100 protein-coding genes and 2 pseudogenes (1 of these 102 only partly in view) are annotated in these 113,250 nt (G+C 72.6%); 44 read left to right on the forward strand and 58 right to left on the reverse strand.

Annotated elements, in window-relative coordinates; genetic code table 11:
- Positions 1 to 169: 169 nt before the first annotated feature.
- Complete coding sequence (locus ACFWYM_RS00005; protein WP_384828161.1) at positions 170 to 520, forward strand: VOC family protein; 351 nt, start codon at positions 170 to 172, stop codon at positions 518 to 520.
- A gap of 46 nt (positions 521 to 566) precedes the next feature.
- Here ACFWYM_RS00005 and ACFWYM_RS00010 read toward each other — a convergent pair whose 3' ends face one another.
- Together ACFWYM_RS00010 and ACFWYM_RS00015 are read right to left on the reverse strand one after the other, a co-directional pair.
- The gene (locus ACFWYM_RS00010; RefSeq protein ID WP_384828163.1) at positions 567 to 2,543 is read right to left on the reverse strand and encodes a DUF5107 domain-containing protein; all 1,977 of its coding nucleotides are present in this window, start codon (positions 2,541 to 2,543) and stop codon (positions 567 to 569) included.
- Between the two features lie 40 nt (positions 2,544 to 2,583).
- Positions 2,584 to 2,805, reverse strand: coding sequence for a hypothetical protein (locus tag ACFWYM_RS00015; RefSeq protein ID WP_384828165.1), 222 nt, complete (start codon positions 2,803 to 2,805; stop codon positions 2,584 to 2,586).
- A gap of 61 nt (positions 2,806 to 2,866) precedes the next feature.
- On the opposite strand from ACFWYM_RS00015, the gene ACFWYM_RS00020 reads away from it, so the two are divergent.
- On the forward strand, positions 2,867 to 3,205 hold the full coding sequence (locus tag ACFWYM_RS00020) for a DUF6204 family protein (RefSeq protein ID WP_384828167.1): 339 nt from the start codon (positions 2,867 to 2,869) through the stop codon (positions 3,203 to 3,205).
- Positions 3,206 to 3,272: 67 nt separating this feature from the next.
- Here the strand turns inward: ACFWYM_RS00020 and ACFWYM_RS00025 are convergent, their stop codons facing one another.
- The 6 genes from ACFWYM_RS00025 to ACFWYM_RS00050 form a co-directional block, all read right to left on the reverse strand.
- Positions 3,273 to 3,620, reverse strand: coding sequence for a hypothetical protein (locus ACFWYM_RS00025; RefSeq protein ID WP_384828169.1), 348 nt, complete (start codon positions 3,618 to 3,620; stop codon positions 3,273 to 3,275).
- Entirely contained in the window at positions 3,613 to 4,872 is a 1,260-nt protein-coding gene (locus tag ACFWYM_RS00030; protein ID WP_384828171.1) for a serine/threonine-protein kinase, read from the reverse strand. Before ACFWYM_RS00030 ends, ACFWYM_RS00025 begins: the two co-directional genes overlap by 8 nt.
- A 38-nt stretch (positions 4,873 to 4,910) precedes the next feature.
- Positions 4,911 to 5,459, reverse strand: coding sequence for a GNAT family N-acetyltransferase (locus ACFWYM_RS00035; RefSeq protein ID WP_384828173.1), 549 nt, complete (start codon positions 5,457 to 5,459; stop codon positions 4,911 to 4,913).
- Positions 5,460 to 5,492: 33 nt separating this feature from the next.
- Entirely contained in the window at positions 5,493 to 5,813 is a 321-nt protein-coding gene (locus ACFWYM_RS00040) for a hypothetical protein (protein WP_384828175.1), read from the reverse strand.
- On the reverse strand, positions 5,810 to 6,049 hold the full coding sequence (locus ACFWYM_RS00045; RefSeq protein WP_384828176.1) for a hypothetical protein: 240 nt from the start codon (positions 6,047 to 6,049) through the stop codon (positions 5,810 to 5,812). Before ACFWYM_RS00045 ends, ACFWYM_RS00040 begins: the two co-directional genes overlap by 4 nt.
- A 121-nt stretch (positions 6,050 to 6,170) precedes the next feature.
- On the reverse strand, positions 6,171 to 7,970 hold the full coding sequence (locus ACFWYM_RS00050; RefSeq protein WP_384828797.1) for an alpha/beta fold hydrolase: 1,800 nt from the start codon (positions 7,968 to 7,970) through the stop codon (positions 6,171 to 6,173).
- A gap of 361 nt (positions 7,971 to 8,331) precedes the next feature.
- On the opposite strand from ACFWYM_RS00050, the gene ACFWYM_RS00055 reads away from it, so the two are divergent.
- Positions 8,332 to 8,907, forward strand: coding sequence for an AAA family ATPase (locus tag ACFWYM_RS00055; RefSeq protein WP_384828177.1), 576 nt, complete (start codon positions 8,332 to 8,334; stop codon positions 8,905 to 8,907).
- Between the two features lie 12 nt (positions 8,908 to 8,919).
- On the opposite strand, the gene ACFWYM_RS00060 is transcribed toward ACFWYM_RS00055, so the two are convergent.
- Positions 8,920 to 10,056, reverse strand: coding sequence for an FAD-dependent oxidoreductase (locus ACFWYM_RS00060; RefSeq protein WP_384828179.1), 1,137 nt, complete (start codon positions 10,054 to 10,056; stop codon positions 8,920 to 8,922).
- Between the two features lie 391 nt (positions 10,057 to 10,447).
- Between ACFWYM_RS00060 and ACFWYM_RS00065 the strand changes: the two genes are divergently transcribed.
- Positions 10,448 to 12,670 carry a glycosyltransferase family 39 protein gene (locus tag ACFWYM_RS00065; protein ID WP_384828181.1) on the forward strand — a complete coding sequence of 741 codons (2,223 nt, stop codon included), beginning with the start codon at positions 10,448 to 10,450 and terminating at the stop codon, positions 12,668 to 12,670.
- Between the two features lie 61 nt (positions 12,671 to 12,731).
- Here the strand turns inward: ACFWYM_RS00065 and ACFWYM_RS00070 are convergent, their stop codons facing one another.
- The 4 genes from ACFWYM_RS00070 to ACFWYM_RS00085 are packed head-to-tail and all read right to left on the reverse strand — an operon-like array spanning position 12,732 to position 17,933.
- Positions 12,732 to 13,670 carry an LD-carboxypeptidase gene (locus ACFWYM_RS00070; protein ID WP_384828799.1) on the reverse strand — a complete coding sequence of 313 codons (939 nt, stop codon included), beginning with the start codon at positions 13,668 to 13,670 and terminating at the stop codon, positions 12,732 to 12,734.
- Positions 13,671 to 13,687: 17 nt separating this feature from the next.
- Positions 13,688 to 15,682 (reverse strand): prolyl oligopeptidase family serine peptidase, encoded by a 1,995-nt coding sequence (locus ACFWYM_RS00075; RefSeq protein ID WP_384828801.1) that lies wholly within the window; start codon positions 15,680 to 15,682, stop codon positions 13,688 to 13,690.
- 42 nt (positions 15,683 to 15,724) lie between these two features.
- Positions 15,725 to 17,098, reverse strand: coding sequence for a M20/M25/M40 family metallo-hydrolase (locus ACFWYM_RS00080; protein ID WP_384828182.1), 1,374 nt, complete (start codon positions 17,096 to 17,098; stop codon positions 15,725 to 15,727).
- Complete coding sequence (locus tag ACFWYM_RS00085) at positions 17,091 to 17,933, reverse strand: M55 family metallopeptidase (RefSeq protein ID WP_384828183.1); 843 nt, start codon at positions 17,931 to 17,933, stop codon at positions 17,091 to 17,093. Before ACFWYM_RS00085 ends, ACFWYM_RS00080 begins: the two co-directional genes overlap by 8 nt.
- 277 nt (positions 17,934 to 18,210) lie before the next feature.
- Between ACFWYM_RS00085 and ACFWYM_RS00090 the strand changes: the two genes are divergently transcribed.
- The gene (locus ACFWYM_RS00090) at positions 18,211 to 18,687 is read left to right on the forward strand and encodes a hypothetical protein (RefSeq protein WP_384828185.1); all 477 of its coding nucleotides are present in this window, start codon (positions 18,211 to 18,213) and stop codon (positions 18,685 to 18,687) included.
- Here the strand turns inward: ACFWYM_RS00090 and ACFWYM_RS00095 are convergent.
- Positions 18,623 to 19,627 (reverse strand): LysR family transcriptional regulator, encoded by a 1,005-nt coding sequence (locus ACFWYM_RS00095; protein ID WP_384828187.1) that lies wholly within the window; start codon positions 19,625 to 19,627, stop codon positions 18,623 to 18,625. The two genes, ACFWYM_RS00090 and ACFWYM_RS00095, sit on opposite strands and share 65 nt — an antisense overlap.
- 116 nt (positions 19,628 to 19,743) lie before the next feature.
- Between ACFWYM_RS00095 and ACFWYM_RS00100 the strand changes: the two genes are divergently transcribed.
- Positions 19,744 to 20,130: a 4-oxalocrotonate tautomerase family protein gene (locus ACFWYM_RS00100; protein WP_384828189.1), complete on the forward strand. Its 387-nt coding sequence runs from the start codon at positions 19,744 to 19,746 to the stop codon at positions 20,128 to 20,130.
- Positions 20,131 to 20,181: 51 nt separating this feature from the next.
- On the opposite strand, the gene ACFWYM_RS00105 is transcribed toward ACFWYM_RS00100, so the two are convergent.
- The 3 genes from ACFWYM_RS00105 to ACFWYM_RS00115 form a co-directional block, all read right to left on the reverse strand.
- Positions 20,182 to 20,571, reverse strand: a complete 390-nt coding sequence (locus tag ACFWYM_RS00105) for a VOC family protein (protein WP_384828190.1) — start codon at positions 20,569 to 20,571, stop codon at positions 20,182 to 20,184.
- Positions 20,568 to 21,662, reverse strand: coding sequence for an AraC family transcriptional regulator (locus tag ACFWYM_RS00110; RefSeq protein WP_384828192.1), 1,095 nt, complete (start codon positions 21,660 to 21,662; stop codon positions 20,568 to 20,570). The genes ACFWYM_RS00105 and ACFWYM_RS00110 overlap by 4 nt, the downstream gene beginning before the upstream one ends.
- A gap of 104 nt (positions 21,663 to 21,766) precedes the next feature.
- Positions 21,767 to 22,933 (reverse strand): FAD-dependent monooxygenase, encoded by a 1,167-nt coding sequence (locus ACFWYM_RS00115; RefSeq protein ID WP_384828194.1) that lies wholly within the window; start codon positions 22,931 to 22,933, stop codon positions 21,767 to 21,769.
- 155 nt (positions 22,934 to 23,088) lie between these two features.
- Here ACFWYM_RS00115 and ACFWYM_RS00120 point away from each other — a divergent pair, with 155 nt between their 5' ends.
- Positions 23,089 to 23,595 (forward strand): DinB family protein, encoded by a 507-nt coding sequence (locus tag ACFWYM_RS00120; protein ID WP_384828196.1) that lies wholly within the window; start codon positions 23,089 to 23,091, stop codon positions 23,593 to 23,595.
- A gap of 71 nt (positions 23,596 to 23,666) precedes the next feature.
- On the opposite strand, the gene ACFWYM_RS00125 is transcribed toward ACFWYM_RS00120, so the two are convergent.
- From ACFWYM_RS00125 to ACFWYM_RS00140, 4 genes are all read right to left on the reverse strand, one after another.
- On the reverse strand, positions 23,667 to 24,020 hold the full coding sequence (locus tag ACFWYM_RS00125; protein WP_384828198.1) for a hypothetical protein: 354 nt from the start codon (positions 24,018 to 24,020) through the stop codon (positions 23,667 to 23,669).
- A gap of 223 nt (positions 24,021 to 24,243) precedes the next feature.
- Positions 24,244 to 25,878, reverse strand: a complete 1,635-nt coding sequence (locus ACFWYM_RS00130; RefSeq protein WP_384828201.1) for an ABC transporter substrate-binding protein — start codon at positions 25,876 to 25,878, stop codon at positions 24,244 to 24,246.
- Positions 25,878 to 28,010 carry a hypothetical protein gene (locus ACFWYM_RS00135; protein WP_384828202.1) on the reverse strand — a complete coding sequence of 711 codons (2,133 nt, stop codon included), beginning with the start codon at positions 28,008 to 28,010 and terminating at the stop codon, positions 25,878 to 25,880. Before ACFWYM_RS00135 ends, ACFWYM_RS00130 begins: the two co-directional genes overlap by 1 nt.
- Positions 28,011 to 28,157: 147 nt before the next feature.
- The gene (locus ACFWYM_RS00140; protein ID WP_384828803.1) at positions 28,158 to 29,135 is read right to left on the reverse strand and encodes a kinase; all 978 of its coding nucleotides are present in this window, start codon (positions 29,133 to 29,135) and stop codon (positions 28,158 to 28,160) included.
- Between the two features lie 206 nt (positions 29,136 to 29,341).
- On the opposite strand from ACFWYM_RS00140, the gene ACFWYM_RS00145 reads away from it, so the two are divergent.
- From ACFWYM_RS00145 to ACFWYM_RS00170, 6 genes are all read left to right on the forward strand, one after another.
- Positions 29,342 to 30,340, forward strand: a complete 999-nt coding sequence (locus tag ACFWYM_RS00145) for a pyridoxal-phosphate dependent enzyme (protein ID WP_384828204.1) — start codon at positions 29,342 to 29,344, stop codon at positions 30,338 to 30,340.
- A 32-nt stretch (positions 30,341 to 30,372) separates the two neighbouring features.
- Positions 30,373 to 31,206 carry a Rossmann-like domain-containing protein gene (locus ACFWYM_RS00150; RefSeq protein WP_384828205.1) on the forward strand — a complete coding sequence of 278 codons (834 nt, stop codon included), beginning with the start codon at positions 30,373 to 30,375 and terminating at the stop codon, positions 31,204 to 31,206.
- Positions 31,203 to 32,528, forward strand: coding sequence for an MFS transporter (locus tag ACFWYM_RS00155; protein ID WP_384828207.1), 1,326 nt, complete (start codon positions 31,203 to 31,205; stop codon positions 32,526 to 32,528). Before ACFWYM_RS00150 ends, ACFWYM_RS00155 begins: the two co-directional genes overlap by 4 nt.
- 92 nt (positions 32,529 to 32,620) lie before the next feature.
- Entirely contained in the window at positions 32,621 to 33,634 is a 1,014-nt protein-coding gene (locus ACFWYM_RS00160) for a FecCD family ABC transporter permease (protein WP_384828805.1), read from the forward strand.
- Position 33,635: 1 nt separating this feature from the next.
- On the forward strand, positions 33,636 to 34,415 hold the full coding sequence (locus tag ACFWYM_RS00165) for an ABC transporter ATP-binding protein (RefSeq protein WP_384828209.1): 780 nt from the start codon (positions 33,636 to 33,638) through the stop codon (positions 34,413 to 34,415).
- A gap of 26 nt (positions 34,416 to 34,441) precedes the next feature.
- Positions 34,442 to 35,440: an ABC transporter substrate-binding protein gene (locus ACFWYM_RS00170; protein ID WP_384828211.1), complete on the forward strand. Its 999-nt coding sequence runs from the start codon at positions 34,442 to 34,444 to the stop codon at positions 35,438 to 35,440.
- A gap of 21 nt (positions 35,441 to 35,461) precedes the next feature.
- Here the strand turns inward: ACFWYM_RS00170 and ACFWYM_RS00175 are convergent, their stop codons facing one another.
- From ACFWYM_RS00175 to ACFWYM_RS00195, 5 genes are all read right to left on the reverse strand, one after another.
- Positions 35,462 to 36,187 carry a class I SAM-dependent methyltransferase gene (locus tag ACFWYM_RS00175; RefSeq protein ID WP_384828213.1) on the reverse strand — a complete coding sequence of 242 codons (726 nt, stop codon included), beginning with the start codon at positions 36,185 to 36,187 and terminating at the stop codon, positions 35,462 to 35,464.
- Positions 36,188 to 36,380: 193 nt separating this feature from the next.
- On the reverse strand, positions 36,381 to 38,819 hold the full coding sequence (locus ACFWYM_RS00180) for a SpoIIE family protein phosphatase (protein WP_384828214.1): 2,439 nt from the start codon (positions 38,817 to 38,819) through the stop codon (positions 36,381 to 36,383).
- Between the two features lie 245 nt (positions 38,820 to 39,064).
- The gene (locus ACFWYM_RS00185; protein ID WP_384828807.1) at positions 39,065 to 41,566 is read right to left on the reverse strand and encodes an MFS transporter; all 2,502 of its coding nucleotides are present in this window, start codon (positions 41,564 to 41,566) and stop codon (positions 39,065 to 39,067) included.
- Positions 41,567 to 41,787: 221 nt separating this feature from the next.
- Complete coding sequence (locus ACFWYM_RS00190) at positions 41,788 to 42,231, reverse strand: SRPBCC family protein (RefSeq protein WP_384828216.1); 444 nt, start codon at positions 42,229 to 42,231, stop codon at positions 41,788 to 41,790.
- Positions 42,232 to 42,346: 115 nt separating this feature from the next.
- On the reverse strand, positions 42,347 to 42,946 hold the full coding sequence (locus ACFWYM_RS00195) for a TetR/AcrR family transcriptional regulator C-terminal domain-containing protein (protein WP_384828809.1): 600 nt from the start codon (positions 42,944 to 42,946) through the stop codon (positions 42,347 to 42,349).
- 419 nt (positions 42,947 to 43,365) lie between these two features.
- On the opposite strand from ACFWYM_RS00195, the gene ACFWYM_RS00200 reads away from it, so the two are divergent.
- A complete protein-coding gene (locus ACFWYM_RS00200; protein ID WP_384828218.1) occupies positions 43,366 to 44,409 on the forward strand; it encodes an Rv2578c family radical SAM protein in 1,044 nt (347 codons plus the stop codon).
- A 5-nt stretch (positions 44,410 to 44,414) separates the two neighbouring features.
- Here ACFWYM_RS00200 and ACFWYM_RS00205 read toward each other — a convergent pair whose 3' ends face one another.
- From ACFWYM_RS00205 to ACFWYM_RS00240, 8 genes are all read right to left on the reverse strand, one after another.
- Positions 44,415 to 45,719 carry a lipase gene (locus ACFWYM_RS00205; protein WP_384828220.1) on the reverse strand — a complete coding sequence of 435 codons (1,305 nt, stop codon included), beginning with the start codon at positions 45,717 to 45,719 and terminating at the stop codon, positions 44,415 to 44,417.
- Positions 45,720 to 45,832: 113 nt separating this feature from the next.
- Positions 45,833 to 48,865, reverse strand: coding sequence for an FxSxx-COOH system tetratricopeptide repeat protein (gene fxsT, locus ACFWYM_RS00210; RefSeq protein WP_384828222.1), 3,033 nt, complete (start codon positions 48,863 to 48,865; stop codon positions 45,833 to 45,835).
- Between the two features lie 57 nt (positions 48,866 to 48,922).
- Complete coding sequence (locus ACFWYM_RS00215) at positions 48,923 to 50,194, reverse strand: aKG-HExxH-type peptide beta-hydroxylase (protein ID WP_384828224.1); 1,272 nt, start codon at positions 50,192 to 50,194, stop codon at positions 48,923 to 48,925.
- 54 nt (positions 50,195 to 50,248) lie between these two features.
- Positions 50,249 to 50,371: a hypothetical protein gene (locus ACFWYM_RS00220; protein WP_384828226.1), complete on the reverse strand. Its 123-nt coding sequence runs from the start codon at positions 50,369 to 50,371 to the stop codon at positions 50,249 to 50,251.
- 222 nt (positions 50,372 to 50,593) lie between these two features.
- Entirely contained in the window at positions 50,594 to 54,055 is a 3,462-nt protein-coding gene (locus ACFWYM_RS00225; protein WP_384828228.1) for an SAV_2336 N-terminal domain-related protein, read from the reverse strand.
- A gap of 5 nt (positions 54,056 to 54,060) precedes the next feature.
- On the reverse strand, positions 54,061 to 55,086 hold the full coding sequence (locus ACFWYM_RS00230) for an AAA family ATPase (RefSeq protein ID WP_384828230.1): 1,026 nt from the start codon (positions 55,084 to 55,086) through the stop codon (positions 54,061 to 54,063).
- Between the two features lie 198 nt (positions 55,087 to 55,284).
- The gene (locus ACFWYM_RS00235; RefSeq protein WP_384828232.1) at positions 55,285 to 57,411 is read right to left on the reverse strand and encodes a trypsin-like peptidase domain-containing protein; all 2,127 of its coding nucleotides are present in this window, start codon (positions 57,409 to 57,411) and stop codon (positions 55,285 to 55,287) included.
- A complete protein-coding gene (locus ACFWYM_RS00240; RefSeq protein WP_384828234.1) occupies positions 57,408 to 57,899 on the reverse strand; it encodes a CU044_2847 family protein in 492 nt (163 codons plus the stop codon). Before ACFWYM_RS00240 ends, ACFWYM_RS00235 begins: the two co-directional genes overlap by 4 nt.
- 204 nt (positions 57,900 to 58,103) lie before the next feature.
- Between ACFWYM_RS00240 and ACFWYM_RS00245 the strand changes: the two genes are divergently transcribed.
- On the forward strand, positions 58,104 to 59,696 hold the full coding sequence (locus tag ACFWYM_RS00245) for an alpha/beta hydrolase (RefSeq protein ID WP_384828236.1): 1,593 nt from the start codon (positions 58,104 to 58,106) through the stop codon (positions 59,694 to 59,696).
- 9 nt (positions 59,697 to 59,705) lie between these two features.
- Here the strand turns inward: ACFWYM_RS00245 and ACFWYM_RS00250 are convergent, their stop codons facing one another.
- Positions 59,706 to 60,584, reverse strand: coding sequence for a LysR family transcriptional regulator (locus ACFWYM_RS00250; protein ID WP_384828238.1), 879 nt, complete (start codon positions 60,582 to 60,584; stop codon positions 59,706 to 59,708).
- A 207-nt stretch (positions 60,585 to 60,791) separates the two neighbouring features.
- On the opposite strand from ACFWYM_RS00250, the gene ACFWYM_RS00255 reads away from it, so the two are divergent.
- The 9 genes from ACFWYM_RS00255 (at position 60,792) to ACFWYM_RS00295 (ending at position 70,660) form a co-directional block, all read left to right on the forward strand.
- Positions 60,792 to 61,208: a pyridoxamine 5'-phosphate oxidase family protein gene (locus tag ACFWYM_RS00255; RefSeq protein WP_384828240.1), complete on the forward strand. Its 417-nt coding sequence runs from the start codon at positions 60,792 to 60,794 to the stop codon at positions 61,206 to 61,208.
- A 164-nt stretch (positions 61,209 to 61,372) separates the two neighbouring features.
- Positions 61,373 to 62,713, forward strand: a complete 1,341-nt coding sequence (locus ACFWYM_RS00260) for an acetyl-CoA carboxylase biotin carboxylase subunit family protein (protein ID WP_384828242.1) — start codon at positions 61,373 to 61,375, stop codon at positions 62,711 to 62,713.
- A 1-nt stretch (position 62,714) separates the two neighbouring features.
- A complete protein-coding gene (locus tag ACFWYM_RS00265; RefSeq protein WP_384828244.1) occupies positions 62,715 to 63,983 on the forward strand; it encodes an MFS transporter in 1,269 nt (422 codons plus the stop codon).
- Positions 63,984 to 64,222: 239 nt separating this feature from the next.
- Entirely contained in the window at positions 64,223 to 66,076 is a 1,854-nt protein-coding gene (locus ACFWYM_RS00270) for a GH3 auxin-responsive promoter family protein (RefSeq protein ID WP_384828246.1), read from the forward strand.
- Entirely contained in the window at positions 66,073 to 66,930 is an 858-nt protein-coding gene (locus tag ACFWYM_RS00275) for an alpha/beta hydrolase (protein ID WP_384828247.1), read from the forward strand. The genes ACFWYM_RS00270 and ACFWYM_RS00275 overlap by 4 nt, the downstream gene beginning before the upstream one ends.
- Positions 66,927 to 68,144, forward strand: coding sequence for an enolase C-terminal domain-like protein (locus tag ACFWYM_RS00280; RefSeq protein WP_384828250.1), 1,218 nt, complete (start codon positions 66,927 to 66,929; stop codon positions 68,142 to 68,144). Before ACFWYM_RS00275 ends, ACFWYM_RS00280 begins: the two co-directional genes overlap by 4 nt.
- Positions 68,141 to 69,373 carry a PLP-dependent aminotransferase family protein gene (locus tag ACFWYM_RS00285; protein ID WP_384828252.1) on the forward strand — a complete coding sequence of 411 codons (1,233 nt, stop codon included), beginning with the start codon at positions 68,141 to 68,143 and terminating at the stop codon, positions 69,371 to 69,373. Before ACFWYM_RS00280 ends, ACFWYM_RS00285 begins: the two co-directional genes overlap by 4 nt.
- 35 nt (positions 69,374 to 69,408) lie before the next feature.
- Positions 69,409 to 70,194: a carbon-nitrogen hydrolase family protein gene (locus tag ACFWYM_RS00290; protein WP_384828811.1), complete on the forward strand. Its 786-nt coding sequence runs from the start codon at positions 69,409 to 69,411 to the stop codon at positions 70,192 to 70,194.
- A gap of 61 nt (positions 70,195 to 70,255) precedes the next feature.
- Positions 70,256 to 70,660: a RidA family protein gene (locus ACFWYM_RS00295; protein ID WP_384828254.1), complete on the forward strand. Its 405-nt coding sequence runs from the start codon at positions 70,256 to 70,258 to the stop codon at positions 70,658 to 70,660.
- Between the two features lie 83 nt (positions 70,661 to 70,743).
- Here the strand turns inward: ACFWYM_RS00295 and ACFWYM_RS00300 are convergent, their stop codons facing one another.
- Genes ACFWYM_RS00300 through ACFWYM_RS00315 form a run of 4 tightly spaced genes read right to left on the reverse strand, consistent with a single transcriptional unit; the run spans position 70,744 to position 74,015 of the window.
- Positions 70,744 to 72,099, reverse strand: a complete 1,356-nt coding sequence (locus ACFWYM_RS00300) for an ATP-binding protein (RefSeq protein ID WP_384828256.1) — start codon at positions 72,097 to 72,099, stop codon at positions 70,744 to 70,746.
- Positions 72,092 to 73,237 carry an ATPase domain-containing protein gene (locus tag ACFWYM_RS00305; protein WP_384828814.1) on the reverse strand — a complete coding sequence of 382 codons (1,146 nt, stop codon included), beginning with the start codon at positions 73,235 to 73,237 and terminating at the stop codon, positions 72,092 to 72,094. Before ACFWYM_RS00305 ends, ACFWYM_RS00300 begins: the two co-directional genes overlap by 8 nt.
- Positions 73,120 to 73,680: an ATPase domain-containing protein gene (locus tag ACFWYM_RS00310; protein WP_384828258.1), complete on the reverse strand. Its 561-nt coding sequence runs from the start codon at positions 73,678 to 73,680 to the stop codon at positions 73,120 to 73,122. The genes ACFWYM_RS00305 and ACFWYM_RS00310 overlap by 118 nt, the downstream gene beginning before the upstream one ends.
- Positions 73,677 to 74,015 (reverse strand): circadian clock KaiB family protein, encoded by a 339-nt coding sequence (locus ACFWYM_RS00315; protein WP_384828260.1) that lies wholly within the window; start codon positions 74,013 to 74,015, stop codon positions 73,677 to 73,679. The genes ACFWYM_RS00310 and ACFWYM_RS00315 overlap by 4 nt, the downstream gene beginning before the upstream one ends.
- 211 nt (positions 74,016 to 74,226) lie before the next feature.
- Between ACFWYM_RS00315 and ACFWYM_RS00320 the strand changes: the two genes are divergently transcribed.
- Positions 74,227 to 74,847: a response regulator gene (locus tag ACFWYM_RS00320; RefSeq protein WP_384828262.1), complete on the forward strand. Its 621-nt coding sequence runs from the start codon at positions 74,227 to 74,229 to the stop codon at positions 74,845 to 74,847.
- Between the two features lie 404 nt (positions 74,848 to 75,251).
- Here ACFWYM_RS00320 and ACFWYM_RS00325 read toward each other — a convergent pair whose 3' ends face one another.
- Complete coding sequence (locus ACFWYM_RS00325; RefSeq protein WP_384828264.1) at positions 75,252 to 75,833, reverse strand: adenylosuccinate lyase; 582 nt, start codon at positions 75,831 to 75,833, stop codon at positions 75,252 to 75,254.
- A gap of 393 nt (positions 75,834 to 76,226) precedes the next feature.
- On the opposite strand from ACFWYM_RS00325, the gene ACFWYM_RS00330 reads away from it, so the two are divergent.
- Together ACFWYM_RS00330 and ACFWYM_RS00335 are read left to right on the forward strand one after the other, a co-directional pair.
- Positions 76,227 to 78,020 carry a 3-hydroxyacyl-CoA dehydrogenase family protein gene (locus ACFWYM_RS00330; protein WP_384828266.1) on the forward strand — a complete coding sequence of 598 codons (1,794 nt, stop codon included), beginning with the start codon at positions 76,227 to 76,229 and terminating at the stop codon, positions 78,018 to 78,020.
- A 139-nt stretch (positions 78,021 to 78,159) separates the two neighbouring features.
- Positions 78,160 to 78,990, forward strand: a complete 831-nt coding sequence (locus ACFWYM_RS00335) for a TetR family transcriptional regulator (protein WP_384828816.1) — start codon at positions 78,160 to 78,162, stop codon at positions 78,988 to 78,990.
- A 40-nt stretch (positions 78,991 to 79,030) separates the two neighbouring features.
- Here the strand turns inward: ACFWYM_RS00335 and ACFWYM_RS00340 are convergent, their stop codons facing one another.
- From ACFWYM_RS00340 to ACFWYM_RS00350, 3 genes are all read right to left on the reverse strand, one after another.
- Positions 79,031 to 79,489 (reverse strand): GNAT family N-acetyltransferase, encoded by a 459-nt coding sequence (locus ACFWYM_RS00340; protein WP_384828268.1) that lies wholly within the window; start codon positions 79,487 to 79,489, stop codon positions 79,031 to 79,033.
- A 74-nt stretch (positions 79,490 to 79,563) separates the two neighbouring features.
- Entirely contained in the window at positions 79,564 to 80,064 is a 501-nt protein-coding gene (locus ACFWYM_RS00345) for a hypothetical protein (RefSeq protein WP_384828270.1), read from the reverse strand.
- Between the two features lie 4 nt (positions 80,065 to 80,068).
- Positions 80,069 to 80,785, reverse strand: a complete 717-nt coding sequence (locus ACFWYM_RS00350; protein WP_384828271.1) for a hypothetical protein — start codon at positions 80,783 to 80,785, stop codon at positions 80,069 to 80,071.
- A gap of 456 nt (positions 80,786 to 81,241) precedes the next feature.
- Here ACFWYM_RS00350 and ccrA point away from each other — a divergent pair, with 456 nt between their 5' ends.
- From ccrA to pssA, 7 genes are all read left to right on the forward strand, one after another.
- A complete protein-coding gene (gene ccrA / locus ACFWYM_RS00355) occupies positions 81,242 to 82,603 on the forward strand; it encodes a crotonyl-CoA carboxylase/reductase (protein WP_384828273.1) in 1,362 nt (453 codons plus the stop codon).
- Position 82,604: 1 nt separating this feature from the next.
- A complete protein-coding gene (locus ACFWYM_RS00360; protein ID WP_384828818.1) occupies positions 82,605 to 84,677 on the forward strand; it encodes a protein meaA in 2,073 nt (690 codons plus the stop codon).
- Positions 84,674 to 85,639, forward strand: coding sequence for an HpcH/HpaI aldolase/citrate lyase family protein (locus tag ACFWYM_RS00365; protein WP_384828275.1), 966 nt, complete (start codon positions 84,674 to 84,676; stop codon positions 85,637 to 85,639). The genes ACFWYM_RS00360 and ACFWYM_RS00365 overlap by 4 nt, the downstream gene beginning before the upstream one ends.
- A gap of 6 nt (positions 85,640 to 85,645) precedes the next feature.
- Complete coding sequence (locus ACFWYM_RS00370; protein ID WP_384828277.1) at positions 85,646 to 86,170, forward strand: MaoC family dehydratase; 525 nt, start codon at positions 85,646 to 85,648, stop codon at positions 86,168 to 86,170.
- Positions 86,171 to 86,172: 2 nt separating this feature from the next.
- On the forward strand, positions 86,173 to 87,378 hold the full coding sequence (locus tag ACFWYM_RS00375) for an acyl-CoA dehydrogenase family protein (RefSeq protein WP_384828279.1): 1,206 nt from the start codon (positions 86,173 to 86,175) through the stop codon (positions 87,376 to 87,378).
- Between the two features lie 172 nt (positions 87,379 to 87,550).
- Positions 87,551 to 88,207, forward strand: coding sequence for a phosphatidylserine decarboxylase (locus ACFWYM_RS00380; protein WP_384828281.1), 657 nt, complete (start codon positions 87,551 to 87,553; stop codon positions 88,205 to 88,207).
- Complete coding sequence (pssA, locus tag ACFWYM_RS00385; RefSeq protein WP_384828283.1) at positions 88,194 to 89,054, forward strand: CDP-diacylglycerol--serine O-phosphatidyltransferase; 861 nt, start codon at positions 88,194 to 88,196, stop codon at positions 89,052 to 89,054. The genes ACFWYM_RS00380 and pssA overlap by 14 nt, the downstream gene beginning before the upstream one ends.
- 107 nt (positions 89,055 to 89,161) lie before the next feature.
- Here pssA and ACFWYM_RS00390 read toward each other — a convergent pair whose 3' ends face one another.
- Positions 89,162 to 90,007 (reverse strand): PhzF family phenazine biosynthesis protein, encoded by an 846-nt coding sequence (locus ACFWYM_RS00390; RefSeq protein ID WP_384828285.1) that lies wholly within the window; start codon positions 90,005 to 90,007, stop codon positions 89,162 to 89,164.
- A gap of 160 nt (positions 90,008 to 90,167) precedes the next feature.
- Here ACFWYM_RS00390 and ACFWYM_RS00395 point away from each other — a divergent pair, with 160 nt between their 5' ends.
- Positions 90,168 to 90,767: a TetR/AcrR family transcriptional regulator gene (locus ACFWYM_RS00395; RefSeq protein WP_384828286.1), complete on the forward strand. Its 600-nt coding sequence runs from the start codon at positions 90,168 to 90,170 to the stop codon at positions 90,765 to 90,767.
- A gap of 33 nt (positions 90,768 to 90,800) precedes the next feature.
- Here the strand turns inward: ACFWYM_RS00395 and ACFWYM_RS00400 are convergent, their stop codons facing one another.
- Complete coding sequence (locus tag ACFWYM_RS00400) at positions 90,801 to 91,814, reverse strand: zinc-binding dehydrogenase (protein ID WP_384828288.1); 1,014 nt, start codon at positions 91,812 to 91,814, stop codon at positions 90,801 to 90,803.
- Complete coding sequence (locus ACFWYM_RS00405) at positions 91,814 to 93,022, reverse strand: LLM class flavin-dependent oxidoreductase (RefSeq protein ID WP_384828290.1); 1,209 nt, start codon at positions 93,020 to 93,022, stop codon at positions 91,814 to 91,816. The genes ACFWYM_RS00400 and ACFWYM_RS00405 overlap by 1 nt, the downstream gene beginning before the upstream one ends.
- Positions 93,023 to 93,142: 120 nt before the next feature.
- On the opposite strand from ACFWYM_RS00405, the gene ACFWYM_RS00410 reads away from it, so the two are divergent.
- The 3 genes from ACFWYM_RS00410 to ACFWYM_RS00420 all read left to right on the forward strand — a co-directional run bounded on the left by ACFWYM_RS00410 (position 93,143) and on the right by ACFWYM_RS00420 (position 96,756).
- Positions 93,143 to 93,997, forward strand: coding sequence for a PaaX family transcriptional regulator C-terminal domain-containing protein (locus ACFWYM_RS00410; RefSeq protein ID WP_384828292.1), 855 nt, complete (start codon positions 93,143 to 93,145; stop codon positions 93,995 to 93,997).
- 169 nt (positions 93,998 to 94,166) lie between these two features.
- Positions 94,167 to 95,009, forward strand: coding sequence for a mycofactocin-coupled SDR family oxidoreductase (locus tag ACFWYM_RS00415; RefSeq protein ID WP_384828294.1), 843 nt, complete (start codon positions 94,167 to 94,169; stop codon positions 95,007 to 95,009).
- A 25-nt stretch (positions 95,010 to 95,034) separates the two neighbouring features.
- Entirely contained in the window at positions 95,035 to 96,756 is a 1,722-nt protein-coding gene (locus ACFWYM_RS00420) for an amidohydrolase (RefSeq protein ID WP_384828296.1), read from the forward strand.
- Here the strand turns inward: ACFWYM_RS00420 and ACFWYM_RS00425 are convergent.
- Positions 96,751 to 98,025, reverse strand: coding sequence for a sensor histidine kinase (locus ACFWYM_RS00425; RefSeq protein ID WP_384828298.1), 1,275 nt, complete (start codon positions 98,023 to 98,025; stop codon positions 96,751 to 96,753). The two genes, ACFWYM_RS00420 and ACFWYM_RS00425, sit on opposite strands and share 6 nt — an antisense overlap.
- Positions 98,022 to 98,696 carry a response regulator transcription factor gene (locus ACFWYM_RS00430; protein ID WP_384828300.1) on the reverse strand — a complete coding sequence of 225 codons (675 nt, stop codon included), beginning with the start codon at positions 98,694 to 98,696 and terminating at the stop codon, positions 98,022 to 98,024. The genes ACFWYM_RS00425 and ACFWYM_RS00430 overlap by 4 nt, the downstream gene beginning before the upstream one ends.
- A 127-nt stretch (positions 98,697 to 98,823) precedes the next feature.
- Between ACFWYM_RS00430 and ACFWYM_RS00435 the strand changes: the two genes are divergently transcribed.
- Positions 98,824 to 99,576, forward strand: a complete 753-nt coding sequence (locus ACFWYM_RS00435; protein WP_384828301.1) for a response regulator transcription factor — start codon at positions 98,824 to 98,826, stop codon at positions 99,574 to 99,576.
- Positions 99,577 to 99,609: 33 nt separating this feature from the next.
- On the opposite strand, the gene ACFWYM_RS00440 is transcribed toward ACFWYM_RS00435, so the two are convergent.
- The 4 genes from ACFWYM_RS00440 to ACFWYM_RS00455 form a co-directional block, all read right to left on the reverse strand.
- Positions 99,610 to 99,933 carry a hypothetical protein gene (locus tag ACFWYM_RS00440; protein ID WP_384828303.1) on the reverse strand — a complete coding sequence of 108 codons (324 nt, stop codon included), beginning with the start codon at positions 99,931 to 99,933 and terminating at the stop codon, positions 99,610 to 99,612.
- Positions 99,934 to 100,125: 192 nt separating this feature from the next.
- Positions 100,126 to 100,881, reverse strand: a complete 756-nt coding sequence (locus tag ACFWYM_RS00445; protein ID WP_384828305.1) for a hypothetical protein — start codon at positions 100,879 to 100,881, stop codon at positions 100,126 to 100,128.
- A complete protein-coding gene (locus ACFWYM_RS00450) occupies positions 100,878 to 101,477 on the reverse strand; it encodes a hypothetical protein (RefSeq protein ID WP_384828306.1) in 600 nt (199 codons plus the stop codon). Before ACFWYM_RS00450 ends, ACFWYM_RS00445 begins: the two co-directional genes overlap by 4 nt.
- 90 nt (positions 101,478 to 101,567) lie before the next feature.
- Positions 101,568 to 102,125, reverse strand: coding sequence for an EF-hand domain-containing protein (locus ACFWYM_RS00455; protein WP_384828308.1), 558 nt, complete (start codon positions 102,123 to 102,125; stop codon positions 101,568 to 101,570).
- Positions 102,126 to 102,234: 109 nt separating this feature from the next.
- On the opposite strand from ACFWYM_RS00455, the gene cqsA reads away from it, so the two are divergent.
- The gene (gene cqsA / locus ACFWYM_RS00460; protein WP_384828310.1) at positions 102,235 to 103,503 is read left to right on the forward strand and encodes an alpha-hydroxyketone-type quorum-sensing autoinducer synthase; all 1,269 of its coding nucleotides are present in this window, start codon (positions 102,235 to 102,237) and stop codon (positions 103,501 to 103,503) included.
- A gap of 64 nt (positions 103,504 to 103,567) precedes the next feature.
- Here the strand turns inward: cqsA and ACFWYM_RS00465 are convergent.
- The 3 genes and pseudogenes from ACFWYM_RS00465 to ACFWYM_RS00475 form a co-directional block, all read right to left on the reverse strand.
- Positions 103,568 to 104,305, reverse strand: a pseudogene (locus ACFWYM_RS00465) (sensor histidine kinase); the annotation flags it as partial.
- A 26-nt stretch (positions 104,306 to 104,331) separates the two neighbouring features.
- Positions 104,332 to 104,559, reverse strand: a pseudogene (locus ACFWYM_RS00470) (D-alanyl-D-alanine carboxypeptidase); the annotation flags it as partial.
- Positions 104,560 to 104,997: 438 nt separating this feature from the next.
- A complete protein-coding gene (locus ACFWYM_RS00475) occupies positions 104,998 to 105,696 on the reverse strand; it encodes a FadR/GntR family transcriptional regulator (RefSeq protein WP_384828312.1) in 699 nt (232 codons plus the stop codon).
- Between the two features lie 201 nt (positions 105,697 to 105,897).
- Here ACFWYM_RS00475 and ACFWYM_RS00480 point away from each other — a divergent pair, with 201 nt between their 5' ends.
- Entirely contained in the window at positions 105,898 to 107,244 is a 1,347-nt protein-coding gene (locus ACFWYM_RS00480) for a CynX/NimT family MFS transporter (protein ID WP_384828314.1), read from the forward strand.
- A 100-nt stretch (positions 107,245 to 107,344) separates the two neighbouring features.
- Here ACFWYM_RS00480 and ACFWYM_RS00485 read toward each other — a convergent pair whose 3' ends face one another.
- Positions 107,345 to 108,505, reverse strand: coding sequence for a glycerate kinase (locus tag ACFWYM_RS00485; protein ID WP_384828316.1), 1,161 nt, complete (start codon positions 108,503 to 108,505; stop codon positions 107,345 to 107,347).
- A 156-nt stretch (positions 108,506 to 108,661) separates the two neighbouring features.
- Here ACFWYM_RS00485 and ACFWYM_RS00490 point away from each other — a divergent pair, with 156 nt between their 5' ends.
- A complete protein-coding gene (locus tag ACFWYM_RS00490; protein WP_384828318.1) occupies positions 108,662 to 110,401 on the forward strand; it encodes a BCCT family transporter in 1,740 nt (579 codons plus the stop codon).
- A gap of 81 nt (positions 110,402 to 110,482) precedes the next feature.
- The gene (locus ACFWYM_RS00495) at positions 110,483 to 111,586 is read left to right on the forward strand and encodes an ADP-ribosylglycohydrolase family protein (RefSeq protein ID WP_384828319.1); all 1,104 of its coding nucleotides are present in this window, start codon (positions 110,483 to 110,485) and stop codon (positions 111,584 to 111,586) included.
- A 219-nt stretch (positions 111,587 to 111,805) separates the two neighbouring features.
- Here ACFWYM_RS00495 and ACFWYM_RS00500 read toward each other — a convergent pair whose 3' ends face one another.
- The gene (locus tag ACFWYM_RS00500) at positions 111,806 to 111,976 is read right to left on the reverse strand and encodes a hypothetical protein (RefSeq protein WP_384828320.1); all 171 of its coding nucleotides are present in this window, start codon (positions 111,974 to 111,976) and stop codon (positions 111,806 to 111,808) included.
- Between the two features lie 11 nt (positions 111,977 to 111,987).
- On the reverse strand, positions 111,988 to 112,350 hold the full coding sequence (locus ACFWYM_RS00505; RefSeq protein ID WP_384828322.1) for a hypothetical protein: 363 nt from the start codon (positions 112,348 to 112,350) through the stop codon (positions 111,988 to 111,990).
- Between the two features lie 110 nt (positions 112,351 to 112,460).
- On the opposite strand from ACFWYM_RS00505, the gene ACFWYM_RS00510 reads away from it, so the two are divergent.
- Positions 112,461 to 113,250 carry the 5' end (the start) of a WD40 repeat domain-containing protein gene (locus tag ACFWYM_RS00510; RefSeq protein ID WP_384828324.1) on the forward strand. The gene runs 1,418 nt beyond the window's last position, so 790 of the gene's 2,208 nt are visible here — the first part of the coding sequence; the start codon lies at positions 112,461 to 112,463; the stop codon falls past the right edge of the window.

A 113,250-nucleotide genomic window follows, 5' to 3' on the forward strand; every position in this document is an offset into this window, starting at 1 on the left:
GAGGAGGGCGACAACGCGGAGCGTTGGCAACCGACGACAACGCCGCAGATCGGCGGGCCACAGCCCGCGACCGCGGCAAGATCCGCCGGACAGGCCCTAGCCCCGGTCTCCGGAGGCCGTTCCCCCGAAACGATCTCGTGGCCCGCCGACGCCAACTAGGCTCCTCCTCATGGAGATCCTGGGAGCCACGCTGCGCATCTGCGTCGAGGACCTGGAGTCCTCGGTCGCCTTCTACGAACGGCTCGCGGGCGGCAAGGCGATGCGCTTCGAGCGCGGCGGCGTCTCGGTCGCCGCGATCGGCTGCTTCCTGCTGATGAGCGGTCCCGAGCACGAGCTGGAGATCCTGCGGAAGGTCTCCGCGACGATCGCGGTGCCGGACGTCGACGAGGCGAACGAGGTCCTCACCGCCTCCGGGGCCCGCGTCCTCGCGGGCCCCGTCCCCACACCCGTGGGCCGCAACCTCATCGCCCTCCACCCGGACGGCTCGGTCTTCGAGTACGCGGACCGCAAGCAGGAGTAAGCAAGGGCAGGACCCGCCGCCGGCCGTGCCGGGGGCCCGCCCCGCCTCAACTGGACGGCCGCATACGGAAGTCGTACCGCGACGGCAGCCTCTCCCCGCCGGAGGCTGCCGCCCAGACCTGCCCCACCGCCTCGTCCGCCTCCCGCAGGTCCGCCACCTCGAAGCCGTCGTCGAAGACGGCCCTGGCCGCGGCCGTCTCGCCCTCCGCGAGGAGCAGCCGGGCCTCGATGAGGCGGAAGCGGCCGGTCGCCCGGGTGGTGGCGTGCAGCCGCTCCCACACACCGCGGGCGTCGCTCGCACGGCCCGCCGAGAGCAGCGCCTCGATCGCCTCCCGGCCCAGCGCGGCCGTCGCCGCGGTCCAGGTGACGCCGTCGTCCCGCCGCTCCTGGCACAGGTCGTCGAAGGCGTCCCGGTACCGGTCGGCGGCCCGCTCCCGGTGGCCCGACGTGAGGTCCGCCACCGCGAGGCAGCGCAGCAACGGCCAGACCGAGGGCGCCAGTTCGAGGCCGCGCTCCCAGCTCCGTACCGCCTGCGCGCGGTCACCGGCGTGCCACTGCGCCACGCCCAGGTGGTACTCGGCGAGCGGCTGCGCGGGCGCCGTCTCCAGCATGTCCCGCCAGTGCGGGGCGACCAGCGTGGGTCCCGGCGGGGCGACGCGGCGCGGCTCGGGCACGGCGCCGGAGTTGAGCAGCTCCAGCCAGGGCGCCTGCTCGGGCCCGAGCGTCGACTCCTCGAAGGGCGTGCCGGGCAACTTCCAGTCCGCGCGCAGCACTTCGAGGGCGCCCCAGCCGGAGCCGGCGGCGAGGCGCTCGCCGGGTTCGACGTCCGCGCAGGGCCGCCACGCCTCGTGGGCGCGGTCCACGGCCTCGGCGGACAGCACGGCGGCGAGCCGTCCCTCGACCTGCCCGCGCGCGGCGGCCCAGTCCGCTCCGTGCACCGCGCCGGGGTCGGCCTCCATGGGCCCGTACGCCTCCAGCCAGGAGAACTCGCTCTCGGCGTCCAGGCGTACGTGCTCCAGCTGGGTGCGGGCGAGCCCCGCCTGGATCTCCGCGTAGCCGCCGGTGCCGGGCTCGGTCAGCCACTCCTGCCAGCGCCGCCCGCCGGGCCCCGCCCCCCACATGAACAGCTTGCGCCCGCGCAGCAGCCCGGTGGAGGTCTGCACGAGCCCGCGCCCCTCGTCGTCGAGGGCGGCGATCCAGCGGCGCGCCCCGTCGGGCAGGTCGTAGAAGTAGTCGGCGGCGTGGGTGGACTTCAGCGGATACGTACGGTCGGTGCCCTCGTGTTCCGGTACGGGCACCCGGCTGAGCCGCCGGGCGTACCCGAAGTGCCAGGCTTCGTCGGCGGGAGTGAGCACCCGGCTCCCTTCAGGAACAGCGATGTTGGACCACCAGTACACGGGGGCGGGCCGCTCGTGCGGGTTGCGGATGCGCACGCCCACGTACAGGAAGTCCGAGTCCTGCGGCAGCCACAGGTCGACCTGGAAGGGCAGGTCGCGCAGCCGCTCCCACTCCCACAGGCGCAGCATCTCGCCGCCGTCGGGGGCGGGCACACGGGCGGCGTGCAGGGGCGCGCAGGCGAGCGTGGAGTGCCCGGTGGCGCCGATGTTCCACTCGATGCCGCCGGAGAACCAGGCGCCGTTCAGGGCGAAGTCGGCGGGCTGCAGCACCGGGTTGCGGTACAGCAGTTCGCGCCCGGTCTCCTTCTGCACGAGGGAGTGGACGCGTCCGCCGTACCCCGGCAGGACGGTGGCGCGCAGCCGCTCGTTCTCGATGACGATCGTGTCGAGCGTGGTGGGGGTGCGCTCCCTCCCGTACCCGTCGAGGATCCGCGCGGGCAGCACGGAGTGCAGCGGCTCGTAGCCGAGCTGGCGCGCCATGTCGCGCGGCAGCCCGTCGAGCGACCGCTCGTCGAGGGTGTGCACCTCGCCCAGCGGACGGAGCGGGGGCAGCGGGTTCTCCGGCCCCAACGGGGCCGCGGGCAGGATCAGTTCGGCACGGCGCACGGTGGTCGTCACAACGACCATGGAACACGGTGCAGCCCACACCGACCAGGGGGTTTCCGGGTCAGGATTGCGCAAAGGCGTCCACGGCGGGATCGGTGAGCAGATCTCCCGCGGTCCCGTCCGGGTCCGGATCGGGGTCAAGACCATCGGTGTGCTCGATGCGGTCGGCGAGCTTGACGGTGTACGCGGCGATGGCTGCAGCCGGGCACGGTGCCGCGGGCGGGCGGGCGAAGGCCCAGGTCGGAGGGGGCGTCGAGCGCGCGATATTCCGCTTGCGGGTCATCGTCGAACACGTACGCTGACCACTTCAGGAGCCGAGCCGAGCGAGAAGCGCAGGGAACGAGATGGGCACGCAGCACACGTACCGGGTGATCGTCCGAGGCGCCTGGGAGGCCCTCACGGACGAGGCACGCACCCGCCTGCTCGCGGAGGCGGCCGCCCACGAGGGCCTGGCCGGGATGAAGTTCACCCCCGAGGGCACCCTGAGCTACGACCGCGCGCTCAAGCACTTCTCGTTCCGGTACGTCATCGAGTCCGACGCCGAGGACGGCGAGGAGATGGCGGGCGCGATCGCGGAGGACCGCGCTGAGACGACGCTGCGTGAACTCGCGTACGGGCACGGCGCGTTGCGCTCGACCGTGACGGACCTGGACACCATGAAGATCAACCGGAAGCGCCGCTGAGCCGAGTCCCCGGCGCCCGGCCCCGCGCCGTCCGCCATGCCGGGCGCCACGCCCACCGGCGCCCGCTTCACTCCCGCTGACGGTTCCGCACCGCGAGCACCGCCCCCGCGAGCCCCGCCACACCCCCGCCGATCATCGGCACGACCTGCGCCGACACCTTGTGGTCGACGGCGTAGAAGCCGAGCCAGACGAAGGCCACCCCGAACCCCACCACGATCACGTGCTCCAGCAGCCGGAACCCGTACCCCACCCACTGGTCGAGCCGCTCCCGCCGCAGCCGGCGCTCCACGAGGTCCCGCCGCCAGGCGAGGTGCCCCGGGTCGATCTCCTGCCACTTGCGCGCCTCGTCGGCCTCGGGGAAAGCGGGCACGATCCCGGCGGGCGGGCCCGTGGGCGGCGTCTCCTGCTCAGACATCGCGCGCACCCCTTCCCGCCCTGCCCGGGCCATCCGGCGCCGCGCATGCGACCCACCGGTCGACGTCCAACAGCGCCTTGTCCAGGGCCTGTTCGGCCGCTGCCTGGCGCCGCGCCCGCTCCTCGTCGGTCCACCGCGCGGGGGGAGCAAGCGACCTGACGTACCACCGCCACAGGGGCAGCCGCGCACGCAGCCGCCGCCGCGCCAGGGCGGCCCGCACCTGTACGGCGAGCACGCACAGACCGAGCGCGAACAGCGCCCACGGCAGCAGGGCCCCGAAGGCGTCACCCAGGTCGCCCGCGCTGACGTGGACCTGGCCCGCCGACACCAGCGCCACGGCGAGCACGAGCGCGAAGAGCCCCCAGGGCAAGGCGGCGCCCATTCCTCTCGACGGCCTGCCCACTGTGGGGGCCCGGCCCACCGCCGTGTGCTGCGCGGCCGCCACGGCGGGCCTTCCCCCGGCCCTGGCCAGCACAGCACGCGCCTCGTCCACGGTCAGGCGCCGCTCGGGAGCCTTCGCCAGCAACCCGTCGACGAGCAGCCCGAGTTGACCGAGACGGGGCCCGAGAGGCGGCGGCTCCTCGTGCAGGACGGCATGCATGGTTGCCGGGACGCTGCTCCGGTGGAACGGCGAGTACCCCTCGATGAGCTCATACAGCGTCGCCCCCAGCGAGAACAGGTCACTGCCCGGCCCTCGGCGTTCGCCGTTCACCAGCTCAGGGGAGACGTAGTCCGCCACGTCCCTCATCCACGTGCCGCTGTCGGTGGTCTCGTCCGCGAACCCCCGCACCATGGTGTCGAGGCCGGGCAGCAGGACCCACCTGCCCTCGCTCCAGCGGATGTTGCCGGGCCGCACGTCCCCGTGGACGACCCCGGCCCGGTGCATCGCCTCCAGCGCGGCGAGCAGCGCCTGCGCGACCTCCCGTACCTGCCTTTCGGTCAACTGACCGTGCTCGGCCCGGACTTCGGTCAGCGTCGGTCCGGTGAGCAGCGGCGTCACTCTCCACACCCGCCCGCCCGCCTCCACGATGTCGTGGACAACGGCGAGATGCGGCTGGTCCCGCAGCCGGGCGAGCGTGCGGACCAGCTGCCGCACCCGCCCCATCCCCTCCGGCCCCACCATCCCCACGGACTCGATGGCGACCGGAACACCCAGCGACTGGTCGTACGCCCGCCACACCGGGCCGTACCCGCCGGACCCCGCCTGGTACCTGATCCGATAACGCCCGCCGAGCACCTGGCCTGGCCCCATCCGCTGCCCCATGCCTCCCCCGTACCCGCCGCCCCGTCTCAGGAAGCCCGCACCATCTCCGCCGTCAGGGCCCATCGCTCATGATCCCGCCAACTCCCGTCGATGTAGAGGAAGTCCGGCGAGAACCCTTCGAGCCGGAACCCGCACCGCCGGGCCAACGCGACCGAAGCGGCGTTCGTGGGCTGGACGTTGATCTCCAGGCGGTGCAGGCCGAGTGGCCCGAAGGCGTGCCGGACGACGAGACCGAGGCCCTCCGCCATCATCCCGCGCCCGGCCGCGTGCGCGAAAGCGCCGTAACCGAGGGCTCCGCACCGGAAGGCGCCCGCGACGATGTTGTTGATGCTGACGAATCCGGCGATGGCTCCGGAGTCGTGCTCGCAGAGCAGGAACCCGGCCTTCGCCGGGTTCTCGATGAGCGCGCCCGCGTACGCGGCGTACGTCTCGGCCGTGCGGGGCGGGAAGAGCCAGGGGCGGTGCAGCTCCTGGCTCTCCTCGGCCCGCCGGGTGAACTCGTCGCCGTCCGCGTACGTGAAGGGCCTGATGCCCACGCGCGGACCACGGCCGAGATATATGTCGCTGTCTGGCATACGGGCACGCTACCTACGGGCGGGCCGCAGGCTTCACTTGGCTCCCTTGGGGCACTTCTCGTCGTTCTTGACGACCCCGATGGTGATGGCCTCTCCGTCGAGCTTCGTGCCCGCCGCCGGGTTCTGTGTGCACACCTTCCAGCTCAGCGGCCACAGGACGTGCCGGTGGAAGCCGCTGGCGTCGTGGACGTCGACGCGGGTGCGGTAGTCGACCGTGTTGAACACGTGCATGAGGCCGCGGCCCCGGAACTCCGGCATGGGCGGTCCGGCGGCCACCGCCGTCGTGACCGTCATGGCGGTGGCGGCGGCCACGGTGCCCACGACGACCACGGCCCGTCTCAGTTCAACCCTCACTTGCGCCTCCTGACGAAGTAGGCCCCGCACAAGGCACCGATCAGTCCCGTGCCGAGGAGGGCCATCCACAGGGGCATGGACACTTCGGGGATGAGCAGTCGGATCTTGGTGTTGCGGGTGTTCTCGAAGATGAAGACCAGGGTGAGGACGGCGATCGTCGCGACGATCACCCTGCCGGGCGTCATCAGCCCGCCCGAGCTGCTCTTCGAGCCGCCCGTGGAGGTGTTGGGGCTCATTGTCTGGACCCTTCCGTCGGAGGTTACGACCGGCCTCCCCCGCCCCCAGCATGGGCAGCGGGGCGGGTTCGCGCGCGGTGGGTGTTCCTCCGGGGTGGGCCGCTGGGCCGTACGGGTGACCTCAGTGCACGACCGGCAGGTCGAGCACCCCGGTGTCGCCGGGCTCACTGGTGACCGTCACCGGCTTCACCCCGCGGTTGCCCCCGTACGCCCCGTCGCTCGCCGCGATCACGAACCGCAGCCGGTGCCCCGTCTCGTACCGGTGCACGATGCCCGGCAGCGTCACCGTGAACGGCCGCGTCACGTCCGGCACCCGCACGGGCGCCACGAGACGGTGCACCAGCGTCTTCTTGCCATCGGGCGCGACGTCGTACAGCTTGGCGAAGAGCACGAGCTTGTCGGCGGCGTCGCCGGAGCTCTGCGTCTTCTCGGTCCTGGGCGAGACGACCTTCAGCGTGGCCCTCGGCGAACCCACGACGTCGACGGGGGACGTGACCGGCTCGGTGGTCCAGTCGAGGTAGGTGCCCTTGATGTCGTACGGGGCCGGGTCGGGCAGGCCGATCATCCCGGCGAGGGAGCTCTCCGAATGGCTCGTGGGGACCAGCCAGTTGCGGTACTCGCGGCTGCCGTACGCGATCTTCTTGCGGTGGTCGACGAGCTTGCCGTCCCCGGACAGATACAGCTTCTGGCTCAGGGCCGGGACCTTCGGCGCGGTGCCGTACTTGCCGTCCGGACCGTTCGGACTGTTCGGATCGCTGATCCAGTCGCGGTAGTAGGCGAAGTCCGGCCCGGTGTCGACGCCCTTGCCGTGCCGCAGATAGCGGTCGAACCACGCGAGGATGCGCTTGCCGACGTACGAGGTCTCCAAGTTGCCCCGGCCGAGGTCGAGTTCACCGGAGTCCGGATCGCTGAGGCTGCCGCTGTGTCCCCCGTACTGCCAGATCATCTTGGCCGTCGTGCCCTGCGCCTTGAGGGTCTTGTACGTGGCCTGGGCCTCGTTGAGGTTGAAGAGGCTGTCGGCCTGCCCCTGGATCAGGAGCGTGGGTGCCTCGACCCGGTTCAGATAGGACACCGGTGAGACGCTGCGCGCGAACTTCTGGAGCTGCCGGGTCCTGTCGGCGGGATAGCGGCCTGAGTTGAGGGTGCGGATGGTCTCGCAGGCGTCGGAGACGAAGTGCAGACAGCCGAGCTTGTTGATCCGGGACGGATCGAGGCTCGGCGCGAGCAGGGGCTGCCCCTCCCCGATCAGATAGAACCCGTTCATCCACTGCCATTTGGCGGCGCCTGGCACGGACCGGTCGGCGGCGTTGTTCGGGTCGAGGGAGTACGCCAGGTCGTTCCAGGTGATCATCGGCACGAGGGCGTCGACGCGGTGGTCGACTGCGGCCGTCGCCATCTGGACGGCCCCGCCGTACGAGCCGCCGATCATCCCGACGCACGGGTCTCCCGTGCGGTCCGTGGTGACGTAGTCGATGGTCGTGCCGTCGTCGGCGGCCCGCTTGCCCCCGAGGAAGTCGACGAGCCCGGAGGCCGCCACCCCGTCGGTCTTCGGGTCGTCGAGGGAGATCAGGCACCCCGACGTGCCGAAGCCGAGCCCGGAGTAGACGAGCCCGACGTACCCGCGCTCCGCGAACGCCTTGCCGATCGCGGCCGTCCCCCCGTCGCTCTTGCTCCCGCCGAACCCGTTGGTGGCGAGCACGGCGGGCGCGGTGTGCGCGGCGTCGACTCCCGCGGGCGTGTAGAGGTCGGCGTCGACGGTGCAGGTGCCGCCGCCGGTCCGGACGGTGAACTTCAGTGCTTTGACGGCGACTTGGCCACCGGTGGCACCGGCCGGGGCCGCGAGGGCGAGCGGTGCGGCGAGCGCGGCCCCGAGGGCGAGGGCGATCGGCGTACGGGATCCGCGCAGGGCGCGCCGGGACAGGAGACGACGGGACTCGGGGCGACAGGACACGGGACCTCCACGCTGAGGGCGACCGTCGACCGGCGGCCGTCTACTGGCCGGTAGGCCCGGCCGAGGTCATGCTGTGACACGTGTCAGGCACGGGTCAACGCTCGTGACAGCGGTTTCTTCCGGGAGACGGTGCAGAGATTCCGTGAAGGGGGACGGGGCCTTCCAGGCAGGTGGCGCGGCCTTCGGGGCAGATGGCGCGGTCCTCAGGACGGGGGCGCGGCTCTCAGGACGAGGGCGGCGTCGCCAGGACGGGGGCGGCGTCGCCAGGACGGGGGCGGCGTCGTCAGAATGCGATGGCGGGCCCCCGGGCCCCGCTGGCAGGCTTGCGGGCGTGACCACAGCCGGGAACCATGCCGCGGTCCGTCGCGAGACGCCGGACTGCCTGATCGTCACGGGGCTGCCGGGGGCCGGGAAGTCGACGGTGACCAGGCGCGTCGCCGAGCGCCTGCCGCGCTCCGCCCGGCTCGACGGCGACTTCGTCAGCAGGCTCGTCGTCGGCGGGCGCGTCGGGGCGCTGGGCGAACCCGCCGACGAGGCAGCGCGCCAAGTGGAGCTGTGCAACCGCAATCTGTGCACGCTGGCGGCCAACTTCTGCGATGCCGGCTTCACGCCCGTGATCGACTGGGTGATCCCCGACCGAGCACAGCTGGACTTCTTCGTCTCCCTCCTCCCGGCCCGCCGGGTCCTGTTCGTCGTGCTCGCACCGGGCATCGAGGCGTGCCGCCACCGCAACACCCTCCGCGACCCGCAGGAGCGCTTCTTCTTCGACGGCTACGAGGAACTGGATGCCGCGATGAAGCGTGAACTCGGCGATGTGGGCTGGTGGTTCGACACGTCGGCCCTCACCGCCGAGGAGAGCGCCGATCGTGTCATCGAGGAAGCCCGCGGCCGCGCGCCGGTGAACTGACTCAAGGGGCGATCACCGGCTCTTCTCGTACTCCTCGAACAGGGCGGCCAGCGCGTGGGCCGTGTTGTTGTCGGAGTCCATCTGCTCGTGCTCGATGCCCTCAAGAGCGGCTTCGGCACCGCGCGGGAACATGGCCTGCTCGTACGCGGCGAGTGCGGCCTCGACATCGTCCGGGTGCGCGGCGAGGGACGTGGCGAGCTCGGCGCCGTCGAGCATGGCCAGGTTGGCGCCCTCGCCGTTGGGGGCCGCGAGGTGGGCGGCGTCGCCGATCAGGGTCACGCCCGGCTTCCGCTCCCAGCGGTGCTCGACCGGGAGGGCGAAGAGACGGCGCAGGACCGGGGCGGTGTCGCCGTCGGTGATCAGCGCGGTGAGTTCGGGCGCCCAGCCGTCGAACTCCCGGGCTATCCGCGCCGTGGCCGCGGCGGCGTCCGTGAAGTCGACGCCGTCGAACCACTCCTGCGGCTCGGCGATCCCCACGTAGGCGTGCAGGGTGTCGCCCTTCTCCCGGTGGGCGAAGATCTCCCGGCCGGGCGAGGGCGCCATCAACGACCCGCCGCCGACGGCCTTCGCGGCGGCCGGGTGCCGGGTGTCGGCGTCGTACAGGTAGGTCTCGACGACCGACCGTCCGACGTACTGGGGTGTGGCGTCGGTGAGCAGGGGCCGGACCCGCGACCAGGCGCCGTCGGCACCGACCAGCAGGCTGGTGACGACGGTGGCACCGCCGTCGAAGCCGACCTCGTGGCGCCCCTCTCCCAGGGCCCGGACGCCACTCACCTTGTGTCCCCACTGCACGGTCCCGTCAGGGAGCGAGTCGAGCAGGATCTGCCGCAGGTCGGCGCGCAGCGCCTCGGGGCGGCCGCCCGTGCCGTCGTCGGCCTTGTCGAGCAAGACGGTCCCGTCCCGGTCGAGGACCCGCAGCGACTGGCGCCCCTCCAGGACGATGCCGTGGAACTCCTCCATCAGGCCGGCCTCTTGGAGGGCCAACTGCCCGTTGTAGTCATGGATGTCGAGCATTCCGCCCTGCGAACGCGCCGTCGGGGACGGCTCCCCCTCGTAGACGGTGGACGGGATCCCATGGACATGCAGGACGCGGGCGAGGGTGAGCCCGCCGAGTCCGGCGCCGATGATCGTGACGTGCGGGATGGTCATGGTGGCTCCTCAGCTGTCGCGTCAGGTGTCGAGGCCACCCGATGAGCTCGGGCAGGCCGTCTCCGCAAAGGTGCAAGAGGCCACCGACAGCCCACCGACACGGAACCGACAGCCCCCGACAGCCGACCGACATGGCGCCGGTCACCACGTCCTCCCGTCACCACGTCCTCCCGTCACCACGTCCTCCTGTCACCGCCAGGGGCGAGGTACTTGAGGCGTACGCCCAAGGGCCACGGACGGTCCTGCTCCAGGTCCCTGGTCGGACCCGCCGGCTCGGCCGCGCAGGTGACGACCCGGACCGCGGCGGCGCCTAGCGTTCCGTACGCGATCGGGAGTTCCCGCGGCGGTCTGTGACTCCGGTCGCTCCCCCATGCCGACGCGGAGGTTCCCCATGCCCGGATCCGGAGTCAGACCTCATGTGCTGGCGCCCTGCGCCCTCATGCTGTCGCTCGGACTGTGGGGCCTCTCGCGCGGCGACAGCATGTGGCGCGACGAGGCGGCCACGTGGCAGGCGGCGCACCGCAGCGTTCCTGAGATCTGGCAGATGACCGCCCACGTCGACGTGGTGCACGGGCTCTACTACCTCTTCATGCACGCCGTGTTCGCGGTCTTCGGGGACGGGCTCGGCTCGCTGCGGCTGCCGTCGGTGCTGGCCATGAGCGGCGCAGCGGCGCTGGTCGCCGACCTCGGGGCGAGGCTGGCGGGCCGGTGGGCGGGCCTGGCGGCCGGGCTGGTGTTCGCGCTGTCGCCCTCGGTACAGGAGTACGCGCAGGAGGGCCGCCCGTACGCGCTGGTCACCTTCTTTGCCGCGCTGTCCTGCCGCCTGCTCGTCGCGGCGGTGGACCGGCCCGGGCCCGGCCGCTGGACGGCCTACGGGACGACCGTGCTGACGGCGGCCCTCCTCAACTGGTTCTCCCTGCTGGTGCTCTGCGCGCACGCCGTGACACTGGCACTCGTGCGACCGGCTCGCCGGGTCGTGGGGCACTGGTCCGTCGCCGCGAGCGCGGCGGTCCTGTGCGCGCTGCCGCTGATCGCGGCGAGCCGGGCCCAGGCGGCGCAGATCGCCTGGATACCGGGGGTGGGGGCGGGCACGGTGGCCGGGGTGGCGGTGATGCTGGGTGTGGGTGGGGGGTGTGCGTGGTTCGCGGGAACGGGGGCGGGGGCGGGGGCGGGGGCACGCGTGCCGGCCGGAGCGCGGGGCGTAGCCGCGTCGCGGGGACGAGTGGGAGGCCACCCGGAGGCCCCAGCGCACGCACAGGCTGAGGCCCGCACCGGAGCCCGACCACCGCGGACGGCAGCGGAAGCGCGTCCGACAACCGGAACGCGGCCGGGAGGTGGAGCAACAACGGCAACGGCGGCGCAGCCAGGAACGGGAACGCAGCCCGACGCGGAGGTGGCGACGCAGGTGCGACGACGGTGCGCGACGGCGCAGGCGCGAGCTATCGTGCTTCCGGTTCCGGTTGCGGTTGCGGTTGCGGAGGCTCAAGCGCGAGCAGGAGCACAGGGAGGAGCCCGGGCGACTGTGCGGGCGGGCGCGCAGGCGGATTCGGCTGCGCAGGCAGCAGCGGAAACGCGGGCCGCAACGAAGACAGCGACAGCTGAAACGATTGCGGCGACTTCAACCGCAGGCACCGCACCCCCACCGCCCACCCACCCCCGCATCACGCTCCCCGCCCTCGCTCTCCCCCTCCTCACCCTCCCCCCACTCCTCTTACTCGTGGCCTCCGCCCTCCACCCCGTCTACCTCGCGCGCTACGTCCTCTTCACGCACCTCGGCCTCGCCCTCCTTGTCGGCGCGGCGTGTCACGCCCTCGCCGTCCGCACGTCAACTCCGCCCCTCCGTACGATCGTTGCTGTCGCCGCCTGCGCCTTCCTTCTCCTGCTCCCCGCCCAGATGTCCCTGCGCGACCCCCACGGCCGGATCGACGACGTCCTGTCCGCGGCCGCCAACGTCGCCACGGCCCGTGAACCCGGCGACGCGGTGCTCTACATCCCCGCCGCCCGGCGTGACACGGCGCTCGTCACACCCGGCGACTTCGTCGGGCTCGACGATGTCGCCCTGGCCCAAGGTCCCCTGGAATCAGGCACGTTGAACGGCGTGGAGGCCGGGCCTCGACACATCGAGCGCGCCATGCTCAGGGCGCATCGCATCCTCGTCGTCACCGACGCCGGCGGGCCCTCGCCCGGCACCGCCCGCGACCGCATGAAACAGCGGGTCCTGCAAGAGCACTTCTTACTGGGCGCCGAGAGGAGCGAACGAGGCCGCAAGGTCATGGTGTGGGTACGCAAGAGCAGGGAGAACAGTAAGAGCAGGGAGGACAGGGAGAGCGGGGGCACCCCGGTGGCAGGTGCAGGACGGGCGAGCGCGCTCGCACGCCCGTATCGTGGCGGCATGTTCACTTCGCGCAAGAGCGGCAAGGACGAGTCCTGGGAAGGCGTCGTGACCGACAAGTCGCGGGGCATGACCGATGGCTCGAACATGTATCACTACGCCGAGATCCGGCTCCCCGACGGGCAGACCCAGAAGGTCCGCGTCGGCCGTGGCCTCTGGAAGGACCTCGCCGTCGGCGACCGTCTCGTCAAGGAGGCGGGCACAGACCCGGTCAAGGGGTAGCTCCCCGCTGCCCCGGCACCGGCACCAGCACCAGGACGACCGGGCAGGGACCGTGAGCCGCTCACATCAGCGCGGGCACGTCCAGCCTCAACACCCCTGCCTCCGCGTCCAGTTCCCCCGCCACCCCCAGCGGCAGCGTCGGCGCCCCCTCCCCGTGGCCGAACCCGAAGTCGCCCACCACGGGCACCCCGAGCCCGCCGAGCCGGTCCGCGAGGAGGGCGCGGACCTCCGGGTACGGCTCGCAGTCCACCCACGAGCCGAGCGCCACCCCGGCGACCCCGTCGAGCCAGCCGCCGCGCAGGAGTTGGGTGAGGTAGCGGTCGAGGCGGTAGGGGTCCTCGCCGATGTCCTCCAGGCACAGCAGGCCGCCGCGCGCCGAGGGGCGGGCGTGCGGGGTGCCGAGGTCGGCGGCGAGCAGGCTGAGGCAGCCGCCGAGGGTCACACCCCGCGCCCGGCGGGGGGTGAGGGGGGAAGCCGGGGAAGGGGCGGCGTCCGTCGTCAGTTCCTGTACCGACTCGGGAGTGAACAGCGTTGCCCGCAAGTTCTCTTGCGCCTTCTCGCTCTTGAGGAAGCCGTCCGTCGCGATCAGCGGCCCGTGCAGCGTCGCCAGGCCGAGGCGCGCCGCGAACGCCTCGTGGAGCGCGGTGATGTCGCTGTAGCCGACGAGCACCTTGGGCCCCGCCGCCCGGAGCGCCTCCCAGTCGAGGAGGTCCACCATCCGCTGGATGCCGTAGCCGCCGCGCGCACAGAACACGGCGGACACCTCCGGGTCGCACCAGGCCCGCTGGAAGTCGGCCGCCCGGTCGGCGTCCGCGCCCGCGAGGTACGTCAACTCCCGGCCCACGGACAGGACATGAGCGCCGGTCACCGGGTCGAGGTCCCAGCCCCGCAGGATGTCAAGGCCCGCCTGCAGGCTCGCCTCGGGCACCGGTCCGGCGGGCGCGACGACGGCGACTCTCGACGACGGAGTGAGGCGGGGCGGGCGGGCAAGCGGGGGCACTCGGCCGGCCGGTGGGGTCACTTGGCGAGCTCCAGGGTGGGGATGCCTGTCGCGTGGAGGCCGAAGACCTGTGCGTACAGGGAGAGTTCGGACTCCAGGGCGCGGATCATCGTGTCGGCCCTGCGGAAGCCGTGGCCCTCGCCCTCGAAGGCGATGTACGCGTGCGGGACGCGCCGTCCCGTGAACCGGGCGAGGAACCGCTCGGCCTGCGCGGGCGGGCAGATCACGTCGTCGAGGCCCTGGAGGAGCAGGAAGGGGACGGTGACGCGGTCCGCCTGCTGGGTGGGCGAGCGTTCCGCGTAGCGGGCGGCGGTGCAGGCGCGCGGGCCCACCAGGGACTCCAGGTACTGGGACTCCAGGTCGTGGGTCTCGCCGGTGCTCCACGCGGTGAGGTCGAGGACGGGGTAGATGACGGTGCCGCACGCGTACACGTCCGTGGTGGCGAGCGAGGCCGCCGTGGTCCAGCCGCCCGCGCTGCCGCCGCGGATGGCGAGCCGGCCGCGGTCGGCGGTGCCCTCGTCGGCGAGCGCGAGGGCGACGGCGGCGCAGTCCTCGACGTCGACGACGCCCCACTGTTCGCGCAGCCGGTCGCGGTAGGCGCGGCCGTAGCCGGTGGAGCCGCCGTAGTTGACCTCGGCGACGCCGATGCCGCGCGAGGTGAAGTAGGCGATCTCCAGGTCGAGCACGAGGGGCGCGCGGTCGGTGGGGCCGCCGTGCGCCCACACCACGTACGGCGGCAGCTCGTCGTCGGCGGCGAGGCGACCGGGGTGGTGCGGCGGGTAGATGTGGGCGTGGATCTCGCGTCCGCAGGGGCCGCTGAAGGTGCGGATCTGCGGCTCGGGGTAGTAGGCGGGGTCGACGGGGTCGTCGTGGGCGGCGCCGATGACGCGGGCGCGGCCGGTGCGGGTGTCGAGCTCCACCACCTCGTACGCGCTGCGCGGGCTGGCCGCGACGCCGACGACGCGGGTGCCGTGCGTGGCGAGGGTGGGCGCCCACTCCGTCCAGGGCCCGGCCGCGTCCACGACCTCGCCGGTCTCCGGGTCGAGTATGCCGAGGGCGGTGGCGCCCTTGCCGTGCACGACGGCGATGAGACCGCCCGCCAGCGGCGCGAACCAGCGGCGGCCCGCCTGCCACAGGGCCCCGCCGAACTCCTCCTCGCGGGTGCAGAGCGCCTCGGCGGCGCCCGTGCCGTCCGGCCGCGCCCGGTACAGGTTCCACCAGCCGGTGCGGTCGCTGGCGAACAGCAGCCGCCCGTCGGCCGCCCACTCGGTCTGCACGATCGACTCGCCGACGCCGCCCGCGAGGGTCCTGGCCGGTCCGAAGGTGCCGTCCGCGGCGACCTCGGCGACCTTCAACTCGGTCTCGTCCCACGGCATGTGGGGGTGGTTCCAGCCGATCCAGGCGGCGTGGCCGCCGTCGGGCGAGAGCCGCGGTCCGGTGACGAAGCGGTGGGCGCCGTCGGAGAGTTCCCGCACCGCCGACCGGTCGCCGGCCGCCGCGCCGTCGAGGGGCACCGCGGCGAGGACCCGGCGCACATCGGTGGGCCCGGCGCCGGTGAACTCCTCCAGGACGCACCACACTTCGCCCCGGTCGAGGTGGATGCGCGGATCGACCCAGCGCAGGCCGCCGCCCACGGGCGAGAGGGGGGTGAGGGGGCGGGGGACGGCGCCGGGGGCGTCGGGGGTGTGGGCGTAGAGGCGCTGGTCGGCGAAGTCGGAGAAGACGACGAGGGCACCGTGGGGGCCCTCGCCGTCGTGCGCCCCGGCCCAGGGCAGGCCCCCGTACTCCATGACCCGGCTGCGGACGTTCCACGGCGGCGGCAGGACCGACTCCTCGGTGCCGTCCGCGCGGCGCCGCACCAGGGCGCGGCGCCCGCCTTCGTCGGGGCGCGGCTCCGTCCACCACGTCTCGTCCCCCACGAAGCCTGCGAAGGAGGGGCTGCCGTCGTGGGCGGCAGCGAGCCGCGCGTCGATGGGCGAGGGCCAGGAGCCATACGGTGTGGTCTGCACCATGTCGTTCACGCCCCCACTTTCACAGAGCCGTCCGCATTCTCTCTAGGCCGTGCGCAAGAACCGGTCAAGGACGCGGACACCGAAGTGCAGGGCCTCGACCGGGACGCGCTCGTCGACACCGTGGAACAGCGCCTGGTAGTCGAAGCCCTCGGGGAGCTTGAGCGGCGCGAAGCCGTAGCCCGTGATGCCGAGCCGGGAGAACTGCTTGGCGTCCGTGCCCCCCGACATGCAGTACGGCACCACGTGCCCCTCGGGTGCGAACTCCTCTACGGCGGCGCGCATCCTGGCGTACGTCGGCGAGTCCACGGGCGCCTGGAGAGCCACCTCGCGGTGGTGGAACTCCCAGTTCACATCCGGTCCGGTGAGCAGGTCGAGGGTCTGGCGGAACTCTTCTTCGCCACCGGGCAGATAGCGGCCGTCGACGTGGGCGGTGGCCTCCCCCGGAATCACATTGATCTTGTAACCGGCGGACAGCATCGTGGGGTTGGCGCTGCCGCGCACGGTCGGCGCCACCAGGTCGGCGACCGGTCCGAGCTTGTCGAAGAGCGCGTCGACGTCGAAGCCGGGCGCGTCCACGTCGGCGTCCAGGCCGTACAGGGAGGCGAGTTCGACGAGGGCGGCGCGCACGGTGGGGGTGAGCCGGACCGGCCACCGGTGCTGGGCGATGCGGGCGATGGCGCCGGCGAGGTGCCCCACGGCGTTGTCGGGGTTCACCTTGGAGCCGTGCCCCGCCTTCCCGTACGCGGTGAGCTTCAGCCAGCCCGTGCCCCGCTCCCCCGCCGCGATCGGGTACAGCTCGCGTCCGCGCCCGTCGTGGAAGGTGAACGCCCCGGACTCGCTGATGCCTTCGGTGCAGCCCTCGAAGAGCTCCGGGTGGCTGTCGGCGAGGAAGCCCGAGCCGTCGACGGCGCTGGCCTCCTCGTCGGCGGTGAAGGCGATCACGATGTCCCGGCGCGGCCGCACCCCGGCGCGCGCCCAGCGCCGTACGACGGCGAGGATCATCGCGTCCATGTTCTTCATGTCGATGGCGCCGCGCCCCCACACGACGCCGTCGCGGATCTCCCCGGAGAAGGGGTCCACGCTCCAGTCGGCGGCCTCGGCGGGCACGACGTCCAGGTGCCCGTGCACGAGCAGTGCCTCGGCGCCGGGGTCGGTGCCCGCGATGCGCGCGACGACGTTGGTGCGCCCCGGCGTGCGCTCCAGGAGGGTCGGTTCGAGCCCGGCCCCGGCGAGCCGTTCGGCGGCGTACTCGGCGGCGGGGCGCTCGCGGCAGTCGCCGTCGCCGCGGTTGGTGGTGTCGATGCGGATGAGGTCGGAGGTGAACTCGACGACCTCGTCGAGTGCCGTGGCGTCGACTCCCGCCGACGCCGGAGTCGACCCCTCGGCGGCGTCCGCAGAATCGTTCCGGTCAGCCATACTGCTCCTCCACGGCAGCCGCGGCGATCGTGGTGACCGCCTTGAAGGTACGAATTCCCTCGTACATCGTCTCGCTGGTGTACGTGATCTGACGCTCCCCGGTGCGCCGGACGCCCGGCACGACCGTCGACGCCATCGACAGGTGTTCGGCGTCGAACTCGACCTCGACGGTGAAGGGTCCGGCTGCGACCGGGTCCCGGCGCACCGCGAGCGTCGCGGCCTCCTTGGCGGCGGCCCGGATGTCGGCGGCGGTGCGCGCGGGCGTGCGGCACACCGCCGCGTACCGCGACACGTGGTCCTTCACGGCGACCTTCAGCGCGTCCGGCGCGTACCCGAGGGCGTCCTCACAGGCCAGGTCGTCACCGGTGACGAGCACCACCGGCACCCCGAACTCGGCCACCACGCGCGCGTTGAGCAGCCCCTCGCTGGCCCGCACCCCGTTCACCCACACCCCGGTGATCGAATTGGCCAGATATGTATGGGCGAGGACGCCTTCCATGCCGGCGCCCGCGTGGTAGCCGACGAACGCGATCCCGTCGACGGCGTGCTCCCCCTCGTACTGCACGCCCTCCACCATCGAGAGCGCCTTGTGCCGTCCGGTGAGCATCTCCGCCCGCTCGTCCAGCTCCTCGAGCAGCAGATTGCGCATGGTCCAGTGGGCCTCGTTGATGAGCACCTCGTCGGCGCCGCCTTCGAAGAACCCGACCACGGCGGCGTTCACATCCGAGGTGAACATCGACCGGCACCGCTCCCACTGGGGCGTACCGGGCAGCACGTCGGCAGGCCAGGTCACACCCGTCGCGCCCTCCATGTCGGCGCTGATGAGGATCTTCATGCGTCGCGGTCCCATCCGTCCCATCGCAGGTCAGAGGCTCGTACGGTCTACGGTGCCAGCACTTCTCGGCTTCACCCGGCAGTGACACAGATCTTCATGCGGCGTCACGTTACGCGGTGCCGAAAGGGCGGACCAGGCCGTTACGACCTTGGGACACCGTGCTATCAATACGCTCTGTATGGGGGACATAAGCTGCCCCCTGCGAATGCATCGCACAGTCCTGACAGTTGGGCCCCACGGGGCCACAGGGGGAAGAGGTACCAGCGCAGTGAACCGCATGCGCACCACCACCGCAGTTCTGGCCACGGCGGCCGCCATCACGGGCGCCCAGCTCACCATGGCCGGGGCGGCGTCGGCCGCTCCGAGCAAGGCGCCGACGGCCGCGGGCTGCCCGGTCGACATTTCCTACCCGACCCGGTTCTACACGGACCACAACGGCTGGGTGACCAACGGCGGCCTGTACTTCGGCATCAAGAACCGGAGCAGCAAGAGCTTCAAGAAGGTCTCCTTCACGGTGACCAACAAGAAGAACATCCGCTTCGGCAAGGCGACCCCGCACGGCGGCGGCAAGATCACGCACCGCACGTCGCAGAAGGCCACGGTCTACAAGACGACGCTCAAGGGCAAGAAGAGCCTCGGCTTCAAGGTCCGTACGCACGTGCTCAACCGGCGCTCCTACAAGGTCAGTTTCACCCTGCACGGCCAGGGCCGGACCTGGAACTGCGCGGTGAAGCAGGGCGGCTGGGGAGTCTGATCTCCTGATCCCCACCGGCCACGTGCTTGATCAGCACGCGGTCTGAACCGGCCTCCATGACGGCCTTCGCCTCGGCGCGGGCCAGATGCCCCACGGCCGATTCGGCCAGGGTGCGGACCGCCGGGTGCCATGGGCGCTCCGGCGGTCCGCTCAGGACGAGACGGCGCGAGGTCTGCGGCCGCACGGGCAGCAGCACCAGGTCGTCGGGGAGCAGTGCCCGCGAGACCTCGGACAGCACCGTGACCCCGATCCCGGCCTGCACCATGCTGATGAGGGTGGCCAGGTCCCGTACGCGATGGGTCGGTTCAAAGGGCACTCCCGCGAGGCGGTGGATGGTGCGGACGCGCGCCTCGCACCCGTTGGGCGAGATCAAGAAGTCGTCATCCTCCAGGTCCCGGAGGTCGACGACCGGCTCCCCGGCGAGCGGATGATCGCCGGGCAACAGCGCCCGATAGCCGTCGACGGCGAGCTGGACCCCCGGCCCGGCGGGCGGATCGACGAGTATGGCGGCATCGGCGGTCCCGTCCCGGAGCCACCCCTCCACCTCGCCGCTGTCCCCTTCGAAGACCCGCACGGTGACTCGGGGTTGGTCTTCCGCCCAGTGCCGGAGCAGCCCGGGCACCATGCCCTGGCACACGGTGGGCGTCGCCGCGAGCCGCACCGTTCCGCTCATGGCTCCGCTCGCGTCGGCCGCGACCCGCTCCACGGCCCCGGCCGCCGAGACGGCCATGCGCGCGTGCGGCAGGACCCGCTCCCCCAGGACCGTCGTCCGCACCGGGGCGGCCCGCACGACGAGCGGCCCGGCCAGCTCCCTCTCCAGGGAGGCGACGGCGTGCGACACGGCTGACTGGCTCATGCCCAACTCGACGGCGGCCGCGCTGAATCCGCCCGCGTCGACGACGGCGAGGAAGGCGCGGAGCTGGGGCAGGTTCACGGACATGCGGCGGACTCATACCTCCATGACATGTATGCGTTGGATCAATGGTGCCAGCCGGGGCGAGGCTTGCCGCACGCCGCCCACCAGGGCGGAAACCCACCCGAAGCCGGAGGAGAGCCATGCCGTACTTCCGCGTCACCGTCCCCGATCCCACCCTGCCCTCGGACGTCCGGAGCGCCCTCGCCGAGGGCCTGACGCGCCTCGCGGTCAGCGACCTCAAGAAGTCGAGCGCACGGACCATCGTGCACATCAACCTTGTCGAGGCCGGGAGTTACTACATCGACGGCAAGCCGCTGACCGATGCCCGCGACGCCCATGTGGAGGCCAGCCTCACCGCGGGCACCAACAGCGCGTCGGAGAAGGCCGCGTTCATCGCGAGCGCGAACCGGCTCCTCACCGACCTCTTGGGGCCCCTGTCCCGCTCCGGAGTCGCGCTCCACGAACTGCATCCGGAGAGCTACGGATACGGCGGGGTGACGCAGTTGGACTTCTACCGGCGGGCCTAGGCGCCGACCGCCGGAGGGGGTGGCGAGCCCCCTCCCGGGCCCGGCCCGGTTCTACGGTGCGAGGGTGCGCAGAACGCAGAACTCATTGCCCTCGGGGTCTGCCATGACCACCCAGTTCCGGTCCGCGCCCTGGCCCACATCCGCCTTGGTGGCACCCAGGCCGAGCAACCTGGCCACCTCGTCCTCGGTGCTGCCGTCGATCGGGCTGACGTCGAGGTGCAGCCGGTTCTTCACGGCCTTGCCCTCGGGCACCTGGATGAACAACAGGGTGGGCGGCATCTGGCGGGCCCGGACCTCCTCGACGGTCGGCACCCAGGAGCCGATCTCGACCTTGCCCTCACTCCGTTCGATGACCTTGAAGTCCAGGACCTCGCACCAGAAGTCCGCGAGCCGCTCCGGATCGTGACAGTCAACGGCCAACTCGGTGAACCTACTTGTCATGACTCTCCCAGGTAGTACGGACGGGGCTCAGGGTACGGCTCCCGTCCGATCTGTCTGCGGGTCGCGGTGTCGGAGGGCAGTTCGGCGAAGCGGGCGCGGTACTCGGCGGCGAAGCGGCCGAGGTGTGAGACGCCCCATCGGTAGGCGACCGTGCCGATGGGGTCGGCGGAGGTGAGGATGTCCGCGCGGATCCGGTCGAGCCGCAGGGCGCGGACGTAGGACAGGGGCGAGAGGCCGAGCCGGGCGCGGAATGCGGAGCTGAGGGTCCGCGGGCTGCAGCCCGCGGCATCGGCGATCGCGCCGAGGGTGATGTGCTCGGCGAGGTTCGCCTCGATGAAGGCGAGGGCTGCCCGCAAGGAGCTCGGGTGGCCGGGCCGCGGACCGTCGCGCAACTCATCGGTGTGCGAGTGCGGCTGCGCCAGGAGCAGAGCCGTGGCGAGGGAACGCAACTGGCTGCGCTGCAGCTCCGCGCGCTGGAACAGCGGGTCTCCCGAGTCCAGCTGTTCGAGGAGGGAGTGGACCAGGAGTCGCACCGCCCGGCCCTTGGGCCTGGCCAGATCGAGGGCGAAATCGAAGCGCACCGTGGACACCGGCGGATGCCCCGTCAGCGCCGCGAACTCCTGGTCGATCAGGGCGGCGTCGATCCGCAGGCCCAGGAACCGTGTCCGCCGACCGCGCAGGGGCCGCAGTTCCTGGGTGTCGCCGGGGTTGGCGACACCCGCCGTGGCCTCGTCGAGGGTCGCCCGCAGACCGCCGCACGATGCCGAAATGGCGCCGGAGACACCGATGTTGAGGAAGTAGGAGCCACGGTTGCGGCCGTCGCGGCCTTTATGACCGTTACGACCACTACGGCCGCTACGGCCCTCAGTGGAAGCGACGCGCACATCCAGTGGCGAGGCGAAACAGCCCACCGCGAAGTCGTGGGCGGCGACACCGCGCAGTTCGTGATCGCCGCCGCACAGCTCGTCCAGCGGCGATGTCGCGATCGAGCCGCCGAACAGACGGGTGGCGGCGTTGAGCAGGTCGGCGGGGTTCCGGGATCGGGTGATGAGGTGGTTGCGCAGCGGCGTCGACACGATGACGGGGGTCACCTCCCAAGGGGTTCAGGGCCCGAGAGGCTCATTGTCAGCCATGGCGATCGGGGCGAGGCACGAGTGAGACGGCAATGAGACGGCAGCAAGACGGCAGCGGGGTCCTACGCGGGCTCCGCCATGAGCCGATGGCAGGAATCGACCAGCGCGTACGCCTCATGGTGGCGCTGCGCCTGCTCCAGGCCGACGATCGCCACCGAGGTCTCCACGAGCGTTCGGCACCGCCGGGTGCGCCGGCCGACGAACGCCCGGAGCCCCGCCTCGACGGACGCGTGCCGCCCGAGTTCCCGGGCCAGTACGAGCCCGTCCTCGACGGCCAGGGCAGCCCCACTGGCCATCTGCGGTGCGGGCGCGTGCGCGGCGTCACCGATGACCACGGCGTTGCCCCGGTTCCAGGCGCCGTCCACGAGCGCAGTGAGCACCGGGCGGCGCACCACCGACTTCGACGCCGACTCGGACTCCGACTCGGACTCGGACTCGGTCACCAGGGAGCGGATCTCCTTCCCCCGCCCGGGGAAGGCCCCCAGCAACTGCCTCAGGCGCGGCGCGAGTTCGGCATCAGGCAGGACGCCCCGCTCGGCCCCGTTCTCCGTCAGGAACACGTATGCCTGCCTGTCCGAGAGCGGCACGAGCCCGGCCGTGTCGGTCTTCCCCGCGAACTGGTGCACCCCCGTGGCCCACCGCGGGCGGGGCACCAACGCCCGCCAGACCATCTGCCCATGAAAGCCGGGTGAGGTCTCAAGTCCCAGCAGGTCCCGCACCGACGAGCGGATCCCGTCCGCGCCCACCAGCAGCGCGACCTCCCGGACCGTCCCGTCCGACCACCGCACCCGGACCAGCTCCCCCTCCTGGTCCACAGCGGTCATGGTCACTCCATGGCGCACGGACACCCCGCACCGCTCCGCTTCCGCGTACAGGATGCGGTGCAGTACGGGGCGTGCGATGCCGGCCATCGCCGGCCGCCGCGCACCGATCAGGCGCGGCAACCGGACCACGCCCGCGGGTTCGCCGTGCACGTCCACATGCGTGATCGTGCTCATGCCGTACCCCTCGGCCAGACACGCGTCCGCGAGCCCCAGCTCGTCCAGCGCGCGCAGCGAGGGACCGGTCAGGCACAGCCCCCATCCAGAAGTCGCCTCCGCCGGACCGGCCTCGGCGATCTCGGCGACCTCGACCTGCCATCCACCGCGCGCCAACGCAGTGGCCGCTGTCAGACCGGCCACGCCCGCACCCACGATCACGGCTGTCCGCTCACCGCGACAGCTGTCCATGTACGCCTCCAAAGCACCGATTTCTTCGGAACCGTAGGACGCCTCTGCGCTCCGCCCTATCCGAATCGAGCGGCGGTCATCCGCTGTCGGCAAGCGTTCGTCCGCGTCGGTAAATGCCTCGACACCGGTCGCCCCGATCGGCGACGCTTCGCGCGATGACCAGAATCGACGACACTCCGCCCGCGTGGGACGAGCGCACCCAGCTCACCACGTTCCTCGACTACGCACGTGACACCGCCCGCGCCAAGTGCGACGGCATCTCCGAGGAGAACGCCCGCAAGGCGCTCCTGCCGGGTTCACCGCTGATGACCGTGAGCGGGCTGATCAACCATCTCCGCTGGGTCGAGTACTACTGGTTCCAGGTGGTCTTCCTCGGCGAGGAGGACCAGGGCCCCTGGACCGAGGAGGACCCCGATCGCGAGATGCGTATCGCCGTCGACTTCCCGCTCCCCCAGCTGCTCGACGAGTACGCCGAGCAGAGCGCCCGCTACCGCGAACTGGCCGCCGGGCGCGGCCTGGACGACCGGGCCGAGCGCGCCGTCCGCGGCAGCCTCCACGTCGACCTGCGCTGGATCCTCCTCCACCTCACCGAGGAGACGGCCCGCCACAACGGCCACCTGGACATCCTGCGCGAGATGCTCGACGGCACGACCGGGGGCTAGGGCCGCTGGACAAGGGGTGGGCCCCCGGGGATGCCGGGGGCCCTGGTGCGTGCCGCGGATACGGGTCGGCGTCAGCAGTACGGGATGCCCGGGACGGGCTCGTCGTTGTTGCCGCCGGAGATGAAGATGTCGGAGATCCAGCTGCCGTTGTCGAGCTGCGCCCACCAGTAGTTGTAGTACTCGCCGTAGGAGACGCTGCCGCCCGGCGCCTGGCAGACGGCCTCGACGGTGCCGGGGCCGACCTGGCCGGTGACGGGTGAGGTGGTGTAGGGGTCGGCGTGGGTGTTGACGTCGCTGGCCCAGACGTTCACGGGCACGCGGACCTGGGTGGGTGTCGCCGCGGTGGCGGCTGGGGCGAGGCTGACGGTGAGGAGTGCGGCGCCGGCCACGAGGGCGGCCCTGCGAACCAGAGGCAAGCGGGTCATGTGGTTCCTTCCCTGGTCGGGGGCTGCACCGAATGCGGTACGTCATGACGTCATGTCGGTACGTACGTCGGTACGGAGTCCAAGGTCCTCTTGTCCCGAACCCTCTGACCAGGGCGTTTTCGGCCGTGGCGCATGCAAGCGGAATATTCACCGGTGTGGGGGACGCGTCGAACGCACACCGCCGTCGCCTTTGCGCCATGCGCAACGGTGCAGGTGGCACGCGTCATCGGGTTCCGCTGGGCACCACGCAGTTCTGCGGCTGCGGCGTCCTGTTCGGCCAGCCGATCTTGCGGAATTGCACCTTCTTCGTACGGGGGTTCAGGGTGACCACGGCCACCGGCTTGTCGTAGGGGTTGCCGCTGTTGGTGAGGCAGATCCAGCCGCTGGTGCCGCTCACCCGGTTCGTGGACTCCAGGCGGGGCCACTGCGCGGCGACCCGCTCCAGTGTCGGCACACTCCCCTTCTTCGCCTGGCTGTTGGCCAGCCACACGGCGTGGGAGATGGTCAGCACGCCGTCGTGGACCAACATCGTGCGCGAGTCGTCGAGTTCGACGTCGCCGATGTCACCCGCGCCCTGCCGCTTGATGAGGGCGTCGAGCTTCGCCAGCTGGTCGCGTGGCTGGGTGAGAACGGGCGGGTCCTCCTTGCCCGCGTTCCTCTTGTCCTTCCTCCACGTCTTGAGCTCGGCCCGCCAGGCATCCGGGTGCGCGGGCGCCGCGTACTCCACGGTGACCTCGGGCTCCTTTCCATCGCCACCCAGCCGCTTCCAGTCCGCGTCGCTCATGTACCGGTCGAGGGTGGCGGCCCCGGATCCGCTGACGATCGTGAACTTCCGGCCGTGGCAGTCCTGATCCGCGAGCTTGAGGGCGAACAGGCGCAGATGCACGGGGCGTCCGGCGAAGTAGATGACCTTCGCGTCCGACAGGCAGATGTTCTGACCGATCGTGTTGAAGTCCGTGCCCGTATTGCCGATCTCGTTGATCCCCGGCGAGTCGAACGGCTGGTCCTTCGGTCCGGGCGGGCCCTTCTCCTTGCGGCTGAACGCCTTGGCCAGTGAGGCGTTGTAGATGTCGTTCGGGCGCGTGTCCTTGACCAGGACCGTGTCCCGGTCGTTCAGCCCGAGGCGCGAGGCGGCGAGGGCATCGGCCTGGCTCTGATTGGTGGGGATGATACGGGCGAGCGTCTTGTAACGGGGCTTTCCCGTCTCGGAGTTGGCGAGTTCGTCGGCGCTGGCGCGGCTGATGAGGACAGGGATGCCCAGTTCGTTGGTGAGTCGGTCGACTGCCTCCTTGGTGCTGGCGAGGCTCAAGTTGAAGCCGGTGACAGCGCGGAGGTTGTCCTCGGGCGAGTCCGCCATCTCCTTCAGCCGGTCGACGACCTTCCCCTGCTGGCCGTAGTCCGCGCCGGGGTTGGCGAGGACGAGTCGCATGAGGGGCGAGTTCTCCTCGCGATTGGCCTGGTACTGCGCCAGGTAGGCGCCCTGCACCTCGCTGCGGAGCTGCGCCCGGTCCGCGCCGGACTTCGGTTCCAGGGGCAGCATCATCGCCACCGTCACATGCGGCTTCTTGGCGATCCGCCGGTTCTCCCTGTCGATCGCGGCGGTCACCTTCGCTATCTCGCGGGTCCCGAAGTCGTATCCGGAGCCGTTGACCCCGATGCACTCCCCGTCGCTCTTGTCGACCCCGGCGGCACAGTGATCGGGTTCGTTGACCCAGTCCGGGATGTAGACGAGGCTGAGCACGACCGCGGCCACGACGGCGAGGACCGTCACGGACTTCCTCAACAGGGTGGCCCCGCACGTCCGGTAGAGCCAGTCCACCGCCTTGCCCCAGGCCGACTCGCCCCGTCGCTCCGCCATCACCGCACCTTCCTGCCGATGTGCCGCGTACACGCACACGGCATGAGTGGCTGCCTGTTCTCGATCGACTCGCCCCACCTGCGGGCCGTGTCCGTCAGCGTGGCCGCCGCCCGGGGCGCCTCGGTGCACAGGTCGTCGAGGACGTCCTTCAGCGCTCCGGCCACCGCGTCGTCGATCGGCCTGGTCCGGTCCTCGCAGAGCCACAGGGCGTGCAGCAGCCGGTCCACCCGCCAGCGCAGCGTGCCGCCCTCCACCGGCACCTCCCCCAGGGCCCGGAGGCGCCGGTCGTCGGGCCTGCCGAGGAGCGGTGCCTGGGCGATGGACAGGACGTCCTCGCACCACCGTCCCGGGGCGGTCGTGGCGAAGGTCGCGGTCAGCCGGTCGACCACCGACTCGGCTCCCTGGACGGCGAGTTGGTGGTTGAGACGGTGGGCGCCCACCGTGCCGAACACCTCGTCGGGATGGCCGTCGCGCAGCAGCAGGTAGTGGTTGTGGAGACGCTCGTGGTCGAGGGCCCACTCCGCGCCGCCCGGCCGCATCCGGTAGAGGCGCTGGCGCAACAGCGTGCGCAGGCCGAGGTCGCCGATGAAGTGGCGGGGGCAGTGCGGCCAGCCGCAGTCCTGGAGCAGATCGGCGATCCGGGGTGCGGCGAGCTGTGCGGGCCGCCCCTCCTGGACCCGGCGCATCAGGGCCTGGGCGCACGCCCCGTCGTGCGCGACGGACAGGTGCGTGAGCAGGTCGAGCCAGCCGTCGCGGTGCTGCGGCGGCAGCTCCTCGGGGAGTTCGCGCAGGATGAGTTCGTCGAGGAGCACCTCGCTGACCGGGTGCGGGGCGTCGTCGTCGGTGCGCACGGTGCCGTCGAGCAGGGCCGGGGTGCCGCGGTCGCCGAGCGGCCGGTACGAGGCGGTCGCCTCGCTCAGACGGGTCACGAAGAGCGGTCGGCCGCCGCTGAGCCGGTGGATGCCGAAGTCGATCTGCTGCCAGGAGGCCGGGGTGTGGGTGCCGGAGCGCTGGTGGCGCAGCCGGGTCGCCGCCTCCTTCTGCTGCCCCCGGGTCAGGACGGGCATGCGCAGCAGCAGGGCGCCGCGGGCCGGTGGTGCGAGCTCGGGATCCTGGGCCGGGGGGCGCCGCCACGTGGGGAGGGCGCCGTCGGACGGGGACCAGGTGGTGGGCGGGTCCTCGTCCGGGTCTCGGTCGCGGCCCAGGAGCCGCCCGCCGCCCTCGTGGCGGGCCGTGGCGAGGACGACGACGCGGTCGTGGTGTCCGGCCTCGCGGTCGGCGAGCACCGGCCGCAGCAGCCCGCGCCCCAGGGCGTTGTCCGCGTGGTCGAGCAGCACGGCGGGCCGCCCCGCGCGCACGAACCGCCCGACGCCCCGGAACTCGGCCTCGATGTCCTGCCGCAACGCCCGGAAGAGAAAGCCCTCCGCGGTCCGCCGGGCGACGCCGCCCTGCTGGAAGTCGGAGACCAGCGCGTGCAGCCCGAGCCCGGGCATGCCGGCCGCGCCGGGGTACTCGCCGTAGCACCCGCGCAGGGCGGAGCCGCCCTCGCGGGAGACGCGGGCGAGCAGTTCGTCCACGACGGCGGTGAGCAGCGGAGTGACCAGCGGGTTCACCGCCAGCGCGGCCAGGGCGTTCAGATAGCCGTTGCGGGCCCGGTGGAACACGCCCCGCCAGAACGCCCCCTTCGGTACGAGGGTGTCGTGCCGCCGCACCTCGTCCACGAGGTCGGCCTGGCTGGCCTGTGCGCCGCTCGCCGCGACGGCCGCGAGCCCCGCGTACAGGCGCGGGGTCTCTATTTTGCCGCCGTCGCCCGACCATTTCTGGAGCTGCAGGCCGATTTCCCGGAGGGCCTCGGTGATTTCCGAGCGGGTTTCCACGTGTTCTTCGGACACCTCACCGAAAGGCGGCACCCTGCAGTCCAGGAAGGCCACGGGAACGTAACTCCCGAACTCGCCCCGCACGCATCGCAAGAGGCGCCCTTTACCCATCCCGGGCCCACCCGTGAGCAGCACGACGGGCAGGTCGGGCCCGTACAGCATCGCGTGATTGCGCCCTTTGCGGGTCTTTCCGAGCAGGCTCGGCACCAGTCCGTCGTCGGACAGCAGCTTCTCGAACCCAAGATCGTCTGGCACGGTCCCCCCGAGGCATCACCGATGCGAACCGGCGCGTGATGGGGCGTCACGTTAGTGGAACGCGCAGTGCTTGGGGAGCGAATTCCGAAGCTGAACCGCAACTGGCGGAATTGCGACGGCTGTTACGGCCCCGCCCTCACCCCGCACTCACCCCGCCACCCCACCCGCAAAGCTCAGCGTCCGATACACCGAGACCCCACCCCCGAGCGCCCCTCCCTCACGCACCCCACCCCCGGCCGCCCCGCCCACCAGCCCCGCACACGCCTCCGCCGCCACCGCGGCCCTCCGCGTGTACGCCGGATCGGCGAGGTCGAGGAGGATCCCGAGGGTCGTCCCGCTGTGCCCGACGGCGACGCCGAGGCCGCCCACCTCGCGGCAGATCTCCCGCATCGGCTCCAACGTCCTTTTGTGGCGCAGGCGTTGGTTCATCAGCGCACTGCGCGTCGCGACCCGGCCGACCTCCGCGAGGTCGCGGTGGCGGACCGCGGCGGTGAGCCGGTCGAGGAGGCGGGCGTAGACGTGCCGGTCGGCCGTGGTGAAGGTCTTCGGGACCCGGTTGAACGCGACGGTGTCGACCTCGCCGCCCTCGTCGACGCCCACGACACCCATCGCCGGGAGCGCCCCGAGCACCGAGCGCAGCCGCACCGTGCGGTGGTGGAAGGCGACGATCGCCGAATAGAGGACGCCGTCGGTGGGCTCGATCCGGGACAGGAGCCGCTCGATGCGGGCGGGCGGCAGCGCGACGCCGAGGGCCTGGCCCGTCGCGCGCGCCGTGGCGACGAGGTCCGCCGAGGAGCTGGCGAGGCCCTTCCCCTCGGGGATCACACTGCTGAGGGTGAGGGTTCCGCCCACCCCCCGCCCCGGCGCCAACTCGGCGATCATGCGGGCCAGTTGCAGCGCCTTCGTCTTGCGGGCGGGGCGCACCTCCAGGGCGGTGGAGTCCGGGTCGCGGCGATAGGTGGCCCGCGTCCACCGCGCCACGGGAAGGGTCACCAGGAAGTCGCCGTCCCGCTCGGGCAGCGCCCCCTGGAGCAGCTCCCCGAAGGTGCCGAAGGCGGTGCCCACGCCGACACCCGGGGGCACCGGGCGCGGAGCACGTATGACGGGGGCGGCCCCCTGGGTCAGCTGCACTGAAGTCCACCTCTCGGTCCCTGAACGACTGCGGGTCACCCACCCTACCCGCTCTTGACAATCATTTTCATTTAGTGTGATGCTCGCCCGGCTCCCGGAGGACCGCTCGGCCTCCGGGACCACTCCTGCCACGAACCGCCGAAGCCTGCCGTCACACCTGCCACCCCACCTGCCATCACGTCCTCGACAGGGGCACACCCATGCACACGCACATCGCGGAAGCGGTGAAAGAACCCGATCTCATATCCCTCGAACCCGGCCTGCTCTGCCTCCGGTTCGAGTCGATGAAGATCTACTCGGCCCTGGGGGCCGTCCGCCATCTCCTGGAGACCGGGGCCGTCAGACCCGGCGACACCCTCGTCGACAGCTCCAGCGGGATCTACGCGCAGGCCCTCGCGCTCGCCTGCCATCGCTACGGCATGAAGTGCCACATCGTCGGCTCCACGACCGTGGACCGCACACTCAGGATCCAGCTGGAGATACTCGGCGCCACCCTCGAACAGGTCGCCCCCTCCACCGACCTGCGCCTCGACCAGGAGGCGCGGGTGCGGCGGATCGGCGAGATCCTCCGGGACAACCCCTCGTACCACTGGATGCGGCAGTACCACGACGACATCCACTACTACGGCTACCGCGAGGTCGCCGCCGCGGTCGGCGCCGACGTCCCCGAAGGTCCGCTCACGCTCGTCGGCGGGGTCGGCTCGGGCGCCTCGACCGGGGCCCTCGCCTCCTGGCTGCGCGCGGCTGGACGGGACGTGACGCTCGTCGGCGTACAGCCCTTCGGCAGCGTGACCTTCGGCGCGGAGCACGTGGCCGACCCGGACATGATCATCGCCGGGATCGGCAGCGCCATCCCCTTCCGGAACGTCCGGCACGAGCTGTACGACCGTGTGCACTGGGTCAACTTCGACTGCGCCCTCTCCGGGGCCGTCGCGCTGCTGCGCACCAGCGGCATCTTCGCCGGGCTCTCCGCCGGGGCCGCCCACCTCGGCGCGCTCTGGGAGCGGGCGCGGGACACCGGCGACCGCACCCACGTCTTCATCGCCGCCGACACCGGCCACCGCTACGTCGAGAGCGCCTACGCCCGGCACGCCGAGGCCCCGGACATCGACACCCTCAAGCCGTACGAGATCACCTCCCCCGACGAGCTGCGGCTGCCCTGGTCCACCGGCGCCTGGCCCCTCGACAACAACTCGTGATGAACCGTCATATACCTGTGAAAGACGACCACATGACCCACCCCACCACCACTCCGCGCACCGTCGCCGAACTCACCGACGCCGTCCTCGCGGGCGCGCACGGAACCGACCCCGCCGGGCTCTCCGTCACCAGCGCGTTCTGGCTGTACCACACCACCCGGCTCGCCGGCGGTGGCGTCACGTACCACAACCACTATCTGCTCCTGCGGGTCGGCGACTCCTTCGGCGCCTGCTCCTTCGAGGCCGGTGAACTCGCCCCGGACTTCTGCGAGAACGCCTCCGGGCACTCCCTCGACAAGCTGCTGCGCGCCGAGTCGGCGCCCGTCCGCGTCGCCGCCCTCGACGCGTACCTCGCCCACCAGCGCCCGCACCGCGCCGCCCCGGACGCCGAGGCGGTCACCCTGCCCGTCGGCACCCCCGAAGTCCGCGCCGCCGCACGCGACGCCGCCATCGCCGGGCTCCTCGACCTCGCCCCCGGCGCCCGCGTCGCCCTCATCGGCGTGGTCAACCCGCTGGTCGCGGCCATCCGCGAGCGGGGCGGCGTCTGTCTGCCCTGCGACCTCAACCTGCGCACCACCCAGTGGGGCGAGCCGATCACCGACGACATGACGGAGGTCCTCGCGCACGCCGACGCCGTGGTCGCCACCGGCATGACCCTCAGCAACGGCACCTTCGATCTCATCCTGGAGCACTGCCGCGAACGGGCCGTCCCCCTCGTCGTGTACGCGCAGAGCGGCGCCGCCGTCGCCCGCGCCTTCCTCGCCTCGGGCGTCACCGGACTGTCCGCAGAGCCCTTCCCCTTCTCGCAGTTCAGCGCGGATGAGACAGCCCTGTACCGCTACCGGGCGGACGGGGCCGCCGCGTGAGCGTCGACGCCAGGAACTCACAGCCGCAGACCGCGACACAGGAGGAGGCGCTGCCGGGTGACCTGCGGATGGCGCGCGCCCTGTGGCCCGTCCTGCTCGCCTCGGCGGTCGGGCTCCTCCCGTTCACCGTCTTCAGCACGTATCTGGTGCCGATCGCCGCGGCCGCGGACAGCGGGGTCGCCTCGATGGGCGGCCTGCGCGGACTCGGCGGCCTGGCCGCCCTGCTGGTGGGCACCGCCTTCGCACCGCTGGTCGACCGGGTGCCCCGCACCTGGGCCGTGGCGGGTTCGCTCGGCGCGCTCGGGGTCTCTGCGGCGCTCGGCGCGAGCGGCGACTTCCTGCTGCTGGCCGTGTTCTGCCTGCTGGTGGGCGCCAGTACGGCCGTGCTCAACCCGGCCCTCACCGCCGCGGCCGCCGACCGCTTCGGCACCGGCAAGGCGGCGGGCCGCGCGGCCACCCTCGTGACCGCCACCCAGTCGATGACGGCGATGCTCGCGGCCCCCGTCATCGCGCTCCCCGCGCTGCTGTGGGGCTGGCAGGGCGACCTCCTCGCAGTCACCGTCCTCTCCCTGCTCCTGGCCGCCGTCCTCGTCGTACGGGACAAGGGCGGAGCCGTACGAGGGAAGGACGGACCGGGAGGAGCGGAAGAGGAAGAGCAAGCGGCAGCGGAGGCGGCACCGGCCGGCCAACGCCTCGGCTATCTCGCCTCGTTCAGAGCGCTGGGACGAGAACGGGGCGTACTGCCGCTGCTCCTCGTCGCCCTCCTGCGCACCGCCGTGTTCATGGGCTACCTCTCCTACCTCGCGGCCTTCTACGAGGAGCGGTTCCGGCTCGACGCCGGGCTCTTCACCCTCGTATGGACGCTGAGCGGCGCCTCGTTCTTCGTCAGCAACCTCCTCACGGGACGCCTCACCAACGCCGCCGGGCCCCGCGTCCCCACCGAACGCCTCCTGCTGCTCGGCCTGTCGGCGGCGCTCGCCTCCGTCGTGGGCTTCTACTTCACGCACTGGCTGCCGCTCGCCCTGCTCCTGACGTCCCTGCACGCCGCGAGCCACGCCGTGGTCGCCGCGTGCGTGGTCAGCCTGCTCGTCCGCCGGTGCGGGCCGGGGCTGCGCGGCTCGGCGCTGAGCCTCAACGCGGCCGGGATGAGCCTCGGCGTGTTCATGGGCGCGGGGCTCGGCGGGGCGGGGCTCGGGCTCGCCGGGTATCCCGGGGTCGCGGTCGTCTTCGGCGCGCTCGTGGTGGTGGCGCTCGGGGCGGCGGGGCTCGTGCTGCGCGCTGCGCGGGCAGAGGACAGCGGAGCGGGGGCGGGGACCGCGTGAGCACCACGACGGCGCCGGCGACCCCGGCCTCAACTGCCGCTTCCCTTACGGGAGTACGAGCCCGCCTCCACTCCCCCACCGCCCTCGCCCTCATCTGCGCCGCCCTCTTCCTGCTCCTGCTCGGCTCCGTCGTCGTCGCCATCGGGCTCGGTGCCGCCGCCGTGCCGCCCGCCGAGACCGCGCGCTTCCTGTGGGCGGCGCTCAGCGGGGGCCGCGTGGCCGCCGACGACATCACGACGTACCAGATCATCTGGCAGATCCGCACGCCCCGGGTGCTGCTCGCGGCCCTCGTCGGGGCCGGGCTCAGCGCGGTCGGCGTCGCGATCCAGGCGATGGTGCGCAACGCCCTCGCCGACCCGTTCGTGCTCGGGGTCTCCTCCGGGGCCTCGGTGGGCGCGGTCGGTGTGACGGTCACGGGCGGGCTCGCCGCGCTCGGGGTGTACGCGGTGTCGGCGGGCGCGTTCGTCGGGGCGCTCGTCGCGTCGTTCCTCGTGTACGCGGCTGCCTCCAGCGGCGGCGTCCTGGCGCCGCTGCGGCTCGTCCTGACGGGGGTCGCGCTGTCGCTCGGCTTCCAGGCCGTGATGAGCGTGATCATCTACTTCGCGCCGGACAGCGAGGCGACCAGCACGGTCCTGTTCTGGACCATGGGCAGCTTCGGGGCGGCCAGTTGGGGCACGCTGCCGGTCGTCGCGGGGGCCGTGCTGCTCGGGCTCGCCGTCCTGTACCGCAGCGGCCGGACCCTGGACGTGCTCGCGCTCGGCGACGAGACGGCGTCCAGCCTGGGCATCCGGCCCGACCGTCACCGCAAGGCGCTGCTCGTCCTCGTCTCGCTGGTCACGGGCGTGCTGGTGGCGGTGAGCGGGGCGATCAGCTTCGTCGGGCTCGTCATGCCGCACCTCGTGCGGATGGTGGTGGGCGCGGGGCACGCCCGGGTGCTGGCCGTCGCGCCGCTGGCGGGAGCGGTGTTCATGGTCTGGGTCGACCTGCTGTCCCGCACCGTGGCGGCGCCCCGCGAGCTGCCGCTCGGCGTGCTCACGGCGCTGGTCGGCGTGCCGGTGTTCCTCGCGCTGATGCGGCGCAAGGGCTATGTGTTCGGGGGCCGTTGACATGGAACTACGCCTCCAGGACCTGAACGTCGTCGTCACCGACGGCAAGGCCCTCGTCCAGGACCTGTCCCTCGACGTGGGCGACGGCGAGGTCGTCGGGCTCGTCGGCCCCAACGGCAGCGGCAAGTCCACCGCGCTGCGCTGCGTGTACCGGGCGCTGCGCCCGACCTCGGGCACCGTCCGGGTCGGCCCCGACGACCTCGCCGCGCTCCCGGCCCGACGCGGCGCCCAGCTCGTCGCCGCGCTGACGCAGGACGGCTCCGTCGGCCTGGACTTCACGGTCGAGGAGGTCGTGGCGCTCGGCCGGGCCCCGCACCTGCGCGGCAACCAGGCACTGAGCGCCCGCGAACGCGCCCTGTGCGAGCGGGCGTTGGAGCGCCTCGACCTGACCCATCTGGCCGGGCGCGGCATCCTCACCCTCTCCGGCGGGGAGCGCCAGCGCGTCCTCCTCGCCCGGGCCCTCGTCCAGGAACCCCGGATCCTCGTCCTCGACGAGCCGACCAACCACCTCGACGTCCGCCACCAGGTGGAGATCCTGTCGTCGCTGCGCGGCGCCGGCCTGACCGTCCTGGTGGTCCTGCACGACCTCAACCTCGCGGCGGCCGCCTGCGACCGGCTCGGCGTGCTCTCCCAGGGGCGCCTGGTCGCCTCCGGCACCCCGGCCGAGGTCCTCACCGAAGACCTCGTCACCGACGTGTTCGGGGTCCGGGCGACGGTCGTCGAACACCCCCTGACGGGCGACCCCCAACTCCTGTACGCGCTCACCCCCACCCCCCACTGACCACCCTCCGAAAGGCCCGACTCCCCATGCCCCGCACCAGATCACTCACCCTCACCGCCACCGCAGCAGCTGCCGCCCTCCTCCTCAGCGGCTGCGGCGCCGACATCGCCGACGACGGCAAGGGCGCCTCCGCCGACCGGGTCACCGTCAAGCGCTGCGGCGAGCCCGTCCCGTACCGGACGCCGCAGCGCGCGGTGGCCTACGAGGGCGGCAGCGCCGACAAGCTGTTCAGCCTGGGCCTCACCAAGCACGTGCACGGGTATGTGATGCCGCCCGCCAACCCGCCCGTCAGCGAGTCCCCCTGGGCCGCCGAGTACGCCAAGGTGAAGATGCTCAGCGACGATCTGCTCAACAAGGAAGTCGTCGTCGACGCCAAGGCCGACCTGGTCGTCGCGGGCTGGAACTCGGGCTTCAGCGACCAGCGCGGCATCACCCCGAAGATCCTCGACAAGCTGGGCGTGCAGAGCTTCCTGCACACCGAGAGCTGCTTCAACTACCCCAAGTACCCGGAGAAGAGAGCCCCGTTCGACGCTCTCTACACCGACCTGGAGCGGCTCGGCCGGATCTTCCACGTCGAGAAGAAGGCGCAGCAGGTCGTCGACGGGCTGAAGAAGCGCGCGGCCGCCGTGCGGGCGAAGGCGCCCCGGGGCGAGCGGGTGCCCGTCTTCCTGTACGACTCCGGGACGGACCAGCCGTTCACGGCGGGCGCCCAGGTCCCGCCGAACGACATCATCAAGGCGGCGGGCGGCCGCAACATCTTCGACGGCCTCGACGAGCGCTGGACGCAGGTCTCCTGGGAGTCCGTGACCAAGGCCGAGCCCGAGGTGGTCATCATCCTCGACTACGGCGACCAGCCCGCCCAGAAGAAGATCGACTTCCTGAAGAAGTCCCCCCGCACCAGGGAGCTGCCCGCCGTGAAGAAGAACAACTTCTTCGTCCTCGACTACAACGAGGGCATCAGCGGGCCGCGCAACATCGACGGCCTGGAGAAGTTCGGGGCGTATCTGCGCGGCCTGGAGAAGTAGGCCGGTCCCGACACCGCGACGTCACTCCTCCCGCGCCACCACCAGCCACTTCGACGGCAGCTCGATCCGGGTCCCGTCCGCCGTGAACTCCGTGGTGATGAGCGGGATGTCGCCCTCCGCGACGACCGTGAGGCCCGCCGCCCGGACATGGCCGAACAGCGCCGCGTCCGCGACCTCGCCCGGTGCGAGGCCGTGGGCGAAGACCGGTGCCAGTTTGGGCGGCGGGCCGTCGGGCGACTGGGCCAGGCCCATCAGGACGGGCTTGGCCGCCTCGGAGAGTTCGACGACGAGGGCCCGGCCGCGTTCGCCGATGAGGGTCGCGACGGCGTCCGCGAGGGGCTGGCGGCCCGCGGGCTCGCACTGGTGCAGGACGCCGCGCATGTACACGTTCACGTCGCCGAGTTCGGCGTGCAGCTGGTCGACGGCGCCCTTCTCGGAGGCGTCGAGCTGGCGGTACTCGGCCTGGCCCGCCGGGTCGGCGCGGCGCGCGTGGTCGACCGCCGCGCCCGAGAGGTCGGCGCCGAGGACGCGCGGGTAGCGGTCCGCGAGGAACCGCGTCTGGGTGCCGTTCCCGCAGCCCAGGTCGAGGACGGGCAGGCCGATGGCGGCGAGGTGCGGCTCGAGGAGGGCGAGGTGGAGGCCGACGGTGAGGGCGGGCTCCGCGTCCCAGAAGACCGCGCCCTGTTCGTCGGGGGCCTCGCTCCAGAAGCCCTCCCATGCCTCCCGGTACCGACGCGTGACGCTCATGACCAGCTCCCCAGGGTGCGACGGCCGCCTCCGTAGGGCGACGACGTGATCGGTGTACCGCTCCTGGGGTGTCGTGGACAAGCCACCGGCACAATCCTTCACGCCGCATTCGACGCGCGTGCCTCCGGCGTACGCCCCTGAGGGTGTCTTCGGATGCCACGCCCTCTGCGCGCCATGTCGCCCACGGGCGGCGCTACTTGTGCGGCAGGGCCAGTTCGAACCAGACCGTCTTGCCGGTGCTGGTGCGGCTCGTGCCCCACTCCTTCGCGATGCCGCTGACGACGCTCAGGCCGCGCCCCGACACATCGCCGGGGCCCGCGCTCGTGAGCGTGGGCAGCGTGTGGTCGGCGTCCGCCACCTCGCAGGTGAGGGTCGCGGCGCGGACCAGGCGCAGCTCGACGCCGTCCGAGCCGCTGTGCCGTACGGCGTTGGTGACCAGCTCGCTGACGAGGAGCTCGGCGGAGTCCGCGAGGGCGTCCAGGTGCCAGGACGCGAGGCGCTCGCGGACCAGTTCGCGGGCCCGGCTGACCTCGCTGGGGTCGGCGGCGAGGCGCCAGTGCGCGACGTCCTCGGCGGCGACGCCGCTGAGGCGGGCCATCAGGAGCGCCACGTCGTCCTTGCGGCCGCCACGCGTGTTGAGGGCCCGGATGATGGTGTCGCAGGCGTCGTCCATGGAGGCCGCCGGGTGGGCGGCGGACTCGACGAGCGTCGCGAGGCCCACGGCGATGTCCTCGCCGCGCACCTCGACCAGTCCGTCCGTGCACATCAGCAGGCGGTCGCCGGGCGCCACCCGCAGCCGTACCTCTTCGAAGGGCACGCCGCCGACGCCGATGGGCGCGCCGGTCGGCAGGTCCAGGAGCTCGCTGCGGCCGTCCTCGGCGCGGACCAGGACGGGCGGGATGTGGCCCGCGTTGGCGAGGTGCAGCTCGCCCGCGATGGGGTCGTAGACCACGTACAGACAGGTGGCCAGGTAGTGCTCGCCGAGGCGCTGGGCGAGGTCGTCGAGGTTGCGCAGGAGCTGCGCGGGCGGCAGGTCGAGGGCGGCCATGGTCTGGACGGCGGTGCGCAACTGGCCCATCATCGCGGCCGAGTTGAGGCCGTGGCCCATCACGTCGCCGACGACGAGGGCGGTGCGGGAGCCGGGCAGCTTCACCGAGTCGAACCAGTCGCCGCCGACCCGGCCGAGGAGGGTGCCCGGCAGATAGCGGGTGGCGATCTCGCAGCCGGGCATCCGCGGCTCGATGTGCGGCAGCATGCTGTCCTGGAGGGTGTCGGCGACGCTCTCCTGGTACGTGTACATGCGGGCGTTGTCGAGGACGAGGCCCGCGCGGGCGGCGAGTTCGGCGCCGGTGACGCGGTCCATGTCGTTGAAGACGGGCCGCTCCTGGTGGCGGAGCAGGATCATGAAGCCGAGGACGACGTTCCGTGCCTTGAGCGGGACGACCAGCATGGAGCGGTTGGTGATGAGGGGGCGGATGTCGCGCTTCTCGAACTGCGCGGCAATGGCGTTGCCCATCTCCTCGGAGATGCGCGGCACCAGTACCGGCTCGCCCGAGGTCATGCACTGGAAGAACGGCGTGTGCGCGGGGAACGGCATGGACTCGCCGACGGGCACCACGTCGTCCCAGCGGCCCGGTTCGTCCGTGTGCTCCACGGCGACGCGGTGCCACATCGTCGTCTCGTCGGGCGCGCCTTCGGGGAAGCCCTCGCCCGCGACGACCTGTTCGCGCAGATAGGTGCCCGCGACATCGGTGAAGCGCGGCACGACGGCCCTGCTGACCTCGACGATGGTGCGGGACAGGTCGAGGGAGGAGCCGATGCGCCCGCTGACCTCGTTGAGGAACTCCAGGTGCTCGCGCACCGCCGCGTATTCGAGGTCCTCGCCCTCGTCGTCGGCGGCCTGCGGGGCGGGTGCCCGGCCCTCGGCGGCGGCTCGCGCCGCCCTCTCTCTGCGCTCCTTGCGCTCCACTCGGCGGGGCACGCCCCAGTCCGGGGTGACCGGGACCCGGTCGTGCTTGCTGAACTCCAGTACGGGATAGCCCAGTTCGAGAATCTGGGCCACGATGCGGGCGCTCTCGCCGACGCTCATGCTCGGCAGGATCTCCGGGAGCCGGTCGGCCAGCTCGTCGGCGCCGGGGAAGTCCGTGTGCAGGGCGAAGCCGGGGGCGAGCCGCTCGGTGCTCGCCTCGCTGTCGTACCCGTCGCCGTCTCCGTCGCCGGGGCCCAGGGCGGTGGCGTCCGCGGCGAGCACCAGGAGGCGTTCGGGGCCGGGTCCCACCAGGGGGTAGGCCCACCACAGGACGTCGATGCGGTGGTCCTCGCCAAAGGCGTGGAGGTGGGCGCGGCCCGCGGCCGGGTAGGAGATGTGGCCGTCCAGCGAGGTCTCCAGGTCGGGGCCCAGACCGTCGTACGCCCCGTAGGGCGCGCCGCTCTCGGGGAGGGCGCCGGAGACGGGCAGGAGGTCGCTCGCGGCACGGCCGACGGCGTCCTCCTTCGCGTACCCGAAGAGGCGGCGCGCGCCGGTGCTCCAGTGGGAGACCAGGCCGCTCGTGTCGACGACGATCACGGCCAGGGGCACGCGCCCCGAGACCGCGCTCCGCGCCGCCGGTCCCCCCGGGGTGCCACGCTCCATGGCCACGGCTCCTTCCCTTGGCGCCGCATGATCTGTGTCTCCCCAACCACCGTACGGCCGGGGCAGGTTGATGTGCGCCTCAATGCGGGAAATTCCCTCGGGCCGGAGCCTCCGGCGCATCCGGCCCTCGGGAAGGGAGTACTCTCCGTCCTCCAGATGACGGACGGACGGCGGAACGGACGGCGGACCTGTCAGTCCTCGCGGTCCTCGCGGCCGAGAACGCTCGGTCCTCGCAGCCGAGAACGTCAGTCCTCGTGGCCGAGTTGGAGGTCGCGCTCGGTGCGCCCGCCACCCGCCACCTGGAGGACGGTCGCGACCGGCGGGTAGCCCGCCGCGATGACCGTGTACTCGCCGGAGGAGAGGTCGACGAACCGGAACGTTCCGTCGGCGCCGGTGGTGAGGGTGTCCACGACGTTGCCCGCCGCGTCGAGGAGCGTCACGCGCGCATCCTCCACGGGGCGGCCGCCGCCGGCCCGTACGGTGCCGCGCAGTACCGCGCCGCCCGCGAGCTCGACGTCCTGGCGGGTCTCGCGGGCCGCCTGCACGGAGACGGGCAGGGCGGCGGGCCGGAAGGCCGGGGCGCTGGCCGCCAGGGTGTACTCGCCGGCCACCAACTCCGTGATGACATAGCCCCCTTCGCGCCCGCTGCGGGTGGTGGCGACGACCTCGCCGCGCACGTCGGTGAGGGTCACCGCGGCGTCCCTGACGGGCGTGCCGTCGGCGGTGACCACGGTCCCGGCGAGGCGCCCGGCGCCGCCGAGGACCACGTCGAGTTCGACGGGGCGCTCGCCGACGGTGACGGTGACGGCCTGGGGCTGGTGGCCCCCGGCGGCGGCGATCAGCACGAACGACCCCGAGCCCGGCGTGGACAGGGCGTACCGGCCGTCCTCGCCGCTCGCGCCGCGCCCGATCTGCTGGCCCGCGACGTCGATGAGGGTGAGGGCGGCGCGGGGCACCACGGTGCCGTCGGGGTGCTGCACCGTTCCGCAGACGGGCACTCCGGAGGTGTAACCGGTGGTGCGGGCCTGGGGGATGGCTGCGGGCTCGGCGGCCGGGGCGTTGTGGGACACCAGTGGTTTCTCCTTGAGGAAAAAGGCGATCAGCATGCCGAGGACGAGCACCGGCACCAGGTACAGGAAGATCCGCGGCATCGCGTCGGCGTACGCCTGGATGTAGCCCTCGCGCAGCGGGGCGGGCAGGTGGTGGACCAGCTGCGGGGTGATGGACTCGGCGTCGGGCAGGTCGGCACCGGCCGGGAGGCGGTCGCTCAGCGCGTCGGCGAGCCGGTTCGCGAAGAGCGTGCCGAAGATCGCGGCGCCGACGCTGCCGCCGATCTGCCGGAAGTAGTTGTTGGCGCTGGTGGCGGTGCCGAGGTCGGAGCCGCGCACGGAGTTCTGCACGGCGAGCACGAGGACCGGCATGACGAGGCCGATGCCCGCGCCGAGCACGGCCATCCAGATGCTGTACTGCAGCCGGGGCGTGTCGGCTTCGAGGCGCGAGAGCAGCCACATGCCGGCCACGGAGAGGGCGCCGCCGAGGACCGGGTAGATCTTGTAGCGGCCGGTGTGGCTGATGAGCTGGCCGCCGATGATGGAGGCGCCGACGATGCCGCCCATCATGGGCAGCATGAGGAGGCCGGACTCGGTGGCGGTGGCGCCGTCGACCATCTGCAGGAAGGTCGGCAGATAGCTGGCCGCGCCGAAGAGGGCGACGCCGATGACCATGCCCACGAGACCGGTGATGTTGAAGACCGAGTCGCGGAACAGGCGCAGCGGGATGAGGGGTTCGGCGGCGAAGTGCTCGGCGACGAGGAAGAGCACGGCGGCGAGGGCGGCTCCGCCCGCGAGCCCCAGGATGACCCGGTCGCCCCACGCGTACTCGGTCCCGCCCCAACTGGTCAGCAGCACCAGGCAGGTGGAGGCGGCGGCGAGCAGCAGGGCGCCAAGGACGTCGAGCCGGGCCTTCACGTCGGGCTTGGGCAGCTTGAGGACGACGGTGACGACGGCGAGGGTGACCAGGCCGAAGGGGACGTTGAAGTAGAAGCACCAGCGCCAGGTGACGTGGTCGGTGAAGAACCCGCCGAGCAGCGGTCCGGCCACCGAGGCGAGGCCGAACGCGGCGCCGATCATGCCCATGTAGCGGCCGCGCTCGCGGGGCGGGACGATGTCCGCGATGATCGCCTGCACGCCGATCATGAGCCCGCCCGCGCCGATGCCCTGGATGGCGCGGAAGGCGATCAGCTGGTCCATGGTCCGCGACCAACCGGCCAGCGCGGAGCCGATGATGAAGATGACGATCGCGAACTGGAAGACGCCCTTGCGCCCGAAGAGGTCGCCGAGCTTCCCGTAGATGGGCAGTCCGACGGTCGAGGTGAGCAGATAGGCGGTGATCGCCCAGGACATCTTGTCCAGGCCGTGCAGCTCACCGACGATCTTCGGGAGCGCGGTGGCGACGATCATCTGCTCCAGGGCTGCCAGGAGCAGGGCGAGCATGAGCCCGACGAAGACCATGCGCACGCGGCTCGGGCTGAGCCCGTGGGCCGGGGGCGCGGCTGCTCCGGCTCCGGATGCGACCCCGGATTCGACTCCGGATTCGACTCCGGATGCGACTCCGGATTCGACTCCGGCCCCGGCTTCGGCTTCGGCTTCGGCTTCGGCCGCTGCGTCGGCAGGGGCCGGGCGCCGCGACTCCCGCTCGGGCTCCCGCCCGGCTCCCCCGGCCTCCTCGGTGGCCAACTCCTGGGCCATCAGCGTCGTCCCGCCCACGTCCTGCTCCCCTCGTCGCGCCTGCGCCGCCCATTTCTCGCATTACGCGACAACTACGAGCAAGCGCGACGAGTCGCCCTTGTGCCGGGCCCGGCGGACGTATCCGCCGGTAGGAGCCCTACGGCGTACAACGGCGCCGTGGCGAAAACCACTCGAAACGGTGAGAGTGACAACAACCCCGATGGGTGAAGCGGGAGTTGAGGCTACTTCTCGACCTCGGCCGCGAGCTTGGCGAGCACGGCGTCGTAGATCCGGCCGAGGCCCTTGGGCGCGAAGGTCTTCTCGAAGAAGCCGCCGATGCCGCCCGCACCGTTCCAGACGGTGGAGACGACGACGCGGGACCGGCCCTCGCCGCCGGGGGTGACCGTCCAGGTCGTGACCATCGAGGAGTTGCGGTCCTTCTCGACCAGCTCGCCGTCGGTCGGCTCGGTCACGTCGAGCAGGCAGTCCCGGATGCGCTTGCTGGTGGCCTGGAGCTTCCAGTGGACGACGGTGCCCTCGCCGTCGCCGCCCTCGCGCACCTCGTACTCGCTGAAGTGCTCCGGCAGCAGCTTCGCGCGCGTGCCGCTGTAGTCCGCGAGCGCGTCGAACACGTCGTCCGGCTGCGCCGCGATTGTCCGCTCGGTGACCGCCTCGACCTGCGCCATGGCACTTCCTCCACTTGTTCTTCCAGGGGTGAGCAGTCAGCCAATCACCCTCCGTGCCGGGCTCCCAAATCGGGGTCGTACGGCGCCGCGTCCGGGCGGTCGGGGGCGGGCGCGCTCAGGCGTGGGCGAGGTTGCCGATGATCAGGCCGAGGGCGAAGTCGAACCGGTCGTGCCCCGACCCCGCGGTCAACTCCCCTGCGTGCTGCCTGATCTGCGGGAACCGGTCGGACGGGAGCGCCTCGAACCGGCCGACCAGGTCGTCGCGGCTCAGCACCCAGTCGTCGCCCTCCCGCCGCTGCCGCTGCACGAGCAGGGAGCGCTCCAGGGCGTAGGCGCCCACGTAGAGGGAGAGGGTGTCGATCGCCCACGCGGCCGTCCGCGGTGCGATGCCGCCGGACAGGAGGATGGCGAGCAGCCCCTCGTTCACGCGGAGGGTGTCGAGGTTGGTGGGCATCATGGCGAGCGCGGCGCGGAAGACGCCCGGGTACTTCAGGTACTGGTCGCGCAGTTGGGCGCAGACGTCGCGGATCTGGTCCTGCCAGGCGTCCGGGTCGGGCTCGGGCAGCACGATCTGGGCGCAGAGGCGGCCGATGAGCAGGCCGTCGATGTCGTCCTTGTTGACGATGTGCGCGTACAGCGAGGACGGACCGGTGCCGAGGACGGCCTGTCCCTCGCCGTCGTCGGGCTGCTCGGCCTGTGGTGGTCCACCGCGCACTGGACCACGGGCCTCACCGTGTGGCAGCTCACCCCCTCGCTGTTCCTGACCGGCTTCGGCTCGGGCCTGATGTCCGTGCCGCTCTTCGACTTCATCCTCGGCGACGCCGGCACCGAGGAGGTGGGCACCGGCGCGGGCATGCTCAACGCCGTGCAGCAGTTCGCCGGAGCCATCGGCGTCGCCGCCCTCGGCACCGTCTTCTTCGCCCGCGTCGCCCACGCGAGCACACACGCCTGCTTCAGCGCCGCGGAGCTGGTCTTCGCCCTCTGCGCCGGCCTCTACCTCCTCACCCTCCTCCCTCCTCGTCGGCCTGCTGCCGATCCACTCCCAGCAGGCGCACTGACCAGCGCCCGGCGCCTCTCCGCACGATCAAGGGAACACATGTTCTATTGTGTGGCCAGTGCTACCGAGGAGGTGCCATGCGCTGGGAGAATCTCGCCGACCGACCGACGTCACCGGCCCGCACGGACGCCGCGCTGTTCGGCGCGGACGCCGTCACCACCCGGACCTTCGACACCCCCGAGTTCCGCGGGGTCACCTTCCACGAGGTCCGGGCCAGGTCGATCGTGAACCGTGTGCCCGGGGCGTCCCGGATGCCCTTCGAGTGGACGGTCAACCCCTACCGCGGCTGCACACACGCGTGTGTCTACTGCTTCGCGCGCAAGACGCACAGCTATCTGGACCTGGACACCGGGCTCGGCTTCGACAGCCAGATCGTCGTGAAGGTCAACGCGGTCGAGCTGCTCCGCCGCCAGCTGGCCTCGCGCCGCTGGCACGGCGACCACATCGCGATGGGCACGAACGTCGACTGCTATCAGAGGGCCGAGGGCAGGTACGGGCTGATGCCCGGGATCATCGCGGCGCTGCGCGACCACGCGAACCCCTTCTCGATCCTCACCAAGGGCACGCTGATCCTGCGCGACCTGGACCTGCTGCGCCAGGCCGCCGAGGTCACGGACGTCGGCATCTCCGTCTCCGTGGGCTTCACCGACGAGCGCCTCTGGCGCACCGTCGAGCCGGGCACGCCCGCCCCCGAACGCCGTCTGGACGTCGTCCGCACCCTCACCGACCGCGGCATCGGCTGCGGCGTCCTCATGGCCCCCGTCATCCCCTTCCTCGGCGACCACCCCGACCAACTCCGGGCCACGGTCCGCGCGATCGCCGCGTCCGGCGCGACCTCGGTCACGCCCCTGGTCCTGCACCTGCGCCCCGGCGCCCGCGAGTGGTTCATGGGCTGGCTCGGCCACCACCACCCGCACCTGGTGCGCCGTTACGAGCGCCTGTACGCGGACGGCGCCTACGCCCCCAAGTGGTACCAGCGCCGCATCACCCGCCATGTGCACGAACTGGCCCAGGAGTTCGGGATCGGGCCGACGCGGGCCGGGGCGGCGCGCCGGATCCCCGTACGGGCGGAGCCGGCGCCCCTGGTGTCGGACGAGCCGACCCAGCTGACATTGCTCTGAGGGCCTCACCGCCCGCGCAGCTCACCGAACCAGCGCGCGATCGCCGACGTCGCCGCGACGTTCGACCCCAGGTGGCGGGACCCGTGGTGGTCGACGGGCCCGAGGTCGACGACCGGGGCGTGCACGCCGTTCCTGAGCAGAGCGCCCTGGCAGTGCGCCGTGTTGGCGGTGTCGGCCTGTTCGTCCCCGCCCGCCATGTAGAGGCGGACCGGGGCGCGCGGGGTCCAGTCGGTGCAGACGGCGTCGGTTGTCCGCAGCGCCGCCGCCAGCGGTCCCCGCGGCTGCGCGAGCAGCTCCCGGCCGTGCGCGGTCAGCAGCTCGTCGACCGTGCCCGGGGTGCCCTCCATCAGCTGCTTCCCCGTGTGCGCGCCGTCGAAGAGCGCCTCGATCCGCTGGTCGTACGGGGCCCGGAAGACCTCGCCCGGGCTGTCGTACAGGTGGTGGAGCCGTTGGAACGCCACCAGGGTGTAAGCCGCGTACAGCACACTGGACTTGGGCTCCAGCGTGCCCTTGAAGAGGGCGGGCAGCTCCGTTCCGCCGAAGTCGTACGCGCCGCTGACCGGCGCCAGCGCGCCCAGCCTGAACCAGCGGTCCGCGCCCGCCTGAAGAGCCCGGCCGAGCCCCAGTGCCGCCGAGGCGCCCTGCGAGAAGCCGGTGGCCATGACGTTCCGCTCCAGCACATGTCCGGTGCGCGGCGCGAAGGCGCGGGCCGCGCGCAGCATGTCCAGGGACGCCGTGGTCTCGGAGCCGACGTCCATCCAGGGGTGCAACCCCGGCCCCTTGCCCATGCCCAGATAGTCGGGCGCGACGCCCGCGGCGCCCGCCGACGCGTGCGCGATCACGGGTGCGGACAAGAACGTGCCGCGCTGCATGGACGGCGCATCGTCCTTGTGACTGCCCGTGCCGTGCGCGAAGGAGACCGGCCGCAGCCGTCGCTCACTGCTCAGCGGGACCACGAACAGCCCGCTCGCCGTGGTGGGTTGTCCGTGCGGATCGACGGTCCGGTACACCAGCCGGTACGCCACCACGCCGTGCCGGACGGTGCCGGCGTCGAACCCGGCACCCTCCAGCTCGGCGGCCACGGCCTGCGGCGTCGCGAGCGTGTACAGCCTCTCGGCGGAGACCGGCGTGCCCCGGCCGCGCTCCGCGTGCTGCGCCGGGGCGGGGGCGGCAGGCGCCGTGGCGGCGGTGGCGGCGGCCGGGCCGCCCAGCAGCAGGCCGCAGCAGAGAGCTGCTCCCACTGCCCGGCGGCCGCCGCGGTGCCGCGTCCTCTTGTGCGAGGGCGGCAAGGGGGAGGCGGAGAGGGCCATGATTCGCTCCAGACGTAGTTCCACGAAGGCCGGTTCAGCCTCGCGCGTCGCGAACCACGCCGCACTGGGGCAGGGCCCCGCATCCTTCGGGTGTCTGGCCCCCTTGCGTGCTCTCAGCCCAGGTATGCCTCGAAGTCCCAGTAGGGACGGGTGCGTTGGCGGGCGGAGATGGTGTGGGGGTGCTGGGCGCCGAGGGTGCGGGTCAGGGTCAGGAGGCCGTCCTCCTCGAGCTTGCCCGCCTCCTCGCGCTCGCGCAGGGCGCGCAGGTCCGCCGCGAGGGCGACCTGGGTGGAGACGGTGAGGGGATGCTCGTCACCGAGGGTGCGGCGGGCACGGCGCAGGGTGTCGCGGCTCAGGTCGGCGGCGTCGGCGATGCGGCCGGTGAAGTTGCGGGCGCCCGAGGCGTTGAGGGCGCAGCCGAGGACCCAGGGGTGGTCGGGGCCGAGCGTCGCCGTCAGTCCGGCGAGGGCGGACTCGAACATGGAGAGGGCCTCGGCGCGTTCGCCCGCCGCCTGCATGACGAGGGCGGTGTTGCCGACCATGCCGCTCGCCACCGGGTGGGCGGGGCCGAGCAGGGACCGGTAGCCCGCCTCCGCCTCGGCGATCAGGTCCTTGGCCTGGCTCAGGTCGCCGTGCTCGCGGAGGTAGTTGCCGTAGTCGGTGATGGTGGTGAGGGTGCGGAAGTGGCCGCGGCCGTGGACCAGTTGGAGCTGCTCGACGAGACCGGCCATCGTGGGGCCGATGTCCTGCGAGAAGCCGCCTTCCCTGCGCTTGCAGAGCGCCAACTGGGCGCGGGCTTCGAGGGTTTGGGGGTGCTGCGGGCCGAGGACCTGGATGTGCAGGCGCAGCACGGACTCCTGGCGGGCCAGGGCCTCGCGGTAGCGGCCGAGCAGGCGCAGGTCGTGGGCGACGGCGTTGCTGGAGTTGAGCGTGGTGATGTGGCGGGCGCGCAGGACGCTCTCGCGGCGGATGGCCGTCTCCACGTCGTACTCGTAGGCGTCCGCGTAGCGGCCGAGCAGGCGCAGCCCGTAGGCGAGGTTGTGCCGGGCGCTCAGGGTCTCGACCTCGTCCTCGCCCAGGATGCGGTGGGCGGCTTCCAGGACCTTCTCCTGGAGTTCGTTCGCCTCCTCGTACCGGCCGAGGTAGCGCAGGCTGTTGGCCATGCTGCTGGAGGTCTGGAGCGTGCCGAGCTCATTGGCCTCCGGGGAGGCGTGCAGCCGGTCCAGGCAGGACTTGGTGAGTTCGTACGCCTCGCGGAACTTGCCGCTGGCCCGCAGGATGTTGCCCTCGTGCGTGGTGAGGTCCAGCATCGGCTGGGCCAGCGGGTCCATGATCCGGGTCCAGTGTTCGCGGATCTGCTCGGCGAGTTGGAGCCCGGCCTTGTACTCGCCGCTGCGGTGGCAGTAGCGCAGACAGTTCAGGACGGCCGCCTGGACGCGCAGGTCGGAGCTGCCGAGGGCGCCGGAGGGTTCGAGGTGCGGCAGCAGTTCGGCGTAGCGGGGCCAGTGCCTGCTGTCCATGGGGTTGCCGGGGTCGGCCTGGGCGAGCAGCCTGCGCACGGCCCTGCGGTGGATCTCGTGGCTGTCCTCGCTGGTGAGCTTGGAGACGATGTCGTGGACGAGGCGGTGCATGTGCACCGACTCCTGGTGCGGGCCCATCTCGGCGTTGGCGGGGCCGCGGGTCTCGCGGGTGAGGACCGAGTAGTTGACGAGGGTGTCCAGGGCCCTGGTCCAGGCGGGCAGGTCGGTGCTCATCCAGCGCAGGCCCTCGGGGAGTTCGGCCTGCGGGTAGGCGCGGATCAGGCCGAGGGGGATGCGGCCGGGCGCGAACGAGGTGCACAGGCTGAGGACTTCGATGGCCTGGGGCTGGGCGCGGCGCAGCCGGTTGATCAGTATCGACCAGGAGGTGAGGGAGGAGTGCGGGAAGCCCTCGCCGGTGGCCGGTTCGTCGATGGTGGAGAGGCGGCGCTCGCGCACCATGCGCAGATATTCGGGGACCTCCATGCCCGATTCGCCGAGCCAGGAGGCGGCCTGGACGAGGGGCAGGGGTACGTCGCCGAACTCGACGGCCACCTCGTCGGCCTGTTCCGCGGTGATGTGCGGGGCGCGGCGCATCAGGTAGCCGGTGGACTCGTGGCGGTCGAAGCCGGGGACCTGGAGGACCTCGGTGGTCTCGCCCCAGCCGTGGTTGCGGGAGGTGATCAGGACGTGTCCCGGGCCCTGCGGGAGCATGACGCTCGCGCCCTCCAGGTCGTCCCAGCCGTCGAAGATGACCAGCCAGCGGGAGTGCGGGTCGCCGCGGCGCAGGGCCTCGCGGACGGCGCGGATGCGCTCGCCGGGTTCGTTGCCGACGGGCAGTCCGAGTTCGACGGCGAGTTCGCCGAAGCGGTCGCGCTGGATGTTGCGGTCGTCGCAGTTGACCCACCAGACCACGTCGTAGTCGGTGCTGAAGCGGTGCGCGTACTCGGCGGCGAGCTGGGTCTTGCCGATGCCGGACATGCCGAGCATGGTGCAGGCGGCGGCGCCGTGCTCGGCGTCGGCCAGGCGCTGGTTGAGGTCGGTGAGGAGGTCGTCGCGGCCGGTGAAGCGCGAGTTGCGGCGCGGCACTTCGCCCCACACCTCGGGGCGGGTCTCGGGGAAGCGGGCACCGGACTCGGCCGGGGTGCGGCGGCCCGCGGGGCGGCGGCGGTCCAGGCCGAGCCTGCTGAGCAGCCGCTCCTCGGCGCCCTCCTGGCTGAGGCCCCACAGGTTGGCGGGTTCCAGGACGGCGGTGGCCGGGAGCAGCGGCCGGTTGGTGAGGTTGACGGCGGCGAAGCGGTCGGCGTGCTGGGCGACGAAGCCGCGCAGCACGGTGTTCCACTCGCCCGCGGGGCGTGGCCCGAGTTCGAAGAACCAGTCGTTGAGCACGAGCAGGATGCGGCTGCGCGGCGAGAGCAGGAGGTCACCGAGGGACTCCTCCAGCGGGACCTCGCGCCGTGGGTCCCAGCGCTGCAGCGTGGCACGGTGGCCGTGGCTCTCCAGGCACTGGGCGATCCAGGCGGCCCACGAGCGGTGGTACCCGGGGAAGACCACCAGGAAGCTCTCCGCTCCCGTGGGGGCACCACGGTCCGCCGCACCGCGCTCGCCCGGCCGTCGCTGCTCCGTCATCGCACATCTCCCTCGCGCACAGGTGCGCACCTCACGTCACTGATCGTCGCCACAGTGTCACCCACGGATACGGTGCGCCACACCGAGACGCGCGTGGCAGCGCGCCATCTCCGTCGTGAACTCCCGCCCGGCAACGGTCAGTTCATCTGATTCCAGCAGGATGGACAAGGCTTCGCCGACCTGCTCCCAAAGGGTGCCGAGCCGCTCGGCCGCTCGGCGCCGCCAGGACTCGGGGGTGCCCGCCGCGTCCCGGGACCGGTGCCAGAGGTCCGTCAGGGCGAGGTGGGCGTAGGCGCCTTGCAGGACGCCGGCGAGGGGGCGCGGGTCGGGGCGCCACCCGACGCGGTGCACGGCGCCGTCCACGCGCCGGTACAGGGGGGTGATGTCGTGCAGGACGGCGAGCTTGGTGTGGTGGATCTCGTGCACCAGTGATTCGGCCATGTCCTGCTCTCCGGCGGGCAGTCGGGCCAGGACGGCCCGGGGTGCGGCGCGCAGGGTGCCGCTCATGGGGACGGTGCTGCCGGGCCCGTCCGACGGCATGGGCACGATGACCCGCAGCGTCGCGCGGATCTCGGCGGCCCGGGCGGGGTCGGTCGCCGTCAGGAGGTCCTGGGTCTGCTGCCAGCACCGCGCCCACTGCGGATACGCGTCGTGCGCGCGGGTGGCGGCCGCGCCGCGGTAGGGGTCGAGGTCGTCGAGGACGACGCCGCTGCCGGGCAGGGTGCGCAGGGCGGACCAGCCCGGCCCCTCCCCGGGTGGGGGCGGTGGTCCGGGGCAGCTGGTGTGCGTGCCGCTGCCGGGCAGTTCGGCGTGGTGGCGGCCCGCGTCGTCGGCGAGGCGGGACAGGCCCGGGCGGATGTCGAAGTGGACCGTGCGGGAGGGGCAGTGCAGGACGCCGATGCCGGGCAGGGCGAGCGCGGGGGCGGGCAGGTCTCGGGTGCCGCTGTGCCGACAGCCCGCGCGGATGGCGGCGGCGAGGGCGAGGCCGCCGAGGTGGTCGAGGTGGCGCTCGAAGGCGGGGCCGTCCGGGGCGGTGAGGGCCGCGGCGAGCCAGGAGCCGGTCAGCGGGTAGTCGATGACGTCGCGGGCGGCCATCGGGTGGGTGCGCTCGGCCTGTTCCAGCAGGGCCCAGTCACGCTCGAAGCGCCGGCGCGCCTCCGGTGCGACGGCGCCGCCCGGGGCGTCGTGCTCGATGCGGGCGAGCAGGGACTTGAGCAGCAGCATGCGACGCGCGTGGACTCCGGCATGCAGTGCCAGCGCACCGACCGGCACGGGCCGGGTCCTGGCGATCTTGACGAAGACCGCGGCGGAGAAGGGACCGGGCGTCACCGGGACCGCCCTCCGCTCTGCGGCCGCCGCGCGAATCTGACCGGAAATAGCCCCTCAACTGGGTGTGTCTGTATCAGGGTTGGGGTCGAAATCGGGTCCGACGTACCAGGCGTCGCCGAGTTCGCGCGGGTGGCGCAGGACCTCTTCGACCGCGGCGCCGAGGTCCGCGTGGTCCATGGCACGCAATGTCCGCAGATCAACGCCGGAGAGATCAGGCGGGAGCGCAGGCTGTCCGGCGTCCTGATCGGGGCGGACCACCCTGTCCCTCTGCTCCCCCACCCTCGGCTCCTCCCTTTCGGCGCCTCTCCCGGGCGCCCCTGGCGACTGCACCTATCTTCCCGAGGCCGGAGAAGCAGAAACCTGTTCGACACAACTCCGGCCGCCTCTCGGCCCGCCACGTCAGGCTCCCCCGCCCCATGGCCACCACGGTGGCGACGCCCGGTTCCAGTCGTCCTCCTGCCACTGGTTCACGCTCACGGGGACGGCCGGTGCCGACTCCGGCTCCCGGACCCGACGGCGCGTCAACTCCACATCGGCCCAGTCGACTTCGTGGAGCTGCGCGACGAGCCGCTGCCACTGGGCGGCCGCCGCCTCGTACCGTCCGCGGGCCGCGTCGGGGCGGCCCATCAGGGCGAGAACCGCGCCCTGCCCGTGCAGCGCGCGGGCGACCGTCACCGCGCCGGGCCTGTCCTCGCCGTACGCCTCCAGGGCGTCCTCCTCGGCCTGCCGGTACGCCTGCAGCGCGTCCGCCCGTACGGGTGCCCCCGCCCGGCGCCACACCTCCAGGGCGACGCGCCCCAACTGCAGCCAGGCTTCCGCCCGTACGCGCAGATCGGCGGCGCCGCGCACGACCTGCCGCAGCAGGTGCCGGCTCTCGAACAGGTCGGGCAGGAAGCCGAGATGGCGGAAGCGCTGGGCCAGGGCGCTGCCGACCAGGCCCTGGAGGCGGCCGCGCGCCGGGGAGCGGGCGGGCAGCGCGGTGAGGGCCTCGCGCAGCACCCGCTCCGCGCGGTCCACGACCGCCCCGCCCTCCGGCGCCGCGGCGCGCCGCAGCAAGGACTCGCCCCATGCGGTGAGCAGCGTGGAGCGGGCGGGGCTGTCGGGGGCGGCGAGGCGGGACGCCGACTCGTAGCAGTGGTCGGCCGCGGAGTGGTCGCCGTCCGCGTCGTGCAGGGCCGCCCGGGCGGCGAGGACGCGCAGGCGCAGCTCCGGGTCGTCGCCCGCGGCCTCTTCGGCGCGGGCGAGCACGGCGGCGGTCTCGGCCGGGTCCGCGCCGGCGGCGCGCAGGGCTTCGGCCAGGTCGAGCAAGGGGGGACAGCGGGCGGAGTCGGGGGCTCCTTGTGCCTCCAACAGGGCGCAGCCCGCTCGTAGTTCGGGTACGGCCGCGGCCGGTTGCCCGTCGGCCAGGAGCAGGGTGCCGCGGCGCAGCCGCAGTGTCCTGCGGAAGGCTTCGGGCCACTCGTCCGCCGGTCCCGCGAGGACGTCGAGGGCCGCGCGCAGATGGGCGCCGTCGTCGGTGAGTTTCCATAACTCGTGGTGGACCGCGGCGAGTTCGAGGGAGGACTCGGCGTGCTCGGCCCCGCCCGGACCGGCGGCGCCGCGGGCCTGCGCCAGGACCTCGACGGCCTCGCGCAGCAGGGCGACGCGCTGCTCGGTGCCCCGCACCGATGCGGTGCCCGCCTCCGCCCGCAGGACCTGACCGAGCACGATTCCGGCGCGCATGGCGTCTCCTTGACGTGGCGTCATTTTCACCGCGCTGTCCCGCAGGGCCGCCCGCGCGTTGTCCTTGGCCCGGCGCAGGGCGGACGGGTCTCCCTGCTCGCGCCACTGTCCGAGCAGGCGTCGTGCCTTCGCGACGGAGACGGCGGCGGCCGCGGCGCCCGGCGTCAGGCCCGCGCCGCCGCCCGGAGGGGCCTCGCGCTCGGGGCGGTAGAAGCCCAGCACCCGTGCGGGGATCTGCGCAAAGAGCTCGGACTCGACGCCGCCCGCCACCCGGTGGGGCGCGTCCCCGTCGGTGGGCCGCGCGGCGTCCTGGTCCGGTTCCTGACCGGCGAGGCGGGCGGCGGCCAGGGCCGCGAAGTTACGGGTCCCCTTGCCGAAGTGCCGCTCCACATAGGCGGAACAGTGCTTGAGGACGAGGCCCGCCACGTCGCGGTTGAGGGAGGCGAGCAGGAGCTCCTGGATCCGCTCCGGGTAGACGAAGCAGGGGCGCGACTCGGTGCCGGGCAGCTGCTGGAGCAGCCCGCCCAGGAGCACCTCGGCGAGCTCGGTGGGCCCGGTGTCGGGCACCATTGCGCGCTGGACGAGCTGCATCACGGGCAGCACGAGCGGGGCCGCCGCCAGGTGCACGGCGAGACGGACCGCGCCGGGTGACGCGGTGGCCCGGAAGGCCCGCAACAGATCCTCGGCGGTGCGTCCGCCCATGACGGCCGCGGGCCCGGCCTGCCGCCCCGACGCGGCACTTGCGGCGGGCGCCGCGCTCCCCGACCCGGACGACCCGGACGACCCGTATCCATGGGCCGACGCCTCACCTTCCGCCCGGGACGCGGACCCGGCAGCCGACCCCTCACCCTCCACCCCGGACACACGCCCGGCAGCCGACGCCTCACCCTCCACCCGGGATGCGGACGCGGACGCGGACGCGGAAGCCGACGCCTCACTCGCCGCCCCAGCCACGGAACTCTCCGCCGGCCCCACCCCGCCACCACGCACGACACGCGGCGCCCGCACCCGCGCCACCCACACCCGTTCGGCGCCGCCGCCCGGTCCCGACAGCAGCCGTGCCCACGCCGCGAACGCCTCCGGGGTCGGTTGCAGGACCGGCACCGGGCGTTCCGTCACTCTCCGGTTGCCGTTGCTCAACTCCTGTTCCAGCCAGGGGATTTCGTCCGGCTGGAAGGTCGTGTGGCCGCCGGGCTCGGCGGCGCGTACGAGCAGGCCCGGTTCGGCGGGGAGCGCCGTGCGGCCCCACAGCCGGGCCGGCAGCGGCTGGACGACGGCCAGCGGGGCGGCGCGCGGCCAGCCGTGCAGGAGGCGCTGGGCGCTGCCGCGCTGCCACAGCGGGCCCACGCAGTCGCTGACGACGAGGGTGAGGCGGCGGCCCGTGGGGTCGTGGAACTGGTCCGCCGGGCGCAGCCGGGTGTGGCGGCCGGGGCCCGACGCGGTGCCGATGAGGGGCGCGTCGTCGCCCGTGCCCGGCGGGGCGTGGAGCTGGTGGACCTGGACGTCACGGAAGACGCCGGACTGTTCGCACGCCTGGCGCAGCTCCTCGACCATCCGCTCCCACACGGCCATCGCCGGGCCGGTGTCCATGAGCAGGTGCAGATCGGCGCGGTGGCGGCGGGCGGCGCCGAGGACGGGGGCGAGGACGCCCGTCATGGCGGTGCGCTGGGCGGTCGCCTCCTCGTCGAGCCTGCCGTCGCCGGGGCGGGCCGGGGCGGCGCCGTAGCGGCTCAGGGGCCGCAACGCCCGCTGCAGGCCGAGCAGTCCGGGCAGCGCGGCCGCGGCGGGTGCGCGCACCCGGAAGGCGGGTTCGCCGTCGGCGGTGTCGGTGCGGGACGTGTCGGCGGGGAGGTGGAGCGGGACCGTGCCGGAAGAGGGGCCGCGCGCGGGCCGGTGCGCGCTCTCGTGGTCGGGGTCCGTCCGGGCGTCGGGCGAGGTCGGTGCGTCGCGGGCCGCGCCGGGCCGCTCGTCCGTGTGCGCGGACGGCGCGTCGGGGTCGCCGGGGCCCGGGGCGGCCGGGCCCGGTCCGTGCGGGAGCCACTGGGCCAGCCACACGGCGTCCGCGAGCTGCTCGGCGGTGGGTTCGAGGCCGCCGCCGCGCAGCCTGCCGACGAGCTCTCCCAGCCGCACCCGGCGCATCCGGCTCACCTCGAACGGTCGAGGGGCTGCAGGAGCAGGTCCGCGATGCGCTCGCGGGTCAGGCGCTCGGCGTGCGGGGCGTGCTGGGTGAGGAAGAGGGCGTTGAGGAGCTGGTCGGCGGCGATGATCTCGCCCGGTTCGCGGTCGAGGAAGCGGTCGATGAGATCGCGGCTCTCGGTGATGCTCTCGCCGCCGAGGTGCGCCTCGACCATCGCGGTGAGCTGTTCCTCGCCGGGCGGTTCGAGCTCCAGCTGGACGCAGCGGCGCAACAGCGGTGCGGGGAAGTCCCGTTCGCCGTTCGACGTGAGCACGATGAAGGGGAACGCCGTGCAGGCGACCCGGCCGCCGTGCACCGTGACCTTGCGGCCGTCGTCGGTGAGGACCTCCACCTCGGGCTCCCGGTCGGCGATGCGCTCCAGCTCCGGTATCGCGAACTCGCCCTCCTCCAGGGCGTTCAGGAGGTCGTTGGGGAGGTCGAGGTCGCTCTTGTCGAGCTCGTCGATGAGCAGCATGCGGGGCTGCTCGGAGGGCAGCAGGGCGGTGCCGAGCGGGCCGAGCCGGATGTAGGAGCCGATGCCGGAGGGCGCGGCCGCCGCGACCGCGTCCCCCGACTGCCCCTGCGCACGCTCCAGTTGGACGTCCTGGAGGCGGCCGATGGCGTCGTAGCGGTAGAGGCCGTCCTGGAGGGTCGTACGGCTGACGATGGGCCAGCGCAGGACCCGGCCGAGCCCCAGCTCGTGGGCGACCGCGTAGGCGAGCGTGGACTTGCCGCTGCCGGGGTTGCCGGTGACGAGGAGCGGGCGGCGCAGATAGAGCGCCGCGTTGACGGCGTCCGTCTCGGCGGGCCGGGGCGCGTAGTTCTCCACGAGGCGGCGGCGGAAGCCGAGCCTGCGGGCGGTGGTGGGATCGGCGGTGGCGGCATCCGGTCCGGCCGCCGCCGCGGCGAAGTCGCGCCAGGGGGGCGGCGGGGGCAGGCGCCGCAACCCGTCATGCGGCTCTCCGACTCCGCGGTAGATCCGCCAATCGTTCACCGTGGGCTCCTCCCGGCTCTGGTGATCATGCGGCGGGCACAGCGCGTGCGGCGTACGACGTTACCGTCCCGCGCACCTGCCTGCCGAGCATCCTTCGCGCTTCCTTCGCGCTTCCTTCGGCTTGCGTGCCTCACTATGAACAGTCTTTTACCGAACGCTCTTTGACCAACCGTCACAGCTGCGTCTCGGCCCTCGGGGCTACGTCCCGGCGATCGGTGGCGGCGTCATCTGCCCCCCTCCGTACGGCTCGTGGTCGGCCGGATCCAGGAGCACGGCGATGTTCCGTGCCCAGCCGCTGCTCGCCCTGGTCTCCGGCTCGGCGTCCGGGTCGGCGTTCTGGATGCGCAGCCTGCGGATATGGCGGTGCAGGCCGTCGGCGCGGCCCGCCTTTTCCAGGAGTTCCCCCGCTTTGACGCGGAATTCCTGGCAGTCCTCGTGGTCGCGCCCGTCCCGGCGCCACAGGGCCAGCGGATGGCCCGCCGCCAGGGTGGCCGACATGGCGACACAGCCGTCACCGCCGCCGACGGGGCCGCAGTAGACGGGGACACAGCCGTCGGCGCCGTCGCGCTCCGGGTCCGAAAGCCGGTCGTACGCGGCCAGTCTGCTCTCCTTGCGGACGCCGGGCGCGTGCCCGTGGGCCACGACCTCACGGCGCATCGGCACGGCGGTGAGCGGACCGCGCTCGGCGGCGGCCCAGAGGCGGCGCCTCTCGGGGCTCGCCGGTAACTCGCTGCGGCGCCGGGCCCGGATGACGACGGTGCGGCGCAGGCCGAGCGGCAGCGAGTGTTCGTCGAAGGGGTCCGCGGCACCGTCGGAGCCATCGGCGCCGTCAGGGTCCGCGGCCCGCAGTCGCCACATGTCGATCGGCAGGTCGAACAACTCCGGTGGCAGCAGGGCCTCCACCGCGGCCAGGTGTTCGCCGCGGTCGCCGTGGCTGAGCGCGTAGGCCAGCCATTCGCGGAGGGCGGCCTCGAGGCGGGCCCGGGGCACGCCCCGGTCGTCGTCGCGGACGGATCTCTCGACCTGTCCGTCCCGGAGCAGCAGCACCCGCCACGGGTAGCGGCCGTAGACCTCATCGCCGATCTCGATGCGGACGTCGACGCGGGTCGTCGGGTCCTGCGGCTGTGCGGACGCCGCCGCGGGCGCGTCCGCACGCTCACCCCCGCCGACGAGGAGCGGCCGCACGATCTCCACGATCTCCTCGCGGATCACCTGGTGCGCGGACTCAGCCTGCCCCATGACCAGGCGGGCGAGTTCGCGCAGGGCGGCCGGGTCCGCCTCCTCGCGGCGCGTGCGGTCGAGACGGCTCACCACCTTCGCCGCGTACAGGAGCACCGCGTCGAGGTCGTGCGCGGGCCCGGTCGTGGCGTCGCGCAGGTCCGGCAGGCCGTGCAGCCGCCCGGCGCCCTCGCGCCAGGTGTGCGGCTGCTCCTCGTCCAGCAGGGGGAAGTAGTCGTCGCGCAGCATCCGGGACTTGACCTCGTCGACGAGGTCAAGCACGTCCATCGGCCCCCGCGGCGGCGGGAGTTGGGAAAGGCCGTCGTACAGGTGCGCACGCAGCGCCGGAGCGAGGCCGGCCGCGCCCGGGGGGCTCAACCACGCCTGGATCCGGGGCCAGCACGCCTTCACGAGGGGGTTGAGGAGCCGCTCCCGGTGATGGCGGTCGTGCTCCCGTATCACCTCGTGCAGGACGTGTCCGCCCGGCAGGCCGTACAGCTCCCGCAGGGCCGAGATCGGCACCGCGGCTCCCTCGCCCCGCCCGCGGCCCTTGTTGAGCCCGATCACCGCGCCGTTCGCCAGATCGACCACCGGCCCGCCTGACGCACCGTCAACCGGCAGGCTCCCGCCGAACAGCAGCGCGTCCCCGTCCAGCGCGTGGCTCTCGCCGATGCCGTGCCGCAGCGCGAGCTCACCGGTCTCCGTCGACCAGCCGTACGAGGAGATGGGCCCGGGAATGGCCAGGGGACGCTCGCTGAGCCAGACGCAGGACGCGTCCGTCGCCGCCGGCACCTCGACCAGGGCGAGGTCGGGAAAGTCCCAGCTCGACCTGTCCGAACTCCGCTGCTCCGGCCGGGGTTTGGCGAGGACGACCTTGCCGGTGGTGGTGCCGCCCTCCCAGGTGACGCCGACGGCGTGCTCGTTCCGCCACACCCGGCCGCCCCCCTTTCCCACGACATGGGCGCAGGTCAGCAACCAGCCGGGGGCGATGAAGAAGCCGCTGCCCCAGTAACTGCCCCGGTGGTGGTCACCGTGCGGGGCATACCCGTCACGCGGCGCCTCGATGCGCGCGATCGAACGGCGCACGAGCGCGTGCAGGGGGCTCACCCGGCGCTGCCCGGCGGCGACGGGGGCACCCGGGTGGTTCCCGGCGCAGCCGGCCCGTGCTCGGTCCAGGTCAGCGAGACCGAGAGGGTGGCCCGTCCGCCCGCGCTCGCAAGGACGCCGACGATCTTCCCTGACTGGGCGGAGAGTTCGATGCCGAAGTTCACCGCGACCTCGACGGGACCGGTGCGCCCCGCGGTGTCCGGCTCCGGCCCCGCGGGTGCCAGTCCGGCGCGCAGGGACCGCACCACTCCCCCGACGACGTCGGAGAGCCCGTCGACCATGGCGAGCACGCGCTCGCCCGCGCCGGTGTCCTGATACCCCCCGCTGCTGTCGTCCTGATGTCCCCCGCTTCCGGTGTCCTGATATCCCCCACGGTCCTGCCCTCCCCCGTGCTGCTGCTCCCTGTGCGCCGGGCCGTCCGCCTCCCCGATCCTGGCCCAGATCACCGTGCCGTCATCAAGCCGTATCCGCTCGACCCCATCGCTCACAGCGCCCCCGTCCGTTTCCGTCACAGCGGTGGGCCAGCAGGCTAACTCTCCGCAACGCCATGTGCGAGGGAGCCGTGGGTCCGGCCGTAGCAGGCGAATTCAGACCGAATCCCTTTGAACCCCTCCTTCCGGGACGCCGGTTCCGGGACGATGCGGCCAGGGCCGCGGCACCCGCGGCCCCAACCCTCCGTCTGGGGAGGCCAGATGAAGAAACGCGCAGTCGCTCTGTGCGGGATCGCCGCCCTCACCGCGGGCATGGTCGTGACGACCACGGCCGCGGGCGCCGATGCCGAGCCAGACCGGTCGACCTCGCGCACCACCACGCACCTGACCTGGAAGAAGTGCGGTACGGCGGACTATCCGGCGCTGCAGTGCGCGTCGTTGAAGGTGCCGCTCGACCACGCCGACCACGCGGGGCGGCAGATCACCCTCGCCCTGTCCCGCATCCCGCACACCGCGAAGAAGTCCCAGGGCCCGCTCCTGGTGAACCCGGGCGGCCCCGGCGGCAGCGGGCTCACGCTCGCCGGGTTCGTGGCGAAGAACCTGCCGAAGAAGGTCGCCGCGCAGTACGACGTCATCGGCTTCGACCCGCGCGGCGTCGGCAAGAGCGAGCCGGCGCTCGACTGCAAGCCGGGGCACTTCAACCCGGTGCGGCCGCCGAGCGTGCCGACGACGAAGGAGATCGAGCAGGCGAACAAGAAGCGCGCGGCGTCCTTCGCCAATGCCTGCGACGACAAGTACCGCGACATCCTGCCGTTCATCGACACGGTGAGCACCGCCAAGGACCTGGACCTGATCCGGGCGGCGCTCGGCGCGAAGAAGCTCAACTACTTCGGCTACTCGTACGGCACGTACCTGGGCGCGGTCTACGCGAAGTACTTCCCGCACCACGTACGGCGTCTCGTGCTCGACTCGATCGTCGACCCCGACGGCGTCTGGTACCGGGACAACCTCGACCAGGACTACGCCTTCAACGCCCGGCACCAGGCGTTCATGGCGTGGGTCGCCAAGTACGACGCGACGTACAAGCTGGGCAAGGACCCGGCGAAGATCGAGGCCAAGTGGTACGCCATGCGGAAGGCGGTCACCAAGAAGCCCGCGGGCGGCAAGGTCGGCGCGGGCGAGCTGGAGGACACGTATCTGCCCGGCGGCTACTTCAACGGCTACTGGCCGTACCTGGCCGAGGCGTTCGCCGCGTACGTGAACAAGCACGACGCGGACCCGCTGGTCGAGGCGTACGAGAACTTCGCCGCGATCGACGCCTCCGGTGACAACGGCTACAGCGTCTACGCGGCCGTGCAGTGCCGGGACGCCTGGTGGCCGCGCGACTGGAACCACTGGCGCCAGGACAACACGAAGGTGCACGCGAAGGCGCCGTTCACCACGTGGAACAACGCCTGGTACAACCTGCCGTGCCTGTACTGGTCGGTGCCCCCGCTGAAGCAGGCCGACGTCAGCAACTCGTCGCTGCCACCGGTGCTGCTGTTCCAGGCCACGGACGACGCGGCCACCCCGTACGGCGGCGGCGTCAGGGTGCACCAGCTGCTGCGCGGCTCGAGCCTGGTCGTCGAGCAGGGCGGCGGCAACCACGGCATCACGCTCAGCGGCAACGCGTGCCTGGACAAGTACCTGGCGACGTACCTCGACACCGGCAAGGTGCCGCGCAGCGGCGGCGAGATCGACGCGGTCTGCGCGAAACTCCCGGACCCGAAGCCACTGAGCACGAGGGGCTCGACGGGTTCGTCCGGGTCCACGGGCGGGGCGGCCCTGCACGGGCTGCTCGGGTTCCGGGGCTGAGGGCGCCGCTCATTCCGCCCCCCGCACGTACTCCGCGAACCGCGCCAGTACGGGGTTCGGGTCCTCCGCGCGCCGTGCGAAGGAGACGGGGTAGCGGGGCGGGGTGCCGGTGAAGCGGTGGATCGTGACCTCGGGCGGGCAGAGTTTGCGGGCCCGGCCGAGGTCCATCACCGAGACCCCGGTCCCCTCGGCGACCGACGCGACGACCTGCTCGAAGTCCGGCTCCTCGGCGACGATGTGCGGCGGCCGGTCCGGCCAGACGTCGGCGAGCAGCTCCTCGTACAGCACCGGGCCCGCCTCCCTCGGCCACAGCACGACCGGCAGTCCGCGCAGGTCGCGGCGGGTGAGGCGGTCGTGGTCCGCCAGGGGGTGGCCGGGGGGCATGATCACGGCGGCTTCCTCCTCGGCGATCACCGTGGCGTCGATGCCCGGTTCGCGGATCACCCCGCGTACGAAGGCGGCATCCAGGTCGCCGTCGGCCAGGCGCCGCAGGCACCAGGACGACATGCCGGTGGTGACCGAGACCGAGACGTCGTCGTGGTCCTTGCGGAAGGCGCGGATCAGGTCGGTGACCCGGTCGTCGGCACCCGATCGCGAGTACGCGAGCCGCAGCCGCCCGTGTCTGCCGTCGGCCACCGCCCTGACCCGGTCGGCGAGTTCACCGGCCGCCGTCAGCAGGGGTTCGGCGCCGTCGCGCAGTGCCTGGCCCGCCGGGGTCAGGGCCACGCCCTGCGGGGTGCGGTCGAGCAGGGACACCTTCAGTTCCTGCTCCAGGACCTTGATCTGCTGGCTCAGGCCGGGCTGCGCGATGTTCAGCTCCGCGGCGGCCCGCCCGAAGTGCCGGTGCCGGGCCAGCACCACGAAGTACTTGAGTCGGCGCAGCTCCATGACGGCATCCTAAGAAGCCTCCGTGCGGCCGGGCCAGCCGTGCCGCGCAGACTTCATGGGCTGTACACACAGTCACGCCGCCGGACCCGATAAGCAACGGTGATCGGCGCCGAGAAAACGTCTATTGGACCCGCGTCCGGGTGCCCCGCAGGCTGGGACGACATGAGCGAGCGGGGGAGAACGGGACGTGACGTACGGATGCGGCCGATGGCAGCGGCGGAGCTCGAGGCGTTCCTGGCCGAGGTGCGCGTGGCCGTCGTCAGCGTCGCGGGCGAGGACGGCCGGGCACCGCTGTCGGTGCCGATGTGGTACGCCTACCGGCCCGGCGGCGACATCACGCTGATCACTCCGCTGGACAGCCGCAAGGCCCGGCTCGTGGCACGGCACCGGCGCCTCTCGCTCTGTGTGCAGGACACCGAGCCGCCGCGCAGGTACGTCACCGTCGAGGGGTCCGTCGTGGAGTTCCGGGCGCCCGCCACCGAGGCGGAGCGCCGCGCGCTCGCGCACCGGTATCTGGGGGTGGAGGCGGGCGACGCCTTCGTGGACGGGAGCGCCGGTGCCACCGCGCGCTCGGTCCTCATCCGCGTACGGCCGCTCTCGTGGCTGTCGCGCGGTCCGGCCTGAACCACGACGCGACCACGCCGCGCCGTGCTGCCGTGTCCGCGCAGCGCCGCCGCGACCGCAGGGCTGCCCGGATCACGCTGCGCTCCCTGCATCCCCCCCCCACTCTCACCGCCCGCGTGTCCGAACTACGCCCGCGTGCCGGGCGCGAACAAAGGGAGACCGAGGTGGCCCACCTCGTATTCGTCGAGATCACCGCGCTGGGCGTGCAGTCCATCGCGTACGCCAAGCGGCAGGGGCACGAAGTGACCTTGCTGCGCTCACCGTTGTACGACTTCATCACCCCGCCCGCCGAGCGCGCCGAGGCCGAGCGGCTCGCCGACCGCACCCTGCACGCGCCGGACCTGCAGGACGTGGAGGTGCTCCGCGCGCTGCTCGCCGAGCACGGTATGGGGCCCGGCGACGTGGACGCCGTGCTCTCCACGCTGTCGCTGTGCGTGCTGCCCGCCGCCCGGCTCGCCGAGCGGCTCGGTGCCCGCGGCACTCCGTACGAGGGCGCCGCCGCGGCCCGGGACAAGGGGCGCTGCCGGGAGATCCTGCGGGCGGCGGGGGTGCCCAGTCTGGGCTTCGCGGTGGTCAGCGCGCTCCCCGAGGCGCTGCGGGCCGCGGACACCATCGGCTACCCGGTGGTGATCAAACCGGTGTCCGGCGTCGGCAAGGCGGTCACCAGCATCGTCGCGGACGCGGCGGGGCTGCGGGCCCACTTCGCGGACGCCGCCGAGGAGTTGCGCTCGATGGAGCCCGGGCTTGCCGCCGAGCTCGACGAGCGCTACATCGTCGAGGAGCTCGCGGTCGGCGAGCTGTACTCCGTGGAGGTCGCCGCCGACGGGGAGCGGTTCACGCCGCTGGTCGCGGTGGGCCGGAAGATGGGCCGCGACAACCCGGTCCTGGAGCTCGGCTGCACGGTGCCGTCCGGGCTCCCGGCCGCGGAGGAGGCCGAACTCGGCGCGTATGCGGCACAGGTGTGCCGGGCGCTCGGGCTCGGCCTCGGGATCTTCCATGTCGAAGTCATGCGTACGGCACGGGGGTTCAGGCTGATCGAGACCAACCCACGGATCTCCGGGGGGTCGTTGCCCGACTCGGTGCGCCTGGCCACCGACCGCAGTCTCTTCGAGATCCTGGTCGACCTCTTCCTGGGCGCGCCGACGCCCTCGGGTCCGCTGCCCTGGCGGCGGGCGGCCAGCCACACGTTCCTGGCCGCCGCGCACGACACCGTCGTACCGGCCGACCTGGCCGCCGACTGGTTCGAGGAGTTCCGGCCGCGCCTGCACTCCGGCTTCAGCCGCGCCGTTCCGGGTGGCCGACTCCGCGCCATGAACGGCAACTTCGACCCCTTCGGCCTGATCCGCGTGCTCGACACGGACCCGGACCGTGCCGCCGAGGAGTGCGCTCGGGTGCGCGGGGACATCGAGAAACGCCTCGGCTTCCCGCTGACGGCCGTGGCGGAACGGGCCCTGACAGGGGCGGCGGCAGCGGAGTCGGCGGCAGCACAGAGCGGCGGGCACTGAGATGTCCACCACCCCCCACCCCGCCAACACCCTGCTCCGCTACCTCCTCACCGCCTCCCTCGTCCGCACCGCCAGCGGCGGCGCCGCCGTCGGGCTGTTCAGCCTGGCCGTCCGGGGAAGCGGGGGCGCCGGCCTCGGCGGGCTGCTCGCCGCCCTGCTCACCGCGCCCTACGTCGCCGGGCCCTGGCTGGCCGGGGTGCTCGACCGGGCGCGCGACGGGCGCCGGGTACTGGCCGTCTCCTTCGTCGTGTTCGGGGCCGCGCTGGCCTCGGCCGCGCTGTTGCTCGGCCGGGTCCCGGCCGCCCTCGTGGCCGTGCTCGTCGGTGTCGCCGGGCTGTGCGGGCCGCTGGTCACCGGCGGGCTGAGCAGTCGGCTCGCCGCCCTGGACGGGCTCGCGGCGCGGGCGCAACGGCGGGCCGAGGGCTGGGACTCGGCGACGTACGGCATCGGCAACACGCTCGGCCCGGCGGCCGTGGGTGCCGCGGGCGCGGTCCTCGGTCCGCGCGGCGCCGTGGTCTGTCTCGGGGTGGCGGCGGTGCTCGCCGCGTTCGCCGTGCTCAGCCTGCCCGCCGTCGAACCGGCCGGCCGGGGCGCCGATGGACGCGGAGCCGAACCCCTGCGCGTGCGGCAGACGTTCCGCGTCATCGCGTCCGTCGGACCGCTGCGCCGCGTCATGCTGGCGATGGCGCTCACCGCGCTCGTCGCGGGCGGCATCACGGTGCTCGCGACCACCCTGGGGCGGCAGCTCGGCGGGGGCGCGGGGGCGGGCGCCGCGCTCGCCGCGGTCTACGGGTTCGGCTATCTCGGCGGCTCGGTCCTGGTCGGCATCGTGCCGCTGCCGGGCGAGCCGGAGCGGACCTCCATCGTGCTGGTCGCGGTGAGCGCGGGCGCGGTGGCCTGCTGTGCCGTGGCGCCGGGGTACGCCGTGGCGGTGGCCGCGTTCGCCGCCGCCGGTGCCGCGAGCGCCCTGCTGTTCACGGCGACGCTGGCGGTGCGGTCGGTGTACGCGCCGCCCGCCGCCCGGGCGCAGGTGTATGTGTCGATGGGGGCCCTGAAGATGGCGGTGTCCTCGGCGGGCACCGCCGTGGCCGGCAGCCTGATGGGGCTCGGTCCGCGCACCCTCCTCGGTGCCGGAACGGCCGTCACGCTGCTGGCCCTTGCCGCCGTCCTCGCCGACCGGCGCCTCGCCCTGCGGCGCACCGAGCGGAAAAGCGACGGGATTTCATCGGCACGCAACAATACCGGCCGATTTCCCTCAGAAATTTCTTGACGGGCCGACCACCGAGCACAAATAATTGTGGGCATGCGACAGGGAACTGACGGACCGGGGGCAGCGTCAGCGGATTTCTTCCGCAGCTGCCCTCGTTCATCCTGTCGCTTTTCCCGCTGATCCCGCCACACTCCAGCGCACTACCGTGCGCCGCCGCGTCTTTCGCGCGCCGCCTGGCGGTTGACCTGCAGCAACATAATTTCTGCATCTGCACCCGCGACTCCCACCCAAGGACAGACATGGCAGCCATTGCCGCACCCGCAGTGCATCTGACCAATGTTCTACCGTCGCCTCGCGAGGCCGTTCCCACCCCCTGCTCCTGCCACGCTTTCGGCATACGAACGCAGCATTCCCTGCACATACAAAGGAAACTTTTCGAGAATCCGATCGGCGCCGCTCGATCGGTATTTGATGACATTCTCGACCAGTGCGCGCCGACCGAGTTCGGGCGGGCGCACGGGCTGTCCCGCGTCCGCACGCTCGACGCCTGGCGGCGGGCGGTGCCCATCCAGCAGTACGAGGACATCGAGCCGTACGTCGCCCGCGCCCGCGAGGGCCACCCGGCCGTCCTCACCCGCAGCCATCCGTATGCCTACTTGAAGACGTCGGGTTCCAGCGGCACCCCCAAGCACGTCCCGACCACCCGGCACTGGCGCGACCGCTACCGCGGGCCCGCCCTGTACGCGCAGTGGGGCCTGTACTTCGAGACGCTCGCCGCCGCCGACGCCCGCGCGGGGCGCCCCGCCTCCGCCGCGCATCTGCCGCAGGTCCTGGACCTGTCCTGGGAGCGCACCGCGAGCCGCCCGGGGCCGGACGGCGGCCCGCCCGCGTACAGCATCTCCGGCCGCCCCGCCGCGGTCAGCTCCCGCGACTGGCTGCCGCCGTGGTACGACGAGCCGTGGCTCATCGGCGACCCCGGGGAGCGCTGGGACGCCGCCCTGTACCGGAAGGTGAGACTGCTCGCGGGCGCCGACGTACGCGCCGTGGTCGCCCTCAACCCGTCGAAGATCATCAGCCTGGCGCAGACCCTGGCCGCACACGGCGAGCGCCTGGTCGCGGACGTGCGCGACGGGACCCTGAACGGCCGCCCGCATCCGGCGCTCGGACCGGACCGGGAGACCGCCGACCGGCTGGACGCCATCCTGGAGGCGCAGGGCGGAGCCGCGGGCCTCACCGACCTGTGGCCGGGCCTCTCCCTCGCCGTGGCCTGGAACTCCGCGTCCGCCGCGCTGTACGGGGACTGGCTGGAGGAGGTCCTTCCCGGAGTGCCGCGGCTGCCGTTCAGCACGACCGGCACCGAGGGCATCGTGACCCTGCCCGTCGACGGCCACCCCTCCGCCGGTCCGCTCGCCGTCGACCAGGGCGTGTACGAGTTCGTCCCCGTCGAGGACACCGACGGCACCGAGTCGCTCGCCCCGGACGCCGAGACGCTGCTCTTCGACGAGCTGGAGAGCGGCCGGGAGTACCGCCTCGTCATGAGCCAGGCCAACGGGCTGCTGCGGTACGACGTCGGGGACGTCTACCGGGTCGTCGGCCACTACGGCGCCACCCCGCGCCTGGAGTTCACCGGCCGGGCCGGCTTCCGCGCCTCCTTCACCGGCGAGAAGCTCACCGAGACGCAGGTCCACCAGGCCGTCGTCGAGTCGCTGCCCGAACGCCTCGGCGGCAGGCCCCTGTTCACCTGTGTTCCGGTGTGGGGCGCCCCGCCGCGCTACCACGTCGTCATCGAGGGCGCGGCCGGGCTCGACGCCGCCGAGCTGGAGGCGTTCGCGCACGCCGCCGATGCCGCGCTGCGCCGCATCAACATCGAGTACGGCGAGAAGCGGGCCTCCCGGCGCCTCGGCCGGATCGAGATCACCGCCACCGACTGGGGCGCCTTCGCCCGGGCCGAGGAGCGCAGGCGCGCCCGCGGCACGTCCTCCAACCAGATCAAGCACCACTGGCTGCAGCGCGACACCGGCCTCCTTGACGCCCTGCGGGAGCGCGGCCTGCTGCGCGCGAGCACCGAACCGGCCATCCTCACCGGCCCCGCCGGCTCTGCCGACCGCGCCGACCTCACCGGCCCCGCCGAGGGGACCGGTGCCGCCCGATGACCACGGCTCCCCTCCCCACCCCCGTGACCTCCGAACTCACCGCCGCCGACGGCACCGTCCTGTCCCTGCACACCTGGCTGCCCGACGGCCCCGCCCGCGCCGCCGTGGTGTACGTCCACGGCATCCAGAGCCACTCCGGCTGGCTGTTCGAGACGGGTCCCGAGCTGGCCGCCCGCGGGGTCGCCGTGCACGCGGCCGACCGCCGGGGCAGCGGGGCCAGCACCGGCCCGCGCGGCCATCTGCCCTCCGCCGAACAGGTCCTCGACGACTACGCCCGGGTCCTCGCGGACGTCCGTGCCGATGCCCCCGGCATCCCGCTGACCGTCGTCGGCCAGAGCTTCGGCGGCAGCGTGCTGGCCGCCCTGGTGACCCGGGACCTGGTGCCCGCCGACGCCCGACTGGTGTTCTGCGCCCCGGCGTTGGGCCAGCAGCGGGCCCGGCAGGACTCCGGCGCGCTGGCGGCCCTGCGCACCGGCGGCGGCCTTGCCACGACACCGCTGTCCCTGACCGACGCCGACTACACGGACGTCACGGAATACCTGGACTTCATGGCCAACGATTCCCTGATGGTACGTCAAATCACCGCGTCCACACGCTCGGTGATGGTGCGCCTTGAGGACGTGTACATGCGCGGCGGCACCTGGGACGAGCGCGTCACGGGACCGGTGCACTTCGTCCGCCCCGGCCACGACGCGATCATCGACCTCGACACCTCCTGGACGGTGCTGTCCGGTCTCACCCGGCACGCCACGCCCGTCGAGCTGCCCGGCTCGGCGCACTACGTCGAGTTCTCCGCCGACCGGCACACGTACTGGGACTGGCTGGCCGCCACGGCGATCGGGGGCGCCGCGTGACCGTGCGGCCCGCCCTCGACGTCTACACCGCCCGCGTCCCCATGGCCCGCCCCTTCGCCCACGCCGCCCACGCGCGCCGCACCTCCGAGTCGGTGCTGGTCCGCTGCTCGCTCGCGGGCGCGACCGGCTGGGGCGAGGGCGCGCCCCGCACCTACGTCACCGGAGAGGACCTGACGTCGGCGGCACAGGCCCTCCTGAACACCGAACCCCCGGACTGGGAGGGCGTGTTCACCGGTTCCTTCGAGGACGGCGTACGGGCCCTCGCCGCGCTCGACCTGCCCGGCACCCTGGGCGGCCCGGGGCGCCCGGCCCCCGCCGCGGCGGCCGCCCTGGAGACGGCCCTGCTCGACGCCTGGTGCCGCACCCACGACCGGGACGCGGCGGACGCCCTGGCGCTCGCGGCCGCCCCGGGTGTCCTGGCCTCCGCCCCGCGCATACGGGCGTCCGCGCTGGTCCTGGACTCCAGCCGGGGCCCGGAGCGACTGCTCGGCGCCCTCTCCCCCGAGGCGCTCGCCCACCTCACCCACATCAAGGTGAAGGCCCTGCCCGACCCGCGCGCGACACAGCAACTGGTGCGGCAGGTGCGGGAGTTCATCGATCCGGCGGCAGGCACCGTGTCGGTCGACGCGAACGGCGCCTGGCAGGATCCGGCGACCGCCCTGCGCGCCGCCGCCCTGCTGGCCGACCACGTCTCCTGGCTGGAGGAGCCCACCCGCCCCCGCGACTGGGCCACGCTGCACCGCATCCAGCGCGACACCGGCTGTCCGGTGATGCTGGACGAGTCGGCGGTCACCCCTGCCGACCTCGACTCCGCCCACGCGCACGCCGCGGCCACGTACGTCAACGTGCGCGTCTCCAAGTGCGGCGGCCCGCTGGGCGCCCTGCGGATGCTCGCACGGGCCCGCGCGCTCGGCCTGCGCTGCCAACTCGGCGTGCAGGTAGCCGAGGTGGGCCCGCTGTGGGCGTCCGGACGGCTCCTCGCGGCCTGGGCGGCCGACCTGGTCGCCGTCGAGTCCGGCCGCCAGGACGAGTGGTTCGCCCCGGACCTCACCACGCCCGCGTACGCCGTCGACCGCGTCCGCCACCGGGCCGCCCCGCTCCCCGGCCCCGGCTTCGGCCTCACCCCCGACGGGCTGCCGCTGCGCCACATCGGCCGCGCCGGCGCCCCCGCCCGACACCCCGAAACACCCACCACGACAAGGACCTCCGCATGACCACGGCCCTCACCACGCACGCCCCTTCCTCCGCCGCCTCTCCCGCCTCGTCCCCCGCCGACCTGGTCTCCCGCCGCGTCGCGGCCCTCTCCGTCTCCTCGCCGTACGCCGTGCCCGCCCGCAAGCCGGGACCCGACTTCGTCAACCTGGTCGGCGGCGCCCCCGCCGTCGAGGCGCTCCCCCTCGCCGAGATCCGCGAGGTCACCCAGGAGCTGCTCGCCGGGCCCGACACCGGCGGCCCGGCCCTCGCCTACGGCCCCAACGCGGGCGACCCCGCCCTGCGCCGGCTCATCGCCGACCGCGAGGGCGTGGACCCCGCGCGGATCCTCATCACCAACGGCGGGCTGCACGGCACGTCCCTCGCCCTGCAGTCCGTGGCCGAACCGGGCGACGTGGTCGTGGTCGACGACCCGGTCTTCCCCGACACCATCCGCATCGTCGAGCAGACCGGCGCCGACATCCACCCGGTGCCGGTGGGCCCGCACGGCCTCGACGTCGACGTCCTGGAGGAGCGGCTGCGCGGCGGCCTCCGGCCCAAGGCCGTCTACACCGTGCCGGACTTCCACAACCCGGGCGGCGGCCTGCTGCCGCACGCGCGGCGGCTGCGCCTCGTCGAACTCGCCGAGCGCTACGGCTTCTTCGTCCTCTCCGACAACCCCTACCGGGCGTTCTCGCCGGACGGCCGGGCCGAGCCCGACTTCCCGCTCGACAGCGACCGCGTCGTCGTCGCCCACACCTTCGCCAAGACGCTCGGCCCCGGACTGCGCCTCGGCTGGCTGGTGGCGCCCGAGTGGCTCGCGCCGCACGTCATCAACCTGCGCCGCCGCCTGGACTTCCAGAGCTCGACCCTCTCCCAGGCCATCGCCCGCACCCTGCTCTCCCGCGACGGCTGGTTCGACGAACTCCTCGGCCGCAGCCGGGACCTCTACCGCGAGCGGGCCGACCTCACCGTGCGCGCCCTGCGCGAGGCCGGCGACCAGCTGGAGTTCGACGACCCGGCGGGCGGCTTCTTCGTCTGGGCGCGGGTCAAGGGCGGCGCGACGGCCGCCCGGCTCCTCTCCGAGCGGGCCGAGGAGGCCGGAGTCGTCTACTCGGTCGGCACCTTCTACGACCCGCTCCAGCAGGGCCGGTACGCCGATCACCTGCGCCTGGCCTACTCGCAGGCCCGGCACGAGCACCTGGTGGCGGGACTCGAGCGGCTGACCGCCGTACTGCGGACGCTGCCGTGACCGCGACGGTGCCCGAGCCGGCGAGCGGGCCGGTGCTGCGCGTCGCGCTCGGCCAGCTCGCCGCCACCGCGGACCCGGAGGCCAACCTGGTCCTGGTGGAGAAGGAGGTCGACCGGGCCGCGGCGGCCGGGGCGCGGCTGCTGGTGCTGCCGGAGGCCACGATGTGCCGCTTCGGCGTGCCGCTGCGTCCGGTCGCCGAGCCGCTGGACGGGCCGTGGGCGTCGCGGGTGCGCGACCTGGCGAGGGACCGCCGACTGGCCGTCGTCGTCGGGATGTTCACGCCCGCGGACGGCGAGCGGGTGCGCAACACGGTGCTCGTGGCGGGCCCGGACGGGCGGCTCACCTCCTACGACAAGATCCACCTCTACGACGCCTTCGGGCACCGCGAGTCCGAGACGGTCGCCCCCGGCGACCGGCCGCTGACCGTGGACCTCGACGGGGTCCGGATCGGGGTGGCGACCTGCTACGACATCCGCTTCCCCGGCCTGTTCACCGAACTCGCCTCCCAGGGCGCTCAGTTGACGGTCGTGCCCGCCTCCTGGGGCGCGGGGCCCGGCAAGCGCGAGCAGTGGACCCTCCTCGCCCGGGCCCGCGCGCTGGACTCCACGGCGTTCGTCGTCGCCGTCGGCCAGGCCGAACCCGCCGCGCCCCAGGCCGGTGCGGCGCCCACGGGCGTCGGCGGCAGCCTGGCGGTGTCCCCGCTCGGGGAGATCCGGGCGGAGCTCGGCGACGGCCCCGACTTCACCACCATTGATCTCGACCTCGGGGAGGTGACCCGGGCGCGGGAGACCGTGCCGGTGCTCGCGAACCGCCGCTGGTGACACTCCCCGTGCACCCCGGCCCGCCGGGGGCGCTGTCAGACCCATGGTCCAGCATGGGCGCATGAGTCACCTGACCCACCTCAGCGCCCCCGGCGGCGTCGCGCCCGCCACCCAGTACACGCACGTGGTGATGGGCACGGGCCGCTTCGTCGCGGTGTCGGGTCAACTCCCGCTGGACGAGCGGGGCGAGCTCGTCGGCGCGGGCGACGCGACGGCGCAGGCGCGCCAGGTCTTCGGGAATCTGCGCCGCTGCCTGGCGGCGGCGGGCGCCACGTTCGCGGACGTCGTGAAGCTGACGTACTTCGTCACGGACATGGCCCACATGCCCGCGATACGCACCGCGCGGGACGAGGCCCTGGACCCCGACCGTCTCCCGGCCGCCTCCGCGGTGCAGGTCGCGGGGCTGGTGCGGCCTGAGTTCCTGATGGAGATCGAGGCGTACGCGGTCGTGGCCGAGCGGCCCTGAGGGCCCTCGGCCGGCCGACGGACGCGTTCACCCCGCTCGGCCGACTGGCGCGTTCGCCCCGCTCGGCTGACCGGTGCGTTCGCTCATCCCGGCGGGCCCGGCTCCGGACCCGCCGGCACATCGGCGTGCCCGGCCCGTCGCACGCTCACGCAGAACACCGCGCCCACCGGCCGCCCCGGCTCGTACCAGGCGTCGCCGCCGCCCGAGCGCGCCAGGCTGCGGGCGATCCACAGCCCGAGGCCGGTGCCCGGGGCCTCGGCCTGCGGGCCCCGGCGGTAGCGCTCGAAGAGGTGCGGCACGAAGGATTCGGGGACGCCGGGCCCCTGGTCGGCCACGCGCACCTCGATGCGCTGTCCGGTGTCGCGCGCCGTGATGGTGACGGGTCCGTGGCCGTAAGTGGCTGCGTTCTCCAGGTAGTTGCCGATGACCTCCGCGAAGGCGAGGCGGTCGACCAGGGCCGTCAGGTCCGGCGGGACACCGATGCGCAGATCCATGCCGCGGGTGTCGGCCTCCGCGAGCCGCTCCAGGAGAAGCCCGAGCAGCCCCACCGGCTCGACGTCGGCCTCGACGGTGCCGGGCCGGCCCCGACCCCCGTGCTGCCCCTGACCGACGGGCTGTCCCCGACCGACCGGCTCCCCCTGCCCACCGGGCTGGCCCTGCCCACCGGGCTGCCCGTGACCGACGGGCTGCCCCTGACCACCAGGTTGCCCCTGCCCACCGAGCCGCCCCTCACCGACCGGCCGGCCCCGACCAACCGGCCGGCCCTGCCCACCGGGCTCTCCCCGACAGCCGAGCTGTCCCCGACCGCCGGGCTCCCCCTCACCGACCAGCCGGCCCCCACCGACCAGCTGGCCGTGCCCACCGAGCTGCCCCCGCCCACCCACCCACTCCTTGCCGTCGATGCGGGCCGCGGTCAGCAACTTCCGCACCAGTGACTGGAGATGGGTCGTGCGCTCGGCGATACGCTCGACGATCTCCGCCCTGCGGTCGGCGGTGAGGCCGGGCGGCTCCTCCTGCAGGACGTGCACAAGGGTGCCGAGTGCCGCGAGCGGGTTGTGCAGCTGGTGCGCGGCCACCGCGACCACCACGGTCCGCTCCTCCAGCGCGTGCTCCAGGGCCTGTTCGGCCTCGCGCCTGCGCGTGGCGTCGCGCAGCGCGGCCACGTACAGCCGCTCGCCGTCGAGCCGGGCGGCCGTCACGCGCATCTCCACCGCCCTGGTCCCGCCGGCCGGCAGCACGAGCACGACCTCGGTGGACTCGCCCGCCACCAGCGGGAAGCCGAACTCGGAGCCGATCACCTCGGCCAGGGGGCGCTCCAGGAGGGCGGCGGCGGCCGGGTTGCAGGCCCGCACCACCCCGGCGCCGTCGACCGCGACGATCCCGTCCGCCGAGGCGTGCAGCACGGCCCGGTAGAGCTCCTCCGGTTCCGGCTCAGCCATCGCGCGGGTCGCCGCTCCCCTCCATGGCGTCCGGGCCCGACGGGTCCGCGTCCGTCATGACGTGCTCGCCCCGCTCCGCCGTCCCGGGCCCCGTCACCACGCCGCTCCCCACGAAGATGTGCGCGACACTGCGCATCGGCTCCCCGACGTGCATGCCCCTCTCACTGATGAACACCTCGCGCACATGGTGGTCGTGATCGGTGCCCCGGGTCTTGAGGACGGCCAGGGCCCGGCGCACGACGCCGACGTGCTCCACGTACCGCAGCAGCAGGTTGACGTCGGTGAGGCTGGCGAGCTCCACCGTGATCGCCGCGCCGTCCGAGGGTCCGGACGACGTGGGCGCCGAGGTGATCAAGGTGGTGATCTCGTTCGACTGCAGGACGGCGCCCAGCGAGATCACGAAGTCGAGCAGGGCGCGCGGCCCCGCGACGCGCTGCAGGGCGGACAGGCTGTCGATCGCGACCCGGTGCGGCCTGAACTCGTCGATGTTGCGCTTGAGTTGGATGAAGTGGTCCTCGATGGAGGCGCTCTCCGGGTACTCGGAGGTCAGTCGCAGCGTCCCGGCCCCGATGAGTTTCTTCAGGTCGAGGCCCCAGCCCTGGGCGCTGCGGTGCAGCTGCTCAGGCGTCTCGTCGAAGGAGTAGAACAGCGCGCGCTCGCCCCGCTCGTGGGCGGCGGCCGTGAAGAACAGACTGGTGAGGGTCTTGCCCGTGCCGGTGGGGCCGGTGAGCATGACGATCGCGTCGCGGTAGACGCCTCCTCGGCACATGGCGTCGAGCCCACTGTTGCCCAGCGTCACCCGTTCCCAGGTGGGCCTGCTGCGCGGGCGCAGATACGCGATCGGCATGACGACGATGCCCGCACCCGGGTCGATGGTGAACTGCCACTCGCCCGTACGGTGCCGGGCCCCGCGGAACTTGACGATCTCGACCGTGCGCCGCCTCCGCCCCTCGGTCAGTGTGTTGCGCAGCATGATCACGTTGTTGAGGGCGAACTCCTCGACGCTGTGCCGTACGGGGCTCAGGCTGTTGCCGTCGGTGCGCTCCGAGGTGAACACCGCGGTGACGCCGAGGGCTTCGAGGGCGGCGGCGATGCGCAGCAGCTCGTGCCGGACGACCGCCGTGTCGGGAAAGCGCAGGAAGACGGAGTCGAGGGAGTCCAGGGAGACCCTGCGGGCGCCGGTGCCTCCACGGCACGCCGGATCCTCGCGAGCACCGCCGTGAAGTCGTACGCCCCGATCACGGGACTCTCCTCGTTGAGGTCGGGCGTGGCGTCCACGAACACCCAGCGGCCGTCGGCCTCCCAGTCGGCCACGGTGAAGCCCAGCGAGAGCGCGTTGCGGCGAATGTCCTCGGGGGTCTCCTCGAAGGTGACGAAGACGCCGGGCTCGTCGTGGGCGAGCACCCCACGGGCCAGGAACTCCAGGGCGAACAGGGTCTTTCCGCTGCCCGTCGTCCCGGCCACGAGCGTCGCGCGGCCGTCCGGCAGGCCGCCGAGCGCGAGCTGGTCGAAGCCGCTGATGCCGGTGGCGAGGCGGGCCGCACCGGCCGCTCGCCGCGCGTGGTGCCCGCCGCCGCTCATGAGCCCCTCGCCGTGTCTTCGCCGGTCATGTCCGCCCCGCTCTCCTGGTCCACCCCGTTCCACACACCGAGCAGCCCGAGCGCGGCTGCGGCGCGGTCGGTGTCCGCGAGGTCCCCGATCACCCTGCGGCGCGGCGGCGGAGCCACGCGCACCACCGTCGGTGTCGCGAAGACCCGTGCCTCGTCGGCGAGTTCCGGCTTCCCCAGGACGTCGACAACCTTGATCTCGAAGCGGTTGGGGATGTGCGTACAGCACAGCAGCCGTAAGTTCGCCAACGCGGTCGTGGACCGCTCCGTGGTTCCTGCGGCGTACAGCACGAACGAATATGTGGTCACCGTCGGTGCCCCGTTCCTTGCCGTGCCGAGCCGTCGCCCCTTCCCCGGTCGCACGTAGCAACTCTCCTGCGCACCCGCCGACTCGCACCAGATACGGGGAGCGTATTTCCGGTGCGGGAAGGCCGCCCGAAGCCGGTCGGGCCTGACGGTGCGGCCATGGGCCCATACGCTGGAGAGGGCTCCCCTCCCCAGCGGAAGGGACGTTCCGGAAATGATCCGCGTGCTCGTGGTGGAGGACGAACGAGCCCTGGCCGAGGCGCTGGCCATCGCGATCGGAATCGAGTCCGACCTGGAGTGCGTGGCGGCCGTGGGGACGGTCGACGAGGCGCTGCGGGAGGCGGCCCGTCGACCGCCCACGGTGACGCTCATGGACATCCATCTGCCGGGCACCGACGGCATCGAGGGCTCCCGGCTGCTCAAGGCCGCGCACCCCGGCACGCGCGTCGTCTTCCTCACCGCCGATCCGCGCCCGGACCAGCTGATGCGCGCCGTGGCGGCGGGCGCCTCCGGGTTCCTCGCCAAGCACAGCGCGTTCCGCGACGTCCTCGCCGCGATCCGCAGCACCGCCCAGGGAAAGCTCCTGGTCGAGGAGTCGGCGCTGCGGCGCGCGGACGGGGCTCCCGGGGGCGGGCTCACCGCCCGCGAGCACGAGGTCCTGGTGCTGCTCGCGCGGGGCCAGGACCTGAAGACGATCGCCGAGCGCCTGGTCCTGAGCCGGCACACGGTGCGCGGCCATGTGAAGAGCGTGCTCGCGAAGCTGGGCGCGCACAGCCAGCTGGAGGCGGTGGTCACGGCCACGCGCCGCGGCATCCTGCCGGGCCGGAGGCCGTGAGGGGCCGCGCACAGCGAGCAGCGAGCAGCGGGAGTGGGCAGTGGGTAACGGGCAGCAGGTCGCGGGCAGCCCATCTGAGGGATGGATCGGCCCCGTTGAGGGATGGCAGCGGGCCCGGTCCGGCTTCTATCGTTCCCTGTATGCGGTTGTCACGACGGCGGGCAGACCGGCTCCCCCGTCGAGCGGCTTTCCCTGACCCACGTCGCACCCGGCCGGACAACCGCACCGACCCGGCCGAGGGCCGTCGGCCCAAGTCCCCTTCCATGTCGCGGCGCGCACAGCAGCGATCTCCCCGCGACAGCGCGTGGGACCGAGATTCGCCCGTCTCCCGCCGGGCGAAGCCCCCGGCGGCCCCTTCCTCGTGAGCACCTCCCGGGAATCCGTCACCGCCTCCCGGGAATCCGTCACCGCTTCCCGGGAATCCGCGCCAACGCCGCCGAAGCCGCCGCCGCGAGCCGCGGAAATCCGCATGCCTCGGTCAGCACGGGCCGCGCCCGCGCGTCCCCCAGCGCACCGAGCCCCTCCACGCACGCCAACGCGACCTTCCCGTACGGGTCGTGGGGGTTCAGGCGCCGCCGCAGCGTGGCGATCAGGGCGGGCGCCGACTCGGGGGCGCGCAGCTCCGTGAGCAGGCGGACGGGGTGGAGGGCGTAGGCGACGCGCAGCTCGTTCGTCGCGAGGGCCGCCGCCGCGCGGGCGGTGCGCGGGTCGCGCAGCCGCCCCAGGGCGTAGGCGGCGGCCGCGCACCGGGGCGGGTCCCGGTGGTTGAGGAGCAGAACGAGGGACTCGAAGGCCCGCCGGTCCCCCGCGACGCCGAGCCGCACCGCCGCCAACTCCCGCGCCCACAGGGGCTGTCCGTCGGCGGTCAGCACCCCGGCGAGCTCATCGAGGTCCGCGATCGCCGTGAGCCGCGCATACGCCCCCGAGCCCGCCGCTCCCGCCTCCCGCCGTAAACGTTCCGTCACCGTCCGCAACTCCGCATCCATGTCGGGAGCCTAGGCAACTTGCCGGGCCCGCGCGACGTAGGTCACAGAGATCGGCGAACGATGAGGGCTGGCGCGCTCGTTACTCGCCGGTTAATCTCATGTGAGCGGGGCACACTCCCCGTGGCACACAGCACGACCTCGCAGTGGCCTGGTGACGCAGCCGCTGTGAGTGCCCAGTCGGTTCGGTACCTCAGGCACCCAGAGCACCTCAGGTACTTCATCACGACGTCGGCCCCGGGACAGGGCCCGTCGGCTCCCTTCACCAGGCGTGCGCACGCCCTGCACCGCAGCGCGCCGCCCGGTCGCGACAGGCACCAACTCCCGCACGCCGTGCGCCCTTTCGGCGTCCCCGCGTGCACCCCTCAGTCGTCACTCACCTCCTGGAGTCCACCCATGGACGCTCCCACTCCCCTGCCCTTGACCACCGTCGCCGTCGTCGGTCTCGGCACGATGGGCACCGGCATCGCCGAGGTGCTGGCCCGCGCCGGGCGTGAGGTCATCGGCATCGACATCAGCGAGCGGGCGGCCGCCCAGGCCGTGACCGCCCTGGAGTCCTCGACCGCGCGGGCCGTGCGCCGCGAGCGCCTCACCGAGAGCGAGCGCGGCGACGTCCTCGCCCGCTTCCGCACGTTCACCGACCTGCAGGCCGCCGCCGATGCCGACCTGGTGATCGAGGTCGTCCCCGAGTCGTACGAGATCAAGCAGCAGATCTTCCGCGAGCTGGACTCCGTGGTCCGCCCCGACACGATCGTCGCGACCGGGACCAACGCCCTGTCCGTGACCCGCCTCGCCGCCGAATCGGCGCGCCCCGAGCGGGTGTTGGGCCTGCACTTCTTCAACCCGGCGCCCGCCATGAAGCTCGTCGAGGTGGTCTCCTCCGTCCTGACCGCCCCGACCGCCGTCGCCGCCGTCACCGACCTCGCGCTCGCCCTCGGCAAGGAGCCCGTGGCCGTGGGCGACCGCCCCGGCTTCGTCGCCGACGGCCTGCTCTTCGGCTACCTCAACCAGGCCGCCACGATGTACGAGGCGAAGTACGCGAGCCGCGAGGACATCGACGCCGCGATGAAGCTGGGCTGCGGCCTGCCGATGGGCCCGCTCGCCCTGCTCGACCTGATCGGCGTCGACACCGCCCGCACCGTCCTGGACGCGATGTACTCGGAGTCGCACGACCGCCTCCACGCCCCCGCCCCGATCCTCAAGCAGCTCAGCGAGGCGGGCCTGACCGGCCGCAAGTCCGGGCGCGGCTTCTACACGTACGAGGAGCCGGGCAGCGCGGTGGTGGTGCGCGACGCCCTGACCCCGCTGGAGGGCGGCGCGACCGCCGAGGGGCGCCCCGTGCGCTCCGTGGGCGTCGCGGGCTCGGGCACGATGGCGTCCGGCATCGCGGAGGTCTTCGCGAAGGCCGGGTACGACGTGGTGCTGGCGGCCCGCAGCGAGGAGAAGGCGGAGAAGGCCAAGTCCCGTATCGGCACGTCCCTTTCGCGCTCCGTCGACAAGGGCCGGCTGACCGCGGAAGCGGCCGCGGAGACCCTGGCCCGGATCACCCCGGCGGGCAGCTACGACTCCTTCGCGGACGTCGATCTCGCCGTGGAGGCGGTCGCCGAGGACCTGGAGGTCAAGCAGCAGCTGTTCGCGGCGCTCGACAAGGTCTGCAAGCCCGGCGCGATCCTCGCCACGACCACCTCCTCCCTGCCAGTGGTGGCCTGCGCCCGCGCCACCTCGCGCCCGCGCGACGTGATCGGCATGCACTTCTTCAACCCCGCCCCGGCGATGAAGCTCGTCGAGGTGGTCCGCACGGTCCTCACCACGGACGACGTGCACGCGACCGTCCGCGACCTGTGCACCAGGATCCGCAAGCACCCGGTGGACTGCGGCGACCGCGCGGGCTTCATCGTGAACGCGCTGCTGTTCCCGTACCTGAACAACGCGATCAAGATGGTCCAGGAGCACTACGCCTCGCTCGACGACATCGACGCCGCGATGAAGCTCGGCGGCGGCTACCCCATGGGCCCCTTCGAGCTCCTGGACGTCGTCGGCCTGGACGTCTCGCTGGCCATCGAGCGCGTCCTGCACCGCGAGTTCCGCGACCCGGGCCTGGCCCCGGCCCCGCTCCTGGAACACCTGGTGGCCGCGGGCTGCCTCGGCCGCAAGTCCGGCCGCGGCTTCCGCGAATATGCCCGTCGCTGAGCCGGGCAGGGCCGGGTACGACGGCCGGGCGGACGGCCCCGCGCCCGCGCGCGGGGCCCTGCGTAGGGAACGTACGGACTGGGGCGGGCTGCTCGATCCGCCGGGCGGCCCCGTCCCGGCTCCGCACCACGCCACGCATATGCAGTACGTTCAGGGCATGCCCAAGGCCGCCAAGTCCTCACGTACCGCCCCGCCCGACCCCGCTCCGGAGAGCTCGGCCGGGAGCCGCGCCGCGGCCCAACGGCTCAAGATGCGCCGGGAGCTGGCGGCCGCGGCGATGGAGCTGTTCGCCACCAAGGGCTACGAGGCGACGACGGTCGACGAGATCGCGGCGGCGGCCGGGGTGGCCCGCCGCACCTTCTTCCGCCACTTCCGCTCCAAGGAAGAGGCGATCTTCCCGGACCACGACGACACCCTGATCCGCGCGGAGGCGGTCCTGAACGCCGCCCCGGCCCACGAGCACCCGCTCGACACGGTCTGCCGCGGCATCAAGGAAGTCATGAAGATGTACGCGGCATCGCCCGGCGTCTCCGTCGAGCGCTACCGCCTCACCCGCGAGGTGCCCACCCTGCGCGAGCGCGAGATCGCCTCGGTGGCCCGCTACGAGCGCCTCTTCACCCGCTATCTCCTGGGCCACTTCGACGAGCAGGCCCACCACGACGGCAACGACGACCCGCTGCTCGCCGAGGTCGCCGCGTCGGCCGTCGTGACGGCCCACAACCACGTGCTGCGGCGGTGGCTGCGGGCCGGGGGCCAGGGGGACGTGGAGACGCACCTGGACCACGCGTTCGCGATCGTGCGGCGCACCTTCGGCACGGGGATCGGCGCGGGCCGCGACTCGGCGTCGGCCGCCACGCCCGCGGCGACGGCGTCGGCGCAGGGCGAGGTCCTGGTCACGGTGGCGCGGACGGACGCGCCGCTGGAGGAGATCATGGGGACGATCGAGAAGGCGCTGCGCGAGCGTTCGTAGCGCCTTCCCGTCCTCGTCCCGCCCCCTCCTGGTGGACTGCTCAGCTCACGGCCAGCTGGTAGCGCAGCTTCCCCTTCGCCCGGGCGCCGAGGCGGTCGTAGAACCGGATGGCGCCCGTGTTCCAGGGCGGCGTCTGCCACTGGACCTGTGCGAGCCCGAGCTCCCGCGCCTCGTCCACGACGGCCTGCACGAGCCGCTCCCCGACCTTGAGCCCCCGGCAGCCCTCGCGCAGGAACAGGCAGTCCATGTGCAGATACTCCGCACCGTCCCACGTGGAGATCTCGGGCGCGCACGTGGCGTACCCGACGATCTCCCCACCACCTGACTCGTCGCTCAACTCGGCGACGAAACACCGCAGTCGGGGCTCCCGGACCCCGAACAGCAGCGCCTCCAGACGCTCGGCGAGGTCCGCCGGCGGGGGTGAGGCGTTCTCGTAGGCGGCATGCTCACTCGCGAGCAGGGCGACGTCGCGAAGGTCACCGGCACGGGCACGCCGCACCCGGGCACCACGCGCGCCGGCAACGCCCGTCGCACCCATCGCCCCCGTCGCACCCATCGCCCCCGCCGCGCCCGTCACCGGACCTCCCCCTCCAGCACGTCCTCGCCCCAGGCCGCCAGCCGCTCATCCACGGTGCCGTGCCCGTCGAGCACATGCCGGGTGAAGGCGTCCCGCTCATGCGCCAGGACCGCCGCCTCCCACACGCAGGGGGCCAAGCCCGCCCGGCCCGGCCGGAGTTGGGCGGGGTCACCGGCCGGACCGGTGAAGACGGCGAGGTCGGACATATAGCCCTCGATCCAGGTGTGCACGAGGACGTAGTCACCGTCGCCCCCGGCGTGGACGAGCACGACGGACAGCCCGAGGGACCCGCGCTGCGGGGCCGAAGCGAGATGCCGGGCGGCGACCCGCAGCGCGCTCTCCACACCCTCGTCATCGACACTCCGCCCAGGAGCCTCGATCACACAGACCTTCAAGAGATGCCCGGCAACCGAGCGACTCCCCAACGACCGCACGGCACGGGCGTGATAGCCGTCGGCCAGCGCCAGCAGAGCATCCGAATCGACAAGATCAGTCATGCACTCATGATGCACGGGAGGGACGGAGGGCCGACGGGGCGAGGTCGTCCCCGGGCAGGCCGACGTCACCGCTCTGCCACTCCGGGTCATAGGCGCAGGGCACGGACGCACCGCCGGTGAAGTACTCCCGGTCCTGGTACCAGGTGAAGGACATCCGCTGATCCCCACCGTCCCGCTGGACGAAGAGATCCCACGAATCCCCCTTGCCCTTGCCGCCCTCGCGGTAGGAGCTGACCTCCCAGCCGTCCTCCTCCAGGTGCCGCCGCAGCTTCCGCAGCCCGGGAACGGCCTGACCGGCGGGGACGTGGTTCACGGCCCAGCGATGGCTCATCGCGTAGGCACCGTCAACGGTCTTGTCGGCCAGCCCCAGCAGCCCCCCGTCGTAGCAGTAGCCGGAGCTGAAGGTGTTCTCCGTGCTCACGCCGATGCGCTCGACGCCCGGCCGTACGGTGCGCTGGAACCCCATGAGGTCGTACGCCTCCTGAGACCGCTCGAAGGCCCGCCCGGCCATGTCCTCGGGCGCGACCCTGGGGTAGTCCGTCGCCTCCTCTGCCTTCCACACGAGGAGGGCGATCGCCACGAACACGAGCACCACCGCCACGCCACCGCACCCGAGGGCCCCGACGAGGCAGGAGGACGCCTTGGGCTCGGCCGGGGCGACGGGGGTGACGGGGGTGACGGGGGTGACGGGGGTGACGGGTGCGGGAGTCTCTTGGGACATGCGGGGACGGTATGCCGGTGGAGGGGCCCGGCGGATGGGGGCGGATACCCGGGCAGGGGTGGGTACGCGTACTCAATCGATCTACGCCGCCGCCGCGGGCGGGCCCTCGCACGCCTCTGACCTGCACTGATCGATCATCGCTCAAAAAGTTTTGGCACCCAGTGTCTTGCACGCTGGCACGCCGTGCCATACGTTGAAGTCGTCCGGGCGGCCGGCGTACAGAGATCTTCCGTACGCCGGCTGTCCCCGCAAACCCCGCACCGACGGGGCGAGCGCGCCCGGACGCCTGCGTCACAGGCAACCTCCCGCGCACACACAGCGCTGCCGAAGCTCCACCCCCGCCGAACCGACGGCACAGCTCTCACAGCAGCACCCCCTCAGCAGCAATTCAGCAGCAGCAATGACGCATCCCGACGAAACCCTCAGCGCCCTCTCAGCGCTCGCCGGAGGCACCCCGTGAACGAAATCCTGGACGCAATCCAGTCGCAGACTCGGACATCGAGCGGCTCCGCCGCGGTCACGTCCGCCGACTTCGCCGCTCTCCCCCTGCCGGAGTCGTACCGCGCGGTCACCGTCCACAAGGACGAGACGGAGATGTTCGCCGGGCTCACCACCCGCGACAAGGACCCCCGCAAGTCCCTGCACCTCGACGACGTCCCGGTTCCCGAACTCGGCCCCGGCGAGGCCCTGGTGGCCGTCATGGCCAGCTCGGTGAACTACAACTCGGTGTGGACCAGCATCTTCGAGCCGCTCTCGACCTTCGGGTTCCTCGAAAGGTACGGAAAGCTCAGCGAGCTGACGAAGCGTCACGACCTGCCGTACCACGTCATCGGCTCCGACCTCGCGGGCGTCGTCCTGCGCACCGGCCCCGGCGTCAACGCCTGGCACCCCGGCGACGAGGTCGTCGCGCACTGCCTCTCCGTCGAGCTGGAGTCCAGCGACGGGCACAACGACACGATGCTCGACCCGGAGCAGCGCATCTGGGGCTTCGAGACCAACTTCGGCGGCCTCGCCGAGATCGCCCTCGTCAAGTCCAACCAGCTCATGCCGAAGCCGGACCACCTGAGCTGGGAGGAGGCGGCCGCTCCCGGGCTCGTCAACTCCACCGCCTACCGGCAGCTCGTCTCCCGCAACGGCGCCGGGATGAAGCAGGGCGACAACGTCCTGATCTGGGGCGCGAGCGGTGGACTCGGCTCGTACGCCACGCAGTTCGCGCTCGCGGGCGGCGCCAACCCGATCTGTGTCGTCTCCAGCGAGCAGAAGGCCGACATCTGCCGGTCCATGGGCGCCGAGGCGATCATCGACCGCAGCGCCGAGGGCTACAAGTTCTGGAAGGACGAGCGCACCCAGGACCCCAAGGAGTGGAAGCGCTTCGGCAAGCGCATCCGCGAGTTCACCGGCGGCGAGGACATCGACATCGTCTTCGAGCACCCCGGCCGCGAGACCTTCGGCGCCTCGGTCTACGTCACCCGCAAGGGCGGCACCATCACCACCTGCGCCTCCACCTCGGGCTACATGCACGAGTACGACAACCGCTACCTGTGGATGTCCCTGAAGCGCATCATCGGCTCCCACTTCGCCAACTACCGCGAGGCGTGGGAGGCCAACCGCCTCATCGCCAAGGGCAAGATCCACCCGACGCTCTCCAAGGTGTACCCCCTCGAGGAGACCGGGCAGGCCGCCTACGACGTGCACCGCAACCTCCACCAGGGCAAGGTCGGCGTCCTCGCCCTCGCGCCCACCGAGGGTCTGGGCGTGCGCGACGAGGAGAAGCGCGCCCGGCACATCGACGCCATCAACCGCTTCCGCAACATCTGAACTGCCCCAGGAGCGCGTACAGATGACTGAGCGTCAGAAGGACCGCCCGTGGCTCATGCGCACCTACGCCGGTCACTCCACGGCGGAGGCGTCGAACGAGCTGTACCGGCGCAACCTCGCCAAGGGCCAGACCGGTCTGTCGGTCGCGTTCGACCTGCCGACGCAGACGGGCTACGACCCGGACCACATCCTCGCCCGCGGTGAGGTCGGCCGGGTCGGCGTCCCGGTCTCCCATCTCGGGGACATGCGCAGGCTGTTCCAGGACATCCCCCTGGAGCAGATGAACACCTCGATGACCATCAACGCCACCGCGATGTGGCTCCTGGCGCTCTACCAGGTGGTCGCCGAGGAGCAGGGCGCCGACATCACCAGGCTCCAGGGGACGACGCAGAACGACATCGTCAAGGAGTACCTGTCGCGGGGCACCCACGTGTTCCCGCCGGGGCCCTCGCTGCGGCTGACGACGGACATGATCACCTACACCGTCGCGCACATCCCCAAGTGGAACCCGATCAACATCTGCTCGTACCACCTCCAGGAGGCGGGCGCGACGCCCGTGCAGGAGATCGCGTACGCCATGTCCACCGCGATCGCCGTCCTCGACGCCGTGCGCGACTCCGGGCAGGTCCCCGAGGAGAAGTTCGGGGACGTCGTGGCCCGCATCTCCTTCTTCGTGAACGCGGGCGTCCGCTTCATCGAGGAGATGTGCAAGATGCGGGCGTTCGGGCAGCTCTGGGACCGGGTCACGCGCGAGCGGTACGGGATCACCGACCCCAAGCAGCGCCGCTTCCGTTACGGGGTGCAGGTCAACTCCCTCGGTCTGACCGAGGCGCAGCCCGAGAACAACGTCCAGCGGATCGTGCTCGAGATGCTGGCCGTGACGCTGTCGAAGGACGCACGCGCGCGTGCCGTGCAACTTCCGGCCTGGAACGAGGCGTTGGGGCTCCCCCGGCCCTGGGACCAGCAGTGGTCGCTGCGCATCCAGCAGGTGCTCGCGCACGAGTCGGACCTCCTGGAGTACGAGGACATCTTCGCGGGCTCGCGGGTCGTCGAGGCGAAGGTGGACGCCCTCGTCGAGGCGTCCCTGGCGGAGATGGACCGGATCGAGCAGATGGGCGGCGCGATGGCCGCCGTCGAGTCGGGCTATCTGAAGTCGCAGCTCGTCTCCTCGCACGCCGAGCGGCGCGCCCGCATCGAGTCCGGCGAGGAGAAGATCGTCGGCGTCAACTCCTTCGAGTCGACGGAGCCGAGCCCGCTCACCTCGGACCTGGACACCGCGATCATGACGGTGGACCCGGCGGTCGAGGCGCGCGTGGTGGCGGCGCTCGACACCTGGCGCACCACGCGTCAGGAGTCCTCCGACCGCCAGGGCGAGGGCGACCCGTTCCACTACCCGACCACCCGGCAGGCCCTCGACCACCTCAAGGAGGTGGCCGCGGGGACGGGCAACCTCATGGAGGCCACCCTGGAGTGCGCACGCGCCGGTGTGACGACCGGCGAGTGGTCGGGCGCCCTGCGGGAGGTCTTCGGCGAGTTCCGGGCGCCCACGGGCGTCTCCAGCGCTCCGGTGGCCGTCACCGCCGAGGCGGGCACGCCGCTGGCCGTCGTGCGCGAGAAGGTCGAGAAGACCGCCGCGGACCTCGGCGTCGGCAAGCTCCGCTTCCTGGTCGGCAAGCCGGGCCTGGACGGGCACTCCAACGGCGCCGAGCAGATCGCCGTCCGCGCGCGGGACGCCGGCTTCGAGGTGGTCTACCAGGGCATCCGGCTCACGCCCGAGCAGATCGTGGACGCCGCGCTCGCGGAGGACGTGCACGCCGTGGGCCTGTCGATCCTCTCGGGCTCGCACGCGCAGCTCGTGCCGGACGTCCTGGAGCGGCTGCGCACGGCGGGCGCGCCCGACATTCCCGTGATCGCGGGAGGCATCATCCCCAACAGCGACGCCGAGGACCTGAAGGCCGCGGGTGTGGCCGCCGTCTTCACCCCCAAGGACTTCGGCATCACGGAGATCATCGGCCGTATCGTCGACGAGATCCGGAAAGCGAACAAGCTCGACCCTCTGGAGGTCCCCGCATGACCGCGCCCATCAACCGCCTTCGCCCGCGCCGCTCGTGCCTGGCCGTACCCGGCTCCAACCCCCGCTTCCTGGAGAAGGCCCAGGGCCTCCCGGCCGACCAGGTCTTCCTGGACCTGGAGGACGCCTGCGCCCCGCTGGCCAAGCCGGAGGCCCGGCACACCATCGTCAAGTTCCTCAACGAGGGCGACTGGACGGGCAAGACACGGGTCGTGCGCGTCAACGACTGGACGACCGAGTGGACGTACCGCGACGTCGTCACGGTCGTCGAGGGCGCCGGTCAGAACCTCGACTGCATCATGCTGCCGAAGGTGCAGACGGCCGACCAGGTCGTGGCCCTCGACCTCCTCCTGACCCAGATCGAGAAGACGATGGGCTTCGAGGTCGGCAAGATCGGCATCGAGGCGCAGATCGAGAACGCCCAGGGGCTCAACAACGTCAACGCGATCGCGGAGGCGTCCCCGCGCGTCGAGACGATCATCTTCGGCCCGGCCGACTTCATGGCGTCGATCAACATGAAGTCCCTCGTCGTCGGCGAGCAGCCGCCCGGCTACCCGGCGGACGCGTACCACTTCATCCTGATGAAGATCCTGATGGCGGCCCGCGCCAACAACCTCCAGGCGATCGACGGCCCCTACCTCCAGATCAAGAACGTCGACGGCTACCGCGAGGTCGCAGGCCGTGCCGCCGCGCTCGGCTTCGACGGCAAGTGGGTGCTGCACCCCGGCCAGGTGGAGGCGGCCAACGAGGTGTTCTCGCCCTCCCAGGAGGACTACGACCACGCCGAGCTGATCCTGGACGCGTACGAGTACTGCACGTCCGAGGCGGGCGGCAAGAAGGGCTCGGCGATGCTCGGCGACGAGATGATCGACGAGGCGAGCCGGAAGATGGCGCTCGTCATCTCCGGGAAGGGCCGTGCGGCGGGCATGCAGCGCACGTCGAAGTTCGAAGCCCCGGAGGCGTAAGACACCATGCAATTCGGCCGCACCTACGAAGAGTTCACCGTCGGGGACGTCTACAAGCACTGGCCCGGCAAGACGGTCACCGAGTACGACGACCACCTCTTCTGTCTCCTGACGATGAACCACCACCCCCTCCACATGGACACCAACTATGCGGAGAAGACGACGGACTTCGGGAAGAACGTCGTCGTGGGCAACTACATCTACTCGCTCCTGCTCGGCATGTCCGTGCCGGACGTCTCCGGCAAGGCGATCGCCAACCTGGAGATCGAGTCGCTGAAGCACGTGGCGCCGACCTTCCACGGCGACACGATCTACGGCGAGACGACCGTCCTCGACAAGACGCCCTCGAGGTCGAAGAGCGACCGCGGGATCGTCTACGTGGAGACCAAGGGCTACAAGCAGGACGGCACGCTGGTCTGCGTGTTCCGCCGCAAGGTGATGGTGCCCACCGAGACGTACATCAAGGAGCGCGGCGGCGAACAGCCCGGCCGCCCGGAGCTGAACGCCCCTTCGAAGAGCACGGAGAAGTAGCCATGAGCCGACTCGCCCAGACCGCCGGACTCACCGACGTCCAGCAGGAGATCCTGTCCACCGTCCGGGACTTCGTCGACAAGGAGATCATTCCGGTCGCCACGGAGCTGGAGCACCGCGACGAGTACCCGCAGCAGATCGTCGACGGCCTCAAGGAGTTGGGGCTCTTCGGCCTCATGATCCCGGAGGAGTACGGGGGTCTGGGCGAGTCGCTGCTCACCTACGCGCTGTGCGTGGAGGAGATAGCGCGTGGCTGGATGTCGGTGTCCGGCATCATCAACACGCACTTCATCGTGGCGTACATGCTCAAGCAGCACGGCACGCAGGAGCAGAAGGAGACCTTCCTTCCGCGGATGGCGCTCGGCGAGGTGCGCGGCGCGTTCTCGATGTCGGAGCCGGGCCTCGGCTCTGATGTGTCGGCGATCACATCCAAGGGCGTCAAGGACGGCGACGAGTACGTCCTCAACGGCCAGAAGATGTGGCTGACGAACGGCGGATCGTCGACTCTGGTGGCCGTTCTGTGCCGAAGTGACGAAGGACACCCCGAGGGGACCGCGCCCCACAAGTCGATGACGACCTTCCTCGTCGAGAAGGAGCCCGGCTTCGGAGAGGTCCGGCCCGGCCTCACCATCCCCGGGAAGATCGACAAGATGGGTTACAAGGGCGTCGACACCACCGAACTCATCATGGATGAACTGCGCATTCCGGCCAATAGGGTCCTCGGCGGGACCACCGGCCGCGGGTTTTACCAAATGATGGACGGCGTGGAAGTCGGCCGCGTGAATGTCGCCGCGCGTGGCTGTGGCGTCGCTCAGCGTGCCTTCGAACTGGGTGTCTCTTATGCCCAGCAGCGCCACACTTTCGGCAAGCCGATCGCCCAGCACCAGGCGATCCAGTTCAAGCTGGCCGAGATGGCTACCAAGGTTGAGGCCGCCCATGCGATGATGGTCAATGCAGCACGCAAAAAGGACTCCGGGGAGCGAAACGACCTGGAGGCGGGGATGGCCAAGTACCTCGCGTCCGAGTACTGCAAAGAAGTCGTAGAGGACGCGTTCCGGATTCATGGCGGCTACGGCTTCTCCAAGGAGTACGAGATCGAGCGTCTCTACCGCGAGGCACCGATGCTGCTGATCGGTGAAGGTACCGCCGAGATCCAGAAAATGATCATTGGCCGACGACTGCTCGAAGAGTATCGATTCCAGGGCTGAATGCCCGACTTGGGGCGATTTCTTCGGGACGAAGATCACACCCTGTCAACACGCTTCAGCCCCCGACTCGGCTTCCTGGCTTGCCCAGTTGTGGCTCGCAACCGATACCATCCCGGGAAAAGCCGCCGTCCCCCTCTACGCAGCGCGGCATCATCCGCTACGAAGGTCATCCATGCCCCACAGCCAAACCTCTGCACCTCGCGACAGCCGGGCCGGCGTACGCCTCGCGCGCGGAGCATCGCCGTGGCTCCTGCCGACCGTCGCCACCGCGGCACTCAGCGTGGCCAAGGCTCGCCGCTCCAAGGGCGCGGCGGTGGTCGCCGTGCCGGCGACCGCCCTCGCGGCCGGAATGCTGTGGTTCTTCCGCGACCCGGAGCGTGAGATCACCCAGGGCCGGGTGATCTCCCCGGCCGACGGCGTGGTGCAGAGCATCATGCCGTGGAAGGACGGACGCACCCGCGTCGCGATCTTCATGAGCCCGTTGAACGTCCACGTCAACCGCGCGCCCCTCGCGGGCACGGTGACGTCCGTGGAGCACATCCCCGGCGGGTTCGTCCCGGCGTTCAACAAGGAGAGCGAGAACAACGAGCGCGTTGTCTGGCACTTCGACACCGAGCTCGGCGACATCGAGATGATCCAGATCGCGGGCGCCGTCGCGCGGCGCATCGTGCCGTACGTGCCGCAGGGCACGAAGGTGGAGCAGGGCGAGCGGATCGGCCTGATCCGCTTCGGCTCCCGCGTCGACATCTACCTCCCCGAGGGTGTCGAGGTGGACGTCGAGGTCGGTCAGAAGACCGTGGCTGGGGTGACTCGCATTGACCGTGGTTGATCCTGATACACAAGCGGGCTGGGTGCCCGAAGCCGCTGAGGACGACGCGGACGAGGAGATGCCTCTCTCGCTCCGCCTCTCAATAGCGGACACCCTCACGCTCGGCAACGCCACGTGCGGATTCATGGCGGTGTACTTCACCACCACCGGAATCCTCATCCCGCACCTGTCGGGCGACGAGTCGGGCATGGCCCGCAACAGCGCCGCCACCGCGGTGATCCTGATGCTGTGCGCGGCCGTCTTCGACCTCTTCGACGGGCTCGTGGCCCGCAAGCTGCGGTCGTCGCCGATGGGCGCGGAGCTGGACAACCTCTCCGACCTCATCAGCTTCGGCCTGGCCCCCGCGTACTTCGTGCTCGTGTACGGCATGGTCGCCAGAGACGCCCATGAGCGGGTCGCGGCGGTGGGCGCCATCGTGGTGCTGCTGGCGGTGGTGCTGCGGCTTGCGAGATTCTCCTGCGTGACGCTGCCGGACGGCACGTTCCAGGGCATGCCCTCGCCCTTCGGGGCGCTGACGGTGGTCTCGATCGTGCTCCTGGAGCTGCCCTTCGTGGCCACGCTCCTCGCGATCATCGGCACGGCCTGGCTGATGGTGAGCCGGGTCGAGTACCCGAAGCCGCGGGGTCCGCTCGCGGTGGCGATGCTCTCGTGGATCGTCGCGGCCATGGGGCTGCTCGCGGCCTGGGCGTTCGACGCGCCGGGCGGCCAGCTGCTCCTGCAGACCGGCTGCGCGCTCCAGCTCGTCCTCGGCGCGGTGATCCCCCTCTTCGCCACGGCGCGGCGGGTGAACAACTTCCGGGGCAACCGGCGGGAGGCGCGGGAGGCCGAGGCGGCACAGCTGCCGTAACGCCACTCCGGATTTCCGTACGACGCGAAGGGCCCGAACCATGTGGTTCGGGCCCTTCGCCGTTTCCTGTCCCCGCCGGGCCCCTTGCTGCCCTGCCGGTACGAGGATCAGTGCTCGATCCGGGTGGCCGCCCCGGACACCCGCACCCGCGGGTCCCCGGCCCGCAGCTCCACCTCCAGCAGGGAGGGGCTGCCCATGTCGTGGCCCTGGTGGACGGTGAACCGGGCGTCCGACGGGATCAGGTCCAGGGCGCGGAGGTAGCCGCCGAAGGCAGCCGCGGCGGCGCCGGTCGCGGCGTCCTCGACCACGCCGCCGACCGGGAACGGGTCGCGGGCGTGGAAGACGGTCGCCGACTCCCGCCACACCAGCTGCACGGTGGTGAGCCGCAGCCGCTCCATGAGCGCGAGCAGCCGCCCGAAGTCGTGGTCCAGGTCGGCGAGCCGCTCCCGGGTGGCCGCGGCGAGCACCAGGTGTTCGTTGCCGCCGAAGGCGATGCGGGGCGGCAGCGCCTCGTCCAGCTCGGCGCGCGACCACCGGAGCGCGGCGAGGGCCTCGTCGAGGTCGGCGTCCGCGACCTCCCGCACCCGCGGCTCGACGCTGGTCAGGGTGGCCCGCAGGGTGCCGTCCCGCTCCGTGACCGTCACCGGCACCGGGCCCACCGCCGAGTGGAAGAGGAAGTCGCCGGCCCCGGCGCGCTCGGCGAGGGCGACGGAGGTCGCGACCAGGGCGTGCCCGCAGAAGTCGACCTCGGCCTTGGGGCTGAAGAAGCGGACGGTGAAGGAGCGCGGGGCGCCGTCGGGGCCGGGCGTGACGAACGCCGACTCCGAGTAGCCGACCTCGGCCGCGATCGCGAGCATCTGCGGGTCGTCGAGCGCGGCGTCGAGGACGACTCCGGCTCGGTTGCCGCCGGCGGGGTCATCGGAGAAGGCGGTGTAGTGCAGTACGTGGGTCACGGCTTTCCTTCGCTGGGTGGGTGGCCAGGCTGGGGCAGCGAGCAGCGGCTGAGGGCAGCGAGCACCGACGAAGAGCACCGGCGCGGCGGCGAGACCGTCGTCGGCCTCGGCAGATCCTTGGTCAAGACCGACGGTCTCGTCAACGGATAGCCTTCACGTCATGCCCACGACGCCCGAACCCGGGCGGCGGCCGCACACCGGGCGGCGCCGCAACGAGGCCGCGCGGCAGGCGATCCTCGCCGCGACCCGGCGGCTGCTCGCCGAGAACGCGCCCGGCCGGCCGGTGACGGTGGACGCCATCGCCAAGGAAGCCGGGATCGGGAAACAGACGATCTACCGCTGGTGGCCGTCGAAGGGCGCCGTCCTCCTCGAAGCGCTCACGAGCCTCGCCCGCGACGAGGTCCGCACGCCCGACACCGGCGTGCTCGAGTCCGATCTGGCGGCCTTCCTCGGCGACATCTTCCGGGCGGGGACGGCACCGGACAACGCCGCCGTCCTGCGCACCCTGGCCGCCGAGGCGGCGCGCGACGCCCAGGTCGCCGAGCTGCTCCTGGGCTTCACCCGGACCCGGCGCGGCGCCCTCCGCACGCTCCTGGAGCGGGCCCGGGAGCGCGGCGAGGTGGCGCCCGGCACCGACCTGGACCTCCTGGTGGACCAGGCGTTCGGCGTCTACTGGTTCCGCTTCCTGTCGGGCCTCGCCCCGCTGACTCCGGCGGTGGCCCGCGAGCTCGCGCGCACGCTGGCACTGGGCGCCCGCTGACCTCACGACGCGGCCCTCTTTTCCGTGCGGTGGCTACGGCCGCACCAGCACCTTCACGTGCTCCTCCGGCTCCGCCAGCATCGCGAACGCCGCGTCGACGTCATCGAAGCCGACCTCCGCCGTGATCAGCGCTGCCGCGTCGACGGTCCCCTCCGCGATGCGGCGCAGCGTCGCCGCGAACTCCTCCGGCGGGTAGGCCATGCACATGGTGACGGTGATGTCCTTGTAGATCCCGACGACGGGCCGGAACACGTCCTCCGTCATGCACGCCCCGATGAGCAGCACCCGGGTCGAGCGGGGCGCCCGGTGGAGGACGGTGTTGAGCATGCCGGGCCGCCCGGAGCACTCGTAGACGGTCAGCTCCTGCCCGGCGGACGACGCCTCCCGCCACGCGTCGAAGGGGTCCCGCTCCCCGGGGTCCACGACGACATGCGCCCCGAAGCGCCCGGCGAGGGACCGCCGCTTCTGTGCGGGCTCCGATACGACGACGGGCGCGACGCCGCGCTCCAGCAGGGCCGCGGTGGCGCCGAGGCCGATGGGGCCCGCCCCGAGGACGAGGGCGCCGGAGCCGGGCGCGGGGTCCGCCCGCGCCACGTTCCCGAAGCCGACGGCGAGCGGTTCGGTGAGGGCGGCGACGCGTGGCTCGACGGAGGCGGGGACCGGCACGAGGGCGGCTTCCTGGAGTACGAGGCGCTCGCCGAAGCCGCCGGGAAAGGCGTTGGAGTAGCCGATGGTGCGGAGCGTGCCCGCGCCGTCGAGCGCCCAGGGGAGGCCCACCACGACCTGTCCCTCCCACTCCCCCGGGCCGAGCACCCGCGCGCACAGCTCGTGGCCCATCACCAGGTCCGCGTCCGGGTCGAAGAGGAAGGACTCCGTGCCCGAGTCGCGCGAGGCAGCGAGGAAGTCGGCGGTGTGCCGGGCGGCGGAGAGATCGGACCCGCAGATCCCGGTGGCCAGACTCTCCGCGAGCACCTGCCCGGGCCCCGGCTCGGGCTCGGCCACCTCGTCGACGACGAACCGCCCCCGCCGCAGCACAGCGGCCCGCATCACCGGCCCCCGCTCGCCACGGCCGCCCGCACCGCGTCCCCCATCGCCCCCACGAAGCGCTCGCTGTTCGTGTGGGCCCAGGCCATGGACGCGGTCCGGCCGAGGTTCGCGCCGGTGCAGTGCGGGATCACGTGTTCGGCGAAGAGTTCGTAGCTGCGGCGTCCGGCCTCGGGGGTGCACACGGGCATGTCGGCGATCAGGAGGGTGCCGAAGCCGCCGGTGGCCTCCGTCATGGCCTCGATGCGGGCGATCGCGTCCGCCGGGGAGCCGATGGTGGCGACGCCGAAGACCGGGTAGCCCTCGGTGGTCCACTGTTTGACCGCGTCGGCGGCGCTGCGCCCGTACGGGAGCGACTGGCCCGACAGGCCCTCCAGGTAGCGCACCACGTGCAGCACGCCGTACTCGGCCTGGGTGCGCGCCTCGGCCTCCGTCTCGGCGAGGTGCATCGGCAGGACCAGGCGCCAGGTGCGGCGGTCGGGGGTGTGACCGTGCTCGGCGCACGTCTGCTCGTAGACCGCCCAGTTCGCGGCGAGGGCGTCGAGCCCGGCGGGGGCGGCGGCCGCGAGGGAGAGCAGTCCGATGCCGTGCCGTCCCGCGTGCACGGAGCCGGTGGGCGAGACCGAGGACGCCACCGCCAGTTCGATGCCCTCGGGGCGGCAGGGGCGCAACTGGAGCCGGGCCTCGGCCAGTTCGAACCAGTCGGTGCGCGCGGTGACCGTCTCGCCGCGCAGCAGCCGGACGATCACGTCCAGGGCCTCGCCCATCATGGCGCGCTGCCGCAGCGGGTCGATCCCCATCATGAAGGCGTCCGAGGCCAGCTGCCCCGGGCCCGCGCCCAGCATGACGCGGCCCATCGTCTGCTGGTCGAGCTGCATGATGCGGTCGGCGAGGACGAGCGGGTGGTGGTACGGCAGCGAGTTCACGCCCGTGCCGAGGCGGATGCGGCGGGTGTGCTCGGCGGCCGCCGCGATGAAGACCTCGGGCGAGGCGACCGTCTCGTACCCGGCGGAGTGGTGCTCCCCGATCCACGCCTCGTCGAAGCCGAGCGCGTCGAGGTGGCGCACCAGGTCGATGTCGCGGCGGAGTTGGAGCGCAGGATTGCCGTCGATGCCGTGGTACGGGGCGTGGAAGGTGCCGAAGCGGATGGGGCCGCCCTGCGCCGCCGGGCCTGCGGGTTCTGCCGGTTCTGCCGGTTCTGTGGAGTGCACGCGTACGCCTTTCGCCGGAGACGATGTGTGACGTAATTTCGTGGTGCTCGCTCACTACGTCCTACATGGAGTGGTGTGCAGGGTCAACGGCCGGGACAACGGACAGGAGGCGGTGGGGAGTTGGAAGCGCCACGCACCCGGCGGCGGGGGGACGGCTCCCCGAGCGCCCGGTCACTGCTCCTGACGCTCCTCGGGGAGTACGTCCGCTACCCGGGCCATGAGCGGGTCTGGGCGAGCGCGGCCGTGGCGGCCCTGGGCTCCTGCGGGGTCCGCGAGCCCGCGACCCGCCGCGCCCTGGCCCGGCTCGCGGAGGAGGGCTGGCTGCGCACGGAGTCCGTGGGGCGCCGGGCCCAAGTCGTCCTGGAACCACGGCTCGTCGCGCTCCTCACCGCATGGACGCGCCGCCTGGAGCGCGCCGTGGAGGAGACACCGTGGCGCGGTACGTGGCAGCAACTCCTGCTCCGCGGGCCCGCGCAGAGTCACTCCCTGCTGGCGGAGCAACTCGCCTTCGAAGGCTTCGGCCCGCTCGGCCAGGGCGTGTGGATCGCGGCGGACACCGGGGGCGTGCCCGCCCTGAAGGCCCTGCTGCGCGAACAGGGGCTCGCCCCGCACGTGACCTGGCTGACCTCCCGTACCGAAGACGCGTCCGCCGACGCCGAACTGGTCTCCCGAGCCTGGGACTTGGCTGCGGTGCGCGCGGCCCACGAGGACTTCCTGCGGCGCTTCGCCGAGGCGGAGGTCGCAGCGGAGGTCGCGGCGGTCGCCTCGGGCGACGAGGAGGCGTTCGTGCTGCGCACGCGTCTCGTGCACGCCTGGCGCGGCACCTTCGCGCGGGACCCCCGGCTGCCCGCGGCGCTGCTGCCGGAGGGCTGGCCCGGGGACGCGGCCACGCGGCGGTTCGTCACGACGTGGCGCGCGCTGCGGGACCCGGCGGACCGGCACTGGGCGGCGCTGACCGGGACGCCGGACCGCTGATCGCTCAGGTCTCTCAGGTCTCTCAGGTCTCTCAGGTCTCTCGGGTCTCTCGGGTCTCTCATGAAGAGGTGGTCGCGCCAAGGAACAAGTGGTCGCGTCCGCCCGGGTGGTGACGTCCTCGCATCCCTGCGGTACGCCGGAACTACGCGGTGCGCGAAGGAGCCACGCCATGCCGGATGAGGAAGCACAGCGGACGAAAGGGCGTCTGGACGGCAAGGTGGCCTTCGTCACCGGGGCGGCCGGAGGGCTCGGCCACAGCCACGTCCGGCGCCTCGCGGAGGAAGGCGCCGACCTGGTCGTCGTGGACATCTGCCGGTCGATCGACACCGTGCCGTACGCGCAGTCGACACCGGAGGAGCTGTCCGAAGCCGTCGAGACGGTGCGGGGCCTCGGCCGCCGCGTCGTGGCGCGCGAGGCGGATGTGCGGGACCGGGCCGCCCTCCAGGAGGCGTACGACGCCGGGCTCGACGCGTTCGGGCGGATCGACGTCGTCGTCGCCAACGCCGGGATCGCGCCGCTGCTGGTGGAGGACCGGGTGCAGGCGTGGCACGACGCCATCGACGTGAACCTCACCGGCACCTTCCACACCGTCGAGGTGGCCATCCCGTCGATGATCGAGGCCGGGCAGGGCGGCTCGATCGTGATCGTCAGCTCCACCGCGGGCCTGGTCGGCATCGGCGGGGCCAGCAACGGCGGCCTGGGCTACGCCGCTTCCAAGCACGGCGTGGTCGGGCTGATGCGCTCGTACGCCAACAACCTCGCCCGGCACAGCATCAGGGTGAACTCCGTGCACCCGACCGGCGTGGCCACCCGCATGGTGGCCGACCCCGCCATGGCCGAGTTCGTCGCCCAGGACCCGATGCTGTCCGAGGGGGCGCCCAACGCCCTTCCGGTGGACACGATCGAAGCGGTCGACGTGTCCCACGCCGTCCTGTGGCTGGCCTCGGATGAGGCCCGCTACGTCACCGGCGTCACGCTGCCCGTCGACGCCGGATTCATCAACCGCCGCTGAGCCGCCGATCCGGAGGTGGAGCGCCATGTCCGAGCCGAGCACCGAGCCGAGCGCCATGACCGATCAGTACGCGGATCCGTACGCGGCTCCGCACGCGGACACGATTCTGGTGGGTGGGCGCGTCAAGACGCCGTCGGGCTGGGCCGAGGGGCTCACCGTGCGCGCCGGGGTCATCGAGACGGTCGGCGGCCGCGACGAGGTGCTGCGGCGGCGCGGGCCGGGGACGCGGGTCCTCGACCTGGCCGGTGCCACCGTGCTGCCGGGCCTGCACGACCTGCACGTGCACCCGGTGTACGCCGGGATCCGTGAACGCCGCTGCAAGATCCCGCAGGGCTCGGACCTGACCGACACCCTCCGTATCGTCGCCGAGCACGTCTCCCGGGCGGCCCCGGGCACCTGGGTCCTCGGCGGGCAGTGGGACGCGTCGGCGCTCGGCACCGTCCCCGACCGGACCATGCTCGACGCGGTCGCCCCCGGCCACCCCGTCGTCCTGGAGGACACCAGCGGGCACAGCTCATGGGCGAACAGCGCGGCACTGGAGGCCACCGGCATCGGCCCCACCACGCCTGACCCCGTGGGCGGCTTCTTCGAGCGGGACGCCGCGGGGAATCCGAGCGGCATACAGCGCGAGGCCGCCGTCGATCTCCTCGTCGCGGCGGCGCCCAAGCCTGCCGATGAAGAGATCGAGGAGGCGCTGGAGTGGTCCCTCGGCGAGATGCTCTCGTACGGGATCACGTCGTTCACCGAAGCGGCGGTCGGGTTCACCGCCGGACCGCGGGCCGAACTGCGCGCCTACACGCGGCTCGCCGCACGCGGCGCGATCAGGCAGCGCGTGCGCCTCTGCCTCGTGTGGTCCCCCGTCGACCCCGTGTGCGAGGACGTGATCGCCGCCCGCAACCTCTGCGCGAGCCCCCACCTCGCGCCGGACTGCGTGAAGATCTTCCTCGACGGGGTGCCGACCGACAGCCGCACGGCGGCGATGCTCGAGCCGTACAAGGACACGGCGGGACGCGACGACGAGGCCGGCCGGCACGGCATGCTCGCGATCGCCCCGGCGGTCCTCGACCATGCGGTGACCCGGTTCGACCGGATGGGCATCACGGTCAAGTTCCACGCGGCCGGCGACGCGGCGGTCAGGGCGGCACTCGACGCCATCGAGGCCGCACGCACGGCCAATGGCCATGGCCCCTGCATGCACAACGTGGGGCACAGCACGTTCGTGACGAAGACCGACATCGAGCGGGCGGCGCAGATCGGCGCCACGTTCGAGGTCTCCCCCTACCTGTGGCAGCCGTCCCCCATCTGCTCCGACATCGCGGCCGCCGTCGGACCGGAAGCGGTCGAACGCGCCTGGCCGGTACGGGAGATGCTCGCGGCCGGCGCGCCGGTCGTGGCGGGCTCCGACTGGTCCGTCGTGCCGTCGGTGAACCCGTGGTCCGCCATCGAGACGCTCGTCACCCGGCAGCGGCCGGGCGGCAGCCCCGACTCCTTCGGCGCCTCCCAGGCCATCACGCTGGACCAAGCCTTCGCCCTGTTCACGGCCAACTCCGCACGCCAGGAAGGCATGGCACACCGCATCGGGCACATCGAACCGGGCCTGCTGGCCGACCTCGTCGTCGTCGACCCGAACCCCTTCGAGGTGCCGATCACGCACGTGCACGCCACCGCGGTGAAGATGACGTTCGTCGAGGGCGACCTGGTCTTCGACGCGGGGGCGCGGCGGTCCGGCCCCGCTCGCTCCTCATGAGTGACCAGGCACCACCGGGCGCCCCAGCCGCACCTCTGGCCGGGGCGCCGCCCTCGGCCCCGCCGGGAACGAGACCGACACGGTGAGACCGCCGCCCGGGTTGGCGGTCGCCTCGATGGCGGCGCCGTGGGCATGCGCGATGGAGGCCACGATCGACAGGCCGAGGCCGGCCCCCTCTCCCGGCACCTGACGCCGGTCCTCCAGGCGGCGGAACGGCTCGAACAGCTCGGGCACCACCTGCGCGGGGACGCGCTGCCCCGTGTTGCTCACGCACAGGACACGGCCGCGCACCCGTACGTCGACGGTGCCGCCCCGCACGTTGTGACGGAGGGCGTTGCCGAGGAGGTTGGTGATCAGGTGGCCGAGCAGGACGGGGTCGCCGTCGACCGTGCCCGCGTCGCCCTCGTCCGTGCCGGTGCCGTGTTCGGCATCGGTGTGGACCTTGACCTCCGCCTCCTCGGCCCGTGGCGCCAGGCCGGTCACCGCGGTGTGCACGAGCTCCGCCAGGCACACCTGTTCCCGCCGCGTCAGGCCCCGGTCGGTGACCGACAGCAACAGCAGCCCCTCGATGAGCTGTTCGCTCTCCTGCGCCACGGCGATGAGGTGGCGCCGCACCCGGTCGACGCGCTCCGGGGTGGGGCGTGCGAGGCCGATCTCGGCGGCGGCCCGCTGCACGGCGAGCGGGGTGCGCAGTTCGTGCGCCGCGTTCGCGACGAAGCGCTTCTGGGACTCCATCAGCCGCTCGATGCGGTCGAGCATCTCGTCGAAGGTGTCCGCGAGTTCCTTCAACTCGCCCGGCGGCGCGTCGAGTTCGATGCGCTGATGGAGGTTCTCCGTCGAGAGGCGGCGCGCGGTGCTCGTGATGACGCCCACCGGCCGCAGGACCCGCCCCGCCATCCACCAGGCCAGCGCCAGGGACAGCAGCGCGAAGACGGCGAGCGCGATGCCCGAGTACGCCAGGAGGTGGTTCAGAACCGCGTCGGCCGCGCCCTGGGAGGCGAGATGGAACGTGCTGATCAGGTCGGCGGAGGGCGGCCGCCGCGGTCCGGGGGCGGGCGTGGCGCCGCCTTCGCGGGTGGCGGGGGCGGCTGCTCCGTGCCCCAGAGCGGTGCTGATGGTGCCGGTCAGGTCGTGGCGCACCAGCGCGTACACCAGGGCGACGAGGACACCGCCGGAGAGGAGCACGAGGCCCCCGTACAGCGCGGTGAGCCTGCCCCGTTCCCCGAGGAGCGCCCGCGCCGGCCGGCGCCCGGCCGCGCCGCCCCTCATGGATGCCCCGGCCCGCACAGGATGCGGTAGCCCGCGCCCGGCACCGTCTCCACGGCCGGGGGGTCGCCGAGCTTGGCGCGCACTCTGCTGACCAGGATGCGCACCGCGTTCGTCCGGTCGCCGGTGTCCCCCTCCCACACGCACCCGACGAGGTCGTCCGTGCGCACCGTCGCGCCCCCGGCCCGCATGAGCGCCTCCAGGACGGCGAATTCCTTGCGCGAGAGGGCGAGCGGGCGTCCGTCGCGGCTCGCCCGGCGGGCGGCCGGATCCAGGGTCAGGCCGCCCAGGCGGAGGGCCGGGGGCGGCGCCGGAGCGGCCCTCCGGCCGAGCGCCACGACGCGGGCGAGCAGTTCCTCGTACGCGAACGGCTTGGTCAAGTAGTCGTCCGCGCCCAGGCGCAGGCCCGCCACCCGGTCGTCGAGGGTGCCGGAGGCGGTGAGCATCAGGACGCGGGTCCTGCGCTCCTCGGCGACCAGGCGGTGGCAGATCTCGTCCCCGCCGACCACCGGCACGTCCCGGTCGAGGACGACCACGTCGTAGTCGCCGTGCCGGAGTTTGCGCAGCGCCACCGCGCCGTCGCGGGCCACGTCCACGGCCAGGGAGTCGTGGCGCAGGCCCTCGGCCACGAGATCCGCCAGGAATTCTTCGTCTTCCACGACCAGTACGCGCATATCAACCTGTCTACCCGAGAACCGCATTTCAGCGCCATAAGCTTTTTCTGTGCGGGAATTGAAAGGCGCTTTCCTGGGATGGTCGAGGCGCCGAAAGTCGGCTACAGGAAAAGACAGGTGCCGCATCATGAGCGATCCCAGCGCGCCGCGACCGCGCCTGCTCGTCGTGGAGGACGACGACCGGCTCCGTGAACTCCTGCGCGAAGGGCTGGAGTCGGAGGGGTTCTGCGTCGACGGCGTCCGTGACGGTGACGCCGCCCTGGCCATGCCCGAGCGGCATGACTACGCGGCCATCGTCCTCGACGTGCGCATACCCGGCCGCTCCGGCTACCAGGTGTGCGCGGAGCTGCGGGCCCGCCGGAACCGGACGCCGGTGCTGATGCTGTCGGCCAAGGACGGCGAGTACGACGAGGCCGACGGCCTGGACACCGGGGCCGACGACTACGTCACCAAGCCCTTCTCGTTCGTGGTCCTCGTCTCCCGGCTGCGCGCGCTCATGCGCCGCGACCGGCAGGAGCACATCGGCGTCATCGTCCTGGGCGATCTGCGCATCGAGCCGGAGTCCCGCTCGTGCGCGCGCGGCGCCGACCGCGTCACGCTCACCGCGAAGGAGTTCGACCTGCTGCACCACCTGGCGCGCCGGGCGGGCCGGGTCGTCTCGAAGGCCGACCTGATGGACGCCCTGTGGGACCGCCCGGCCGACGGCCTGGAGGCGGTGAACCTCGTGGAGGTCCATGTCCGGCACCTGCGGCAGAAGATCGACCTGCCGTACGGCTGCCGGTCCATCCGGACGGTCCGCGGCGCCGGATACGTGCTGGACCTGGACGGGGGCCGGGGCCGGCCCACGAGCCCGCCCCGGCCCCGGTACGACATCGGCTAGCCGAGCGTCGACCAGCCGCGGTCACCGCCCGCTTCAGCCCCGCGTGGAAGCCGGGACGCCGTCCTTGGGCATCGACTTCGGGTGCGTGATGTGTCCGGACGCGTCCGTGGCGATGAGGCCGCCCACGCCCTCCTTGCCGTCCTGGGGCGAGGTCGCCTGCTTGAGGGCCGGGACGCCGCCCTTCGGCATCGACTTCGGGTGGGTGACGTGACCGGCGGAGTCGACGGCGACGTACGGGGACCGGGTGTCGTGACCACTGCCCTGGTCCGCCGCGAACGCCGCCGACGGGGCGGCGATCGCGGCACCCAGGGCGCCCACGGTGGCCACGGTCAGCACGGTGCGGCGGGTCCTGCTCATTCCTCGAAGGCTCTTCATTTCTCTTCTCCTTTGTCGGCCGAGAGTTCTGGGATTCCCCGGGATTCCGGATGATTTCCCGGGGTCGGCTTCTCGACTGACCCCACCGTCACACGGGGCGGCTTGAGGCCGGCTGAATCAGCTGAACACCGGCTGAAGAAGGCGGCAGGAGAACGCACCGGAATGCGCAATGCCTCACGTACTGATCAGCTCCTGAAAGGCGCTCGCCGAGTCCGTCACCGAGCGGCCGAAGGGTTCGTCGAAGTTCCAGACGAGGAACAGCAGGAAGGCGATGAGGGCGCTGAAGGTCCCGGCGAGCAGCAACTCCCGTGCCGAGCGCCGGATCTGCAGCGTGAAGATCAGGCCGACCGTCACGACCGCGCCCGCCACGAGGCCGAACCAGACCACTCCGGGCAGCGTCGCCTCCGCGTTGTCGGCGCGGGCCCTGCGGGCCTCGTCGGCGGCGGCCACCTGGTCGAGCAGGGGCTGGTAGGTCTGCGCCTCGACGTCGTTGGCCGGCGCGCGGCGCGCGATGTCCGTGCGCAGGTCGTCGAGGAGCCGGGTGCCCTGGTCGGTGAGTTCGTGGTGCTCGATCATGCGCGGCCACTCGACGGCCGCCACATGCCGCGAGTAGCGCTCCACGTCGCCGCGGATCCGCTCGGCGATGTCCGGGGGGTAGACCTGGGCGCGCTCGCTGATCTCGTGCAGGGCCTGGGCCTCCTGTCGTACGCCGTCCTCGGCCGCGCCGCGCGCCTCCCAGACTCCGGCGATGGCGAGACCGAGGACGATCGCGTAGACCACGCCGACCATCATCACCATGTACTCGATGACGTCGGGCGTCTCGGCGGTGTCCTCGTCCTCGGGGACGCGCCGGTGGCGGACGAGGGTGACGATCAGAACGACCGCGCAGGCCAGCCCCATGGCGACAGCGAGTACGAGCCATTCCGTCACGAGGTTCCTCCGGTGGTGGATCGGGAGCGGGAAGGGGTGCCGGCCCGCGAGCGCGAGCGCGGCCGGAGCAGGGCGGCGGCGAGGACCGCCGGGGTGGTGACGACCATCGTCGTGGTGACCACGGAACGCCCGCCCGCACGTTCCCGGTCGGCCGGGGCGCGGTAGTGCGGAAGGTCGGGGCCGGGCGGCGGGGGCGGGGGCGGGGTCGACGGCCGCCGCTTCGGGGGGTGCGGGGCCGTCTCCAGGCGTACGGGGATGAGGAGTTCGCGGACGCGGGGCGGTGTCGGGGGGTGCGGCGCCGGAGGGCGCGGGGGCTTCGGACGGTCCGGGGGCGGGGCCGGCCGGGCGGGCGGTTCCGGCGGGGGCGCCCGCCGTGGGGCCGGGCTCGGCGCCGGTGCGGGCGGGGGCGGGGACACCTGTGCCGGTGGCGTCCGCACCACCACCTCGGCACCCAGCGGCTCCTCCTCCCCGCACACCTCCACCCACCCCGCCAGCTCCACGCCGAGCGCCTCCACGTGTGCGGCGACGGTCGCCCCTCCCACCGGGCACAGGGTCACGACGACGCCGAGCCCCCCGATCTGCGCCCACCCGGCCACGCACCTCTCCCCTTCCTCGTCCGCTGCTTCCTCTGTCCGCTGCTTCCTCTGTCCTCCGCCTCGTCCGGCGCCCCTCGGCCGGTGGGGCGGTCAGAAGGGACCGAACAGCCAATTCCCGGGCGCCTGCGGGTCGTTGCTCGTGTAGTACTCCTCGGTGGCGAGGCGGATCTCGTCGCGGTCGAGGGTGCCGTTGCCGTCGCGGTCGAGGGCCTTGAAGGCGAGGATGAGCGCATCGGGCGAGGCGCCGAGCGTCCGGGTGTACATCGTCAGGAACTCGTCCCGGTCGATGACTCCGTTGCCGTCGGCGTCGCAGATGTCCATCCACGCGTCGACCATGGCGCCGAGCCGCGTCAGGTGCCCCTCGCGGTCGTTGGCGGCCGCCTTGCGCATGCCGTCGAGGAACTCCTGCCGGTCGACCAGGCCATTGCCGTCGGCGTCCATGGAGAGCAGGTCGGTGTCCCACAGGACGCGGAAAGCTTCCTTCAAACGAATGATCTTTGCTGCGTCCCCGGTCATGGCGAAGGCGGCGGCGAGCCGGTCGGCGAGCGTCAGCAGATCCGCCTCCACCAGGGCGCCGTCCCCATCCGTGTCCAGCATCGCGAAGGCCCGCAGCAGCTTCCGGCCGAGGACGTCATCGGCTCCGTGCATGGTCGGCTCCCATCGGTTCGTGCGGGACGCGCTCGGGACGCCCCAGTGATCACGTACAGGAGAAACGATCACGCTTCTGCTTTGATACGGGCCAGCCATCGCCCATCTGATGGATCTTCAACACCCGTGTTCCACAAGGGAAACCGCACGGAACGCCACACGGAAAGCCGCAAGGAAGACGATGCCCAGCACCACCCCCCTGCCCGCCGCCGTCCTCGACCGCATGACCCGCCACACGAACCGGCTGAACGACGACTGGAAGGGCCGGCACATCTTCGAGGGAGCGGTGCCGGGCCCCGGGGCGGTCCTTCTCTCCAGCAACGACTACCTCGGCCTCGCCAGGGAGCCCCGCATCCTCAAGGTCATGGCCGACACCTTGACCTCCGAGGGCAACAGCACCCTCATGTCGGGGGCCTACCTCAGAGGCACACATCCCCAACTGCGCCTGGAGAACGACCTCGCAGGCCACCTGCGGGCCGCCGGGGGCATCCTGTGCCAGTCCGGCTGGGCGGCCAACACCGGCCTGCTGCAGGCGGTCGCGGCCCCGGGCACCCCCACGTACATCGACGTGCTCGCGCACATGTCGCTGTGGGAAGGGGCGCGCCTTGCCGGTGCCGAGCCGCACCGGTTCCGGCACAACGACCCGGCCCAGCTGCGCCGCCGCATCGCCGCGTCCGGGCCCGGCGTGATCCTCGTCGACTCCGTCTACAGCACCGACGGCAGCGTGTGCCCGCTGCCCGAGATCGCCGCGGCCGCCCAGGAGACGGGCTGTCTCCTGGTGGTCGACGAGTCGCACGCCCTGGGCACCCACGGCACGCTCGGCGAGGGGCTGGTGTCCGGCCTCGGCCTCGAGGACCAGGTGCACTTCCGCACCGCGAGCCTGTCCAAGGCGTTCGCGGGCCGGGCGGGCCTGATCGCCTGCTGCGACCGGGAGTTCGTCGACTACTACAAGCTCGCGGCTTACCCGGCGATCTTCAGCTCCGCGCTGCAGCCGCACGACGTCGCGGGCCTCGCCGAGACGCTCTGCGTGGTGCGCGAGGCAGGACGGCGCCGTGACCGCCTGGCGGCCCTCTCCTCGTACGTACGCGCAGAGTTGACCGCCGCGGGCGTCGGTGTCGGCGGCTCACGGAGCCAGATCATCGCGCTGGAAGGCGGCTCCGACCTGCGGACCATGGAGCTGCGGGACGCCCTGGAGCGACAGGGAGTCTTCGGCTCCGTCTTCTGCCCGCCCGCGACGCCGCGCGCCCGGTCCCTGGTGCGGCTCTCCCTGCACGCCGGGCTCTCGGACGCGGAGGTGGAGCGTGTGGTGGAGGTGTGCCGGGGGGTGCGGGGGTTGTTGCGGCGCCCGGGGCCCCCGGGCGGTGGCGGCGCGGCCTGATCGGTACGGCCCGGCGGAGGGGCCTCATCGGTACGGACGGGCAGCCCCAGGAGCCCGCCGGTGTCTACACCGCCTTGTGGTGCGGCAGTTGCAGGGTGGCTGTGGCGCCGTGCGGGGTGGTGTTCGTGAGGGTGAGGCCGGCGTTGATGACGTGGGCCTGGCCGAAGGCGATGGTCAGGCCGAGGCCGTGACCGCGGCCGCGTTCGGCGGTGCCGGTGCGGAAGCGCTGGGGGCCGTGGGCGAGGAGGTCCTGGGGGAAGCCGGGGCCGTGGTCGCGTACCACGACGGTGTCGGTGTCGACGGTGACCTCGACGGGACGTGCGCCGTGGCGGTGCGCGTTGAGGACCAGGTTCGTGATGATCCGGTCGAGGCGGCGGGGGTCGGTCTGCACGACGGGATCGCCGGTGATGGTGATGCGGGTGTCGAGGCCGGTGCGGCGTACGGATTCCGTCACCAGCTCGCCCAGGGGCACCTGTTGGGCATCGGCCCGCTCGGCGCCCGCGTCGAGGCGGGCGATCTCCAGCAGGTCGTCGACCAGGGCGTGCAGGACCCGCACCCGGTCGCGTACGAGGTCGGTGGCCTCGCTCTCGGGCAGCAGCGAGGCGGCGGCCACGAGGCCGGTGAGCGGGGTGCGCAGTTCGTGGGCGACGTCGGCGGTGAAGCGCTGTTCGCTGCGCAGGCGTTCCTGGAGGGCGTCGGCCATGTGGTCCACGGCCGAGGAGATCTCGCCGATCTCGTCGTGGCGGCGGCTGCCCGTGCGCACGTCGAGTTCGTGCGGTCCATCCCCAGCCCGCGGGCGGCGTCGTTCATCTTGGCGGTGAACGCCTCCTGGCTTCCCGCGTCCCAACGGGCCAGCAGCCGGGCGATGTTGTTGCCGGACGGAAGCAGCAGCAGCTCCAGCAGCCGGCGTTCGGTGAACCGCTGGCCCGCACGGACCGGGGCCGAGGACTCGTCGGGCGAGTACGCCTCCTGCTCCGCCGCGGCGTCGACCGCGATCCGCGGCCCCTGCTCGCCGCCCTTGAGCGGGTGTTCCTTGAGGATCACGTACGCGGTCATCACCTTGGCGACGCTCGCGATCGGCACCGGCTTCTGCCCGCCCGAACTGCCCAGCGTGCCCACCCCGTCGAGCGCGATGCTCGCCTCGCCCTCCCGTGGCCAGGACAGGTCCAAGCGCTTCGCGACGGCGGACTGCCCGGACACGACAGAGGTGCCGTCCGTCCCCTGCCCGGTGAACCCGGCCCAGCCGCCCACCCCGACGACGGCCAGCACCGCGGCCGCCCCACAGACCACCCGGCCCCGGGCCCAGCGCCCCCGTGCCCGATGCCCCTGCGGCGGCCGGCCCGCCGCGGCCGCACGTATCCGATCGACGTTCACCGGGAATTCCACCTCTCCACGCCCAGGACCACACGGCGTGAGCCGCGTATGCCCGCAAGCCTGGGAGCGGGCCGCATCCGCCCGATCAGGGGCTCGTATCCAGCAGCCCGCGGATGTGTGTCATCCAGGTATCGGAGGGGGCTGGCTCCGGGTTCGGTCGAGGGCCGCCTGTGCGTCGCGGGTGTGGGCCCAGGCGGCCCGTTCGGCGGCCTCGGGGTCGCGGCGGGCGATCGCGTCGGCGAGGTCGTCGTGGGTGCCGCTGCCGAGGACTTCGCCGGGCCACCCGACGGACAGCGACTCGATGCTGTGCCGGACGGCCTGGGCGATGCTCTCGTAGAGGTCGACCATGAGCGGATTGCCGCTGGCGGCCACCACGGCCCGGTGGAAGTCGAGGTCGCGGTCGATGAACTCGGGCCCAACGCCATCGGGGTCCGTCTCCAGCGCCCTGCGGCGGGCCAGCAGCGCGGACAGGATGCGGGCCAGGTCCTCCTCGCCCCGGTTGACGGCGGCCACGGCGGCCGCCTCCCGCTCCAGCGAGAGCCGCACCTGCAGGACGTGACTCAGCTCGGCGTGGCGCAGGCGCCGTTGGAGCGCGGCGTTCAGGTCGCTGGTCGCCCGCACATAGGTCCCGTCGCCCCGGCGGGCCTCGAGCAGCCCGGTGTGGCAGAGCGCGCGGACCGCCTCGCGCACGGTGTTGCGGCCGACGCCGAGGGACTCCACCAGTCGGCCCTCGGCGGGGATCTTCTCGCCGAGGGGCCAGGAGCCGCTCTCGATGGCCTGTTGAATCCGCTCGATGGTCTGCTGCACCAGCGTCGTCACGCACAGCCTCTTTCGTGTCCACGAAGGGTATGTCTGGGATCCTACCTTTCACAAACATCCCATATCTATGTCGCCATATGCCCACTATCTGGCTATCATGGACGAGAATCCCTGAACAGGAGCCGACTTTTCGGCCACAAATATGGGAGCTATCCCCGAATCCCCAAGCATCCGCAGTGACGGACGAGTGAGGTGAGCGACGTGCAGACAGTGACCTGTGAGATCCGGCAGGAGGCCCGTATCGGCAGGGGCCAGGAGACCCGTACCGGCAAGGACACCCGTATCGGCAAGGACAGGGGTCTCTTCGTACTGGCCGTCGGTGTGCTCCTCATCGGCGCCAACCTCCGGCCCGGCGTCGTGGCGGTCTCGCCCGAGCTGGCCGCGATCCGGGCCGGCACGGGGCTGAGCGCCTCGGCCGCCGGGCTCCTGACCACGCTGCCGATCCTGTGCTTCGGCCTCCTCGCCCCGCTGGCCGCGCGCCTGGCCCGCCGCATCGGCCGGGAGCGGGCGCTGGGCACGATGATGGCGCTGCTCACCGCGGGCATCGCCATCCGGCTGCTGCCCGGCCTGGTGACGCTCTTCGCCGGGACGATCGTGCTCAGCGCGGCCCTGGCGCTGTCCAACGTGCTGGTGCCCAGCGTGATCAAGCACCACTTCGACCACCGCGTCGGCCTGATGATGGGCCTGTACTCGGTCGCCCTGTTCTCCGGCGCCGCGCTCGCCGCCGGAGTGACCCTGCCGCTGGGTGACGCCCTGGGCCTGGGCTGGCGCGGGGCCGTCGGCCTGTGGGCGCTCTTCTCCGCGCTCGCCTTCGTGCTGTGGCTGCCGCAGATGCGCCGCGCACCGGCCGCCGAAGCCCCGGCGGCTCCCGTCGCGGTCTCGCCGCAGACCCTGGACGAGGTGGATACGGCGGACGCGGACGACAACCCCGCGGACCGGCGGAAGCTGCGGCACTCGCGGCTGGCCTGGCAGGTCACGCTGTTCATGGGTCTGCAGTCGCTCGTGTACTACGCCTGCGTCGCCTGGATCCCAGGAGTTCTCACCAGCCACGGCATGGGCGAGTCCAAAGCGGGCTTCCTGCTCTCCCTCATGAACCTCGTCGGCATCACGGGATCACTCACCTTCACCGCCCTGGTCCGCCGCACCCGCAACCAAGTGCCCTTCGCCGTCTGCGGCTCGCTGCTGTTCGGCTGCTCCCTCGTCGGGCTCGCCCTCGCCCCGGTCGGCGGGGCCTACCTCTGGATGCTGCTGCAGGGGCTCGGCGGCGGCCTGCTGATCAGCACCGCGCTCGCGGTCATCGTGCTGCGCAGCCCCGACAGCACGCGGGCGGCCGAGATGTCCGGCATGGCGCAGGGCTTCGGCTACCTCCTCGCCGCGGCCGGCCCCTTCCTCGTCGGCGTGCTGCACGACGCGACGGGACAGTGGACGCTGCCGCTGCTCCTCCTGGCCGCGCTCTGCGTCCCCATGACCCTGCTCGGGATCGGGGCGGGCCGCAACCGCCGGCTCGACGACCCCGCGAGCGCGGCCTCGACCGCGACCGCACGCTGACTCCGCCCCCGCCCGGCGGGGCAAGTCGACGAAGGCCGCCACCCCTTGGCCCGGGGTGGCGGCCTTCGTGTTCTGCCGCGGGTTGCCGGAGATCTCCCCGTCAGACGAGGAAGTCCCGCGCGATGCGCTCCGCCACGTCCTCCAGGATCGGGCCCGCCTCGGCGATGCAGCGGGCCACATCCGGCTCCACCTCCGTGAGGGCGTACGCGCGGCGGATGCCCGCGCGGCCGAGCGCCTCGGCGGGCAGGGCGAGGCGGCCGCAGACCGCGACGACCTCGATGCCCGCGGCGCGCGCCGCCGCGGCGACGCCCGCGGGGGCCTTGCCGTGCAGGGTCTGCTCGTCGAGGGAGCCCTCGCCCGTGATCACGAGGGTGGCCTTCTTCAGGGCCGGGGCGAAGCCGAGGACGTCGAGCATGACGTCGATGCCGGGGCGGAAGCTCGCGCCGAGGCCGACGAGGGCGCCGTAGCCGATGCCGCCGGCCGCGCCCGCGCCCGGGGACTCCGCGTACTGGGCGGCCTTCGGGACCCCGGAGTCGGCGAGGACCCGGGCGAAGTGGGCGAGGGCGGCGTCCAGCGTCGCCACGTCCTCGGGGGTGGCGCCCTTCTGCGGGCCGTAGACGGCGGGGGCGCCCTTCGGGCCGGTCAGGGGGTTGTCGACGTCGCTGGCCAGGACGATGTCGACGTCCTTCAGGCGGGCGTCGAGGCCGGACAGGTCGGCCGTCGCCACGTCGCGCAGCGGGCCGCCGCCGGGGGCGACCGGCTCGCCGTCGGCGTCCAGGAAGCGGGCGCCGAGCGCGGCGAGCATGCCCGCGCCGCCGTCCGTCGTCGCGCTGCCGCCCACGCCGAAGACGATGGTGCGCGCACCCGCCTCGATCGCGGCCAGGAGCAGCTCGCCGGAGCCGTACGTGGTGGCCGTGAGGGGCGCGAAGACGCCCTCGGGCAGGAGCTGGAGGCCCGACGCCTCGGCCATCTCCACCACGGCGGTGCCGTCGCGCAGCGCGTACGCCGCCGTGACCTCGGTGCCGAGCGGGCCCGTGACCCGGACCTCGCGGCGCTCGAAGCCGCCCGCGAGGGCCGCCGCGACCGTGCCGTCGCCGCCGTCGGCCACCGGCAGCGCCTCGATGGCCACCTGGGGGGCCACCCGGCGGAGCCCGGCCGTCACCCGCTCCGCGACCTGCACGGCCGTGAGCGATCCCTTGAACTTGTCCGCGGCGATGAGCACATGCCCAGCCGTCGCCGCCGTCGCTGCAGCGTCCGCCACCTTGGTTCCCCTTGCTTTCCGGGCCTTGCTCGCGTCAAGGCAGTCGCGCCGCTGCGACCTTAACCGCACGAGGGGCCGCCTGCCCATGGCCGACCTCACGGAGGGACGGCGTGCCCGCACGTCAAATCACCCTTTACCGCACCATAGTGGGGCGTCATGAGCACGGAAATGATCGATCAGCCCCGTCCCGACGACGGCCCGCCGGGCTCCGGGGACCCGGCGGGCGGTGATCTCAACGGGTCCCCCGACTACGCGGTCGTCTCCATCGGGGTCGCCGCCGTCCTCGCGGTGGTGGCCTGGGCGGCGCTCGGCAAGAAGTCCTTCGACAGCGCGTCGAGCTCCGCACTCGCCTGGGTCCTGGACAACTTCGCCTGGCTCTTCGTGATCGCGGCGGACACCTTCCTGGTCCTCTGCCTGGTCCTCGCCTTCAGCCGGTTCGGGCGGATCCGGCTCGGCGCGGACGACGCCGAACCGGAGTTCACGAACCTCGCGTGGATCGCGATGATGTTCAGCGCCGGAATGGGCATCGGCCTGATGTTCTACGGGGTCGGGGAGCCGCTCACGCACTATCTGAACCCGCCCCCGTCCAGCGGCGCCGAACCCCGCACCGGAGGGGCCGCCCGCACGGCCCTGGAGTACTCGTTCTTCCACTGGACGCTCACCCCGTGGGCGATCTACGGCATCGCGGGCCTGGCCCTCGCGTACGCGGTGTTCCGCAAGGGCCGCGGCAACCGGCTCAGCTCGGTGTTCGTGCCGCTCATCGGCGAGCGGCGGGCGGCCGGGTGGCCGGGGCGGTTCATCGACCTGCTCGCCGTCTTCGCGACCGTCTTCGGCACCGCGACCAGCCTCGGCGTCGGCGCGCTCCAGGTCGCCACGGGCCTCCACCTCACCACCGGCGTCAAGGACTCGACGACCCTCGAACTCATCATCATCGCCTCGCTCGGCGCAGCCTTCGTCGTCTCCGCGTTCTCCGGGGTGCACCGGGGCGTGAAGTGGCTGAGCACGCTCAACCTCGCGCTCGCCGCGCTCATGATGCTGTTCGTCTTCGTCCTCGGACCGACCGTCTACATCCTGGACGCGATCCCCGCGAGCCTCGGCGGCTACCTCCACCAGCTGCTCCCCATGGCCTCGCGCACCGGCGCCTTCACCGACAGCTCCTGGCTCGGCGACTGGACGATCTTCTACTGGGCGTGGTGGCTGTCCTGGGCGCCGTTCGTCGGCACGTTCATCGCGCGCATCTCGAAGGGCCGCACGATCCGCGAGTTCCTCGTCGGCGTGCTCCTGGTGCCGAGCGGCGCCACCATCGTCTGGTTCTGCGTCATGGGCGGTACGGGCATCCGCCTGGACGCCACCGGGAAGATCGACATGGCCGAGAAGGCCAAGGAGGGCGCGGAGGCGTCGCTGTTCGCGATGCTCGACGGTCTGCCCCTGTCGACGGTGACCTCCTGGGTGGCGATGATCCTGGTGATGACGTACTTCGTCACCAGTGCCGACTCCGCTTCCCTGGTGATGGGCTCGCTCACCAGCCGCGGCTCCCTGCACCCGCCGACCTGGCTGGTGGTCATCTGGGGTGTGCTGATGGCGGCGGTCGCGGCGGTGCTCCTGGTCGCGGGCGGCCTCAACTCGCTGCAGAGCGCGACGATCCTGGTGGCCCTGCCGTTCGTCGTGGTGATGCTGCTGCTGTGCTGGGCGCTCCTGAAGGAGCTGCGCGTGGACCCGGGCGCGGGCCCGCCCCGGCACGCGGCGCTGCACGGGCTGCGGGACGCGGTGCGCACGATGGTCGGCGACGCCATCACCGGGCAGGGCTTCCCGGTGCGCCACCACCGGCTGCGACGGGTCGTCAACTCCCGTAGTCAGGACGAGGATTCAGGGGGCCAGGGAGGGAGTCAGGGATAGCGGGCCGGGGACGGGCCGACCGGAAGTCGGGGATGGCCGGATCGTGGAGTCAGGGACGAGCCGACGAGGTAGACCAGACACATGACCGCACTCGATGATTCCGGGCTCGACGGCTCCGGGCTCGACCGCTCCGAGCTCGGCGACCGTGTCCTCGGCGGCTGGCTCGGCCGGATCGCGGGCAACATGCTCGGGAAGCCGGTCGAGCGCGGCGACTTCTGGACGCGGGCGCGCATCGACCGCTACCTGCGCGCGGCCGACGCCCTCCCCCTCACCGACTATCTGCCCGAACCCGCCTCCCCCGGGGACGAGTCGGCACTCCGCCCCGAGTGGCGCCGGTGCGTGCGCGGCCGCGTGCACGGCAGTTGCCGTGACGACGACGTGGACTACTCGATCCTCGGCCTGCACCTCCTGGAGACGCACGGCTTCGAGTTCACCACCGAACAGGTCGGTGAACTCTGGCTGTTGCGGCTGCCCTACCTCCAGACCTTCACGGCGGAGCGCGCCGCCTACCGGAACCTCGCGAGCGGCCTCAAGCCCCCGCTCACCGCCACGTACGACAATCCCTACCAGGAGTGGATCGGCGCCCTCATCCGCGCCGACGTCTTCGGCTGGACCTCCCCCGGCGCCCCGCGCCGCGCCGCCGCCCTCGCCCGCCGCGACGCCGTGCTCTCGCACACGGGCAACGGCGTCTACGGCGCGATGTGGGCGGCGGCCCTGGTCTCGGCGGCCTTCACCGCGCCCTCGCCGCGCGCCGCCCTGGACGCCTCGCTCACGGTGTTCCCCGCGAGCAGCCGACTGGCCCGTACGGTGCGCCACGCCATGTCGCTGCACGAGGCGGGGCTCAGCTGGGAGGAGTCCCTCGACACCCTCGGGGAGGAGACGGCGGGGCTCGGCTGGATCCACACGGTGCCGAACGCGGCGGTCCTGACGGCCGGACTCCTGTACGGCGAGGGCGACTTCACCCGCACGATCGCCCTCACGGTCCGCGGCGGCCTGGACACCGACTCCAACGGCGCGACGGCGGGGTCCGTCGCGGGCGTGCTGTGCGGGGCGGCGGCGATCCCGGCGCGGTGGCGGGAGCCGCTGGAGGACCGGGTGAGCAGTGCGGTGTTCGGTTTCGACGGGGCGCGGATCTCCGAACTGGCCGCCCGGACAGTGGAGTTGGCGCGGCCGGGATCCGGGTAGGGCCCGCCGCGCCGGACAGCGCCCCGAGGTCTGTCCGCCGGTCCGGGTGACCACGGTCTCGCACAGGGTGCGCAGATCGCGGGCGGCATCGCGCTCCGAGTTGCCCGTCGTGCGGCGCCGGTCGCCACGGGCAGTCGCGGACGGGGGCGGGCGTACCGCTCGGTGACGGGCACGGGGCACTCGGGCTGGTCGATGAGCCGGGCTCTGTGCAGGAGTTGGTCAAGGGTCGAGGTCACCAGGGTGCCCCTCCCGGGCGGTGCGGTCGGGGCAGAGGCGGGAGAACAGGTTGCGCCGGGCGCGCCGGGCCGTGGAGCGGACGGAGGCGAGCGAGAGGCCGAGCACGTCGGCCGTCACCGTCTCGGACTGCCCGCGCAGGTGGAGCAGGACCATGGCCTTCGCCGTCACTCGGGCTCGGACGGCGAGGGTGCCCAGGCGAAGGCGGGATCGTAGGCGTCCGTGTCCAGTGGGAGCGGTCCGCGGGCTCGTTCCAGGGACCGGCGCAGCGTTGCCGCGGCCACCCACGCGACGGTCTCCGAGCCATGTCCTGCGCGCTGTTCCACGTGCTTCGCCGCGCCCCTCGCCTCGTCGATGACGTCCTGGACCCCGACGAACGCGCGCCCGGACCGGGCCGTCTGCGCCTCGACCAGGGCCCTGACGACGACGTGGTGCGCCGCGTGGGACAGCCACGGCTCCAGGTCGGCCAGGTATCCGCGCCAGGCCCGGCGCTGTCGCCGCTCTTGAAGTGCTCGCCTGAAATGCCTCACCACTGCCCGCCTCCCTCCGGTCGGGGTGAGACGCAGGTGGCCGGCCTGTGGTTCTCGCCGCCCTGGGTAGCCTCGGCGCTGCCGGTCGGAAATCGAGAAGGGGGACGGAAGTGTCGTACGGCACAAGGGTGTTGTGGGCTGCTGGTCCGCGCCGTGACGAGGTGGCGGAGCTCGACGGCGGGGCCCAGGCGGTGGGGGCGGTGTGCGCGCTGCCGCTGCCCGGCGGGGTGCGGCTGGCCGGGGGGACGGAGGACGGTCGGATACGGGTCTGGGATCCGGTCAGCGGCGCGGAGACCCTCGTACTGGGTGGGCCGGGGGCCGCCGTGTTCGCCCTGTGCGCCGTGACCGTGGACGGGGAGGTGCTGCTTGCCGCCGGCGGGGCCGAGGGGGCCGTCGGCGCCGTGCAGGTGTGGAATCCGCTGAGCGGCGAGCGGTCGCGCACGCTGACCGGGCACAGCGGTCGGCTGGTGAACGGGCTGTGCGCGGTGCCGTTCGGGGATCACACGCTGCTGGCGAGCGGTGGCGACGACGGGACCGTGCGGCTGTGGGATCCGGGCAGCGGCCGCCAGGTGCGGGTCCTCGGCATCGGCACCGAACCGTTCGACGGCTCCCACCCGGTCCGCGGGCTCTGTGCGTTCGCCCTGGAGGGTGCGACCGTGCTGGCCGCAGGCGGCGACGACGGGACGATCCGGCTGTGGGACGCGGCCACCGGCCGGTTGGTGCACGCGTTCGCCGGGCGGCCCGACACGACGCGGGGAAAGACATGTGTGCTGTACGCGCCGGGCCATGCCCCCGTCGGCATTCCGGGGCACACCGGGCCGGTGTACACGCTGTGCGCGCTGTCGCTGGGCGGGCGCACCGTGCTGGTCAGCGGTGGGAGCGACGGCAAGGTGCGGGTGT

It is taken from the genome of Streptomyces sp. NPDC059009, from assembly GCF_042740175.1.
Lineage (GTDB): Bacteria > Actinomycetota > Actinomycetes > Streptomycetales > Streptomycetaceae > Streptomyces.

Bases quoted from the DNA above. Each gene is read 5' to 3' on its own strand.
- ACFWYM_RS00005 (WP_384828161.1), top strand. From the start codon at position 170: ATGGAGATCCTGGGAGCCACGCTGCGCATCTGCGTCGAGGACCTGGAG.
- ACFWYM_RS00010 (WP_384828163.1), bottom strand. From the start codon at position 2,543: ATGGTCGTTGTGACGACCACCGTGCGCCGTGCCGAACTGATCCTGCCC.
- ACFWYM_RS00015 (WP_384828165.1), bottom strand. From the start codon at position 2,805: ATGACCCGCAAGCGGAATATCGCGCGCTCGACGCCCCCTCCGACCTGG.
- ACFWYM_RS00020 (WP_384828167.1), top strand. From the start codon at position 2,867: ATGGGCACGCAGCACACGTACCGGGTGATCGTCCGAGGCGCCTGGGAG.
- ACFWYM_RS00025 (WP_384828169.1), bottom strand. From the start codon at position 3,620: ATGTCTGAGCAGGAGACGCCGCCCACGGGCCCGCCCGCCGGGATCGTG.
- ACFWYM_RS00030 (WP_384828171.1), bottom strand. From the start codon at position 4,872: ATGGGGCCAGGCCAGGTGCTCGGCGGGCGTTATCGGATCAGGTACCAG.
- ACFWYM_RS00035 (WP_384828173.1), bottom strand. From the start codon at position 5,459: ATGCCAGACAGCGACATATATCTCGGCCGTGGTCCGCGCGTGGGCATC.
- ACFWYM_RS00045 (WP_384828176.1), bottom strand. From the start codon at position 6,049: ATGAGCCCCAACACCTCCACGGGCGGCTCGAAGAGCAGCTCGGGCGGG.
- ACFWYM_RS00060 (WP_384828179.1), bottom strand. From the start codon at position 10,056: ATGACCATCCCGCACGTCACGATCATCGGCGCCGGACTCGGCGGGCTC.
- ACFWYM_RS00065 (WP_384828181.1), top strand. From the start codon at position 10,448: ATGCCCGGATCCGGAGTCAGACCTCATGTGCTGGCGCCCTGCGCCCTC.
- ACFWYM_RS00075 (WP_384828801.1), bottom strand. From the start codon at position 15,682: ATGGTGCAGACCACACCGTATGGCTCCTGGCCCTCGCCCATCGACGCG.
- ACFWYM_RS00080 (WP_384828182.1), bottom strand. From the start codon at position 17,098: ATGGCTGACCGGAACGATTCTGCGGACGCCGCCGAGGGGTCGACTCCG.
- ACFWYM_RS00085 (WP_384828183.1), bottom strand. From the start codon at position 17,933: ATGAAGATCCTCATCAGCGCCGACATGGAGGGCGCGACGGGTGTGACC.
- ACFWYM_RS00090 (WP_384828185.1), top strand. From the start codon at position 18,211: ATGCGCACCACCACCGCAGTTCTGGCCACGGCGGCCGCCATCACGGGC.
- ACFWYM_RS00095 (WP_384828187.1), bottom strand. From the start codon at position 19,627: ATGTCCGTGAACCTGCCCCAGCTCCGCGCCTTCCTCGCCGTCGTCGAC.
- ACFWYM_RS00100 (WP_384828189.1), top strand. From the start codon at position 19,744: ATGCCGTACTTCCGCGTCACCGTCCCCGATCCCACCCTGCCCTCGGAC.
- ACFWYM_RS00105 (WP_384828190.1), bottom strand. From the start codon at position 20,571: ATGACAAGTAGGTTCACCGAGTTGGCCGTTGACTGTCACGATCCGGAG.
- ACFWYM_RS00115 (WP_384828194.1), bottom strand. From the start codon at position 22,933: ATGGACAGCTGTCGCGGTGAGCGGACAGCCGTGATCGTGGGTGCGGGC.
- ACFWYM_RS00120 (WP_384828196.1), top strand. From the start codon at position 23,089: ATGACCAGAATCGACGACACTCCGCCCGCGTGGGACGAGCGCACCCAG.
- ACFWYM_RS00125 (WP_384828198.1), bottom strand. From the start codon at position 24,020: ATGACCCGCTTGCCTCTGGTTCGCAGGGCCGCCCTCGTGGCCGGCGCC.
- ACFWYM_RS00130 (WP_384828201.1), bottom strand. From the start codon at position 25,878: ATGGCGGAGCGACGGGGCGAGTCGGCCTGGGGCAAGGCGGTGGACTGG.
- ACFWYM_RS00145 (WP_384828204.1), top strand. From the start codon at position 29,342: ATGCACACGCACATCGCGGAAGCGGTGAAAGAACCCGATCTCATATCC.
- ACFWYM_RS00150 (WP_384828205.1), top strand. From the start codon at position 30,373: ATGACCCACCCCACCACCACTCCGCGCACCGTCGCCGAACTCACCGAC.
- ACFWYM_RS00165 (WP_384828209.1), top strand. From the start codon at position 33,636: ATGGAACTACGCCTCCAGGACCTGAACGTCGTCGTCACCGACGGCAAG.
- ACFWYM_RS00170 (WP_384828211.1), top strand. From the start codon at position 34,442: ATGCCCCGCACCAGATCACTCACCCTCACCGCCACCGCAGCAGCTGCC.
- ACFWYM_RS00175 (WP_384828213.1), bottom strand. From the start codon at position 36,187: ATGAGCGTCACGCGTCGGTACCGGGAGGCATGGGAGGGCTTCTGGAGC.
- ACFWYM_RS00180 (WP_384828214.1), bottom strand. From the start codon at position 38,819: ATGGAGCGTGGCACCCCGGGGGGACCGGCGGCGCGGAGCGCGGTCTCG.
- ACFWYM_RS00185 (WP_384828807.1), bottom strand. From the start codon at position 41,566: ATGGCCCAGGAGTTGGCCACCGAGGAGGCCGGGGGAGCCGGGCGGGAG.
- ACFWYM_RS00190 (WP_384828216.1), bottom strand. From the start codon at position 42,231: ATGGCGCAGGTCGAGGCGGTCACCGAGCGGACAATCGCGGCGCAGCCG.
- ACFWYM_RS00200 (WP_384828218.1), top strand. From the start codon at position 43,366: ATGCGCTGGGAGAATCTCGCCGACCGACCGACGTCACCGGCCCGCACG.
- ACFWYM_RS00205 (WP_384828220.1), bottom strand. From the start codon at position 45,719: ATGGCCCTCTCCGCCTCCCCCTTGCCGCCCTCGCACAAGAGGACGCGG.
- fxsT (WP_384828222.1), bottom strand. From the start codon at position 48,865: ATGACGGAGCAGCGACGGCCGGGCGAGCGCGGTGCGGCGGACCGTGGT.
- ACFWYM_RS00220 (WP_384828226.1), bottom strand. From the start codon at position 50,371: ATGGACCACGCGGACCTCGGCGCCGCGGTCGAAGAGGTCCTGCGCCAC.
- ACFWYM_RS00225 (WP_384828228.1), bottom strand. From the start codon at position 54,055: ATGCGCCGGGTGCGGCTGGGAGAGCTCGTCGGCAGGCTGCGCGGCGGC.
- ACFWYM_RS00245 (WP_384828236.1), top strand. From the start codon at position 58,104: ATGAAGAAACGCGCAGTCGCTCTGTGCGGGATCGCCGCCCTCACCGCG.
- ACFWYM_RS00250 (WP_384828238.1), bottom strand. From the start codon at position 60,584: ATGGAGCTGCGCCGACTCAAGTACTTCGTGGTGCTGGCCCGGCACCGG.
- ACFWYM_RS00255 (WP_384828240.1), top strand. From the start codon at position 60,792: ATGGCAGCGGCGGAGCTCGAGGCGTTCCTGGCCGAGGTGCGCGTGGCC.
- ACFWYM_RS00265 (WP_384828244.1), top strand. From the start codon at position 62,715: ATGTCCACCACCCCCCACCCCGCCAACACCCTGCTCCGCTACCTCCTC.
- ACFWYM_RS00270 (WP_384828246.1), top strand. From the start codon at position 64,223: ATGGCAGCCATTGCCGCACCCGCAGTGCATCTGACCAATGTTCTACCG.
- ACFWYM_RS00275 (WP_384828247.1), top strand. From the start codon at position 66,073: ATGACCACGGCTCCCCTCCCCACCCCCGTGACCTCCGAACTCACCGCC.
- ACFWYM_RS00285 (WP_384828252.1), top strand. From the start codon at position 68,141: ATGACCACGGCCCTCACCACGCACGCCCCTTCCTCCGCCGCCTCTCCC.
- ACFWYM_RS00295 (WP_384828254.1), top strand. From the start codon at position 70,256: ATGAGTCACCTGACCCACCTCAGCGCCCCCGGCGGCGTCGCGCCCGCC.
- ACFWYM_RS00300 (WP_384828256.1), bottom strand. From the start codon at position 72,099: ATGGCTGAGCCGGAACCGGAGGAGCTCTACCGGGCCGTGCTGCACGCC.
- ACFWYM_RS00310 (WP_384828258.1), bottom strand. From the start codon at position 73,680: ATGAGCGGCGGCGGGCACCACGCGCGGCGAGCGGCCGGTGCGGCCCGC.
- ACFWYM_RS00320 (WP_384828262.1), top strand. From the start codon at position 74,227: ATGATCCGCGTGCTCGTGGTGGAGGACGAACGAGCCCTGGCCGAGGCG.
- ACFWYM_RS00325 (WP_384828264.1), bottom strand. From the start codon at position 75,833: ATGGATGCGGAGTTGCGGACGGTGACGGAACGTTTACGGCGGGAGGCG.
- ACFWYM_RS00330 (WP_384828266.1), top strand. From the start codon at position 76,227: ATGGACGCTCCCACTCCCCTGCCCTTGACCACCGTCGCCGTCGTCGGT.
- ACFWYM_RS00335 (WP_384828816.1), top strand. From the start codon at position 78,160: ATGCAGTACGTTCAGGGCATGCCCAAGGCCGCCAAGTCCTCACGTACC.
- ACFWYM_RS00345 (WP_384828270.1), bottom strand. From the start codon at position 80,064: ATGACTGATCTTGTCGATTCGGATGCTCTGCTGGCGCTGGCCGACGGC.
- ACFWYM_RS00350 (WP_384828271.1), bottom strand. From the start codon at position 80,785: ATGTCCCAAGAGACTCCCGCACCCGTCACCCCCGTCACCCCCGTCACC.
- ACFWYM_RS00365 (WP_384828275.1), top strand. From the start codon at position 84,674: ATGACCGCGCCCATCAACCGCCTTCGCCCGCGCCGCTCGTGCCTGGCC.
- ACFWYM_RS00370 (WP_384828277.1), top strand. From the start codon at position 85,646: ATGCAATTCGGCCGCACCTACGAAGAGTTCACCGTCGGGGACGTCTAC.
- ACFWYM_RS00375 (WP_384828279.1), top strand. From the start codon at position 86,173: ATGAGCCGACTCGCCCAGACCGCCGGACTCACCGACGTCCAGCAGGAG.
- ACFWYM_RS00380 (WP_384828281.1), top strand. From the start codon at position 87,551: ATGCCCCACAGCCAAACCTCTGCACCTCGCGACAGCCGGGCCGGCGTA.
- ACFWYM_RS00395 (WP_384828286.1), top strand. From the start codon at position 90,168: ATGCCCACGACGCCCGAACCCGGGCGGCGGCCGCACACCGGGCGGCGC.
- ACFWYM_RS00400 (WP_384828288.1), bottom strand. From the start codon at position 91,814: ATGCGGGCCGCTGTGCTGCGGCGGGGGCGGTTCGTCGTCGACGAGGTG.
- ACFWYM_RS00415 (WP_384828294.1), top strand. From the start codon at position 94,167: ATGCCGGATGAGGAAGCACAGCGGACGAAAGGGCGTCTGGACGGCAAG.
- ACFWYM_RS00420 (WP_384828296.1), top strand. From the start codon at position 95,035: ATGTCCGAGCCGAGCACCGAGCCGAGCGCCATGACCGATCAGTACGCG.
- ACFWYM_RS00425 (WP_384828298.1), bottom strand. From the start codon at position 98,025: ATGAGGGGCGGCGCGGCCGGGCGCCGGCCGGCGCGGGCGCTCCTCGGG.
- ACFWYM_RS00430 (WP_384828300.1), bottom strand. From the start codon at position 98,696: ATGCGCGTACTGGTCGTGGAAGACGAAGAATTCCTGGCGGATCTCGTG.
- ACFWYM_RS00435 (WP_384828301.1), top strand. From the start codon at position 98,824: ATGAGCGATCCCAGCGCGCCGCGACCGCGCCTGCTCGTCGTGGAGGAC.
- ACFWYM_RS00440 (WP_384828303.1), bottom strand. From the start codon at position 99,933: ATGAGCAGGACCCGCCGCACCGTGCTGACCGTGGCCACCGTGGGCGCC.
- ACFWYM_RS00455 (WP_384828308.1), bottom strand. From the start codon at position 102,125: ATGCACGGAGCCGATGACGTCCTCGGCCGGAAGCTGCTGCGGGCCTTC.
- cqsA (WP_384828310.1), top strand. From the start codon at position 102,235: ATGGATCTTCAACACCCGTGTTCCACAAGGGAAACCGCACGGAACGCC.
- ACFWYM_RS00490 (WP_384828318.1), top strand. From the start codon at position 108,662: ATGAGCACGGAAATGATCGATCAGCCCCGTCCCGACGACGGCCCGCCG.
- ACFWYM_RS00495 (WP_384828319.1), top strand. From the start codon at position 110,483: ATGACCGCACTCGATGATTCCGGGCTCGACGGCTCCGGGCTCGACCGC.
- ACFWYM_RS00500 (WP_384828320.1), bottom strand. From the start codon at position 111,976: ATGGTCCTGCTCCACCTGCGCGGGCAGTCCGAGACGGTGACGGCCGAC.